This is a genomic window from Glycomyces tenuis DSM 44171 (assembly GCF_000427885.1).
Classification (GTDB): Bacteria; Actinomycetota; Actinomycetes; order Mycobacteriales; family Micromonosporaceae; genus Glycomyces; species Glycomyces tenuis.
The window spans coordinates 111,923-225,215 of the sequence record NZ_ATYW01000004.1 but is presented as its reverse complement, the minus strand read 5'-3'; the positions used below and the strand labels follow the sequence as shown (position 1 = coordinate 225,215).

Genomic DNA, 113,293 nt, shown 5'->3' with positions numbered 1-113,293 from the left:
CGTACGTCGAGGCGGGCGGCTTCAGCGACGCGCTGCATTCCTACGGCGAGGAGCAGCTGCTCGCCTACGATCTGGCCGCCCTCGGTTGGCGGCTGTGCTACGCCGAGGACGTCATCGCCCGCCACCAGCCTTCTGCGGAGCGCCCCGACACCGCGTGGCGCCGCGCCCGCGAGATGCGCAACGCCGCCCTCACCTCCTGGCACCGCAGGCCGCTCGGGGTGTGCCTGCGCGACACCAGGTCCCTGGCGGCGGCGGCACTGCGGGACCGGAGCGCCGCCACCGCGCTGGCCGAGCTGCTCGCCCGGCTTCCGGCGGTGCTGGCCAGGCGCCGGCGCCTCCCGGCGGAGCTCGAGGCCGCGATCGAGCGGCTGGAGACGGCGGAGGCGGCGCCGCGGTGAGGGCGAGGGTCAGGCGGCGGCGAGCTCGTACGCCTTGATCGTCTCGGCGGCGATCGCGTCCCAGGAGTAGAGCGCGCACGCCCGCATCCGCCCCGCCCGGCCGGTGCGGCGCAGCAGCTCCGGATCCTCCAGATAGGGCCGGACGGCCGCGGCGACCGCCTGCGGGGTGGCGTCGGGGACGAGTGCGCCGGTGACGCCGTCGTCGACGGAGTCCTTCATGCCGCCGACCGCGCCGGCCACGACGGGCACGCCGCACGCCATCGCCTCGAGCGGCACGATCCCGAACGGCTCGTACCAGGGCGTGCAGACCACCGCGTCGGCCGAGCGGAACTGCGCGGGCATCTCCTCGTGCGGGATGCGGCCGGGCATGCGCACCCGGTCCGAGACGCCGGTCTCCTCGGCGACGCGGCGCAGCCGCCGCGCCTCCGGGTCGCCCTCCACCGGGCCTTCGGCCGGTCCCCCGGCGACGAGCAGTTCGGTGCCCGGCAGGTCCCGGAGCGCCTTGATCGTCGTGTCGAGGCCCTTGCGGGGGACGAGCCTGCCGGCGGCGAGGACGCGGTGGCGCCCCTCGCGCCCGGCGGCCGGGCCGACCGGCGTGAAGTGCTCGAGGTCCACTCCGCACGGGATGACGGCGACCTTGTCCTCGGGGACGTCCATGTCGGCGAGTTCGGCGAGCTCGTCGCGGCAGGTGGCGATGACGCCCGCGCACCGCGCGCCGATGTCGCGTTCGAGCCGGACGCGGGCGGGCGGGCTGGTGTCCGCCTCGCCCTGGTGGCGGCGCTTGACCGTGCCGAGCGCGTGGTAGGTCTGCACGACCGGCAGCTCGGCGGCGTCGGCGGCCCACAGCGCGGCCAGCCCGGACATCCAGAAGTGCGCGTGCACGATGTCGGGCGGCTCGGCGGCCCACGCATCCCGCAGCCGCTGGGCGAACCCGCCCATGTGCGGCAGCAGGCGGTCCTTGGGGACGCGCTCGGGCGGGCCGGCCTCGACGTGGACGACCTCGTAGCCGTCGGGCGCCTCGGCGCGCTCGGGGGGCTCGGGCCGATCGCGCCGCGTGTACACCGAGACCGCGTGGCCCTGCCGCGTCAGCGCGGCGGCCAACTGGGCGACGTGGACGTTCTGGCCGCCCGCGTCCTCCCCGCCCATGGCGGCGAGGGGGCTGGCGTGCTCGGACACCATTGCGATCTTCATGTCGCCTCCTCGGTTGCTCACGCGGCGAGCTCCGCCAGCAGCGCGTCCCACCGCCGCAGGAAGTCGCCGAGGCCGAAGTTGGCCAGCGCGTACTCGCGCGCCGCCTTGCCCGCCGCGACGGCCTGCTCGCGGTCTCTCATCAGCTCGCGCACCCCGGCCACCAGCGTCGCCGTGTCGCAGGAGACGACGCCGACGTCCTGCGGGAACGAGGCGGCCCCGGTGGCGGCGACGACGGCCACGGGCATGGCCAGGTGCATCGCCTCCAGCAGCGACAACCCGAGGGAGGTCCAGCGGGCCGGGTGCACGTAGACGCGGCGCCGGGCCATCTCCCGATGCAGCTCGCCGAGGGGGAGGTCGGGACCGCCGAGCAGTTCGAACCGGCCCTCTTGGGCGTCGATCCGCATCTGCTCGGCTCTGATCCCGAAGACGTCGATCGGGGCGGCGGTGCGGAAGCGGGGCAGCAGGTCGGCCCCGGCGACGCGGCCGCGGCGCACCGGCTCGTTGATGACGGCGACGGCCCGGTCGAGCTCTCCTTGGTAGAGCGGGCCGGGGTCGACGACGCCGTGGGCGATGACGGTGGTCGGCGCTTCGCCGCAGTCCCACATGAGCCGATTGAACTCGGTGACGTGGACGACGGTGATGTCGCCGCGGTCGGCCAGGACGTGCTCGGTGGTGGCCGCGCCGCGGTGCGGCGTGTTGTGCTGGACGTACACCGCGGGCACGTCGACGCCGGGGATGCGGCCCAGCCAGCGCTCGGCCAGCTCGATCTCCTCGGGGCGCTGGAGCACCACGACGTCGACCTCGGTCTCGCGCAGTTCGGCGGCGGGGACCTCGACGGCGTTCGGCGGCCAGGGCCTGCCGGCCCGGCCCAGGCCCCACGGGCCGCGGTCGGGGAGCGTCGGCAGGAGGTACTCGTGGCCGCCCTGGACGAAGGAGTGCTGCCAGGAGCCGTGGACGTGCCAGGACAGCACGCGGAGCCGCTCGGCGCTCACGGCGCGCCGCCGCGGTCGAAGGGACGGCCGCGGGCGCGGCCGAGCGCCGCGGCGTTCTCTACAGTGGAGATACCGGGGCGCTCACCGCCGATCGGCGTCCTGGGACGGCTGGAGCTTCGCATGAGGCCGCTGTACCCAGAACGCGGCGCCGTCAACCGTCGGCGGGCGCCCTCTCGTCGCGCACGCGGGCGATCGACAGGCCGTCGTAGCCCTTGACGCCGACGGTCTGCATGACGGTGCCCTCCAGGCGCGGATCCGCGGCCACCGCCTCGAGGTAGGCGCGCACGCCCTGCACGTTGGCATCCCGGCTGAGCCCGTCGGCCACCGCTCCGCCGCGCACCACGTTGTCGGCGACGATGAGGCTTCCCGGCCGCGTCAGCCTGAGGGCCCAGTCCAGGTAGAGCGGGTAGCCGGCCTTGTCGGCGTCGATGAACACCATGTCGAACGGCTCGGGCCGCTCCTCGGCGAGCTTCGGCAGGCTCTCGGCGGCGAGGCCCACCCGGATCTCGACGGTGCCGACCAGTCCGGCGCGGGCGACGTTGCCGCTGGCGACCTCGGCGTGCCTGGGACTGGCCTCGAGACTGATGAGGTGGCCGCCCTCGGGCAGGGCCCTGGCCATCCAGATGGCGCTGTAGCCGCCGAGCGTCCCGATCTCGAGCACGCGCCGGGCGCCTTGGACCTTCGCCAGCAGGTACAGCAGCTTGCCTTGGGCGGCCGAGACCTGGATCGGCGGCAGGCCCGCCCGGTCGCTCGAGGCGACCGCTCCGGTGAGGGCGTCGTCCTCTCCGATGAGGAGCGAGTCGAGGAACGCGTCGACCTCGGTCCACTGCGCTTGGCCCATGGGTGCCCCTTCCGCGAAGTTCCGGTCGTTATCGGGAAACGCTATCACCCGCGCTTCGGCGGCGGCCGCCGCCGAAGCGCCGCGACCTCCGGTGCGGACACCGCGTTCGGCGGGCCCCGCCGAACGCGGGCAGGTTTCGGCGGCGGCGGGAAATGGTACCCCTAAAGCGTGAACAACGGCGTTGTAATTACCGGATGGACGGAAAACCAACAATAGTCTTTTGTAGGTTTTTGCCCCCGTATCACCAGAACGCGCCGGGGTCGGTCTTGCCGATCGCCGTACGGCGCAACGGCTTGAATGATAGACCTGAACCACGACATGTTCACCGCCGTGGATCCTGATCGGCATCGGCGGGCGGGAGCAGGAATGCCGGCGACTTCGGGGAGTCCGCCGCACACTGGGGGGTATCGCTATGAGCATGGCACGATCGGCGACGGTCGACATCGGCACGACCATGCGACTCGTCGCACCCGACTTCGCGACCGTCAGCGTGCGCGCGAGCCTGCGCTACGACCCGGACGACCCGTACGCCGTCTGCGTCATGTTCCACCCCGACGGCTCCGACGCCGACCAGGTGGCGTGGTCCTTCTCGCGGGAGCTCCTCGCGAAAGGGCTGGAGGAGCCCACCGGCATCGGGGACGTGCGGGTCTGGCCGTGGACGACGCCGAGGGGCGAGTCGATCGCGCTGGCGCTCTCCTCCCCGGACGGGAACGCCCTGTTCGAGATCAACCGGGCGGTCGTGCAGCGGTTCCTCAGACGGGCGTACAGCCTGGTGCCGCGGGGCCGCGAATCGGCGCATGTGGACCTGGACTCCACGTTGACGAAGCTGCTCGCCGGAGGGGTGTTAACGCGGCGAGGACGGATTGAAGGGGGCGGACCGGGGAACCGGCCGCCCCTTCGCATGTCCGGGCGGCGCGGGGCGGCACCGCTCGGTCGGGCGGCGTTCGCTCCCGCGGAGCGGTGTCCGGCCCGGCGCGGCCGCACCGGGCCTCGCCTCGCGAGGACGCCGCCTCCTTCCGGCCGGACCCCGCTCTAGGATCGCAGCAGGGACGCGGTCTGGGCGGCGATCTCGCCCTCCTCGTCGGTCGGGACGACCATGGCCGTGATGAGCGAGTCCGAGGTCGAGATGATCGGCCCGCCGGCCTGGTTGGCGCTCTCGTCGAGCTTCACGCCGAGGGCCGTCAGCGGCTCCAGCGCCCTCGCCCGGACCTCGGCGCTGTTCTCCCCCACCCCGGCGGTGAACGCGATGGCGTCGGCGCCTCCGAGCGCGGCGATGTAGGAGCCGATGTACTTCCTGAGCCGGTAGCAGTAGATCTCGAGCGCGAGCTCCGCGGCCCGGTCCCCGGAGCGGGCGGCCCGGTCGATCCCCCGCATGTCGATCACGCCGGTCATCGCGAGCATCCCCGAGCGCTTGTTCAGGGCCTCGTCGAGCTCGTCGAAGGACGCGCCGGTGCTCCGGTGCATGTGGAAGACGATCGCCGGGTCGATGTCGCCCGAGCGCGTGCCCATGACCAGCCCTTCGAGCGGGGTGAGGCCCATCGAGGTGTCGATCGAGCGGCCCCGCTCGACGGCGGTGATCGACGCCCCGTTGCCGAGGTGCGCGACGATCACGTTGACCTGCTTGGGGTCCTTGCCGAGCATCTCGGCGGCCTTGCGGGAGACGTAGGCGTGCGAGGTGCCGTGGAAGCCGTACCGGCGCACCCCGTGCCGCTTGCGCCACTCCTCGGGGACGGCGTACACGTGGGCGCGTTCGGGCATGGTCGTGTGGAAGGCGGTGTCGAACACCGCGACCTGCGGCAGCTCGGGGAACAGCCGCCGCGCCACCCGGATGCCTTCGAGGTTGCCGGGGTTGTGCAGCGGCGCGAGCACGGCGAGCTCCTCGATCGCGTCCACGACCTCGTCGTCGATCACGACCGGCTGCACGAAGCGCTCGCCGCCGTGGACGACGCGGTGGGCGACGGCGATGAGCCCGGCGTCCGACAGCGGCGTCCCGAACTCCTCGCAGGCGCGCACCATCGCCTCGAGTCCGGCGGCGTGGTCGGCCACGTGCTCGTTCCAGACCCGCTTGCCGTCGTCGGTCGTGTGCGTGACGACCGATTCGGACTGTCCGATCCGCTCGATGACGCCGGAGGTCGACGCTTCCTCGGTGTCGCCGTCGACCAGCTGGTACTTGATCGACGACGAGCCGCAGTTGATCACCAGGACCGGTGCGCTCATTGCTGTCCTTCCGCTTGTGGCGAGGGTTGGGGGGCGTCGGCCCGGCTGTCCGCTTGGATGGCGGTGAGCGCGACGGTGTTGACGATGTCGGGGACGGTGGCGCCTCGCGAGAGGTCGTTGACGGGTCTGCGCAGCCCTTGGAGGACCGGGCCGACGGCGATCGCGCCGGCCGAGCGCTGCACGGCCTTGTAGAGGTTGTTGCCGGTGTTGAGGTCGGGGACGATGAAGACCGTGGCCTTCCCGGCCACCTCGGAGTCGGGGGCCTTGGTGCCCGCGACGCCCGCGTCGGCGGCGGCGTCGTACTGGATCGGGCCGTCGACCGGCAGGCCGGGGCGGCGGGAGCGGACGATCTCGGTGGCCTCGCGGACCTTCTCGACCGCTTCGCCGCTGCCCGAGCTGCCGGTGGAGTACGACAGCATCGCCACGCGCGGCTCCACGCCGAACTCGGCGGCGGTGGCGGCCGAGGACAGCGCGATGTCGGCGAGCTGGGCGGCGTCGGGCTCGGGGTTGACCGCGCAGTCGCCGTAGACGAGGACGCGGTCCTCCAGGCACATGAAGAAGACCGAGGAGACCACGGCGACGCCAGGCTTGGTCTTGATGATCTCGAAGGAGGGCCGGATGGTGTGCGCGGTGGTGTGGACGGCGCCGGAGACCATGCCGTCGGCCATGCCGGTGTGGACCATCATGGTGCCGAAATAGGACACGTCGGCGACGGTGTCGTAGGCGGCGTCGACGGTGACGCCCTTGTGGGCGCGCAGGCGCGCGTACTCCTCGGCGAAGCGCTCGCGGATCTCGTGGTCGCCGGGGTTGAGCACCTTCACGGCGCTGATGTCGACGCCCAATTGCGCCGCTTGCGAACGGATTTCGGATTCCTCGCCGAGCAGGGTGAGGCGGGCGACGTCGCGTCGCGCGAGGATCTCGGCGGCCTTGATGATGCGCGGCTCGGTCCCTTCTGGGAGCACGATGTGCTTGTCGAGGCGCTTGGCGCGCCCGAGCATGGAGTGCTCGAACATGATCGGGGTGACCACGGTCGACTTCGACAGGCGCAGGCGGTCGAGCAGTTCGTCGCCGTCGACGCCCGCGGCGAAGGCCTCCAGGGCCAGCGCGGCCTTGCGCTCGCCGCCGGAGGCCAGCGAGCCGGTGACGTCGCCGACGAGGTTGGCCATGTCGAAGGTGTCGTGCTGGACGAGGGCGATCGGCAGGCGCGAGTCGAGCCCGGCGACGATGTCGAGGACCTGCGGGGCGGGGCGGATGCCGCCGGTGAGGAAGACGGCCGACAGGCTCGGGGCGCCCTCGGCCTGGTGGGCGGCGAGCAGGCCGAGCAGGACCTCGGAGCGGTCGCCGGGGAGGATGACGGCCTTGTCGTCGGCCAGGCGCAGCAGGAGGTTGGGGAGGGTCATGGCGGCGACGACCACGTCGCCGACGGTCCTGGTGAGGACCTCGGGGTCGCCGGAGATGAGCGTCGCTCCGGCCGCCTCGACGAGTTCGGCGACGGTGGGGGCGCCCAGGGCCGGGTCCTCGGCGATGACACCGGTGCCGGGGTGGGCGGCGCGGACCTCCTCGACGTCGGCGGGGTCGACACGGTTGACGACGGTGCCCAGGACGGTGGCGTGGTCGGCCTCGGCCTGGGCGACGCCGAAGCGCAGCGCGGCGTCGATGTCGGCCGGGCTCTGCCGGTAGCCGGTGATGACCAGGAGCATGGGCGCGGCGAGGTTGACCGCGACGCGCGTGTTGAAGGTGAACTCGACCGAGGCGCCCACATCGGAGTAGTCGCTGCCGACCACGAGCACGACCTCGTGGGCGTCGGCCAGCGCGTGGTAGCGGTCGACGATGCGGGAGAGGGCCTCCTCGGCGTCGGCGCGGACGTCGGAGTAGGTGACGCCGACGGCGCTCTCGTAGGTCTGGGCGAGCCGGTAGTGCCCGCGGAGAAGGGTGATGACGGGGTCGCCGACGGCCGGCGGGGCCTCGAGGCCGTTCGGGACGGCGGGGGTCGGCGGGCGGGCGTGCTCGTCGCGGACGATCGGCCGGAAGACGGCCACGGAGCCCGCCCGCTTGGTGAGCAGGTCCATGACGCCGAAGGCGACGCCGGACTTGCCGCTGTTGGTGTCAAGGCTTGCGAGATAGAGACTTTGAGCCACGGATTCAACGCTATCCATCCGGTGGGCGCCGCGCAGGCGATCTGCGCGGCGGCTCACCTGTGACCTTGCCTGGGACCGAGACGCGGTGGCGCCTACGGGTGGACGACCGGGACGGGCTGCGGCGGCGGTGGGCCGACGTAGCGGGCGCGGGGCCGGATGATCTTCGAATCGTGGGCCTGCTCAAGGATGTTGGCGCTCCAGCCGACGACGCGGCTGGTGGTGAAGGTCGGCGTGAACATCTCGCGGGGGACCCCGGCGAGCTCCATGACGACGCCGGCGTAGAACTCCACGTTCGTGTAGAGGCTGCGGCCGGGCTTGACCTCGGCGAGGATCTCGACGACGCGGCGCTCGACGGTCTTGGCGAAGTCGACGATGTCGCCGTCGAGTCCGGTGGCGACGTCCCTCAGGTGGTTCGAGCGCGGGTCCTCGGTCTTGTAGACGTTGTGGCCGAAGCCCATGATGCGGCGCCCGGACTCGAGTTCGGTGCGGATCCAGTTGTCGATGTTGTCGACCGAGCCGATGGCGTCGAGCGCGTCGAGGGCGCGGGACGGGGCGCCGCCGTGGAGCGGGCCGGAGAGCGCGCCGACGCCGCCGACCAGCGCCGCGCCGAGGTCGGCCCCGGTGGAGGCGATGACGCGGCTGGTGAAGGTGGAGGCGTTGAAGCCGTGGTCGATGGTGAGGATCAGGTAGTGCTCGATGGCGCGGGCGTTCTCCTCGGTGGGCACTTCGCCGGTCATCATGTACAGGTAGTTGGCGGCGTAGCCGAGGTCCTCGCGCGGCTGGAGCGGCTCGGCCCCCTGGCCGATCCTCCACATGGCGGTGAGGATCGCGGGGGTCACCGCGGAGGCGTAGAGGGCGTCGTCGCGGCGGGCCTCGTCGTCGATGTCGAGCAGCGGGCGCATGGGGCGCGCGGCGCAGGCGGCCGACAGGGCGGTGCGGAGCCCGTCGAGCGGTGAGGCGCCTTTGAGGTGCGGCAGGAGCTCGGCCAGCTGCGGGGTGAGCCTGCGGTAGGGGGCCACGGTGGCCTTGAAGTCGGCGAGCTGCCCGTCGTCGGGCAGCTCGCCGTGGATCATGAGGTGCCAGACCTGCTCGAAGGAGCAGTGCTCGGCGAGCTCGACGGCGTTGTACTGGCGGTAGTGGTAGAAGCCCTCTTCGCCTCGGACGTCGCCGATCTCGGTGTCGGCGACGATGACGCGGTCAAGGCCTCGGGGAACTTCGATGAATTCGGTCATGTGGTCCTCCCGACCATGGCGAAGCTTGCGAGCCGTGCATGGGCACGTCCTGTTCCGGACCGGTGCTCGCGGCCGAAGAGTAGTGCCATGGCCGCCGGGTGTCGCCACAGCGGTGGGGGGCTGTGTCACCTCTCATGCGAAACCGGCCTGTCTGGCACGATATCAACAGACGGTTGCCCCCTGACGTGATTGGTCTGCCATTTGACTTCCTCCACCCGCCTGAAGGCGGCGAATTCCCGGCTTGCGGTCCGCGCGTGGCGTCCCGGCTACGGGTGGGTTCCTGTTTCGACGGGCCGCGCCGGGTCTCCCCGGTCTCACCGGCCCTCCGCAGGCGTTTCAGGTGTCCGCGTGTCCCGCGGCCACCAGGCGCCGGCCTTCGCGCCTGATGTCGATCTCGGCATTCGCGTCCCGGTCGTGGAACGCCCCGCACTCCCACCGACGGATACCGAGACCGTCGAGTCCCTTGGGTCCGGTCAGGGCACCGCACGCCGAACACAGGCGAGTGGACGGGAAGTATCGGTCGATCTTCACGAACGTGCGCCCCGCACGTCGGGTCTTGGCTTCAAGCCGGGACAGGAACATCCCGAATGCCGCGTCCTGCACCGACTTGGCCATGCGGGACTTCGCCGGCCCTGCCACATGCAGCTCTTCGACGTAGAGAGCTCGGTTCTCGCTCACCAGTGCCTTGACCTGCTTGTTCAGCCAATCGTCCCGCTGGTTCCTGGCCTTCTCGTGAAGACGCGCAAGAGCCGGCCGCGCCTTCTGGCGGTTCTTGCCGCCTCGCTGCCTGCGCGAGAGCGACCGCCGTGCCTTCTTCAGCCTCCGTTCCATCGTGCGCAAGAACTTCGGCGACTCGATCACCTTGCCGCCGCGCAGCACCGCGAACGACTTGAGACCGAGATCGATCCCGGTCTCCGCGTCGGGGTCGCCAAGCGGTTCGAGCAATTCCGCGCCATCGTCGACCGCGACGACGAACGACGCGTAATACTTCCCGGTGACGGTCTTGACGACCGTCACACTGGAGGGCTCGGCGGGCAGTTCCCGGGACCAGGCCACCTTGAGGTCACCGACTTTCGCCACGTACAGGCGGCCGTTGCCTTTGAGACGGAACCCGCGCCTGGTGTACTCGGCCGTCTGCGTGCCCGACCGGCGCTTGAATCGTGGCGGCCCCGCCCTCGCACCCCGGCGCCTGCCGGACCGGGAATCGAAGAAGTTCCGCTACGCCCGGTCGCGGTGTCGCAGCGTCTGTTGCAACGGCACCACCGACACCTCGCCGAGCCAGGCCCGCTCGGGGGTCTGCTTCGCGTCCGTGATCAAGGACTTGGCGAGCGCGACCGCGGAAGGGCACTTCGCTCCGGCCTCGTGCGCGGCCCCGCGCGCGGCCACGGCGTCGTTGTAGACCGTCCGAACACACCCGAACGCCCTCGCCAACGCCTGACGCTGAGGACGGGTCGGGTAGATCCGAAAGGAATACCGAAGATGCACGACAACGACCATATCCGTCGGGTACGACACTCGACCGACTCCCAATCCCGCTTCGCGGGACCACGAGCGGGCGACCACCCACGTTTCCTCCCCGCCTTGAAAGACGGGGTTTCCACGCGGAGGGGCCGATGAACGAAGGTTTGAACGCCGCTCCCGGTGTGGCGGTAGGAGTCCTGCTCATCATCGCGGCCATCATGTGGTTCTCCCCCGGGGCGCGGCACAAGTTCCGCCGCGCGACGCTGTGGCTGGTGATCGCCGCGGTCGCGATGATCATCATCTTCGGTTACCTGGGTTCGGGCGAGCAGAGCTGATCTCCGGGCGGCCTCTGGACCGCCCGGACCTCGGTCTTCGATCCGCGGTGGGATGTTTCAGTCCTTGAATGGAACGGATCATTCCGGTCTGTTATAATGGAATCAAACGTTCCGTTCCGATGGATTCGGACCAGACCCCGGAGGCGTCCATGACAGCCACGCTCGAAGCCGACCCCGTCGCGACAGCGGCGGCCCCGCCCGAGGAGGGCACCGCGAGCCGTTTCCCCCGCCGCTGGTGGGGCCTGGCCGCGCTCCTCGCCGCGACTCTGCTCAACCTCCTCGACGCCTCGATCGTCAACGTCGCGGCCCCCTCGATCCGCGCCGAACTCGGCGGCACCGCCGCCACCATCCAGTGGCTCGCCGCCGGATACACCCTCGCGCTCGCGATCGGCCTGCTCACCGGCGGCCGCCTCGGCGACATGTTCGGCCGCAAGCGGGTGCTCATGGTCGGCCTGGTCGGATTCCTCGCGGCCTCCCTCGCGTGCGGGGCGGCCCAGTCGATCGAGGTGCTGCTCGCCTCGCGGGCCGTCCAGGGCGCGTTCGCGGCGATCATGGTCCCGCAGTGCTTCGGACTCATCCGGGACATGTTCGGGCGCGAGCTCGGCAAGGCCTACGCGGTCTTCGGCCCGCTCATCGGGCTCGCCTCGATCGGCGGCCCCGTCGTGGCCGGGCTGCTCGTCGACGCCGACCTCTTCGGCACCGGCTGGCGCTCGATCTTCCTGATGAACCTGCCGCTGGGCCTGGCCGCGCTCGTCTTGGGCGCCAAGGTGCTGCCCGCCGGGGCCCCGAGCCTCAAGGGACTGCGGCTCGACCTGGGCGGCGCGCTCGTGGCCGCCACGGGGATGTGCCTGCTGCTGGTGCCGCTCGTCGAGGGCCGCGAGCTGGGCTGGCCCGCGTGGACGGCGGCGATGCTCGTGGCCTCGGTCCCGGTCCTGGGCCTGTTCGCCCTCGGCCAGCTCCGGCGCTCGCGTTCGGGCAAGACCGCGCTCATCGAGCTGAGCGTCTTCACCAAGCGCTCCTACACCTCGGGCATCGCGTTCGTGGTCGTCTTCTTCGGGGCCGTGACCGGCTTCTCCCTGGCCGTGGGCCTGTTCCTCCAGCTCGGGCTGGGCTTCAGCCCGCTGAAGGCCAGCCTGGCGATGGCCGCCTGGGCGGTCGGCGCGTTCATCGGCTCCGGCGCCAGCGCGGGTCTCGCGCCGAGGCTCGGCCGGAAGATCCTCCACGTCGGGCTGGCGGGGATGGCGATCGGCCTCGCGGTGCTGTACCTCCAGTTCGGTGCCGGCTCGGCACCGGGCCCGTGGGCGCTGTCCCCGGCGCTGCTGGTGTACGGGATCGGCATGGGCATGATCTTCGTGCCGCTGTTCGGGATCATCGTCGGCGACCTGGAGGACCACGAGATCGGTTCGGCTTCGGGCCTGCTCGAGTCGTTCCAGCAGGGGGCCGCGGCCCTCGGGGTCGCCGGTCTTGGGACGATCTTCTTCGGCCGGTTCACGATCGGCGGCGGCGAGGCCGAGGCGATGTCGGCGGCGCAGACGATCACCGGCGTCACGATCGCACTGACCGCGGTGGCCTTCGCGGTGGTCTTCGGGCTGCCGAAGCGGGCCCGCGAGGAGCGGTAGCGCGATCGCCTCTGGCGTGCCGCGGGCCCGTACGGGCCCGCGGCGCGCTCGGTGAGCTTGCGGACCGTACATCGGCACGGCCGTACCAGTTTCAGAACAAAATACTCTGTTCCGGTTAGGATGTGCTCATGAACGACAAGCCGCTCAGCGGGCGAAAGGCCCAGGCCGCCCGCAACGACAAGCTCATTCTCGAAGCCGCCCGCGAGGTGTTCGTGGCCGATCCCGAGGCGCCGATCGCCGAGGTCGCCAAGTTGGCGGGCGTCGGGATCAGCGCCCTGTACCGGCGGTATCCGAGCAAGGAGGACCTGCTGCGCAAGCTGTGCGGTGACGGGCTGGCGCGGTACACGGAGCTGGTCCGCGAGGCGCTGGAGTCCGAGGGGGACCTGTGGGGGGCGTTCCGCGAGTTCCTGCGGAAGGTCGTGGTGGCCGACACGCCGTCGATCACGGTGCGGCTGGCCGGGACGTTCACGCCGACGTCGGACATGTTCGAGGCGGCGGTGGCGGCCGACGAGCTCAACCGGGCGCTGCTCGCGCGGGTCAAGGACGCCGGGGTGCTGCGCGAGGACGTCGAGAACGGGGATCTGGCGCTGGTCACCGAGTCGGTCTCCTCGATCAGCCTCGGGGACGCCGAGCGGACGCGGGAACTGCGGCTGCGCGCGCTGGAGCTGTACTTGGAGGCGCTGCGCGCACCGGGAGCGGGGCCGCTGCCGAGCTCGGCGCCGAGCGAGGAGGAGATGGGCGCCCGGTGGGTGCCGAAGCAGGCGAAGTGAGAACGAAAAAGAGCGGCACCCGGTCGGGTGCCGCTCTTTTTCGTTTGAGCGGACGACCGGGATCGAACCGGCGACCTACACCTTGGCAAGGTGTCGCACCAGCACGAAGTGCTGCAAACGGCACCGCCAACTGCGCTACGGCCGCCCCGAGCACACCATCCACGGCCGACACGCGAAAAGCCCGGCGACACCGCCGGGCTTTCCTTCACATTCGATTGAGCGGACGACCGGGATCGAACCGGCGACCTACACCTTGGCAAGGTGTCGCGCTACCAACTGCGCTACGTCCGCACCTCGTCGGCGTATCGCCGCGAGCGATTCATACTCTAGCGCACGGTTCAATCCTCGTTCAGGGGGCCTTCGGGGTCCTTCTCCTCGGCCATGCCGAGCATCTCGAGGACATCCTCGTCGAGCCCTTCGATCGCGACCTCGTGGCGGCGGTTCGCCTCCCAGTCCTCGCGGCTGAGCCGCCAGCGCCAGTCGAGGCGCCGTTCGCCTTGGACGATGTGGTACTCGACGCCGTCGCCCTTGTAGCCGAGCCTGCGCGAGACCCCGGCCGATGCCTCGTTGCCGTCGAAGGAGGCGCTGGTGGCCCAGTCGGCGCCGAGGCCGGCGAAGGCGAAGTGGAGGACGGCGGCGCGCATCTCGGTGCCGAGGCCCTTGCCCTGGTAGGCGAGCCCCATCCACGAGCCGGTGGAGACCTCGCGCGAGAGGGCGAACTGCTTGCCGCCGAGCTCTTGGATGCCGATGGGCTCCCCCTCGTGGAAGACCGTGAAGGGGATCTGCCAGTCGTCGTTCGCCCAGCGGCCGATGACCCTGTGGCACCACAGCGCGACGCTGCGGCCCCGCCCCTCGGGCGTGGTGTCGGTCCAGGGGAAGAGGAAGGGCATGAAGTCGGGGTCGTGGATGCCGTCAGCGGCGGCGTCGGCCAGCCTGCCGAGCTCCTCGAGGTCGGGCAGGCGCAACTCGAGACGTTCAGTGCGGAGCCGAAGCTTGTAGATCGGAAGGTGGTCGCTGAGCATGATCCGATTCTCATCGTGGTGAGCCTCACCGGCAAACGAATTACCCGAAGTTGACTGCACGTCCTGACACATGTAAGAATTTCCTTACATATGAGAAGGATGGTTGACATGGACTCGGAGGACCCGACGGGCGCGGAGGTGCTGGCGATCTTCTCGGCCCTGGCGAACCCGCACCGCCTGCGCATCCTCGGCGCCCTCGCGGACGGCAGGCAGTACGTGAGCCTGCTGGCCCGGCAGCTCGGCATGAGCCGTCCGCTGCTCCACATGCACCTGCAGAAGCTCCAGACCGCCGGCCTCGTGTCGGGCGAGCTGGAATTGTCCGAGGACGGCAAGGCCGTCAAGTACTTCGAGACGACGCCGTTCTCGATGCACGTCACGCCGCAAGCCATCAAAGCAATCGTGCCGACTCTGCCCGAGCCGGCCGACCGAAAGGAAACCGACTGATGTCCGCCGCAAACGCCGGAATGCTCTTCGTCTTCGGCTTCGGCCTCCTGGTCACCGCCATCGTCATCGCCGGAATCATCTACGCGGCCAGCTCCGCGAAGGCGAAGTCCTCGGCCGCCCGCGAGGCCAACTACCGCGAACTGGCCGAGAAGGCCAACATGGACGCCGTCGAGATCAAGGCCTCGCTGGCGGAGATCAAGGGCCGGGTGTCCACGATCGAGCGGATGCTCAAAGAGGTCGACTGACCATCGCCGCGGCGGCCGGGTCGGAGCCGGTGCGGGCTCCGCTCCCCCACCGGTCTCCGCCTCGCTCCGACCGACACCCGCAAGGGCGAGGAATTCTTGCGAACCGCCTATTTCACGCGGCGAATGCGGCAGTCTCGGAGCCATGGGCATCACTGAGACGACACAGCGGACAAGTCCCCTGCCGGCCGACGAGCTCGATCGGATCGACGCCTACTGGCGGGCCGCGAACTACCTGACCGTCGGCCAGATCTACCTCCTCGACAATCCGCTCCTTCGCGAGCCCCTGCGCCGCGAGCACATCAAGCCGCGCCTGCTCGGCCACTGGGGCACCAGCCCCGGCCTGAGCCTGATATACGCCCACCTCAACCGGTGCATCAAGGCTCGGGACCTCGACATGATCTACGTGACCGGCCCCGGCCACGGCGGGCCCGCGATCGTCGCGAACACGTGGCTGGAGGGCACCTATCCCGAGCTGTACCCCTCGGCGGGCCACTCCGAGGAGGGCCTGCGGCGCCTGTTCCGCCAGTTCTCCTTCCCCGGCGGCATCCCCTCGCACTGCGCGCCCGAGGTGCCGGGCTCGATCCACGAGGGAGGCGAGCTGGGGTACTCGCTCTCGCACGCCTACGGCGCCGCCTTCGACAATCCCGATCTGACGGTCGCGTGCGTCATCGGCGACGGCGAGGCCGAGACGGGGCCGCTGGCCGGCTCGTGGATGTCGAACGTGTACCTCAATCCCGTCTCGGACGGGACCGTCCTGCCGATCCTGCACCTCAACGGCTACAAGATCGCCAACCCGACCATGCTCGCCCGCATCCCGGACGAGGACCGCATGTCGTTCCTCCGCGGCGTCGGCCACGAGCCGTTCCTGGTGGAGGGCGACGATCCGAGGGCCGTGCACCGGGAGCTGGCGGCCACGCTGGACCTGTGCTTCGACCGGATCGCCGAGATCCGCGCCGAGGCCCGCCGGAACCCGGTCGCCCCGCCGCGGCCGCGCTGGCCGATGATCGTGCTGCGCACCCCGAAGGGCTGGACGGGGCCGGCCGAGGTCGACGGCGTGCCGGTCGAGGGCACGTGGCGGGCGCACCAGGTGCCGCTGGCCGAGGTGCGCGACAACCCCGAGCACCTGGCCGCGCTGGAGGAGTGGATGCGGTCCTACCGGCCGGAGGAGCTGTTCGACGCCACCGGCACGCCGGTCCCCGAGCTGCTGGAGCTGCCCCCTCGCGGCGAGGCCAGGATGAGCGCGAACCCGCACGCGAACGGCGGGCTGCTGCTGCGGAACCTGATCCTGCCGGACTACCGCGACTACGGCGTCGAGGTCGAGGGGCACGGCCGGACGGTCGGCGAGGCGACCAAGGCGCTCGGCGGGTGGCTGCGGGACGTCATCGCCGCCAACCCGGACCGGTTCCGCCTGTTCGGGCCCGACGAGGTCGCCTCGAACCGGCTGGGCGCCACGCTGGAGGTCACCGACCGGCAGTACGAGGTCGAGCTGTACCCGACCGACGAGGGGCAGGCGCCGCACGGGCGGGTCATGGAGGTCCTCTCGGAGCACCTGTGCGAGGGCTGGCTGGAGGGGTACCTGCTGACCGGGCGGCACGGCCTGTTCACGTCCTACGAGGCGTTCATCCACATCGTCGACTCGATGTTCAACCAGCACGCGAAGTGGCTGGAGTCGACGGACGAGATCTCCTGGCGGCGGCCGATCGCCTCGCTGAACTACCTGCTGTCGAGCCACGTGTGGCGCCAGGACCACAACGGATTCTCGCACCAGGACCCGGGGTTCATCGACCTGGTCATGAACAAGAAGGCCGACGTGGTGCGGGTCTACCTGCCGCCGGACGCCAACACACTCCTGTCCACGATGGATCACTGCCTGCGCTCGAAGCAGTACGTCAACGTGGTCGTGGCCGGCAAGCAGCCGGCGCTCCAGTACACGGGCATGGACGAGGCGGTGCGCCACTGCGAACGGGGCCTGGGCATCTGGGAGTGGGCCTCGAGCGACGACGGCCGCTCGCCCGACGTGGTGCTGGCCTGCGCCGGGGACATCCCGACCCTGGAGGTGCTCGCCGCGGCCGACCTGCTGCGCGCGCACCTGCCGGAGCTGAAGGTGCGGGTGGTCAACGTGGTGGACCTGATGCGGCTCCAGCCCGACACCGAGCACCCGCACGGCCTGGGCGACCGGCAGTTCGACACGGTCTTCACCAGGGACAGGCCGGTCCTGTTCGCCTACCACGGCTATCCGATGCTCATCCACCGGCTGACGTACCGGCGCGCCAACCACGGGAACATCCACGTGCGCGGATACAAGGAGGAGGGCACCACGACCACGCCGTTCGACATGGTCATGCTCAACGACCTCGACCGGTACCGCCTGGTCATGGACGTCATCGACCGCGTGCCGGGCCTGGGCCAGAACGCGGCCGGGCTGCGGCAGCGGATGGTCGACGCCCGCCACGCCGCCCGCGAGCACACGCGGGTCCACGGCACCGACGCCCCCGAGGTGGCCGAGTGGTCGTGGCGGCACTAGAGAAACCACTGTGGACTGACAGAGCGGATCGGCTCCGAGACCGTATGGCACGAGACGAACGCATGTCGTTAACCTTGGAGGGAGGTGTCCCGCGCTCCCCCTTGGAGGTCCGCACGTGGCGAAAGTCCATCCCGGCCGTGTGGTCGTCGACTACGACGAGGACCTCGTCGTCTTCACGGTCGGCGTGCGCGTCAACAAGATCTGGAAGGTCCGCAAGTGGTGGCCGGTGCTCTCGGCCCTGCGGCCGATGCTGCGCGAGCTCGCCGCCGACCCGTCGCTGGGGCTGCTGGACTCGCGGGTCATGGTCGGCGGGAGGGTCATCATGGTCGTCCAGTACTGGCGCAGCGCCGACCATCTCGAGCGGTACGCCCACGGCCGGGAGTACGCCCACCGCGGCTTCTGGAAGTGGTTCAACGGGGCGGTCAAGGACGACGGCGACGTCGGGCTGTGGCACGAGCTGTACAGGGTCGAGGCCGGCGAGTACGAGACCTCGTACGTCAACATGCCGCCGTACGGGCTGGCGAGGGCCACGGCCGACAGGCCGGCGGGGCGCACCGACCCCGACGACCACGATCACGACCACGCCTGAGCGGCGTCAGGACTCCAGCAGGGGCAGGTCTCTGACGAGGTTCGCGGTCGCCCAACCGTACTGCTCGGCGCTCTGCGCGGCGTCGAAGCCGCGCACGTCGCACTCGGCGGCGAGGATCAGCCACAGGTAGACCTGGTACAGGGTCAGCCGCCGCCGCTCGTCGTCGGTCAGCTCGCGCCCGAGGTAGCCGTCGAGGACGGCCTCGTTCTCGGCGGGCTCGTTGAAGCTCAGCGAGACCAGCTCGGCCAGCGGGTCGCCGTAGAGCGCGCGCTCGCCGTCGATGAACCCCTGGACACGCCAGCCGTCCTCGCCGGGCTCGACGAAGACGTTGCCGTCCCACAGGTCGAAGTGGAGCAGGACGGGGCGTTCGACCGTGTCGAGCAGCGGCCGGTGCGAGGCGATGAGCTCGCGGATCTCGGCGACGGGGCGCGGCAGCACGGTGCCGAACTCCTCGATGTCGGCGACGATGTCGTCGATGATGGACAGGAACGACTCGCCCCAGCTGTCCGACCTGGTGCGCCCGTGGCCGCGCGTGTACCCGAAGTACTCGCCTTCGATCGTGTTGACGCGGGCGCCGAGGGCGCCGAGCTCGCGGCGCAGCGCGAGCTTCTCGGCCTCGCTCATCCGCTTCTTGGCCTCGGGGAGCCGGACGCCGTCGAGGCGGTCCATGATCATGACGCCCGCGGCGGCGTCGGTGTGCCACAGCCGGGGCAGGGGGACGTCCACCGAGGCGGCGCGCTCGAAGAACTCGATCTCGGCGGTCATGAGGTCTTCCTCGTAGCGCAGCACCTTGACGCCGCGCTCGGGGGCGACCTTGACGACCAGGCGGCGCCCGTCGGCGAGGTCGACGCCGTGGGCGGCGTTGAAGTACCCGTCGGTGAACTCCTCGTGGGCGGTCACCTCGGCATCGGCTCCGAGCCGGTCGCGGATGAGCGCCTCGACGTCGGCGCGGCTGAGTTTGGGGCGTACGGCTACTTCCATGGAGCTCATTGTTTCGATTTGGGAGCGCTTTCGCAAGAGGCTTTTCTTGTGCGACGCCGACGAGCGGGCATATGATTGACCGAGTCAAGCATTTTCTCGGAGTCCCCTCTGGAGCGATCGTGGACAAGCCGCCGTCCGACGAGCACATCGACGCCGTCCGTTCCTTCAACCGCTTCTACACCAACACCATCGGCGTCCTCGGCGACCACCTCCTCGACAGCCCCTACACGCTCACCGAGGTCCGGGTGCTGTTCGAGCTGGCCCACCGGGACGGCCCCGACGCCACCGAGCTGCGCCGCGCGCTCGGCCTGGACGCGGGCTACCTCAGCCGCATCCTCGCCCGCTTCGACCGCGAGGGCCTGATCGAACGCCGGCCGTATGAGCGGGACCGCCGCCGCCGGATCCTCGACCTGACCGGCCGGGGCCGCGAGGTCTTCGCCGACCTCGACCGACGCTCCTCACGGCAGGTCGCCGAGCTCCTGGCGGGCCTGGAGCCGGAGCGGCGGCGGCGCGTCGTCGAGGCCATGCGGCTCATCCGATCCGAGCTCGACGCCGAGCGCGAGCCGGGCCCGCCCGTGCTGCGGCCCCTGCGCCCCGGCGACCTGGGCTGGGTCGTCTGGAGCCAGGGCGCCGGATACGCCGGGCAGTTCGGCTGGAACGAGGAGTACGAGGCACTCGTCGCGAGGATCGCGGCCGATTTCGCCGCGGGCCGCGACCGCGAGCGCGAGGCCGGGTGGATCGCCGAGCTCGACGGCAGGCCGGCCGGCTCGGTCTTCTGCGTCAGGGCCGACGCGACCACGGCGAAGCTCCGCCTGCTGTGGGTCGAGCCCGAGGCGCGCGGCCGCGGCGTGGGCGCGGCGCTGGTGCGCCGCTGCGTCGGCTTCGCGCGGGAGGCGGGCTACGAGTCGATGGTCCTGTGGACGGTGAGCATGCTGCTCTCGGCCAGGCGGCTGTACGAGGACGCGGGCTTCGCCCTCGAGACCGAGGAGCCGGTCCGCATGTTCGGGCACGAGCTGGTCGCGCAGACCTGGAGACTGAAGCTCAAAGAGCGGTGATGCATGCCACTGTTGAAATAATCCGCGGGCGCCGGTCGTCTTATCTGTCGTTAGCACTCTCAAGGCTCGAGTGCTAATCATGAGGAAGGAGACCACCGCCATGATCGTTCGCTACCAGCACCCCTTTACGGCGTTCCGGCACTTCGACAGGGAGTTCGAGCGCCTGGTGCGCCTGGGCTTCGGCCGAGGGGCCACGCAGTACTCGCCGCAGGCCGACGTGTACACCGAGGGCTCGGACGCGGTCATCACCGTCGCCGTCCCGGGCGTCGCCGCCGAGGACGTCTCGGTCTCGCTCGAGGGCCGGCGTCTGTCGGTCACCGCCGAGCGCCGCGAGCGCGAGGCGGCCGAGGGCGACCGCTACCTAGTCCGCGGCCTCACCGCCGGAAAGTTCCGCCGCGAGTTCACCGTCCCGGAGGGCACGGAGGCCTCGCAGGTGAGCGCCGAGCTCTCCGACGGGCTGCTGACCGTCCGCGTCGCGGGCGCCGTCAAGCCGAAGCCGGAGGCGCAGGAGATCCCCGTGGCCGACGGCAAGGCCGCCGTCGAGGCCGAGTAATCGAACACGCACGCGAGCGGCGCCCGGGGCGCGATGCCCCGGGCGTCCAGCGGTACGCGGCATCCTGCCGACGCCGGCGAACGGCCCGAGCTGGAGACGGTCCGGGTCGCGCGCGTCCCACTCGCCCGCACGGCCGTCCCGCTCAGGCAGCCCTCTCGTACAGGAAGAACGCCGCCAGGCCTTCGGACAACGGCGGTTCGGCCCGGACGAGCTTCCATTCGTGGAACCGCGCCGCGATATCGGCGGTGAACTCCCGTCGGCGCACATGATGGGCGGTGATCCCCTCGGCGGAGTCGGTGGAGTAGATGAGCACGAACCGCTCGGCACTGCCGAAGAGCCTCGACAGGTAGTCGTCGTAGTCGGCGTCGACCGGGAAGTGGAAGAGCACGTCCAGGCTCAGCGCGAGATCGCGGCGCTCGGCGCGGCCCATCCCGTAGGGCAGCTCGAAACGGCAGTCCGGCCGCCCCGCGAACCGCTCGCGCATCCGCTCGACGATCACTTCGGAGACGTCCACGCCCAGATACGACGCGCCGTGCATGTCGATCTTCTCCAGGACTCCGCCGTCCCCGCAGCCCCAGTCGATCAGACTGACGACCCCTCGCTCCTTGATGAGATCGCCGACATACCGCGCTTTGTAGGCGGCCTCCTCTCCGCGCGACCCCTCCCCCGAATTCCCGCCCGAGCCGTAGCGCAGGTCCCAGTAGCTCGCCGGCGCGTACTCCACGCGGTCCCGTATGTTTCCCGATCGGGCGCACAGCGACATCCGCTCCAGCAACGCGCGCCCCGAGAATCGGTCGGCGACGAAATCCCAAGCGGTGGCCTGCTGAACGGCGTACGCGTCCGGGTCGGCCATGATCCGCTCCGCTGTGGACGCCACCTCGGCGGGTTCGCAGTAGATCGCGGCCGGTCCGAACGTGATCTGGAACCGCCGGTCCATGATGACAGGCACTCCGGCCGCCATCGCCTCGAGCGGCGCCCGGCCGAACGCCTCCAGCCCTCCGGAGGAGATGAAGTAGGCCATGAGGTCGATCTCGGCGAGAAACTCCTTGGTGCACATGGCATTGAACGAATGGACCGTCCAGTTCGACGGCAGCTGTCCACCGACCCGCGTCGGCGTCTCCGCGCCTCCGAGGACGTGGATCTCGAACGGCTCCCTGTCGGGGTAGCACCGCAGCAGCGTCTCGGGGTCCTCCGGCCACTTCAACTCGTGGTCGCGCGAATGCCTGCCGATGCGGATGCGACCGTCGCTCTCACGGCGGCCGTCGAGGCGCCACTGGTCGATCTCGATGGTCTCGTTCCAGAGCGAGGCGGACAGATCGAGGCCGGCGATCTCCGCGGCGTGGTGCTCCAAGAGCGCCACGCGGACCTGCGGTCCTCCCGCATACCAGGTGTGGGGCCCCATCCAATCGGTGACGTGCCGCTCGACGGTGGCGATGTCCCACGCCTCTTCCCTGGGTCCCCCGGGTTCGTAGAACTTGAACGGCGTCTGGTTGACGATGACCGCGGTGGAGCCGGCGGTGATCCTGGGGCGCCGTTCGAGCGGCTTCATCAGCGCGGTGGGCAGGCGGATGACGGCGAGATCGCACTCGACGACGTCGTCCAGACCGATCAGCTGCACCGTCTCACCGTCGACTAGCTCCTCGATCCGCGGGCTGAGCGGAGCGTTCCGGCCCCATTTGTAGATGCGGTGGTGCAGCAGGCCGACTTTCAGGCCCTGCTCCTTGCAGACCCGGATCTCGGCGGCGTTCGCCGAGGTGGTGCCGCCCGCCATGCCGAGGGGCGAGATGAACACCACGTCGAAGGCGGACCGCTTCGGCTGCGGCGGCGCGGGGACGTCTCGCAGGCTGTCCGAGAGCGAACGGAGCATGTCGAGCCGGGCGGCGGAGGGGATCCCGGCATGGGAGGCGAGGGATCGCATCTCCCGCACCGCGGAGTCCGGGAACCCGCCCGCCACCGCCTCCCGGATGCGCGCCACCTGACGCGCCAGGCCCGGCGCCGAAGTCGGGCGGCGGGCCTGGGGGACGCTCTTGCCGAGCAGATTCGCGGCGGCGTGCTTCGCCGCCAGGTCGCGGCGCATCCGGCGCACGGCCGCGGCGTCGCGGCATCCGAGCACGGCGAGGGCGAGCAGCACCGAACCGGAGAGGAGCGGTCCGGCCGGCGGCGGGGCCAGCAAGGGCGCGGCCACCGCCGCCGCCACCGTACCGACCACAGCAGACGTCCTGGCGAACGGGGAGCGGGCGAGCCGCTTGGCGCGGGGCATCATCGTCGGCCGCCTTCCAGGACCATCGCCGCCGCGGATCCGACCGGTTCGAGCGCGGACTCCGTGGTGACGCCGAGTCCTTCCACCCGGCGCAGGAGCGCCTGCGCGGAGAACTCCTCTCGGATCAGGCGCAGTCCGGCCGCGGTGAGTTCGGCGCAGCGCACCGGATCGGCCATCAGGGCCCGCACCTGCGCTTCCACCTCATCCGGCGCGCAGTAGATCGCGGCGTCGCCGAACAACTCGGCGAAGCTGTGCGGCAGGACGCACGGGATGCCGACGGCCATCGCCTCCAGCGGGGCCCTGCCGAAGGCCTCCACCAGGGACTCGTCGATGAAGTACACGTAGACGTCGATGCCCGCCAAGAAGTCCGCCGCGGGCATGGCGCCGAAACGGTGGCAGGTCCAGCCCGACGGGATCGCGCCGAGGATCCGAGTGACCGAATCGTGCGCCCCGAGCATGTGGACCTCGATGTCCGCGGCGGCGGGATAGGCGGCTCGGAGGTGCTTGGCCATATTGGGGAACTTGAGCACGTGATCGCGGCTGTGCCGTCCGATCCTGATCGGATCGCCCGCGTTCCGCCTCCCGCGCCGCTCCGGGACCCGTTCAACGGCGTCGATCGTCTCGTACCAGAAGTCGTCGGCGAGGTCGATGCCGGCGAGCTCGTCAGCGTGGTGCTCACGTAGGACGTCGCGGACGGCCGGGCCGATCGCGTACCAGGTGTGGGGCCCGAGCCACCCGGTGACGTTGCGGTGGACGTCGCGCACGCTCCAGGCCGTCCCGTGCCCGCCGCACAGTCCGTATTCCTCGAAGGGCGTCTGGTTGACCAGCAGCACCGTTTTCGCGGCGTCGATCCGCGGCCGGTCGTCCATGAGGTGCTCCAGCGCCATCGGGAATCTGACGATCGCCAGGTCGCAGCGGACCGTGTCCTCGGGGAGGACCTCGACGACCGTCTCGCCGTCGATCAAGTCCCGCAGCCGGCGGTCGATCGGGCGGCTCATGGCCCGGTCCCTCACGGGGTGGTGGACCAGTGCGACCCGCAGTCCGGCCGCTCGGTAGGCCAGGATCTCGGCCTCGTTCGCGGAGGCGGTGCCTCCACGCAGGTTCAGCGTCGAGACGATGACGATGTCGGCCTCCAGCGAGCGGCCGGCCCGCTGCGGGCGTCCCCGCGAGATCTGGTGTCCGCACAGCGCGGCCATGGCGCGCACGCGGGCCTCGCCGTGCTCACTGCCGGACTCGGCCACCTCGCGCAGGGCCGCGGCCGCCGTCGTCGACCAGCCGTGGTTCATTCGCGTCTCCCACAGCTCCAGCTCCCGCCGCTTGCCAGGAGGCAGGCCGGCCCGACCGGACCGCCCGATCACGTTCCCGAGCACGGCGCGCAGGGAGGTCCGCTTCCGAACCGGCCCAGGGCTGACGGCGGCGGTCCGCGCCCAGTCGAGCGCTCGGTGCCGGTTCAGGTACACGGCGCCGAGGACCGGACCGAGCACGCCGATCACGATGCTCGTCATCTGTCCGAGGCCCTCGACGGGCAGCATGAGCACGACCACCGGAGCGAACGGCGCGGCCGCGGCCGCCGCCCAGTCCGGACGCCGCGCCGCGGCCTCGACCATGTGCTTCAAATGCATGGTGTCCGCCTTCTCATCGTCTGGGCGGGTTCTCGCGGGCAGTCGGCGAACACGCGGACGCGGTCGGCCGGCAACGCGGGGTACTCGAACCGCAGCAGCTCCGCGTAGTCCTGGCTCGGCACGATCACCGTCCCGGTGTACCGGGGCTCGAGGTCGATGAAGTCGAGCCCGTATCGGGACGCCGCCTCCAGGGCACGCCAGCCGATGAGGGGCCGCTTACCGTCGACCTCGACCCACTCGGGACAGTGGACGAGTCCGACAGACGCCCCCCGCCCGGCCCGGTCGGCGGCGTCGTCCAGCATCGACCCGCGCGGCTCGTCCAGCCACCGCCAATCGGCGGCGTAGACGCGCTCGTATTCGATCGCGCGGTTCCGGGCCTTGGTACGGGTGACACCACCGCTGATGGGGAACGGCCGAGGCCGGGCCAGCGCCTCGAGGAACGGGCTCGCGCGGTCTTCGGCGATCCTGCGGTGCCAGTGGGTGAAGCCCGAGTGGTAGGCGAGCCGGTCCGCCGACATCCAGTGGCGCGACACCTCTCCGGAGGACAAGGTCTGTCCGCTGTGTCTGACAAGGGTCGCCGGTGCGGTGCTCATACGGGCGACGGCGCCTCTGCCGAACACCGCCTTGACGCGGCAGCGGTATTCGGAGTCGGCGGTCTTCCTGACCTCGTCGTAGAAGCCGACGCGCTCCATGACCGCGCCGGAGCGGATCATGATCGGGGTCGATCGGGCGGCGACCACCGCGACCTGGGGGTCGATCACCAGCGCCAGGTCCTCATGGACGGCGATGCTGAGGGACTCGACCATGACGAGACGCCGGTTCTCGATCAGTCGCCGCGCCTGGCGCTCGAGGCGGCGAGGATGGGCCCAGTCGTCGGAGTCGAGCCCGGTCATGAACTCGCCGTCAGCGGCCGCCATGGCGCGGTTCCGGGCCTGGTAGGTGCCGGCGTTCTCGGGTTGGATCAGCAGCTTCACCCGCGGGTCGATCGAGGCGGCCTCGCGGAGGACCCCGTCGTACCGCGGACCCGAGCCGTCGTCCACGAGCAGCAGCTCCCAGTTCTGCCACGACTGCGCGGCGATCGACCGCACCGCCGTCAGAAGGGCCTCGTCCGGTTCGAAGCAGGTCATGATCACCGAGATCAGCGGGCCTTCCGCGACATGCCGGACCGCCGCGGTCCGGAGCCGGTCGATGCTCATCGGCTCCCCCGCTTCGGGAGTCGACAGCTCAGGCCAGTCGGCGAAGCTCCGCAGCCGCCGCATGAAGGCCGCCGGGGAGCCGCCGTTGCGAGGGTGGGCGTCCTGGCAGCGCAACGCGTCTTTCATCCGGCGGGCCGACTCTCCGTAGGACGTCGCCAGCCGCTTCGCACGGCCGCCGCGGCCGCTGAGGTATGCGGTCATCACGTGCAGTTCGCGGCATTCGGCGGGGAACCTGCCACGGAGCCTGCGTCGAGCCAGATCGAACAGCTCGACGGCGATGGAACGCTCCTCTCGGCTGCGGGCCTTGAGCGCGATGGAGGAGGCGATCGCGCAGACGGCTTCCAGATTGAGCGCCGCGTTCTCCAGCCTCGCCCGGTCGCGGTGGACCCGAAAGACCGCCTCGGGGTCGTCGGGGCAGGCCAGGCGCGCCAGGACATGCAGTGCCATGCGGGAATTGACGTACTGCCCCCACTGGTGGATGTCGTTGGCGGTGCCGGAATCCGCCGTGCCGAGCGACCGCTCGACGAGACGGCGGACGGTCTGCGACGAGCCCACCGGACTCGATTCGTCTCCGGACGTGAAGGGGAGCGCGTCCCAGCCTGACCGGAGTGCAGGCCCGGGCAGTCGGTCCCGCATATCGGCAGAATCGGTCATAGATGTTAAAATACACATATAATCCTCTACGTCTGGAAGATCCGGCGACATGTCGCCCGAGTCAGCTCGACTACGGAGGGCTCCCGTGGACCGCGGCGCCGTGGAGGAACGTCTGCTGGATGTTCCACACGTTCGGGTTGAGCGCCAGCCTCGCCGAATACCAGACCCGGTACCCGGGCACGCCGTATTCGGTGTCGGCGAACATGGTCGCCCTGTACAGGTGGTCGTGCATGCCCGGCTTGAGTCGCGGAATCGCCCCGAAGTGCGAGTTCGCGAAAGCGGTCGGGCTCGTCCCCGTGACGAAGACCAGGTCGCCGTCGCGCCCGGTGGAGCCCTGCGCGGTGTCGTTCAGCAGTCCGATGTAGGCGTCGCCGTCCCTGGCGACCGACAGGTGCCAGGGTTCCTTGCCGGACTGCATCGCCCCCAGGGCCACGGTGGACGGGGCGCCCCAGTCGGCCTTGGCCGGCGTGGCGCCGCCCACGAAATAGACCATGCGGTTCGGCGAGGGGAGGATGTCGATCGCCCACATGACCCAGTGCCCGTTCTCGTACAGCAGCGACGGCGACAGCGGCCGCCGCGCGCTCATGGAGCTTCGCAGGGCCTCGGCGGGCGCGGTCCAGTTGACGCCGTCGGTGGAGGAGGAGTACTTGATGCGCTCCTGGGACGCGTCGGGGATCACGACCCGCCAGAACACGTACATCGTGTTGTCCGGCCCCATCTGCAGATCGGTGTCGGAGTTGTAGGGCCCCGGCAGTCCGGGCTGGTCGTCGATGGGGTTGTCCAGTCCCGCCGGCACGACCCAGGTGACGCCGTCGTTGGAGGCGACGATGTTCGGGTCCTCGTGGGCGGAGTTGCCGGAGGGGTAGGGCGTGTGCGCCATCCAGTATTCGTAGCCGTTCCAGCCGCCGGGCACCCGCACGACGCTCGGGTGGGTGGTCTGGCCTCCTTCGGGGGAGACGTGGGTCGGGATCGTCCGCTTCCCGCCGTAGGGCCCCCAGACCCGGTCGGGCACCTCGAGCTGCTCGGGGACGATCGGCGTGCAGGCGTCCAGGTCGGCCTCGGCGTGCAACTCGATCCGTTCGGTGCGCCCGTCCGCGGGCGTTCGTTCGAGCTCCGCCTTCAGTTCGACGCGACCGGCGTCGCCGGGGACCAGCACCCGCCCCGACAGCGGACCGGCTTCGGCCCCGGGCAGCTCGGCGCCCGGTTGCAGGGTGCCGCCGAGTTCGGCGTCCCGCCAGGGGCTTGATTCGGGCCCGGTCCGGAGGGTGACGTCGGTGACGGCATAGGTGCCGGGCGCGTCCACCGCGTCGGTGAGGAGGAACCCCACCTCCAGGTCGCCCCCCGCACCGCAGAGGGCCGAGTCGAATGCGAGCGACGGTTCGGCACCGGAGGGCCGCTGCGCGTGGGAGGGAAGCCCGACGACGAGCGCCGCAAGGACCCCGCAGGCGGCCACCGCGAGCGGCCGACGGGAAGTGACTCGCATGTTCCTGTTCCTCTCTGCTTCGAGTACGGGCGTCAGCCGGAGACGGCCGGGCGCCGCGGATGCCGATCAGCCGGGGTGGGTGACGGTCAGCCTGAAGCCGGTCAGGAGGCCGACGGGTTCCGCTCCGGTCACACCGGACTCGCCTTCCCACAGCACGACCGGGCCCGGCGCGTAGAAGGTCTGGCCGTACGGCGGGAACTGCGGGTTCGCGACCGGTTCGGTCGGCAGCATCCGCATCGGGCCGGTGTACAGGAAGACCGGACCGCCGGGCTTGTCGATGCCGGGGACCGATTCGGCCTCGATCTCGACGCCGGGGTTGAAGATGATCGACTGCGTCGACGTGTCGTAGCGGAAGTCCGCGAGGGGCCCCGGCCGGACCGCGCCGAAGACCTGGCCGAGGTCCCCCACTGCACCGGACGAGGCGAGGACGAGGGCAGAGGTCGTCATGGCCTGGTCCCCCTCCGGCCTCGCGAGGTTCACCTCGCCCGTCAACGCCCCGGTATCGAGCGGTTCGGGCTCGCCGAGGATCTCGACCGTCATACCGGGGTTGGCCAACGCGACCCGAATGTGGTCGGGGTTCGGGTCCGTGATGGCCTGCTCGACCGAGCCCGGCGCCGGATCGGACCGGGCAGGCGCGCCGTCCGTCGGCACCGCTGCGGCGACGGCGGCGAGGCCGACCGCCGCCAGCACCGTGATCGCGACGACGGCGAGACGGTGCCTTCGAAGGAAGGTGGATCCCGGACCGGCGGGCCGGCAGACCGGTTTGCGCTCCATGATGCTCCTTCGCGACTCCGACGTCGCCGTGGGGAATGCGTGGTCTCGTTCGGGCAAGGTTCCCACCGGACGATACGTGCCGCAGTCGCCCGACACGCCGAAACGCGCATACAGAGCATTGCTCGCTTTCGAATAGAACCCGGGCACCTCAGGTGGGTGGACAAGAGCAGACGTCATCCGCGAGCCAGGAGGGTCGTCTCGGCTGCCGCTCCGAATCAGGCCCGGTTCCAGGAACGGCCGCCCCCTTCGGGGCAGCGGACGGCCACAGCCGCGACTTCGCGACGCTACTGCGCTCCAAGGAGTCCGGCATCGACCGGTGTCAAGAGCGAATCACCGCCGTCCACGACGAGGACCTGCCCCCATCTCCACGCCTTCACCCGCGGCCTCGACCAGGACAAGGCCGCCATCATCGCCGCCCTGACACTTCCGTTCCACAACGGCCGCGCCGAGGGCGTCAACACCAAGACCAAGCAGCTCATGCGTCAGATGTACGGCAGAGCCGGCTTTCGACCGCTCCGACACCAGATCCTGCTCGGATATCATCACCGACGACCACCACCGAACATGCCACAGAGTCAACTGTCTGACACTCTCCGCCGCGGCGTGATCCGGACGGTCCGGATCTCGAACGGCGACAGTTCGAGCCGGAGTTCGCGCTCACCGGCCAATGCGGTGCCGTTGCGGTCGAGCGGCCGTTCGAGGAGGTCGGCGTCGACCGCGGAGGCGGCGTCCACGCCGAGCGGGACGGTCGCGGTGCGCCTGCCGCCCCAGGCCTCGTAGACGCGCACGATCACGTCGCCGCCGCCGTCGTCGGCGAGCTTCACGGCCTCGACTATCGCGCCCGGTGAGGCCTCGCCGACCAGCGGCTCGACCGCCCGCGCGCCTTGGAGGGCGACGGTCGGGACGTTGAGCCGGTAGCCCTCCCGGATCGCGGCGTCGACGCCGCCGACGACGACCGTCGTGCGCAGCGAGTGGCGGCCCTGATCGGCGTCGGGGTCCGGGGACATCGGGGCTCGCAGCAGCGACTCCCCCACCACGACGTAGACGCCGTCGTCGTTGTGGCGGCGGGTCACGTCGTGCCCGTAGGTCTGGTCGTTCGCGACGCCCACGCCGAGGCCGTCCTCGGCCACGTGCAGCCAGCGCTGCGCGATCGTCTCGAACCTGGCCTCGTCCCAGGAGGTGTTGGCGTGGATCGGCCGGTACAGGTGTCCGAACTGGATCTCCGAGGCCGCGCGGTCGGTGTGCACCGCGAATGGGAGCGCGAGCTTGAGGAGCCTGCGGCGCTCGTGCCAGTCGACCTCGGTGCCCAGTTCGAGCTGCCTGCGGCCCGGGGCGAGCGCGAAGGTCTGGACGAAGGTGCTGGCGCCGTGGGTACGGCGGACGCGCACGAGCGCCGAGCCGTCCGGAGCCGTCTCGGCTTCGACGCCGTCGGCGCCGGTCAGCTCCTCGGCGCTGTCGCGGTAGTCCCGTTCGATGTCCCACGCCTCCCAGTGGGCGGGCACGTCGCGGTGGACGCGCAGGAGCCCGAGGCGTTCCCCGGCGGGGACGACCTCGCGTCCGGTCTCGGCGTCGAGGAGCGAGCGCACGAGGCCGTCGGCGTCGATCGCGACGCGCAGCAGGCCGTTGTCGAGGACGTGACCGCCCTCGGCGGCGGTCAGCGAGACCGGTTCGACGGCCGTCTCGTCCCGCGCGGCGACCGCGCCGGCCGGAACGCCGTCGACCGCGGCCGGGGCGGCGTTCGCCACCAGCGGCAGATCGCCGTCGCCAGCGAGGGCGCGCAGGGACTCGGCGATGAGCGCCTCGAGTTCGGCCCGGACCGCCTCGTAGTTGCGTTCGGCCTCGCGGTGGACCCACGCGATCGAGGAGCCGGGGAGGATGTCGTGGAACTGCTGGAGCAGCACCGTCCGCCACAGGCGGCGCAGCCGTTCGGCCGGGTAGTCGGCGACTCCGGCGACGGCCGCGGTGGCCGCCCACAGCTCGGCGGCCCGCAGCAGGTGCTCCGAGCGGCGGTTCCCGAGTTTGGTGCGGTGCTGGGAGGTGTAGGTGCCGCGGTGGTATTCGAGGTAGAGCTCGCCGAGCCAGCGGGGCGCGTCGGGGTGCTCGCGCTGGGCGTCGGTGAAGAACGCCGCGGGAGCGGCCATGCGGACCTTCGGGGAGCCTTCGAGGTCGGCGGTGCGCCGGGCCGCCCCGATCATCTCGCGCGTGGGTCCGCCGCCGCCGTCGCCGTAGCCGAAGGGCACGATCGAGCGGTTCGAGTGCCGCTGGTCGCGGGACTGGCGTTCGGCCCGCGCCAGGTCCTTCGCGGACAGGTCCGAGTTGTAGGTGTCGACCGGCGGGAAGTGCGTGAAGACGTCGGTGCCGTCGATGCCCTCCCAGCGGAAGGTGTGGTGCGGGAACTTGTTGGTGTCGTTCCAGGAGATCTTCTGGGTGAGGAACCAGTCCGCGCCCGCCTTGCGGGCGATCTGCGGCAGGGCCGCCGAGTAGCCGAAGGAGTCGGGCAGCCACACCTCGCGCGGCTCGACGCCGAACTCCTCGGCGAAGAACCGCTTGCCCTCGGTGAACTGGCGGACCATCGCCTCGGGTCCGACCATGTTCGTGTCGGACTCGACCCACATGCCGCCCACCGGGATCCAGCGGCCTTCGGCGACACGGGCGCGGATGCGCTCGAACAGCTCCGGATAGCACTCCTTGATCCAGGCGTACTGCTGCGCGGAGGAGGCCGCGAACGTGAAGTCGGGGTCGTCGTCCATGAGTTGCAGGACGTTCGAGAAGGTGCGGGCGCATTTGCGGACGGTCTCGCGCACCGGCCACAGCCACGCCGAGTCGATGTGGGCGTGGCCGACGGCGTAGACCTCGTGGGCGCTGGCGGCGGCGGGGGACGCGAGCGCGGGGGCGAGCGCGGCGCGGGCGTCCCGCGCGGTGCCGGCCACGTCGTCGAGGTCGAGGGCGCGCATCATCGACTCGATCGCGCCGAGGATCGCCTGGGAGCGCGGCAGTTCGGACGGCAGTTCGCCGAGCAGGCCGGTGAGGGCGTCGAGGTCCAGCAGCAGCTCTTCGACCTCGCGGTCGCGGCGCACGAGTTCGAGGCGTTCGAGCCGGTAGATCGGTTCGTCTCCGGCGGTCGCCTTGTCGCCCAAGGGGGTCGGCGCGGTCCAGCTGTCGCGCATCACGTCGGGGTTGGCGGCCGCCTCGATGTACAGCTCGAACTCGCCGCCGGGGCCGGCCTCGACGGGCACCTGCCGGTTGCGCGGCGAGACGGCCTTGACGCTCACACCGTCGGGCCGGAAGGCGAGGCCTTCGGCCTGGAAGCCGGGCCCGCCGCTCAGGTAGCCGAGGTCGACGAGCAGTGCGGCGTCCTCGCCCCAGCCGTCGGGGACGGTGCCGGTGACGCGGAACCAGGTCGTGCCCCAGGGGCGCGACCACGGTGAGCCGACGGCGAAGGGCTTGTACTCGGCCCCGAGCGCCTCGGCGACGGGTACGGGCTCGTCGGGCACGTCCCATGCCTCGACGGTGACCGGATGCGTTCCGGCCTCACGGGCGGGCTCGAGCCATTCACGGCGCAGTCGCGCCAGTTTCCTGTTCAGGATCGCCGAATCGTCATGCACGGGATGGTTCCCTTCGTCACGGGGTTGCCCGAAGTTCCGAACCGATTTAGCACATCATTCAGCGTTAATAATGTCAAGCCCTGTCGCGCTCGGTTTCGAAGGCCGCGCTCAGCCGGGAGGCGCGCGGGACGAAGCGCTCGTCGAGGACCATCGCCGCCGCCCCCACCGCGCCGACGCCGGCGCCGGCGATGGTGCCGCGCACGACCGTGGGCTCGGGCCACCGCTTGCGGGTCTCGGCGAGCGCGGCCTCGCACGCGGGAAGGCAGTAGCGTTCCAGCCGTTGCCAGTTGGGGCCCCCGAAGACGACGTGTCCGGCGTCGAGCACGCCGACGAGCATCCGCACGGCCTCGGCGATGCGGCGCGCGACCCGCTCCAGCAGGGCGGCCGCACCGGCCGCACCGCCTTCGGCGGCCTCGCACAGCTCCGCGAACTGCAGGCCGATCGAGCGCGGCGTGGCGGGGCCGGGCCGCGGGCGCAGGATCCCGGTCTCGACGGCCTCGGCGACCAGGCCGGCCGGGTCGGTGGCGACGCCGAGGCAGCCGCGCCGCCCGCAGGGGCACATCGGCCCGTCGGGGTCGACGACGACATGCCCGATCTCACCGGCGTTGCCCGCGCCCCGCACGATCTCGCCGCCCGCGCCGAGCGCCGAGCCGATGCCGGTCCCCAGGTACACGAAGAGCACCGTCCCGGCCGCGTACGAGCCGGGCCGGAGCCACATCTCGCCGACGAGCGCGGCGGTCGTGTCCTTGTCGAAGCTCACCTCGCCGCCGAACAGCGCGGCGAGCTCCCGCCGGACCGGGAATCCGTCCCAACCGGACAGCCACGGCGGGGTGATCAGCGCACCCCCGGCCAGGTCGACCGGCCCGGGCGTGGCGACGCCCAGGCCCACGACGCGGTCGGGGGAGACGCCGTTGCGGGAGACCAGCGCCGAGGCGGCCTCGGCGACGCGGCGGGTCGAGGCGAAGGGGTCGGCGTCGAGGAGCTCGGCGTCGGCGAGCCGGTCGACGATCTCGCCCTGGAAGTCGAGCAGGACCGCGGTCGCGACCGCCGGATCCAGGTGGACGCCGAGCGCGTAGCGCGCGGCGGGCACGATGCGCAGCCGGGTCCTCGGCTTGCCGCGGCCGATGATCTCGGTTCCCGCGGCCTCGACGAGCCCGGCGTCCAGCAGCCGCCGCACCAGTCCCGAGACGGTCTGCCGCGCCAGCCCGGTGCGGTCGGCGATCGCCGCCCTGCTGATCCCGGCGTCCTGGCGCACGGCCTGAAGGACGACGAGTTCGTTGTAGTCGCCGATCCGCGGGAGGTTCGCCCCGAGACGCATCAGTCGCCGCCTTTCCACCCCGGCGGGGACGCCGTGGAGTGTCAGCAGCGTACCGCCGCCCGCGGGCCCGGTGCCACGCCGCCGCGGCGGGCGGGGCCGGTCTTCGGGCGGGCGGCGGTGCTCGTCCGGGCCGGGTCAGTGGGCCGGGGACCGAATCCGGGCGGTCTTCCGGGCGGCGTCGCGATCGCCGTCCGGAAGACCGAACGCACCGTTCACCTCGCCGGCGAAGGCCCACCGCCCTGTCCCAGTTCCGCGGCCATCGCGTCGAGGACGGTCTCCGTCTCCGCGATCCGCTGGACGTGCGGGTGGTCCCCCGCCGCGTCGCCGCAGTCGCCGAACGGGTCGTAGTGGAGGGCGCGGATTCCCGCCGCCTGCGCTCCGCGGACGTCCGCGGGAACCGTGTCCCCCAGATGGACCGCTTGGGAAGGCGCCGCTCCGACGATGTCGAGGGCATGGCGGAAGAGCGCGGGGTCGGGTTTGTCGATTCCGACCACCGCGCTGTCCACCACTGCTTCGACGGGCACGCCGGGGCCGTCTCCCACCTGGCACACCTCGGCCTCCCGCAGCAACTGCGCGGCGGTCCCGTCGGCCTGCGAGACCACCACGACGGGTATCCCCTTCGCGGCCACCCGGCGCAGCATCGCCACCGCGTGAGGATTGGCCAGGTGGCACATGTTGCGCGTATGGGACAGCGCGCGGAACTCCTCGGTGAACGCCTCGCGGCGCTCCTCGGGGATGCCGGCGAACGCGCCGAACAGGCCGTAGTAGTCGCCCGCACCGCCGTCAGCGGGATTGGCGGCACTGTGGCAGGCGAAGCTGGCGCGCTGGTACGCCTCGGGCGTGGTGACGCCGCCGTACCTGGAGACCAGCGGAAGCAGCAGTGCATGGTTGTTGAGCAGCAGGACACCGCCGGCGTCGGTCAGCAGGACGGGGGTCCGGCCGTCGACTCGCGCAGTGGGCGTTCGTGTCACGGCGTGGCCCTCCCGGGGTGCGGCCGCGCCGTCGCGCGGCGGGCGGAACGGCGATCGGTGAATGTCAACTCTCCGGCACCTCGTTCGGCTGCCCGTACGTGTCCGGCATCTTGTACCCGTCGAACAGGTCCATCTTCGGTTCGATGTAGGCCTGGTTCGTCTCGATCGCCTCCTGCGGGGTGAGGGACCCGACGATCACGGACTCCTTTCCCCGATCCAATGTGTCCCATATGGCCTGGCCGACCGGGAGCGGCGGGCGCGCGATGGAGCCCGGGAGCATCTGACGGAAGATCTCGGCCCCCGGGTTGTACTTCCTCTCCTCGATGGCCCGCAGGTGGGTGGGGACGTTGCCCAAGGGGGGCATGACGATCGATTGGCCCTCGAACCCGGCGTGGAACTTCATGTAGTCCCAGAGCGTCTTGGTGATGTTGGCGCCGGTCGGGATCGCCAGCGAGAATCCACCGGACCAGGTGTAGGTGGGGTCGCCGTCGTCGACCACGGGGAGCCACGTGTACTTCAAGGGCAGGTCCGGAGCGTACTTCTCGTTCGCCTGGATCTGCCACGGTCCGGTGGTCTGGATGCCGAGCCGTCCGCTGAACATCGCCGTCTGGCTGGGCGGCGCGTTGGGCGGCTGGTAGGTCGCGTTGAACACGTCGACCTTCCCGTACCCGAACTCCTCGGCCCAGTCGGCGTACAGCTCGTACACGGCCTTCCACTCGGGGGAGTCCAGGGTGACGGCGGCCGTGTCGTTGTCGTAGGCGTCCGCTCCGAGGCCGAAACCCCACGTGTACCCCCAGCCCTCGTGGAGCCAGGGAGCGAAACCGAGGCGGGTGTAGTTGCCCTCGCCGTCCACCTCGGTGATCTGCCGGGAGGCCTCCCGCAGCTCGTCCCAGGTGAGGACGTGCTGCTCGGGGTCGAACATGTCCAGGTCGATGCCGGCGTCGAGGAGGACGTCCTCGTTGTACATCAACCCACGGGCGTCGGTGTCGGTCGGGAGTCCGTACAGCTGACCGTCGTAGGTCACCTCGTCGACCGCGAACTGGATCCACTGCTGCTTGAACTCCTCGACGGAGACGTCCTCATACCGCTCGATCAGGGGGTCGAGCGGTTCGAGCAGTCCGATGGACGCGGCTTGCGGAGTGGTGAACCGTCCCGTCCACCACAGGTCCGGGGCGGTGCCGCCGCGAACGGCCGTGATGACCTGGCTCATGTCGGCGGCCCCGGAGACGGGAACCTGGTCGATGTGGATCTCCACGCCCTTGCCGGCGTCGGTCTGGAGGTACGCCTCGCGGACGGCTTCGTCCTTGTCCGCGTTGGCCGCGTCCATGCCCCAGTAGCGGATGACGTTGTCGGCGGCGTCGGGGATGCGTGCGCATGAGGACAGGCCCAGCCCGGCGGCGGCGCTGCCCACCGCCCCCGTCAGGAATCGTCTGCGATCGATCATTTGAAGCCTCCGATCGTGATGCCGCGGATGAAGTACCGCTGGAAGACGAAGAACAGGATCAGCAGGGGCAGGATCACCAGGAACGACGCGGCCATGAGCTGGTTGAACGCGACGTCCTGGGCGTGCACGGAGCGGAAGCTCTGCAGCCCGATGGAGAGCGTCTGCACGCTCTCGTCCTGCAGGTAGATCAGCGGCCCCATGAAGTCGTTCCACGCGGCCACCGCCGCGAAGATCGCCACCGTGCCCAAGGCGGGCTTGCAGGAGGGGAAGACCACCTTCCACAGGATCTTCCATTCGCCTGCGCCGTCGACGCGTGCCGCGTTGATCATGTCCTTGGGAATCTGCAGCAGGAACTGCCGCAGCAGGAACGTGTAGAAGGCCGAGGCGAATGCCGCCGGGATGATCAGCGGGAACAGCGTGTTCACCAGACCCAGGCGGGCCCAGAGGTCGAACATGGGGATCAGCGTGACCGGGAAGGGAAGGAACAGCGTCGCGATCACGAGGTAGAAGACCTTGTTGCGCCCGGGCCAGTCGATGCAGGCGAAGCCGTAGGCCACGACGAAGTTCGACAGCACCGACAGGACGACCACGCCGACCGTGATGATCACGGAGTTGGCGAAGAACTGCAGGAACGGCATCGCGGTGACCGCGTCCGCGAAGTTCCCGAACTCCCATGACTGCGGGAACAGCGTCGGGGGGAACTGCGCGAGTTCCTCGTTGGTCTTCAGGGCCGAGACGACCATCCAGTAGATCGGCAGCAGGAAGAGCAGGCTGAGCGCGACCATCACCAGGCGGGCGGTGATCTTCGACCACCATGGGCGAGGCGTGCCGTCGGGACGGCGTCCCAGCTCGTGGCGGCGCTCCGCATTTTCGAGGGCTTCGGCCGAGCCCTTCGAGAGTTGATCGAGCGGGGTACTCATCAGGATGCCTCCACGTCGTAGTTCACGAGTCTGCGCGAGAACCGGAAGATCGTCAGGGCGAGTCCGAGGCCCACCAGGAACAGCAGTACTGCCAGAGCCGAGGCGTATCCGAGTTCGGCGAAACCGAAGGCGTTGCGGTACAGGTACATCATGTAGAAGAGGGCTCCGGCGTCCGGGTCGCCGGTGCCGTTGGTGATGACGTAAGCCTCGGTGAACACCTGAAGCGCACCGGAAACGCCGGTGATCAGGTTGAACAGGATGACCGGGGAGAGCAGCGGCAGGGTGATGGTGAAGAACTGCCGCAGTGGCCCGGCGCCGTCCACCCGCGCCGCCTCGTACAGGGTCTTGGGGACGTTGCGCAGCCCCGCGAGGAAGATCAGGGCGGCGTTTCCGGCACCGAACTGGGTGATCATGACGATGGCGATCTTCACGCCCGTCGGATCGCCGAGCAGGTTGACGTTCCCCTCGTTGAACACGTTCATGATCTGGTTGAAGACGCCGAACTGGGGGTTCAGGAAGACGATGAAGATGAACGACATCGCGAACGCCGGAATCAGCGAAGGCGCGTAGAAGATGGTCCGGTACAGCGCGACCTCGCGCACGTTCTGGTTCATGGCGATCGCCAGCACCAGGGCGATCACCAGCGCGAGCGGCACCGCGATCATGGCGTAGAAGAGCGTGTTCGACGCCGCCTTCGCTACCAGCGGGTCGGTGAACGCGGTGATGTAGTTCTGGGCTCCCACCCAGGTCGGAGCTCCCATCCCCGAGTAGCGGGTGAAGCTCAATGCGATCGAGTAGACGACCGGGTACCCGATGAACACCACCAGGCCGACGATCCACGGCGAGATGAACATGAGCCCCAGGCGCAGATTGCGCCGCTTGGCCTTCGTCATCCTCCTTGCCCGGGGTCGGGGGCGGGGGCGGTCTGATGAGTCGTTCGGGGCGGCGGTCGAAATCGATGTCAAGACGTTGCCCGGCGGGGTATCGCCGGCTTCTGCGGATTCGTTCTGCATGTGTCCTTCTTCCTCGAAGGCAGAACCTCCGACCGTATGTCCATTAGAGACGGTCGTTTTGGACGAGGTGGATCACTGCGCTCCGCGGCATGGCCGTGGGCGCGTACGCGTCCGTGAACTATCGGGTCTGAGAGACGTCGTCGATTGCCGCGTGCCCCTGCCTTCATGACCTGCAACGACTGCCGGCCGAGGAGGATCCGCGGAACGGGGTGCCGCCGGCGAGTGCGCCGCGGCATCGACGATTGTATTTGTGTCGAAGGTAACGTTACCAATTGGAAGGTATCGTTACCAAAGCCGTTCGTCAAGGGTGGCGGACGCGCGGAAACACGCCGCCGGGGTCGTCGATCCGCGTGGAGGCCGATCGCGCGACGGCTCGGCCGTCCGGTCCGAGGCATCGATGTCCGGCGATAAATCCCCTGGCACTGGGCCGGTTGAGCACGGCCCGCGCGCCGAGTCGGCCCGCGCGGATGACGACCGATCACCGATGGAGCCACGTGTGGACGCGGCATGCGAAAAATGTGCGATCGCTGTTGACTTGCGCAATTGGTAACGTTACCTTGGCTGTTGGTAACGTTACCTTGAAGCAAGTTCAGGTGGACACCATGATGAGTCGGAGCCCCGCTCGTACGGCGAACCGGCAGTCGACGCTCGCGGCGCACGACGTCGACCCACCACCTGCGGACACCGCCATCCTCACCACCGCCGAGCCCTCGGGCCGAGTCGAGAACTCTTCTCCATCAACCGGAATCCCAGCGAACGGTCACCCGACCAGCACACGTGACCGGGCACCGCGAACCGCCGCGGCCGGCACGCACAGGCCCGCCTCGGGCCTCGACACGACCACACGCACACAACCGGAAGAGAGTGCAGCACGATGCCGAAGACTTCACTGATCGCACGAGCGAAAGGCGCGCGCGAGGGTCTGCTCGACTCCTCGGCCCGCGCATCGGTCCCCGTGAGAGGAGGGGACATCGCCGTGGTCTGCGAGCCGCTGATCCGCCGAGGCGCCGACGGCGGCCGGCAGCGCGCGCTCCGTTTCGACCTGCCGCCCGCACTCGTCGACGTCGTCGGGCCGGACGACATCGACATCCGCGACGAGCAGGGATCGGCGATCCCCGCCGAAGCCGCGTCCGGGCCCGATGGAACGGTGCGCCTCCTCGTGCCGTGCTACGAGCAGGAGACGCCGGTGCGCATCCGCGTGCACCGCGGCGACCTGGACGCGGAGACCTCCCTCGTCCTCGACGTCCCTCGCGAGTGGACCATCCACCTCGTGCACCACTCGCATCTGGACATCGGCTACACCGATCCGCAGCCGCGCATCCGCACCGAGCAGCGCTCCTACATCGACTCGGCGCTGGACCTGTGCCGCGCCACCGACGACTGGCCGCACGATGTGCAGTTCCGCTGGACCGTCGAGTCCCGGTGGGTGGTGGACCAGTGGATGCAGACCCGGCCGCGCGAACGCGTCGAGGAGCTCATGCGCCGGATCCGCGAGGGCCGCATCGAGTTGTCGGCACTGCCGTTCAACACGCACCTCGACACGTGCTCCACCGATGAGCTGCACGAAATGCTGCGACCCACATTGGAGCTGCGGGAACGCTACTCGGTCGAGCTCCCCAGCGCGATGCAGACCGACGTCCCCGGCCAGCCCGTCGGCCTGCCGCACGCGTTGCAGGAGGCCGGGGTGCGCTACCTCTCGGTGGCGCACAACTGGGCCGGCCGCTCGATGCCCCACCACCACGGCGGTGACGACCTGCCGCGGCTGTTCCGGTGGAGGTCCCCGTCGGGGGCGGAAGTCCTCGTGTGGATGACCGACAGCCCGCACGGCGCCGCGTACATGGAGGGTCCGAATGTGGGACTTCATCAGTCCTACAGCGAAGTGGACCTGCTGCTGCCGTCCTACCTGTACTCACTGGCGAACAATCCGTACCCCTTCCCGCCCGGGACCTTCGGCTGGCACGGCGACCCGGTCTCCGACCGCAAGCCCTACCCGTGGGACGTGCTGCATCTGCGCACCCAGGGGCACGGCGGCGACAACGGCCCGGCGCGGCTGCAGGCGGCCTCGATCGCCAAGCAGTGGAACGAGACGTGGGAATGGCCGCATCTGATCACCTCCACCGGCCCGGCGTTCTTCGAGGACGCCGAGGCCCGGCTCGGAGACGAGATCCAGACCTTCGAGGGCGACTGGGGCGACTGGTGGGTCGAGGGAGTCGGCTCCGCGGCGCTGCAGCAGTCCATCGTCCGCGACGCTCAGACACGGGTGACCGACGCCCAGTTCGTCTCCAGGGCGGGGCGGCTGCTCGGCATCGACCGGGATGACGACGCCGAATCGCAGGCGGGCGAGCGGCAGTTCGCGGACGGCTGCTATCGGGCGATCTCGCTGTTCAACGAGCACACCTGGGGCGCGGGCGACTCGTGGCGCCACTCGGACCAGGGCTGGGCCTCCGGTGGACTGCAATGGCAGTGGAAGGGCTCTCGCGCGATCGACGCCGAGGAGCTCACCCGGGAGTTCCTCGAGAAGGCGACGGCGGAGCTCGCGGATCACGTGGCGTCCGATCCTTCGGCCCTGCAGTCCGTCGTCGTGCTCAACCCGCAGACGTGGGCGAGCAGCACCACCGCGTCGTTCCTGCTGCGCGAGGCGATCGTCCCGATGGATCAGGACATCGTCGTGGTCGACGCCCGCACGGGAGAGCGGCTCGCGCACACCGAGACCGGGCAGACGAACTTCACGTTCCGCGAGGCGGGTCGATGGGTGCGCGTGAGCGTGCCGGACATTCCCGGGCTCGGCTACGTGCGTCTCGACATCCGCGCCGCGGACGCCTCCGGCTCCGAGCGCGATGCGGAGCCGGCCCGAATCGGCGGCGACGACGCCACCGCGCCGGTCCTCGAGAACGAGTACCTGCGCGTGGAGTACGACACCGTCCGCTCCTGCATCGCCTCGATCATCGACCGCACGACCGGGCGCGAACTCGTGAACAAGGACTCGGTGGTCGGATTCGACCAGTACATCTACGACGAGTACACCTCGGCCGGCGGCTTCAACCACCAGTCCAACAGGACGTCGACCAGCACGAGGCTGGAGCTGCTGGGCAGCCGGGGCGTCGCACGGCAGTCCGTCATCCTGGAGGCGGCCGACGACGGCGTCGAGCAGCGCCTGGTCCTCGAGTTCTCCGCACCGGGCGTCGATCGGGCCTGGACGACCTTGCGGCTGCGGCGAGGCGAGAGCCTGCTGCGGATCGAGCACCGCTTGGACAAACCCGTGACCCGCACCAAGGAGAGCGCCTACTTCGCCTTCCCCTTCGCGTTGTCGCAGCCGGAGGTGCGGTACGAGATCACTGGAGGGGTCACCGGCGACGGGCTGCCGCATGTGCCCGGGGCGCCTCAGCACATGCGCGCGATCAGGCACTGGGTGAGCCTGGACTCCGCCGAGGACGGGTCGGTCGCGTGGGTGACGCGGAACGCGCCGCTGGTCGAGACCGGGGTGATCGCGCTGCCGTACGCGCCGTTCCCGGACAGCACCTCCCCCCGCGAACCGGGGACGGTGTACTCGTGGGCGCACAACAACGTGTGGGACACGAACTTCCCGATCGAGCAGGCATTCGAGACCACCTTCGAGTACGCGGTCGGGGTGCCGGGCGCCAGCGGCCGGACGGGTGCCGCCCTCGCTGCGGCGACCGCCGCGAGCGTCGTCCACCCGCCGGTGGTCGTGCCCGCGCGCGGCGGCGCCGACGCGCGGCAGGTGCCCGCGCAGGGTGAGCTCGTCAGGCTCGAGGCCGAGGAGCAGGCGGTGCAGGTGGTCGCGGTCTCGTCGGGCAAGGACGGCGACGTGCTCGTGAAGCTCCAGTCCTTCTCGGCGGAGCCGACCGCCGTCCGGCTGTCGCTGCCCGGAATCGGGCTCAGCGCGGCACGGTTGACCTCGTATCTCGAGAACGGCGGTGAGGAGTTGCGGGTCGACGACGGCGCCGCGCGCGTCTCCCTCGCGCCTTGGGAGGTCAAGGCGGTCGCTCTGAGGCCTTGATGACGCCGCTGTCCGTTTCACGCCGGCCTGGCCGGCGTGAAACGGACAGCGCGGATCGGTTCGGTCATCGGGGATGAATGCTGAAACAGGCTCAGTGCCCATCAGGCGATTTGCCGCTCTTGTCACGGCGTTGTTGAACGGTGCCGGCCAGAACATCGGTGACCCCGTCGGAGGTTCGCCCCCTCCATTGACGGCGGCCGAGGGTGGCGGCCCAGGCCGACGGCGTCGCGATCCGGGCGACGCTCGTGGCCTCGAACCCGTGCCACTCGAACAGATCGAGCGCGCACGCGCTCAAGCCCTCGCGTGTCCGCTCTCGTTTCACCCCCGCCCAGAAATGTCATTACCTAACGTTCAGTCGGACCAGCGCTGTACCTCGTCAGCTCACCAGCGGACGCTCCGGGATCGGAGGGTGATCACCGGGTCGGTGACGAATCGCATGAGACTGTCGGCCTCGAGCCCGAATCCGCCGATCCGGATGAGGACGGTGATCACGACTGCACCGCAGCCCGAGCAGTAGGCGGCGGTGTCGACCACGGCCAGGCCGGTCGCGCATACCGCCGAGACCGCGGTGAACAGCGCGGTCAAGGGCGGCGCGGGCTCGCCGGCCTCGGTCGCCGCCGGCAGCGTGAGCAGGACCGTGCCGAACCGGATGAGCCCCGAGAACGCCGGGGGGCACGAGCCGGGCCGGGTATCGCAGCGCTCGGATCACCACTGGGCCGTGACCGCGCCCGCCGCGCCGCCACATGCACCTCGCAAGGTCCGCGCCAGAGACAGATTCGCAGGTCGCGGCCGCACCAGGCTCCGCCAGCACGCGAATCGACCGCCGAAAGGGCGTATCGGGCCACGCGGCACGGCCGTCAATATGTCGTCAAGCTCCTTGTGTTTTCATTAAGTTCAGTAGATACTGAACTTAATGACAGACCGACGTCGCCCAACCGCACCGAGGAGCATCCCGATGAGCGAGTCCGCCATCGCCCTGACCGGCCTGACCAAGCACTACGGCAAGCACGTCGCGCTGACCGACCTGAGCCTCGAAGTGGGCCGGGGCGAGGTGTTCGGCTTCCTGGGCCCCAACGGGGCCGGGAAGTCCACGACCATCCGCATCCTGCTCGACCTCATCCGCCCCACCGCGGGCGAAGTGCGAGTGCTCGGCGCCGACCCCCGGACCACCGGGCCCGAACTGCGCCGCCGCATCGGCTACCTGCCCGGTGAACTCGCGATCGAGGGCCGCAACACCGCCCGCGAACTGCTGCGGTTCCTGGCCGACCGACACGGCGCCGTCCCCGGCGAACGCATCGAGGAGCTCGCCGACCTGCTCGACCTGGACCTGTCCCGCAAGGTGGGGAAGATGTCCAAAGGCAACAAGCAGAAGGTCGGGATCGTCGCGGCCTTCATGCACCGGCCCGAACTGCTCGTCCTCGACGAGCCCACCTCCGGGCTCGACCCGCTTCTCCAGCAGCGGTTCCTCGATCTGGTCAAGGAGGCTGCGGGACAAGGGCAGACGGTGTTCATGTCCTCTCACGTCCTCTCCGAGGTCCAAGAGGTCGCCGACCGCGCGGTCATCATGCGCGCCGGCGAGCTGCTCGGCACCGAGAACGTCGAGGACCTGCGGCGCCGCTCCCCACGCGAGGTCGAACTGGTCTTCGCCGAACCGGTCGAGGCCGCCGAGTTCGCCGCGCTCCCGAACCTGCGCGACGTAATCGTCGAGGGGAGCACGTTGCGCTGCACCACCGAAGGCGAAGTGGACGCATTGTTCAAAACGGCCGCGAAACACCGGATCGAAAGCGTGCTGTCCACCGAGCCGGACCTGGAGGCGATCTTCTTCAGCCTCTACGGCCGCTGACCCGACGACCCGTATTGGAACCCGACGACATGACCCGCACCATCTTCACCCAGACCCTCAAGGAACAGCGCCGCGGCCTCATCGGCTGGTCGATCGCCCTGTTCGCCGTCCCGATGATGTACGTCCCCGGATACTCCACCTTCGCCGAGCAGGGCGTCCTCGACATCGAAGGCGGCGGCATCTACGACGCCATGGGGCTGAGCGACTTCGCCTCCGCCGCCGGCTACCTCAACTCCACGATGTACACCCTGCTCGGCCCGATGCTGCTGCTGATCATGGCGATCTCCTTCGGCTCCCGCTCCGCGGCCCAGGAGGAGTCGGGCACGCTCGACCTGATCCTCGCCCAACCGGTCGGCCGCACCGCGCTCATCGCCCAGCGCTTCGCCGCCCTCGCCGTCCAGGTCCTGGTCGCCACGGCCGTGTTCGGGGTCGCGATCCTCATCGGCGCCGCCTCGGGCGACCTCGGCGTCCCCGCCGGCAACATCCTCGCCGCCACCGCCGCCCTGGGGCTGCTCGCGCTCGCCTTCGGTGCCCTGTCCCAACTGGCCGGTGCCGCGACCGGGAAGCGAGGCGTCGCGATCGCGGCGGCCGCGGTCCTGGCCGTGGTCGCCTACTTCGCCAACAACCTCGCCGTGATGTCCGCGGACACCGAGCGCCTGCGGTACGCCTCACCGTTCTACTACGTCACCGGCGGCTCGCCGCTGACCGACGGCTGGCAGGTGGGAGACCTCGCCGTCCTCACCGCGATCCCACTGGCCACCACGGTGGTCGCCTTGGCCTGCTTCAACCGCCGCGACCTCGCGGTGTGAACACCCACCAGGGGGCGGGCCCACCCGGCCCGCCCCCGCCCGCAGGACAGGGGATACTGGCACCCATGCCCGATGACGAACACCCGCCGACCACCGAGCGTGAACTGGCGTTCGTCGAGGACTTCGCCCTCGCCATGGAACGCCTGGGTCTGGTGCGCATGACCGGCCGCGTCATCGGATGGCTTCTCATCTGCGACCCGCCCGAGCAGACCTTCGCCCAGATCGCCGACGCCCTCCAGGCTTCCAAAGGCTCGATCTCCACGGCGCTGAAATTCCTCACCACCGCCGGTTGGGCGCAGCGGCGCTCGCGCCCTGGCGACCGCAAGGACTACTACTCCATCAAGACCGGCGCCATGGTCGATCTCATCCGCCAGCAGTCGGTCCAGTACGCCGGCTTCGCCGACTTCCTCGGCAAGAGCCTCGACGAGCTCGACGCGCCGCAGCGGACGGGCCGCCTCCAGGAGATGCACGAGCTCTTCGACTGGATCGGCAGGGAGATGCCGGCGCTCGTCGCCCGCTGGGACCGCGAACACCCCCGCAGCAGCGGCTGAGAGCGGATCGGGTCAGACGGGAGTGTCGTCCGTCACGGCGCTTGGGGGCGGTGAAGGCGATGACCGCGGCCCCGAGGAGGGCCGTCTCCACCTCCCCGACGACCCCGCGCGCCGACGACCCCGTGACATGCACGACTGCTTCGCATGGCTCGCCGAAGTGATGCTCGCGCTCATGGACCGCTGGGAGCACGACCGGCCTGCGGTCGGCTGGACAGGTCACGCCGTCCGCCCGCGCCGAGTGCGGGCGGCAGCGGCGTGAACAGGCTGCTCGTACGGCCGACGAAGGGCTCAGAGACTCAGCGACAATACATTTGTATTCTGCACAATACAATTGTATTATCGGGGCGTGGATTCGGAATTCGACGACGGCGGGCGCCAGGCGTCCGACCTGACCGCGCGTGCCAGGATCAGGGACGCCGCACTGGAGCAGTTCGCCGAGCACGGTGCCAAGGGCGCGACCATGCGCGGCATCGCCGCCGCGGCCGGGGTCTCGCTCGGGCTGGTGCAGCACCATTTCGGCTCGAAGGAAGCACTGCGCCAAGCCTGCGACGCGGTCGTCGTGGACGTGTTCCGGCGGCGCCTCACCCGCGCCGCCGCCGACGGCGACCTCGGCGAGCCGGGATTCATGACCCAGTTGTACGAGACCAGCGCCCCGCTGCTGCGCTATCTCGCCCGCGCGCTGGTCGACGGGTCGCCCGCGGCCGCCGCGGTGTTCGATGAGCTTGCCGCCGGCGCCGAGGACTTCCTCTCGGCCACATGGCCCGAGCGGTTCCCGCCGGGATCGGCGAAGGCTCGCGAAGCGGCGGGAGTGATGGCCGCGATGCACAGCGGGACGATCGTCCTGCACGGCCATCTCGCCCGTCGGATCGGCTTCGATCCGCTCGAGCCGGCCCGCGCGTCGCGGACCGGTCTGGCGATGCTCGACCTCTACGCGGCCATGGGCGAATTCGCGGGCTCGGCGACCGCCGAGCGCATCGCCGAGGCCGCCACCGCCTACGACGACGCCGATGGAGCGCCCCGATGAACCTTCAGAACCTCGACCACCTCACCCCACTGCAGAAGACGCTGCTCGTCACCTTGCGGGGCCGGGCCCTCGACCACCGCTTGGCGCGCCCCCTCCTGAACGACCCCCTGGCCGCACAGCTCGCCGACCGGCTCGACTACGACCTCGACACGGTCAAGCTCCCCACGGGCGTCCCCGAGGCGATCGCGATCCGCAGCCGCATGCTCGATCGCGCCGTGGGCGAGTTCATCGCCTCCCGCCCCGACGCCGTCGTCGTCGAACTCGGATGCGGCCTGGAGACCCGGCGGGCCCGGCTCGCCCCGCCCGACACCGTCGACTGGTACGACGTCGACTTCCCCGAGGTCGTCGAGCTGCGCGACAGGCTGCTGCCGCCGTCGGCGCGCGTCCACTCGATCGGCACCTCGATCCTCGATCCCTCCTGGACGGACACGATTCCGGCCGACCGGCCCGCGGTCATCGTCGCGGACGGCGTGCTCGGCTTCCTGACCGAGGAGGGGAACCGGCAGGTGCTGGGCCGCATCACCGAGCACTTCGCGGGCGGCCTGCTGGTCTTCAACGCCTACACGAAACTCACCGCCCGCATGAACGGCCGCTTCACCAAGGTCGTCGGCATGCCCGCAGACTTCCGCGGCTTCGGCATCGCCGACCCGCGGGACGTGGTCGCCCTCAACCCCGCGCTGACGTTCGTGGACGAGCAGTTCGGCGACGCCGCTCCCGAACGCGACCTCCTCAACCCCGCCTACCGGGTCCTCGCCCGCGTCTTCGCCGCCTGGCGCGGCCAAGCCCGCCGCGGCGTCTGGATCGTCCGCTACCGGTTCTGACCGAGCCCCATCGCGAGATCGGGCAGGGCCCGGTCGGATCGCCGCGCCTACAGCACGAAGGCGCTGTCAGCTCGCGAGGTCGGCGAGGCAGCGCTCGGCGAACCCGCCGGGGACGATCTTCGACAGCACCGCCCAGGGCGCCCAGAAGTGGCAGACCGAGAACCGGAACGGATGTCCGCCGGCCCGCCGTCGTGGCCGGTCGGGTTCTCGCCCGTATCGTCAAAACCGCTTGCGGATCGACTCCTGGTAGCGGTCGGCGTAGGTCTGCGAGTCGTCGATCAGGCCGTCGCAGAAGGCGGCGACGTCGGGGCCGATCAACGTCATGACGTCCTTGCCCGAGGCGGCTCCGCCCTCGAAGAAGTCGACGATCTCGGACAGCAGGTCGCCGCCGGTCAACGACACCGGCCCGACCTTGAACAGGTACTTCTGCATCTCCTCATAGACGATCCGGTAGTCGGGCGGCAGCGCCTTGACCCGGGCCGTGTGCTCCCGCCACTGCCGCTTGCCTTCGATGATGTCCCGAATACTCATGTCAGCCCTCCAGCCGGCTCAGTTTGCGTGCGACGTTCCGGTTCAGCTGCCTGCGCCATCGGTCTCGGTAGTCCTTCACGCCGTCGTCGCCGACCAGTGCCGCGCAGAAGGCGGGGATGTCGTCCCCGAGCGCCTCCTCGGCGCTCTGGCCGTCGGCCGCGGTCGTCTCGAGCAGCCCGAGGACGCCGTCGACGATCGGGGTCAGGTTGCGTCCGGTGAAGTCGCCGTGCGGCATCAGGTGGATCTTGATCTGCTCCCAAGCCGGGTGGTAGTCGTCGGGCAAGGCGGCGGCGCGGGCCTCGAAAGCCCGCCAGTCCCCGGCCAGGTCGCTGCCGGTCACCCGCTCCCAAAAGTTCATGGTCGGCTCTCCTTGAGTTCGTTGATCCGTGATGACAGGTAGTCCCATCTGGCCCAGAACGTCGCGAGTTCGCGACGCCCCGCGGCGTTGAGCGCGTAGCACTTGCGCGGCGGGCCCTGCTCGGAGGGGCGTTTCGAGGCGTCCACGAGCCCGCGCTTCTCCAACCGCAGCAGGATGGTGTAGACCGTCCCCTCGGTGACGTCGGCGAAACCGAGTTCGTTCAGCCGGCGGGTGATGGCGTACCCGTAGGTCTCCTCGGCGTCGATGATCCTGAGGACGCACCCCTCCAGCGTGCCCTTCAGCATCTCGGTCAATCCGTCCGTGATCTTGCCTTCCCTTTCGCGGAGACGCTACCTTGTCTCACATAGTACCGCTAGATCGTAACACAGAGTACCGAGTACAGGAACGAACGACGACACCGATCAAGCAGATGCTGCCCCGGAGAGGATCTGAACGAGCGTCGACCCTGCGCAGCGACCCCCGTGGGACACTGCGATTCGAACCAGCCGCCTCCCCGGCGTGCCCGGTCTGCGCAGATATGGGCGCCTGAGCCGGTCGAACTCGCGTTTTTGCAGGTCAACGTGATGAGATCGAGTCAGCGTTCGGGTGTGTCCGTGCCGCGCAGGAGCAGAGTCGGCGCCCCCGAGCCCGAGGCGATCTTCACCTGATGAGGTGACATGTCTTATGAGCTGGGCGTTCGTCGTGGCAGCCTGAAAGCTACAAGACCCTGCGACCGGCGGACCGACGACGGACCGGACGAGGCTCGGGTGGGCGTGAAAAGAGCCCGGTCCTCCGGGCTCTGATCCTCTGACATATCGATGGAGGTGGGTACGGGATTCGAACCCGTGTATACGGCTTTGCAGGCCGCTGCCTCGCCTCTCGGCCAACCCACCCCGAAGTGAAAGGAGCCCGGGCCTTATGGACCCGGGCCCCTTCACGTCTGTGGACGATACTGGGATTGAACCAGTGACCTCTCCCGTGTCAGGGGAGTGCTCTCCCGCTGAGCTAATCGTCCGGGATAGCGCTCTTCCGAGCTCCGAGCGGACGACCGGGATCGAACCGGCGACCTACACCTTGGCAAGGTGTCGCGCTACCAACTGCGCTACGTCCGCATGTCATCCAGGTGGTTTTCGCTGCCCCCCGGCGACGGGATAGAACTTTATCCCATGCGCGGGGCAGCGTCCACTCGGGGGTCCGCCGGGCCTCTTGAGGCTCCGTTGTCGCAGCGCTCTGGCAGAATGCCTCAGCGTGGCTCAAGCTATCGATCAACGCATCGCCGAAGAACTCTCGGTCGGCGCCCACCAAGTCCGCGCGGCCGTCGCGCTTCTCGACGACGGCTCCACCGTCCCCTTCGTCGCCCGGTACCGCAAGGAGGCCACGGGCGGCCTCACCGACGAGCAGCTCCGCGCGCTCGAAGAACGCCTCGGCTACCTGCGCGAACTCGAGGCCAGGCGCGCCGCGATCCTCGAATCGGTCGCCGAGCAGGGCAAACTGACCGAGGAGCTGACCGCGCAGATCGAGGCCGCCGACACCAAGTCCAGACTCGAGGACCTCTACGCCCCTTACAAGCAGAAGCGCCGGACCAAGGCCCAGATCGCCCGCGAGGCCGGTCTCGAGCCGCTCGCCGAGACGCTGCTGAGCGATCCGACACAGGACCCCGAGACCGTCGCCGCGGGCTTCCTCAATCCCGAGGCGGAGATCAACGACACCGCCGCGGCCCTGGCCGGGGCCCGCGCGATCCTCACCGAGCGGTACGGCGAGGACGCCGACCTCATCGGTGAACTGCGCGAACGCATGTGGCGGCGGGGCCGGATCGTCTCGCGCGTCAGGGACGGCGCCGCGGAGAAGGGCGCCAAGTTCTCCGACTACTTCGACTTCGCCGAGACCTTCACCACCCTTCCGTCCCACCGGGTCCTGGCGCTGCTGCGCGGCGAGAAGGAGGAAGTCCTCTCCCTCGCACTGGATCCGGGCGAGGACGAGGCCGACGCCGCGGCGTACGAGGCGATGATCGCCGCGAAGTTCGGCATCGAGGACCGCGGCCGGGCCGCCGACGCGTGGCTGGCCAAGACCGTCTCGTGGGCCTGGCGCACCCGCATCCTCATCAAGCTCGGCGTCGACCTGCGGATGCGCCTGTGGCAGGGCGCCGAGGACGAGGCCGTCAAGGTCTTCGCCGCGAACCTGCGCGACCTGCTCCTGGCCGCCCCGGCCGGCCACAAGACCGTCATGGGCCTCGACCCGGGCTACCGCACCGGCGTCAAGGTCGCCGTCGTCGACCCGACCGGCAAGGTCCTCGACACCACCGCGATCTACCCGCACCAGCCGCAGAACCGGTGGGACGCTTCGCTGGCGGCACTCGCGGCGCTGGTCCAGAAGCACGGCGTCGAGCTCGTCGCCATCGGCAACGGCACCGCCTCCCGCGAGACCGACCGGCTCGCCGCCGACCTCGCCAAGCTCTTGGCGGGCAAGGCGAACCTGACGAAGATCGTGGTCTCCGAGGCCGGCGCGTCGGTGTACTCGGCGTCGGCGTACGCCACCAAGGAGCTGCCGGGCCTGGACGTGTCGCTGCGCGGCGCGGTCTCGATCGCCCGCCGCCTCCAGGACCCGCTCGCCGAGCTGGTGAAGATCGAGCCCAAGCACATCGGCGTCGGCCAGTACCAGCACGACCTGACCGAGTCGAAACTCACCAGATCCCTTGAGGCCGTGGTCGAAGACGCCGTGAACGCGGTCGGAGTCGACCTCAACACGGCGAGCGTGCCGCTGCTGAGCCAGGTCTCGGGGCTCTCGGAGTCCATCGCCGCGAACATCGTCGCCTGGCGCGACGAGCACGGCCGCTTCGGCGACCGGAAGGACCTGCTCAAGGTCGCCCGGCTCGGCCCCAAGGCGTTCGAGCAGGCCGCCGGGTTCCTGCGCATCTCGGGCGGCGCGAACCCGCTCGACGCCTCCGCGGTCCACCCGGAGGCCTACCCGGTCGTCGAGCGCATCCTCGCCGGCACCGGCGAGGGCGTCGCCGGGCTCATCGGCAACACGGCGACCCTGCGGAAGCTCAAGCCGGGCGACTTCGCCGACGAGCGCTTCGGCGTCCCGACCGTCTCCGACATCCTCGCCGAGCTCGAGAAGCCCGGCCGCGACCCGCGCCCGGAGTTCAAGGCCGCCGCGTTCAAGGAGGGCGTCGAGAAGGTCGCCGACCTCGAACCGGGGATGGTCCTCGAAGGGGCCGTCACCAACGTCGCCGCGTTCGGCGCCTTCGTCGACGTCGGCGTCCACCAGGACGGCCTGGTCCACATCTCGGCGCTGGCGAACCGCTACGTCGCCGACCCGCGCGAGGTGGTCAAGCCCGGCGACGTGGTGCGGGTGAAGGTCTTGAGCGTCGATCTCGAACGGCAGCGCATCTCGCTGTCGATGCGGCTCGACGACGAGCCCGAGGCCGCGGGCGCTCAGCGTGGCGGCGGAGGCCGCCGCGGGAAGGGCGGCAAGGGCGAGCGGCAGCCGCGCCAGCGCGGCGGCCAGGACCGGCAGCAGCAGCCGCAGGGGGCGATGGCCGAGGCGCTGAGGCGGGCCGGGCTGACGCAATAGGCTGGAGGCGTGTTCGACCGCTACTCCGACCGCAAGGGCGACCTGATCGTCGGCACCGTCGTCACCGTGTTCGTCTTCCTGTGGGCGGGCATCGACGCGGCGGTGTTCAGCCCCGAAGACGAGGGGCTCGCCGAGCCGCTCGCCTGGGCGGTGACCGTCGTGGCCTGCGCGGCGCTGTTCTTCCGCAGCCGCCGCCCGCTGGCAGTGGCGATCATCACCATGGTGTGCGTGGTCGTCTACTACCCGGCCTCCTCGATCGACGGGCCGACGCTGGCGCCGTTCGTCATCGCCCTGTACACCCTGGCGGCGCTGGGGCACGTGCGGGCGGCGACAGCCGTCTCGGTCACCATGTTCTGCTTCCTGCTCGTCCCGGAGATCCTGAGCGACTTCGCGCACGTCACCCCCGTGGAGACGATGCTGATGTCCGGCTGGTTCGTGGCGATCGTCGCCTTCGGGGCCCTCGTGGCGAACTACCGCGCGTACCGGGCCGAGGCGGAGGTGTCGGTCACCGAGGCGCGGCGGCGCAGTGTCGCCGAGGAGCGGCTGCGGATCGCCCGGGAGCTGCACGACGCGGTGGGCCACCACCTGTCGCTGATCCACGTGCAGACGACCGCGGCGCTGCGCAAGCTGGGGAGGAACCCCGAGTACTCGACCGCCGAGACGCTCAAGATCGTCTCGGAGACCAGCCAGCTGTCGCTGCGCGAGCTGCGGTCGATGGTCGGAGTGCTGCGGGAGGCCGGAGAGGATTCGCCGACGGCGCCGAGCCCGAGCCTGGACCAGCTGCCGTCGCTGGTGTCGGCGGCCGAATCGGCGGGGCTGGCGGTGACGCTGCGCCGCGACGGCTGGGCCGAACTGCCCGCGGCGGTGGACGCGGCGGCCTACCGGGTGGTGCAGGAGTCGCTGACGAACGTGGTCAGGCACGCCGATGCGAGCTCGGTGCGGATCAACGTGGTGACCGGTACGACCACGCTCGCGGTGAGCGTCGCCGACGACGGTGAGGCGCAGGGCAAAACGGGCAAGACGGTCGCCGGGAACGGCTTGACGGGGATGCGTGAGCGGGCCGAGAGCCTCGGCGGTACCTTCGACGCGGGGCCGCGCGAGGACGGCGGCTTCATCGTGGAGGCCACGTGGCCGTTGGAGGTGCAGTCGTCGTGATCCGAGTGATGCTGGTCGACGACCAGCGGCTGGTGCGCGCCGGCTTCGCGTCGATCCTGGACGACGAGGACGACATCGAGATCGTCGCCGAGGCCGGCGACGGGTCCGAGGCGCTGGAGCTGATCCACAGGCACCGGCCCGACGTGGTGCTCATGGACATCCGCATGCCCGGCATGGACGGCCTGGAGGCGACCGAGCGGATCGGCTCCGACCCGAAGCTCGACGGTGTGAGGGTCGTCATCCTGACCACCTTCGACGAGGACGACTACGTGTACCGGGCCCTCAGGGTCGGCGCGAGCGGGTTCCTGGTGAAGGACACCGACCCCGACGAGCTGATCCACGCCATCCGGGTGGTGGCCGACGGGGAGGCGCTGATCTCCCCGAAGGTGACCCGTCGGCTCATCGGCGAGTTCGCCGGGCGCGTCGCCAGGCCGGAGCCGAGCTCGCGGCTGAACGCGCTGACCGAGCGCGAGACCGAGGTGCTCAAACTGGTCGCCACCGGCATGAGCAACGACGAGATCGCGAAGAGGCTGTTCCTGGCGCCGGCGACGGCGAAGACGCACGTCAGCCGCATCATGTCGAAGCTGTCGGCGCGCGACAGGGCGCAGCTGGTGGTCACCGCCTACGAGTCGGGCCTGGTGAGGCCGACCTGGACCGACGGCAGTTGACGCGCTCCCGGTGCATCCGTGGGAGTACGCTCCTCGGCGGCGCTGACACCTGAGTGGTAGGCCGATTGCCTCTGCCGAGCCGATGTGGCCGGTGCCCTGGGGCGGCGATAGTCGCTGCCATGGAACAACGACTCGCTTCCCGCGGCAGACCTTCGACGATGGCGCGGCTCGCGCAGTGGACGCAGCGGCGCCCCGTCGTCGCGCTCATCGCCTGGGTGGTGGTGCTCGCCGCGGCGATCGCCGCCGCCTCGCAGATCGGCTCGGCGTTCGAGGACGACAACTCGATGCCCGGCACCGAGTCGCAGGAGCTGTCCGACCTGCTCGAAGAGCGCGCGCCCGAAGCGGGCGGCCCGACGGTCCAGGTGGTCTTCGGCGACGAGGACGGCGTGGCGGCCGAGCGGGACCGCGTCGAGGCGGTGCTCGCCGAGATCGCCGGCATGCCCGGCGTCGCGAGCGTCGACGACCCCTTCACCTCGTACGGCTCGGTCAGCGAGGACGGCACCGTCGGCTACGCCACGGCCGGTTTCGACGGCACGCCGGAGGAGGCGCTCGCGCTCGTCGAGGTGGCCGAGGAGTCCTCCGGCGACGGGCTGACCGTCGCGGTGGGCGGGGACGCGATCCGGGAGGCCGCCGAAGGCGGCGGCGGGGCCGCCGAGGGCGTGGGCATGCTGGCCGCGCTGGTGATCCTGGTGCTCATGTTCGGTTCGCTCCTGGCCGCGAGCCTGCCGCTCATCACCGCGGTGTTCGCCGTGGGCATCACCTTCTGCCTGTCCATGATCGTGTCCCATGTGGTCACACTGCCGACGTATCTGACGCCCATCATGTTCCTGATCGGCTTCGGCGTCGGCGTGGACTACGCGCTGCTGATCTTCGCGAGGTACCGCTCCGAGCTGCTGAACGGCGCGAACCGGAAGGGCGCGGCGACGATCGCACTGGACACCGCCGGACGCTCGGTCATGTTCGCCGGATCGGTCGTGATCGTGGCGCTCATGGGGCTGTTCGCGCTCGGTCTCGGCTCGCTCCAGTCGGTCTCGCTGTCGGTGGCGCTGGTCGTGCTGGTCACGATGCTGGCGTCGGTGACGCTGCTGCCGGCGCTGCTGGCGCTGTTCGGCAAGCGGATCGAGCGGCGGGTGCGCGGGCGCGCGGCGAAGGCGAAGCGCGTCCCCGGCGCACGCTGGAAGGGCTGGTCGCGGTTCGTCGAGAAGCGCGCGTGGCTCGCGATCGGGGTGGTGGTCGCCGCGCTGCTGGCGTTGTCGGCGCCGCTGCTGGGGCTGCGGCTCGGCTTCGCCGACGCCGGGACCGACCCGGAGTCCTCGACGACGCGGCAGGCCTACGACATGCTCTCCGACGGCTTCGGGCCGGGCTTCAACGGGCCGCTCCTGGTCGTCACCGACGGCACGCGGGCCGAGGCCGACGCCGCCGCGGCGGCGATGTCCGAGCTGGACACGGTCGAGCAGGCGTCGCCGGCGTTCGAGATCGGCGAGGGGCTGTGGATGTCGACGGTGGCCGGCACGGCGGGGCCGTCCGACGAGGCGACCGTGGACCTGGTGCACCAGTTGCGGGACGACGTTCTCGACGAGGTCGAAGGCGAGCAGCTGGTCGGCGGCTCGACGGCGGCGGCGATCGACTTCTCCGACATCATGGTCGACAAGGCGCCGATCTTCCTGCTGTTCGTCGTCGGCCTGTCGATGCTGCTGCTGATGGTGGTGTTCCGCTCGATCCTCATCCCGATCAAGGCGGCGGTGCTGAACCTGCTGACCGTCGGCGCCTCGCTGGGCGTGATCACGTGGATCTTCCAGGAGGGGATGTTCGGCGTCAGCCCCGGCCCGATCGAGGCCTTCGGGCCCGTGATGATCTTCGCGATCGTCTTCGGCCTGTCGATGGACTACGAGGTGTTCCTCGTGTCGCGGATGCGCGAGGAGTGGGTGCGCACGGGCGAGCCGGTCGAGGCGGTCCGCACCGGCCTGGCGTCGACCGGCGGGGTCATCACCGCCGCCGCGGCGATCATGATGGCGGTGTTCGGGGCGTTCATGCTCTCCGAGGCGAGACTGCTCCAGCAGTTCGGCATCGGCCTGGCCGTGGCGATCTTCATCGACGCGATCGTGATCCGGTGCCTGCTCGTTCCGGCGGTCATGAAGGTCATGGGCCGGGCCGCGTGGTGGATGCCGAAGTGGCTCGACAGGATCGTGCCGCACGTGACGGTGGAGCCCGAGTCGGAGGCGCCGGTCCGCGCCGCTGACCGCGAGGAGGTCCGCGCGGGCTGAGATTCCCGAGGGGCGGCCCCGGCGCGAAACGCGCCGGGGCCGCGCCGTCTCGCCGAAACACTTGACATTGGATAGTTAAATTTGGATATTTAGATGAGTAGGCGCAGGCGTTCGGATCGCCGCGGTTGGGCGCGCCGCAGCACACCCTTTGGAGCCTCGATGAAACGACTGTCCCGTCTCCTGCGATCCGCACTCGCCGTCCTCGCCGGACTGCTGCTGGCGGCCTCGCTCACCGCGCCGGCCTCGGCCGACGACTTCCAATACGCCCCGACGCCATTCGAGTTGCAGGACGTCGGAGAGGACTTCTGCACCTTCTTCAACACCGCCGGGCTGGCGGCCTGGCCGATCGCCGAGCCCTCCCAGTTCCCCACGGTCAACATCCAGGGCGATGGCTGGATCAGCTACGCGCCGCCCGACACCATCTGCCTGTCGGTGGAGCCCTCCCCCCGCCACATCCTGTTCACCGCCTACGTCGACCGCGAACCGGTGGACGCGCACGTGGAGCCCTTCGACCGGATCGACAACGGCGGTCCCTTCGAGTGGTTCTCCTACGATTTCTCCTTCATGTCGCCGGTCTACGCGCCGATCGACTACGTGACCGTGGAGATGTGCCACACGTACATCGACGACACCGGCCCAGTGGTCGAGTGCGACGAACCGGCCGTGGTCGAGCCCGGCGGCCCGGGGACCGGGGAGCAGTCATGAGACCACTCCACGGCCTCGCGAGGACGGCCCTGGCCGTCCTCGCGGGCCTGCTGCTGGCCGGTGCGCTCGCCGCACCGGCCGCGGCCGAGCATCCCGAGCAGGCCCCCACGCCCTTCTACAACAGCGCCTTGGGCGACGACGGGTGCAGCCTGTTCGAGACCACCGGCGCGGCCTCCTGGCCCGCCGTGCACCCACCGGAGACGCCCCGCGTCGTCATCAGCGGCATGGCGGCCGTCACCGGCTCCCAGACCGGGGAGATCTGCCTGCCCGTGGTCCCACCCGACCGGCGGATCGAGTTCACCGGCCACGTCAACGACTGGCCGGCGGTCGAACACGTCGTGCCGCTGCCATACGACTCGCCCGGTTTCGAGTACGAGTTCGCTCTGGAAGCACCCGGAGGCTCCGAGATCGAGTACGTGACGATGCGGATCTGCAAGGAGCGGCTCCCCGACGGATCGGACTGGACCGGCCGCTGCGGCGAGAACGTCCTCACCGAGCAGGGCGGTGGCGCCTCCGACCACTGCCAGTTCGCCGTGATGATCACCAACGCCTGGGGCAGCGGCTACACCGCCCAGGTGACCATCACCGCGATCGAGCCGATCAGCGACTGGCACGCGATCATCGCCTTCCCCGGCGACCAGTCCCTCAGGCAGATGTGGAACGCCAACGCCTCGCAGAGCGGGTCGGACCTCACCGTCACACCGGCCCCCTGGAACCAGCAGATCCCGAGCGGCGGCAGCGTCACGTTCGGGTTCGTGGTCTCCGGTCCGAGTCAGCCGCCGCCCCAGATCGCGGTCTGGGCCGACGGCCATCGGTGCGCGCAGGTCCTGTGACCGGTCGCGGGGCGCTCAGGCGCCCCGCGACCGTTCAACGCTCGGACCAGCGAACCCAGGTCTCGACGGCCTCGCGCACGGCGGCGAGCTGATCGGCCACCGCCTTCGGGCCGGTCGAACCGGGGGTCGTGCGCGCGGCGAGCGCACCGTCCACGTCGAGCACCTGCTTCACGCTCGGGTCGAGGTGCTCCGAGATCGCGGCCAGACCGGCGTCGTCGATCTCGTGCAGCTCGATGCCGAGCCGCTCGCAGTGGGCCACGCAGGCCCCGGCGACCTCGTGGGCGTCGCGGAACGGGACGCCCTTGCGCACGAGCCAGTCGGCGATCTCGGTCGCCAGGCTGAAGCCCTTCGGCGCGGCCTCGCGCGGGACCTCGGTGTCGAACCGCATCGTCTCGACCATGCCGGTGACCGCGGGCAGGAGCAGCGCCAGATTGTCCAGGGAGTCGAAGACCGGCTCCTTGTCCTCCTGAAGGTCCTTGTTGTACGTGAACGGCAGGCCCTTGAGCGTCACGAGCAGGCCGGTCAGGTTGCCGACGAGGCGGCCGGACTTGCCGCGCGCGAGCTCGGCGACGTCCGGGTTCTTCTTCTGCGGCATGATCGACGAGCCGGTCGAGAACGCGTCGTCCAGAGCGACCCAGCCGAACTCCTGGCTGGACCACAGGATGACCTCCTCCCCCAGCCGGGAGAGGTGGACGCCGACCATGGAGCACACGAACAGCAGCTCGGCGGCGAAGTCGCGGTCGGACACGCCGTCGAGCGAGTTGGCGACCGGCCGGTCGAAGCCGAGCTCGGCGGCCACCGCGACCGGGTCGAGCGGGAGCGAGGAGCCCGACAGTGCGCCCGAGCCCAGCGGCGAGACCGCCGCCCGCCCGTCCCAGTCGGACAGGCGCTCCAAGTCGCGCAGGAAGCCCTGGGCGTGGGCGAGCAGCTGGTGGCCCAAGGTGATCGGCTGCGCGTGCTGGAGGTGCGTCATGCCCGGTGCCGGCGCCTCGATCAGCCGCTCGGCCTGCCCGGCCAGCGCCTTCACCAGCTCGGTGAGGTCGGCGGCGAGGCCGCGCGCATGGTCGCGGCAGTACAGGCGCAGGTCGGTGGCGATCTGGTCGTTGCGGCTGCGCCCGGCGCGGAGCTTGCCGCCGAGCTCGCCGAGGCGTTCGACCAGGCCGCGCTCCAGCGCGGTGTGGACGTCCTCGTCGGCGACGGTGCCGGTGAAGTCGCCCGCGGCGACGTCGGCGGCGAGTCCGTCGAGCGCGTCGAGCATCCGCTCCAGTTCGGACTCGGTCAGCAGCCCCGCGCGGTTGAGCACGCGGGCGTGGGCCTTGGAGGCCTTGATGTCGTACGGCGCCAGCCGCCAGTCGAAGCCGATCGAGGCGTTCAGGGCCTCGAGGGCGGCGGCGGGTCCGCCCGAGAAGCGGCCTCCCCACAGTTTCGCCATGTCAGACGCTCTCGATCTTGGCGCGCTCGTTCCGGGCGGCGGCGAGCTTGGACGGCAGGCCCCACAGTTCGACGAAGCCGCGCGCGTTGGACTGGTCGAAGGCGTCGCCCTCGTCGTAGGTGGCGAGGTCGAAGTCGTAGAGGCTCGCCTCGGAGCGGCGGCCGGTGACGGTGGCCTTGCCGGCGTGGAGGGTGAGCCGGACCTCGCCGGTGACGTGGGCCTGCGTGTCGGCGATGAACGCCTCGAGGCTGTCCTTGAGCGGCGAGAACCACAGGCCGTCGTAGACCAGTTCGCCCCAGCGCTGGTCGACCGAGCGCTTGAAGCGGGCCTGCTCGCGTTCCAGGGTGACGTTCTCGAGCTCCATGTGGGCGGCGATGAGGGTGATGCCGGCCGGGGACTCGTAGACCTCGCGGGACTTGATGCCGACGAGCCGGTCCTCGACCATGTCGATCCGGCCGATGCCCTGGGCGCCGGCGCGCCGGTTGAGCTCGTGGACGAGGTCGAACGCGGACCTGGCCTCGCCGTCGAGGGCGACCGGGCGGCCCGCTTCGAAGGAGACGACGACCTCGTCGGCCTCGCGCGGCTCGGCCGGGTCCTGGGAGTAGGAGTAGATGTCCTCGATGGGGCCGTTCCAGATGTCCTCGAGGAAGCCGGTCTCGACGGCCCGGCCCCACAGGTTCTGGTCGATCGAGTACGGCGAGGACTTGGTCACGTCGATCGGGAGGCCCTTCTCCTCGGCGAACGCGATGGCCTTGTCGCGGGTCCAGGCGAAGTCGCGGGCGGGGGCCACGATCTTCAGGTGCGGGGCGAGGGCGGCGAGACCGGCCTCGAAGCGGACCTGGTCGTTGCCTTTGCCGGTGCAGCCGTGGGAGACGATCGTCGCGCCGTGCTGCGCGGCGGCGGCCGCCAGGTGCTTGACGATCAAGGGCCGCGAGAGGGCCGAGACGAGCGGGTAGCGGTCCATGTAGAGGGCGTTGGCGGCGACGGCCCGGAAGCAGTACTCGGCGGCGAACTCCTCGCGGGCGTCGACCACTTCGGCGGCGACGGCGCCGCAGCCGAGGGCCCGCTCCCGGATGGCCTCGAGGTCCTCACCGCCCTGGCCGACGTCGATGGCCACGGCGATCACCTCGGCGTCGAGCCGCTCGGCGAGGTACGGGATCGCCACGGACGTGTCGAGGCCCCCCGAGTAGGCGAGCACTACCTTCTCAGTCACAGCTGTTCTCCTTGATCTCGGTGGTGTAGGGGGTGGCGGTCTCGACGGAGGAGTCCCGGGTGGGGGCCTTGCCGGCCCATTGGAGCATCTGGTCGGCGACCTGGCGGCCGAGCACGCCGTCGCGGGCGATGACGGCGATGGTGTCGTCGCCCGCGATGGTGCCGATGACGTCGGCCAGGCCGGAGCGGTCGATGGCGCTGGCCATGTACTGGGCGGCGCCGGGCGGAACCCACAGCACGGCCATGTTGGCCGAGTAGTCGGCGCCGACGAGGAGTTCGCGCAGGAGCCGCTTGAGGCGGTCGGGGGCGCCCTCGGCGTCGCGCAGGGGCCGCTCGCCTTCGGGGAAGATCGAGTAGACGGCGCCGCCGCCGTCGGTGCCGCGGACCTTGATGGCGCCGAGCTCTTCGAGGTCGCGCGAGAGGGTCGCCTGGGTGACCTCGATGCCGGACTCGGCGAGGAGCTCGGCCAGTTCGGACTGGGACTTGATCGCCTGGGTCGAGATGAGTTCGGCGATGCGGGCCTGGCGCGCGGCCTTCGTCGTGGGTTGATTCATCAGCGTTCACTCCGGTTTGGGGCGAGCCGTCTGACACGGCGAGTTTTTCGAGTTCCCGAGCGAAGCGAGTCGACTCGGCCCAGCGGGCGCGAAGCGCCCCCCATGTCGGGTGGCGATGGGCGACGGGTGGGCGCGTAAGGGCGCGGGCTCATCGACGGTCACCTCCGATGAGCCAGGCCAGGAGGGCCTTCTGGGCGTGGAGCCGGTTCTCGGCCTGGTCGAAGACCCGCGACTGGGGCCCGTCCATGACGGCGTCGGTGATCTCCTCGCCGCGGTGCGCGGGCAGGCAGTGCAGCACGATCGCGTCCTCGGCGGCGTGGCCGAGGAGCGCGGCGTTGAGCTGGTAGGGGGTGAGGTCGGCGACGCGCTGCTCGTGGTCCTTCATGCCCATCGAGAGCCACGCGTCGGTGGAGACGACGTCGGCGCCGGTCACGGCCTTGACGGCGTCGTCGGTGACGGTGACCGAGCCGCCGGTCTCGGCGTTGATCTCGGCGGCGCGTTCGAGGACGTCGTCGGCGGGCTGGTATCCGGCGGGGGCGCCGACGCGGACGTGCATGCCGGCCATGGAGCAGGCGATGACGGTGGAGTTGCCCATGTTGAACGCGGCGTCGCCGACGAAGGCGAGCTTGGTGCCGCGCAGGGTGTGCAGGCTCTCCCTGCGGTGCTCGGCGACGGTCTGGAGGTCGGCGAGGAGCTGGCAGGGGTGCCAGCCGTCGGTGAGGGCGTTGACGACCGGGACCGTGGCGTGCTGGGCGAGTTCGGCGATGCGGTCGTCGCCGAAGGTGCGGATGACGATCGCGTCGACGTAGCGGGACAGGACCTGGGCGGTGTCGGCGATGCTCTCGCCGCGGCCGAGCTGGCTGGACTGGGAGTCGAGGACGACGGGGTGGCCGCCGAGCTCGGCGATGCCGATCTGGAAGGACAGGCGGGTGCGGGTCGAGGGCTTCTCGAAGACGACCGCGACGGACCGCAGGCGGCCCTGGTGGTTCAGGCTGTCGAAGCCGTGGCGGTCGTTCTTCATCGCTGCGGCGAAGCGCAGGAGCTCGGCCTGCTCGGCCGGGGTGATGTCGTGGTCTTTCAAGAAGTGCCGGGTCACGGTCGTCCTCCTGGGGCTGGCTGGACTTCGTCGAGCGCGGCGATGAGTTTGTCGCAGAACTCGGCGAGTTCGGTGGGAGTGATGGTGAGCGGGGGCGCGATCCGCACGGTGTCGGGGCGGACCGCGTTGGCGAGCACGCCGTTCGCAGCGAGGTGGGCGACGACCTCGGCCGCGACCGGCTCGGTCAGGGCGATGCCGCGCCACAGGGCGGTGCCGCGGACCTGGGCGATGCGGCCTTCGTCGGCGAGCCGTTCCTCCAGGTGCGCGCCGAGGGCGGCGACGCTGTCGAAGAGGTGCTCGCGTTCGATGGTGTCGATGACGGCCAGCGCCGCGGCGCATGCGATCGGGTTGCCGCCGAAGGTGGACCCGTGGGTGCCGGGGGTGAGGGCCTCGGCGTAGGGTCCGACGCCGATGGCGGCGCCGATGGGGACGCCGCCGCCCATGCCCTTGGCGACGGTGATGACGTCGGGGGTGATGCCCTCGGCATGGTGGGCGAACCAGGCGCCGGTGCGGCCGAAGCCGGACTGGATCTCGTCGACGACGAGGGCGGCGCCGTGCGCGGCGGTGAGCTCGCGGGCGGCGGCTAGGTAGCCGGGGGCGGCGGTGACGACGCCCGCTTCGCCTTGGACGGGTTCGAGGAAGACCGCGGCGGTGGTGTCGTCGACGGCGGCCTTCAGGGCGTCGGTGTCGCCGTGGGGGACGAAGGCGACATCGCGGCCCAGGGGTTCGAAGGGCTCGCGGATCGCGGCCTTGCCGGTGATGGAGAGCGAGCCGAGGGTGCGGCCGTGGAAGCCGTGCTCGGCGGCGACGATCTTGGTGCGGCCGCTCGCCTTGCCGGCCAGGAGGACCAGTTTGAGGGCGGCCTCGTTGGCCTCGGTGCCGGAGTTGCACAGGAACACCTTGCCGTCGACGGCCGCGAGTTCGAGGAGCTTCTCGGCGAGTTCGACCTCCTTCTCGTGCAGGTAGAGATTGGAGGTGTGGGCGAGGCGGGCGGCCTGGGTGGCGACGGCCTCGACGATGGCGGGGTGGCTGTGGCCGAGGCTGGAGACGGCGATGCCGCCGATCATGTCGAGGTAGGTCTTGCCGTCGACGTCGGTGAGGTGGCGGCCCTCGCCGTGGCTGACGGCGACCGGGGGCAGCCCGTAGTTGCCCATGAGGGAGGCCTGGAACCGTCCCTTGAGTTCGTCCGAATAGGTCATTGTTCCTCCACGACCATGGTGCCGACGCCTTCGGAGGTGAAGATCTCCAGCAGCGTCGAGTGGGGGACGCGCCCGTCGATGACGTGCGCCTGGGGGACGCCGCCCTTGACGGCGCGCAGGCAGGCCTCCATCTTGGGGACCATGCCCTCTTGGAGCTTCGGCAGGAGCTCGGCGAGCTGCGCGGTGGTGACCTGCCGCAGCAGCGAGCCCTTGTCGGGCCAGTTCGAGTACAGCCCTTCGACATCGGTGAGGATGACGAGTTTCTGCGCGCCGAGGGCCTCGGCGAGCGCGGCCGCGGCGGTGTCGGCGTTGAGGTTGTAGAGGACGCCTTCGTGGTCGAGCGCGACCGTGGAGACCACGGGGATGCGGCCGGCGGCGATGAGGTCGTCGATGGCGGTGGTGTTGACGCTGGCGACGTCGCCGACGCGGCCCACGTCGACCCGTTCGCCGTCGACGTCGGCCCAGCGGCGCTTGGCGGTGAACAGGCGGGCGTCCTCGCCGCTCATGCCGACCGCGTGGGGGCCGTGGTTGTTGATCAGGCCGACGAGCTCGCGGCCGACCTGGCCGACCAGGACCATCCGGACGACGTCGGCGGCCTCGGGCGTGGTGACCCTGAGGCCGCCTTTGAACTCGGAGGCGATGTCGAGCTTGGCGAGCATCGCCGAGATCTGCGGGCCGCCGCCGTGGACGACGACGGGTTTGATGCCGACGTAGTGCAGGAACACCATGTCGGCGGCGAACGCGGCCTGGAGCTCGGGGTTGATCATGGCGTTGCCGCCGTATTTGACCACGACGACGCTGCTGGTGAAGCGCTGCAACCAGGGCAGGGCCTCGATGAGCGTCTCGGCCTTGCCGAGCGCCGACTTCAGATGGGGTGCGAGGTCTTCGATACTCATGTGGAATAGGCCGAGTTCTCGTGAACGTAGTCGTGGGACAGGTCGTTGGTCCAGATCGTGGCCGCGGCCGGGCCGTTGTGGAGTTCGATGTCGATGGCGACGTCGCGGCTCTTGAGGTCGACCTCGTCGCGGCTCTCGCCCGCGGCGCCGGCCTTGCAGATCCAGACGCCGTTGACGGCGACGTCGACCTCGTCGGCGTCGAAGGGCGCCTTCGCGACGCCGACGGCGGCGAGGATGCGGCCCCAGTTGGGGTCGCAGCCGAACATCGCGGTCTTGACGAGGTTGTCGCGGGCGACGCAGCGGGCGACTTCGAGGGCGTCGTCCTCGGTCTGGGCGCCCGAGACGGTGATGGCGATGTCCTTGGTGGAGCCTTCGGCGTCGCTCAGCAGCTGGTGCGACAGGTCCTTGCACAGCCCGGTGAGCGCGGTGATGAACTCGTCGGGCTCGGCTTCGGCACCGGAGGCGCCGGAGGCGAGCAGGAGCACGGTGTCGTTGGTGGACATCGAGCCGTCCGAGTCGAGCCGGTCGAAGGAGTACCGGCAGGCGGTGCCGAGCGCGGCGTCGGCGAGCTCGGCGTCGACGACGGCGTCGGTGGTGAGGACGACGAGCATCGTGGCCAGGCCGGGTGCGAGCATCCCGGCGCCCTTGGCGATGCCGCCGATCGTCCAGCCCGCCTCGCTGGTGCGCACGGCGTTCTTGGGGACGGTGTCGGTGGTCATGATCGCGGTGGCGGCGGCCTCGCCGCCGCTCTCGGCGAGCTGGGCGGCGGCCGCGTCGACGCCGGGCAGGAGCTTGTCCATCGGGAGGCGCTCGCCGATGAGCCCGGTGGAGCAGACGGCCACTTCGGCGGCGCCGCAGCCGATGACGGCGGCGACCTTCTCGGCGGTGGCGTGGGTGTCCTGGAAGCCCTCGGGGCCGGTGCAGGCGTTGGCGCCGCCGGAGTTGAGGACGACGGACTTGAGCCTGCCGTAGGTGATGACCTGCTGGGACCACTTGACGGGCGCGGCCTTCACGCGGTTGCCGGTGAAGCGGCCCGCGGCCACCTGCGAGGGGCCGTCGTTGACGACGAGCGCGAGGTCGGGCTTGCCTGATTCCTTGAGCCCGGCGGTGACGCCGGAGGCCCGGAATCCTTTCGGGGCCGTCACGGTCATGGCGCCACCCCGTTCACGGTCAGGCCGGCGGCCTCGGGGAGGCCGAGCATGAGGTTGGCGCACTGGACGACCTGCCCGGCCGCGCCCTTGCCGAGGTTGTCGATCGCCGCGCAGGCGATGACGCGGCCCGAGTCGATGTCGACGGCGCCCTGGAGGTGGGCGGCGTTGGTGCCGTAAGTGGAGGCCGTGGCGGGCCAGGAGCCTTCGGGCAGCAGGCGCACGAAGTGCTCGCCGTCGTAGGCCTTGGCGAGGGCGGCGCGCACGTCGGCGGCGGTGACGTCGGCGGCGGGCCTGGCGGTGACGGTGGCGAGGATGCCCCTGGGCATGGGCGCCAGGAGCGGCGTCATCGACAGGCTCGTCGCGCCGGTGGCCTGCTTGATCTCGGGCACGTGCTGGTGGGCGCCGACCTTGTAGGGGCTCATCGAGCCCATGACCTCGCTGGCGAGCAGGTGCTTCTTGGCGGCGTTGCCGGCCCCGGAGGTGCCGGAGGCGGCGACCACGACGACGTCGGCGGGCTCGGCGACGCCGGCCTCGACGAGCGGGCGCAGCGCCAGGGTGGCGGCGACGGCGTAGCAGCCGGTGGCGGCGACGCGGTCGGAGGCGGCGATGGCCTCGCGCTGGCCGGCCAGCTCGGGCAGGCCGTAGGTCCAGGTTCCGGCGTGGGGGCTCTTGTAGTAGGACTCCCAGGCGGCGGCGTCCTCGAGCCGGTGGTCGGCGCCGAGGTCGACGATCTTGACGTCGGCGGGCAGACTGGCGGCCAGCGCGGCGGACTGGCCGTGCGGGAGGGTCATGACGACCAGGTCGGCACCAGCGAAGGCGTCCGGGGCGGTCTCGCAGAATCGGCGTTCACCGTAGGCGGTGAGGTGCGGGTGGACGGCGGTGATCGGCTGACCGGCCTGACTGTGGGCGCTGGCGGCGATAACGTCGAGCTGCGGGTGGTCGGCGAGCAGCCGCAGCACCTCGCCTCCCGCGTAGCCGCTGGCGCCTGCGACGGCGACCTGGTACGTCACTGGAAACCTCCGGATTGAATGCTTATGCAGTCAACTGTATCAGCATTCAAGCGGTGCTTCAATGAGGAATTCCAGTGGGTGAGATCGCTATCGTGCCTGCTCACGGGCGAAGATCGCGGCCTGGACGCGGCTGGTCAGGCCGAGCTTGGCGAGCAGGCGTGTCACGTGCGATTTCACCGTCGCCTCGGCCATGCCGAGCTCGGCGGCGATCTCGGCGTTCGACAAGCCCTCGCCGATCAGGGACAGCACCTCGGTCTCGCGCGGGGTGAGGGACGCGAGGCCGTCGCCGTCGACCGGGATCGGCGCGTAGGCCGGTCGGGCGCGGGAGAACTCGGCGATGAGGTTCCGGGTGACGGCCGGGGAGATCAGGCCGTCGCCGCGGGCGACGACGCGGACGGCGTCGACGAGCGTCTCGGCGTCGGCGTCCTTGAGCAGGAAGCCGCTCGCGCCGGCGCGCAGCGCGTCGAACACGTTGGCGTCGTCGCCGTAGCTGGTCAGCACGAGGACGTCGGCGACGCCGCGCAGTTCGGCGGCGGCCGCGATGCCGTCCTTGCGGGGCATGCGGACGTCCATGACGACCACCTCGGGGCGCAGCAGCCTCGCCTGCTCGACGGCCTCGACGCCGTCGGCGGCCTCGCCGATCACCTCGATGTCGCCGGCGCTGTCGAGCAGCATGCGCAGACCGGCGCGCACCGCGGCGTGGTCGTCAGCGAGCAGGACCTTGATCACCATTGCCTCCTGTCGGAATCTCGGCGCGGACGCGCCACCGGTCGCCGTCGGGACCGGCCTGGACGGTCCCGCCGAGCAGCCGGACGCGCTCGGTCATGCCGACCAGCCCCGCTCCCCCGCCGCCGACCGGGGCCTCGGCGGCCTCGACGGCGTTCTCGACGGTGAGGGCCAGCCGGTCGGGCGCGTAGGCGACGGCGACCACGGCGTCCGAACCGTACTTCAACGCGTTCGTCAGCGACTCCTGGGTCACGCGGAAGGCGGCGGTCTCGACCTCGCGCGGCAGCTCCCGGGCGGCGCCGTCGACCTCGTAGTCGACCTTGAGACCGACGCGGCGCATCCGCTCGACCAGCTCGGGGATCTGGTCGAGCCGGTAGGAGGCCAACTCCTCGTCGGCGTCGCCGGTGCGCAGGATCCCGATGATGCGCCGCAGCTCGGCCAGTCCCTCGACGCTGCTCTGGCGGATCGCGGCCACCGACTCCCGGACGGCCTCCGGGCCGAGGTCCTTGCGGGCCTGGAGGCCGGTGGACTGGAGGGCGATCGCGCTCAGGTAGTTCGCGACGGTGTCGTGGAGCTCGCGGGCCATGACGGTGCGCTCGCGCAGCACCGCCTCACGGTTGCGGACGTCGGCCAGCCGCGCGGTCTGCTCGGCCCGCTCGGCCTCCAGGCTGGCCCGCTCGTGGGCCTGGCGGACGATGACGCCGGTGAGCGGCGTGGACATCAGCACGATCGCGGCGATGGACATGACGCTGAGGATCGACCCGGCCGAGTTGCCTTCGAAGGCGGCCCACACCCCGAAGGCGAGGATCAGCACGGCGGAGACGCCGAGCAGCACCGGGACGCCGCGGCGCGGCCCGTAGCGGGCGAAGGCGTAGAGGTTGTCGGTGAACACGAAGACGGTCACGAGCGCGAGGCCGGTGACGAGCTCGATGCCGAAACCGGTCACACCGAGCGCGAGGCACCACCCGGGCCGGGCCCGACGCACCGCCACCCCGAGGCACACCAGCGTGAGCGGCACGAACCGCGCCGCCGTCGGCAGCTCGGGACCGTAGCGTTCATAGACGCCCAGCGCTATGAACACGGCCCCTGCCGCGAACAGCGCGACGGCGGCGATGAGGTCGATGCGTTTGACGCCGCGGATCGGGCTGGCCATGCCCCCAATCCCATCACGGACGCGCCACCCCCGACGTCGCCCTCCGTACCGAGACCGGGCTCCTACTTTGGTCGCAGGCGACAATCCCGTCCAAAGACGAAGGCGCATCATTGCCACATGAGTGAGCGCGATGATCCCGGCCGCACGGCGGCACCGTTCGAGCCCGAATGGGCCAAGTTCACCGGGGCCTCGCGCGTCCTGGTGATGTGCAACTCGCTCCTGGCCCTGGTGCTGGAGCTGGCGCTGTTCGCGTTCGTGATCTGGTGGGCGCTCTCGCTCGACGTGAGCCTGTGGCCGCGGGTGCTGATCGCTGTGGCGGCCGTCCTCGCGCTCGGCCTGCTGTGGGGCAGGTACGCCGCGCCGCGGGCGCCGGTGCGGCTGCCGACGGCCGGAGTGCTCGCGGTCAAGGCGGTGGCCTTCGGGGCCGGGGTGGCGGCGCTGTGGGGCGTCGGCTATCCGACGGCGGCGGTCGCGTTCGCGATCCTGGTCGTCGCGAACACCTCGGTCGTCACCTTCGCCCGAGCCATGCCGTCAGCCACGTAGGGAAGTCGCTGGGGTCGGTGGTGGGCCAGTTCTCGGGGTCGGAGACCTCCTCGACGAACGGGATCCAGATCGAGAACAGCGCCAGGACGTACAGGACCCAGAACACGATCGAGGCGACGCCGATCCAGCCGAGGACGATGCCGGTGACGGCGAAGCCGTCGCCCTGTTCGCCGGTCTCGCGGATCTGCCTCCTGGCGATCGTGCCGAAGATCAGGCCGAGGACGCCGATCGGGTTGCAGGCCCCGACGATGCCGACGACCATCGCGGCGATCGCCATGCCGTTGGTGGGCCGCGAGGTGGGCATCTGGTACGGGTAGCCGTACGGCGGCGGATATTGGTACGCGGGCGGCGGGACCTGAGGCTGCTGCGGCTCGGGTCGGGGTTGGGAATCGGACGACATCGGTCCCCCTCGGGGCGGGCAGGCGGCGGACCCGCCAACGCTAACCCGTCCGCGGCACTGCGGGCATCACCGGTTCGTGCCAGGCCGTCGCCGTCCGCCGCCGAGCGCCGCAGACGTTCCCGCCGCAGCATCGGATCGAAGGCCCACCAGCACAGCATCACCACACCGAGGCCGGTGGCGACGCCGCCGACGGTGTCGGTGAGCCAGTGGGCGTGCTGCCAGGTGCGCGACCACATCATGCCGAGCACCAGCAGCGCGCCGACCGCCCACCACCAGAACCGGGCGGCGGCCGGGATCGCGGTCACGGCGATGATCACGACCACGCAGGCCATGCGGGACGAGTGCCCTGAGGGGAAGGCGTTGGAGGAGACGCTGACCAGGATGTCCTCCGGACGGGCGCGCTCGCCGATCGTCTTGAGGACACCGGTGACGGCGTAGGTGGCGGTGAAGACGGTGAGGGCGAACAGCGCCGAGCGCCAGCGCCGCAACGCGGTCAGGACCCCGGCGAACAGCAGCAGCGCGACACCGGCGAAGCGCCCGTCGGCGCCGTGGTTGAACACCTCGGCCACGGCCCACGGGAGGCCCTCGTGGGGGCCGTCCATGAGGCGCAGCCAGGCGTCGTCGAGCGGCTGGGACGGCGGCGTGAGCGGGTCGGCGCGCACCCACAGGGCCGCGACGAGCGGGACCAGGAGGAGCAGGACCGCCGCCGGGATCGCGATGCGCCGCCGTGGAAACGCCCGTGGGAGCATCGGTTCGCCGTCCGCTTCTAGGAGACCGCGTTGGAGACGGAGGCCACGGCGATGATGACAACGACGACGTACAGGGCCCAGAAGATCGTGAACCCGACCGAGACCCAGCCGAGGATCCTGCCGGCCTTGGCGAGCGGTCGTCCGATGCCGTAGCCGGCCTCGATCTGGCGCTGCGCGGTCTTGCCGAACACGAGGGCCATGATGCCCAGCGGCGTGGTGAGGAAGAGCAGCCCGCAGACGGTGGCGGCGACCGCCTTGCCGTTGATCTCCGGCCCGGCGGCGTACGCCTGGTAGGGCTGGGCGGGCGGCGGACCGGGCGGGCCCGAGGGCATGCCGCCCTGGCCGGGCGGCGGCCCCATCGGTGACGGCTGCGGACCGTACGGGTCGGGAGTGGCCATAGTGGCCTCCATTGTCGTGGTGAGGTGTGCTGCCCCTGCATCGTAGTCGCTCGCATGCGAGGCGGACCCGTTAAGGGCAGGGCGGTTCGAACCAGCCGCCGCAGTCCTCGGTCGGCTCCTCCTCGGTGGGCTCGGGTTCCTCCGTGGGCTCCTCGGTCGGTTCCTCGTCGGTGGGCTCCTCGGTCGGCTCTTCCGTGGGCTCCTCGGTCGGATCCTCGGTGGGCTCCTCGGTCGGATCCTCGGTCGGATCCTCCCCGCCGCAGGGGGCGGCCTCGGGGTTGGCCTGGCAGTACTCGCTGTCGGGGTCGATCGTGCCGTCGTCGTTCTCGATGTCGTCGGTCAGGTCCGAGCCGGCGCCGACCGCGCCGGGCCACGGCTCGGGCTCGTACTCCATGACCTCGATCGCCGAGCCCATGACCCGCTGCCACACCGGGAGTCCGGCGTCGCCGTCCTGATCGGCGCCGCCGACCCAGGCCGCGACGCTCAGCTGCGGGATCGCCCCGACGTACCAGGAGTGGGCCGTCACGTCGTTCCAGGTGCCGGAGAGCCCGAAGAAGTCGCGGTCCCCGATCGCGTCGCCGGTGCCGAGACCGACGAACTGGAGGTCGCGGGCGGTCTCGGACTTGACGGCCTGGGAGCTGCGGATGCCCTGCTCGGCCTCGACGGTGTTGCCCGAGTCGTCGACGACCCGCTCGATGAAGTGGGTCTGGGCGTGGACGCCGTCGCCCGCGATGGTGGCGTACACGGCGGCCATGTCGAGGACGCTGACGCCGTAGGAGCCGAATTCGGCGGGCTCGAACGAGTCGACCGCCTCGGCCGCGCCCTCCTCGAAGGTGTGGACGGTCCCGGCCTGGTCGGCCATCGCGGTCAGGCCGAGGCCGATCGCGGTCTCGAGGATCGCCTGGGAGCCGTACTTCGCTGCGATGGAGTCGACGGCGGCCGAACGGGACTCGCGGACGGCGTCGGTCAGCGTCACGTCGGCGTCCTCGTCGCTCCACCACGAGTCGATCGAGGCGCCGCCCTCCAGAGCGGTGGCGGCGATGACCATGTCGAACACGGAGGCGGGCGGGTGCGGGGAGGCGGCGCCGGCCTGGTCGGCGCCGCCCTCGCCCTCGCCGCCGTAGTAGCACAGGACCGCGCCGCTGCCGGGTTCGACGGCGACGACGCCGCCCGGTTCGGCAGCCTCCTCGGCGGTCGCCTCGGCCGCCTCCTGGAGCTCGCGGTCGAGCGTGAGGACGACGCGGTGGCCGGTGGTGCCGTCGTAGAGGTCCTCGGGGCCGAGCCCGTAGCGGGTCTCGAGTTCGGCGTAGATCTGCTCGGTCAGGCCGACGTGGCGTTCGGTGAAGTCCTCGGGCACCGCCTCGCCGTTGGCGTACAGCAGCGGCGCGGCCTCCTCGTTGCCGGCGCTGTAGCCGGGTTCGTCGCCTTGGAGGACGAACACGCCGACGGCGATGCCGGCCGCGATGACGAGGCACCCGGCGACGGCGGCGATCACGTGGAATCTGCTCGGCTGGAACGACAGCGCTCCCGCGGCGCGGTGGCGCCCGCCGCCTGCCGTGGAGCCGCGGGGAGCGGCGCGGTGGCTGCCGCGTCCGCCGCCGTCGGCACGACTCCGCCCGTCGCCGACGCGAGAGGGGTTCCCGTTATCCACACATGTAGGTTAAGAGGCGCGGACCAGCCGTCAGACCCCGGTCCCGACTTTCGCCGCATAACCGTCCAAAAGAGATGAACCGGCGGGNCGGCGCCCGCCGGTTCGATCCCACGGAACCCCTACTCGCGGATGGTCGCCCCGAAGCGTTCGGCGGCCACGGCCACGGCGGCGTCGCGGATGGCGACGCCCTCCTCGTTGGTCAGCGTCCGGTCGACCGAGCGCAGCTCCATCTTGAACGCCAGCGACTTCCTGGCCTCGCCGAGTTTCGCGTCGCGGTAGACGTCGAACAGGCGCAGCCCGTCGAGCAGCTCTCCGGCGCCCTCGCGGAGCGCGGCCTCGACCTCGCCGGCCGGGACGGCCTCGGCGACCACCACGGCCACGTCGATGAGCGTCGCCGGGTAGTGCGAGATGACCGGCGCGGGCGCCAGGTCCGGCACCGGGATCGCGGTCAGGTCGAGCTCCATCGCGGCGGTGCGCCTCGGCAGCCCGAGCGCCTCGCACACCTCCGGGTGCAGCTCGCCGGCGTGGCCGACGACTTCGCCTTCGACGCGCAGCTCGGCGCAGCGGCCCGGATGCCACGGCGCCGTCTCGCCTTGGGCGGTCTCGAGCTCCACCCCGGCCGCCTCGGCGACGATCTCGGCGGCCTCGATCGCGTCGGCCCAGTCGACCTGGCGCCCGGGGCCCTCGACACCGGCCGGGACGGCCGTGCCGCACAGGATCGCGGCGAGGTGCCGCGGCTGGACGGGCAGGCGCCGGATCGCGGCCGAGATCGCCTCGTCGCCGGGGCGCCTGGAGACCGGCAGGTCGACGAGGTCGAACTCGGTCCAGCCCTCGGCGGGCTGGAACACCAGGCCCTCCTCGAAGACCGCGAGGTCCCTCGTGCCGCGAGCCAGGTTCGTCTTGACGGCGCCCACCAGGCTCGCGAGCACCGTGGTCCGCAGCAGCGGCGCGGTGTCGTCGAGCGGGTTGAGGACCGCGACGGCGTCGCGCTGCGGGTCCTTCTCGTCGAGGCCCAGCTCGTCGGCGCGCTCGCGCGAGACGAACGGGAAGGTGTAGGTCTCGATGAAGCCGTTGTCCGCCAAGGCGCGCGCCACGCGGCGGCGGCGGCGCTGCTGCGGCGTCAGCCCGGTCCCGGCGATGGCCCGCGGAATGCTCGAGGGGATGTGCGCGTAGCCGTGGAGGCGCGCCACCTCCTCGACCAGGTCGGCCGGATCGGTCAGGTCGGGACGCCAGGTGGCCGGCGTGACGGTCAGGACCGTGCCGCTGTCGACGGTGCTGCTCTCGATGGCGCAGCCGGCCGCCTCGAGCATCGCGATGACCGTGTCGCGGTCGTAGTCGACGCCGATGGTCTTCGCGGGCAGGTCGACCGGCAGGTCGATCGCCGCGACCGGCCTGCGGTGGTCGACGTCGGCGACCTCCTCGACGAGCGTCCCGCCGCCGTACTCGACCAGCAGCTCGGCCGCGCGCTGGGCCGCGATCAGGCTCAGGGCGGAGTCGACGCCGCGCTCGTAGCGCTTGGAGGCCTCGGAGCTCAGCCTGTGCCGCCGCGAGGTGCGCGCGATCGCGACCTGGTCCCAGTGGGCCGCCTCGATGAGCACGTTCCGCGTGCGCTCGTCGACCTCGGAGGACTGGCCGCCCATGACGCCGGCCAGCGAGAGCGGGCCGGTCGCGTCGCAGATGACCATGTCCTCGGGGTCGAGCGCCCGCTCGGCGCCGTCGAGGGTGGTGAGCTTCTCGCCCTGCTCGGCGCGGCGCACCACGAGCACGTCCTCGAGCTTGTCGCGGTCGAAGGCGTGGAGCGGGTGGCCCAGTTCGAGCATCAGGTAGTTGGTGACGTCGACGGCCAGGCCCAGCGGGCGCATCCCGGCCTGGGTGAGGCGCCGGGCCATCCACTCGGGGGACTCGGCGTAGGCGTCCACGGCGCGCACCTCGCGCAGCGTGAAGCGGTTGCAGCCGTCGGTCTCGACGCGGAGCGGGTACGGCTGGTGCTCGGTCGCGGCCGGCTCGGCGGCCTTCCCGGCCGGGTCGTCGAACGCGACGCCGAGCCGGTGGGCGACCTCGCGGGCGACACCGCGCAGCGAGAAGCAGTAGCCCATGTCGGGCGTGATGGCCAGCTCGAACACGACGTCGTCGAGGCCGACGACCGGGCGGGCGTCGGCGCCGACGGTCCCTTCGGGCAGGACCATGATGCCCTCGTGGTCCTCGGAGACGCCGAGTTCGCGCGCCGAGCAGATCATGCCGTCCGACAGGCGCCCGTAGGTCTTGCGGGAGCCGATGGCGAAGCCGCCGGGCAGGACCGCGCCGGGCAGGGCGACGACGACGAGGTCGCCTTCGGCGAAGTTGCGGGCGCCGCAGATGATCGAGCGGGGCTCGTCCTCGCCGACGTCCACGTGGCAGTGGCGGATCGGCTTCTTGAACTCGGTGAGCTCCTCGACCGAGGCCACGCGGCCGACCACGAGCGGGCCGGTGACCTGGGCGCGCAGGTCGTGGACCGCTTCGACTTCGAGGCCGGCGTCGACCAGGGCCGCGTCGATCTCGGCGGTGGACAGGTCCTCGGGCAGGGCGGCGTACTCGGACAGCCAGGAGACTGGGATCCGCATCGTCTACTCCTCCACTCGCAGGCCGGCGGGGAAGCGGACGTCCCCGTCGATGATGTCCCTCAGGTCGGTGATGCCGTGGCGCAGCATGAGCGCGCGCTCGACGCCCATGCCGAAGGCGAAGCCCGAGTAGACGTCGGGGTCGATGCCGCAGGCGCGCAGCACGCGCGGGTTGACCATGCCGCAGCCGCCCCACTCGATCCAGCGGGCGCCGTCCTTGTGGGCGGAGAACCAGACGTCGACCTCGGCGCTGGGCTCGGTGAACGGGAAGTAGGACGGGCGCAGGCGCGTCTTGGCCTCGGGTCCGAACACCGACTTCGCGAAGTGGTCGAGGGTGCCTTTGAGGTCGGCCATGGTGATGCCCTTGTCGACGACCAGGCCCTCGGTCTGGTGGAAGACGGGCGAGTGGGTGGCGTCGAGCTCGTCGGTGCGGTAGACGCGGCCGGGCGCGACGGTGTAGATCGGCGGCTCCTTGGTGAGCATCGTGTGGATCTGCACGGTCGAGGTGTGCGTGCGCAGCACCATGCCGGAGCCGAGCTCCCCGTCCCCGTCGGCGATGTGGAACGTGTCCATCATGGTGCGGGCCGGGTGGTCGGGGTGGATGTTCAGCGCGTCGAAGTTGAACCACTCGAGCTCGACCTCGGGGCCCTCGCCGATCTCGTAGCCCATCGCGACGAACAGGTCGGCGATGCGGTCCATCTGGACGTTGATCGGGTGGCGCGCGCCGGTGCGGCGCCTGGGCGTGCGGGCGGTGACGTCGACGGTCTCCTCGCGGAGGATCCGCCGGGCCTCGGCCGCTTCGAGGGTGGCCTTGCGGGCCTCGTAGACGGCGGTGATCTGCTGGCGGGCGGCGTTGACGTTCCGTCCGGCCTCGCCGCGCTCATTGCCCGGGAGCGACCCGATGGCGCGGCGGGCCAGGGACACCGGGGCCTTGTCACCGAGGCAGGCGGACTTGGCCGCGGCCAGCTCGTCGAGGCCGTCGGCGGCCTCGATGGCCGTGCTCGCTTCTTTGACGGCCCTGATCAGGGCCTCCGGCTGGACCAGGCCGGCCTGGTTGTCGTTGTCTGTGCTCATACGTCTTTCTCCTGGCGGGACCTAAGGAGTCTAAGGAAGCCGCGCGGCTCGGCCGCAGCCCGCCAGGGAGGAAGTGTGGACAGCTAGCGCCACAGCCCGCACCCGGCGGGCTGGATAAATTCGCGGTAGCTGGTGCGCATGCGTCGATCATAACCGCACACGCTGCGCCGACGCGCTCGCGTATAGGCAGACTCCGGCGGCGACGGCGAGGTTGAGGCTCTCGGCCCTCCCCCAGACGGGGACGCCGACGCGGCGGTGCGCGAGATCAGCCGTCTTGTCGAGGCCGTGGGCCTCGGAGCCGAACAGCCAGACCGTGGGGGCGTCGAGCTCACCGCGGGCGGCGAGCTCGAACAGGTCGTCCCCGCCGACCTCCGCGGCGAGGATCTGCGTCTCGTTGAACACGTCGAGCATCTCGGCGGTGTCGGCGCCGCGGATGACCGGCAGGTGGAACAGGCTCCCGGCCGAGGCGCGCACGCATTTGCCGTTGTACGGGTCGACCGAGTCGGTCCCGAAGACGACGCAGTCGGCTCCGGCGGCATCGGCCGCGCGCAGGATCGTCCCGGCGTTGCCGGGGTCGGTGATGCCGTGGAGGACGGCAACGAGCCTCGCCTCGACCGGCAGGCGCTGGTCGAGGAAGCGGCAGGCGGCCACGAGCCCCTGCGGGGTGACGGTCTCGGCCAGGCTCTCGAGGGCCTCGTCGGTGACCGGGTGCAGGTGCGCCCCGGCCGCGTGGGCGGCGTCGATCAGCTCGTCGTGGCGGACGTCGGCGTCGAGGGTGTAGAACAGGTCGTCCACGGCCCCGGCGGCGACCGCCTCGCGGACGGCCTGCGGGCCTTCGGCGAGGAACCGCCCGGCCTTGTCGCGGCCGCGGCGGCGCTGGAGCTTCCGGGCGGCGACAACCCGGGACGATCGCGGCGTGAGCGCGTCCGTCCCGGGTGCGTCAGTGGTCATCTACTGCTCGACCGGGGCGTTGACATCCTCGGGGAGCGCCTTCTTGGCGACCTCGACCAGCCCGGTGAAGGCGGCCGGGTCGTTGACGGCCAGCTCGGCGAGGATCTTGCGGTCGACCTCCACCTCGGCGAGCTTCAGGCCCTGCATGAAGCGGTTGTAGCTGATGCCGTTGGCGCGGGCGGCCGCGTTGATGCGGGTGATCCACAGCTTGCGGAACTCCCGCTTGCGGGCCTTGCGGTCCCGGTAGGAGTAGGTGTACGAGTGCAGCAGCTGCTCTTTGGCCTTGCGGTACAGGCGGGAGCGCTGGCCTCGGTAGCCCTTGGCCTCCTCGAGTACGGTGCGACGCTTCTTCTTGGCGTTCACCGAACGCTTAACGCGTGCCACAGTTCTTTCTCCTTGCGATAAAGCGGATGTGAGTCAACGGGGAGGGGGCTAGCGGCCCAGCAGCTTTTTGACCTGCTTCTGGTCGGCCTTGGCCACCTCGGTGCGGCCGTCCTTGCCGCGCTTGAGCTTGGAGCTCTTGTGCTCCAGCAGGTGGTTCTTGCCGGCCTTGCGGCGCATCAGCTTGCCGGAGCCGCTGACCTTGAACCGCTTCTTGGCGCCGCTGTGGGTCTTCATCTTCGGCATCGTGCTTCTCCTTAGTGTGCTTCAACGGCCGCGCCGGGAGCGGGCGCAGTGCGCCCGCTTCGGCTCGGCGTGTGGGCGGTCTACTCGGCGCCCTCGGCGGGCGCCTCTTCCGCGTCGCGGTCGCGGCCGCCCTTGCGGCCGCCGCCTTTGACGTCGCCCTTCGGGCGGTGCGGGGCGACGACCATGACCATGTTGCGGCCGTCCTGCTTGGGGGCCGATTCGACGGCCCCGAGGTCGGCGATCTCCTCGGCGAGCTTGTCGAGCAGGCGCCGTCCCAGTTCGGGGCGCGACTGCTCGCGGCCGCGGAACATGATGGTGATCTTGACCTTGTCGCCGGCCTTGAGGAACCGCACGATGTGACCCTTCTTGGTCTCGTAGTCGTGCGTGTCGATCTTCGGCCGAAGCTTCATTTCCTTGATGACGGTCTGCTGCTGGTTGCGGCGCGAGGCACGGGCCTTCTGTGCGGACTCGTACTTGTACTTGCCGTAGTCCATGAGCTTGCAGACCGGCGGTCGGGCAGTGGGCGCAACCTCGACCAGATCCATGTCGACGTCGGCGGCCAATTGCAGGGCCTTGTCGATCGACACGATGCCGACCTGCTCACCCTGCGGACCGACCAGGCGCACTTCACGTGCCCGGATCTGGTCGTTAACGCGCAAATCGCTGATGGGGCCTCCTTGTTTCGCGATTTCCGCCGGTGCCTCGCACCGGCGACCCGAGGTTGTCTCTCGTTGCTCGCGAACGCGCCGGGTAACGCGCTCGCGTCGCAGGCCCCAGTTCCCAGATAAAAAGGCCTCGGCGCATGCCAAGGCCCATTCCACGGCACGACGGCCTCGCGTGGAGGCGTCGTGTGCGACCCGTTCGCCGCTGTGGCTGCGGGTGGGAGCTGGGCTCCGCTTGACGGTGCGCCGCCCATGGGGCGGGCACAACGGTCAAGTATAACCGCATGCCGCGGGCGAGGCCGCGTTCGACACCCCTCCTATGACCCGCGCGACTGCTCCATGAGCGCCCGCAGGTGCTTGACGGCCTCCACGGCGCGCCGCTTGTCGGTCATCTGGATGGCCATGACGGCGATCTCCTCGTCGTCGGCCAGCTCCAGGGTGGCCCACTGGACCCGCTCGGGCACGGTGATGCCGACGACGACGCCCCAGGGCAGGCGGTGCGTCGAGGCGACGTTGCGGACCTCGATGCCGTGCTCGTCGGCGCGGACCCGCAGCCGCAGGAACGAGAGGATGACCCCGGCGCCGATGAGGCCCAGGCCGATCATGGCGGCCTGGTCGGCGGGGTGGACGGCGCCGCCGCCCTCGGTGCGGGCGCCCAGCGAGAACGAGAGCCCGATGAAGGCGCCGGCGAACATGGTCGCGCCGATCCACGCCCCGATGCGCGACTTGCGGGGTTTGTACTCGTACGGGCCGACCTCGGTCATGGGCTTCTCCTGTGCGGCGTGCATGCGTCTCCCTCGGTTCTTCACCTCAGGGGTTCCCGTCGCCTTCGAGGGTTCCCCTTACGGCAGCTGATCTATCTCCAGGCCCGAGTCGAATGCCAGCAGAGTCTTCGGCTCGCCGGTCACGATGGGCCAGCCGGGGCGTTTCAGGCCACACCAGGCGACGTGCCCGGCGGCGATGTTGCCGTGCTGGCGCGAGCGCGAGAGCATCAGGCCGACGTCGCGCGCCGATTTCTGGTCGAGCTCCATGACCACGGTGACCGGCAGCCCGAGGAGCACGAGGAGGGCGTCGCGGTCGCGGCGGCGGGCCTGCGCCCACGCTTCGGCGAGCGCTCCGGAGGGGATGGCGAGGACCACGTTCTGCTCGAGCGCGGTGAACACCACGGCCTGGGGGTAGGGCATGGAGGTGGCGAAACCGACGATGGCCGACACGTCCAGGATTCGGCCACCGATCACTTCTTGCCCTCTCCTTCGTCGTCGTTGACGCCGAGGACTTCGCGGGCCCAGGCCAGGTGCTCGGCTCCCGGGGCCTGCCCCTTGCGTTCGAACAGGTCCTGGAGTTCGGTCAGGGACCGGTCGCGTTCGAGGCGCTCGGCGACGGCCGCCGTGACGTAGTCCGACACCGAGTCGGCCCGGCCGACCGCGACCAGGCGGCGGATCTGCTCGATCTGGTCGTCCGGCAGGGAGACGCTCGAACGCGAGGCGTCCGCCCCCGCTCCGGGACGGGGGTTGAGCGACGAATTGGCGCGATCGGTCACCATCTCAGGTTAACCGGGCGCGAAGGCCCGCCGGGACTCGACATGACCGCATTCGGGTCCCCGGCACCGGGGTACGGTCGGAGTGAACGCTTGAAATCCGAGCTGAAGAGAAGGACCTGCGATGGCTGAGAAGAAATCCGGCGAGCGGCCGCACGACCCGAAATTCCCCCGGAAATTCCTCGAATTCATGCGTTCGGGGTGGGGTCCTTCAGACCTGGAGGCCACCGAGCTCGAGCAGGCGCCGTACTGCGCTCGGCGGCGCGAGGCGGTGTCGGCGGCCTTCCCCGGTGAGACGATCGTCGTCCCCACCGGCGCCGAGAAGGTGCGCGCGAACGACACGCACTTCCGCTTCCGGGCCGGCTCGGACTTCGCGTGGCTGACCGGCGACCTCGACCCCGAGGGCGTGCTGGTCCTGCACCCGTCGGCCACCGGGCACGACGCGGTGCTGTACCGCAGGCCGCGCAAGGGCACCGACTCCGACGAGTTCTTCCGTTCGGCGAAGTACGGGGAGCTGTGGATCGGCCGCAAGAACTCCCTGGACGAGACGGCGACGCTGCTCGGCGTCGAGTGCCGCGACGTCGAGGGGCTCGGCGGCGCGCTCGACGGGCTGGGCCGCTCGCAGGTGCGGGTGCTGCGCGGCATCGACGCGGCGATCGACGCCCGCTTCGAGGCCGAGAAGGCCGAAGCGGGGCTGACGCGCGACGGCGAGCTGGCCGCCGTGCTCTCCGAGCTGCGGCTGACCAAGGACGCCTGGGAGCTGGCGCAGCTCCAGGACGCCGTCGACGCCACCGTCCGCGGCTTCGAGGACGTGGCCGCGATCCTGCCGGCCGAGGGCTCGATCCCCGAGCGGCTCATCGAGGGCGTGTTCGGCATGCGGGCCCGCGTGGAGGGCAACGGCATCGGCTACGACTCCATCGTGGGCGCCGGCTCGCACGCGACGACGCTGCACTGGATCACCAACGACGGGCGCACCTCGCCGGGCGAGCTGATCCTCATGGACATGGGCGTGGAGAACGACCACCTCTACACCGCCGACGTCACGCGCACGCTGCCGGTGAGCGGGGCGTTCACGCCGCTGCAACGGCAGGTGTACGAGATCGTGCACGCCTCTCAGCAGGCGGGCATGGACGCGATCAAGCCCGGCGTCGAGTTCCAGGAGATCCACCAGACGTGCATGCGGGTGCTGGCCGAAGGCCTCGACGACCTGGGCGTGCTGCCGGTGTCGGTGGACGAGGCGCTCGACAAGGACTCGCTGGTCTATCGCAGGTGGACGCTGCACGGCTTCGGCCACATGCTCGGCCTCGACGTCCACGACTGCGCGGCCTCGCGGCCCGAGCACTACTACAAGGGCAGGGTCGAGGAGAACTACGTGCTGACCGTGGAGCCGGGGCTGTACTTCCAGGCCAACGACGAGCTCGTGCCCGAGGAGCTGCGCGGGGTCGGCATCCGCATCGAGGACGACGTGCGGGTGACCGCCGAGGGCTGCGAGAACCTCTCGGCGGGGCTGCCGAGGTCCGCCGACGACGTCGAGCAGTGGCTCGCCGCCCGGCGCGAGGCCGGCCCGCGCCTGCCCGGCGCCTAGCCCGTCCGCAGGCGGGTCCGGGCCGCGGCCCGGACCCGTTCGAGCCGGTCGGACCGGCGCCACGGTGTCCTAACTGTATGGAGTATCCGCAGGTGTCGAGCCCTAGGTCAGGGCGGGTGCAAGGGCCGAAAACCCACCGCGTATAGTCCGATTTAAGGCTTATATCCACCGCACCGGGCCGGCGGCGGCGATCAACACCGCACACCAACCGCCCGCCGCCGCCGGCCTTTAAGAACTCCGGTGCGAGTCCTTCTCATTTCCCAGCGCGCAGGCGTGCCCGGGCGCCTAGACTCGGCGTGGTAAGGTTGTTCCAGTCAAAAAAGACGGACGTACTGTTTGCTTGTTGGACCAGACGCTGTGCCGCCGCTCCCCTCCCGGCCGACCTCCGTCGCCGACGCCCGGCGCTGCGGCAGACTGTGTCCGACAACCTAGACCAGAATCGGGAGTACTAACGGTGAGCACGGACTCCTTCGGCGCCCGCGAAGCCCTGCGGGTCGGCGAAAACGAATACGACATCTACCGCATCGACAAGGTCGAGGGCCACGACCGGCTGCCGTACAGCCTCAAGGTCCTCCTCGAGAACCTGCTGCGCAACGAGGACGGCGCGGACATCACCGCCGACCACATCCGCGCGCTCGGCTCGTGGGATCCCGCCGCCAAGCCCAGCACCGAGATCCAGTTCACGCCCGCCCGCGTCATCATGCAGGACTTCACCGGCGTGCCGTGCGTGGTCGACCTGGCCACCATGCGCGAGGCCGTCCGCGACCTCGGCGGCGACCCGTCCCGGATCAACCCGCTCGCGCCCGCCGAGATGGTCATCGACCACTCGGTCATCGTCGACTTCTTCGGCCGCCCCGACTCCTTCCAGCGCAACGTCGAACGCGAATACGAGCGCAACCGCGAGCGCTACCAGTTCCTGCGCTGGGGCCAGACCGCCTTCGACGAGTTCAAGGTCGTCCCGCCGGGGACCGGCATCGTCCACCAGGTCAACATCGAGCACCTCGCCCGCGTCGTCATGACGCGCGACGGCGCCGCCTACCCCGACACCTGCGTCGGCACCGACTCCCACACCACCATGGAGAACGGCATCGGCGTCCTCGGCTGGGGCGTCGGCGGCATCGAGGCCGAGGCGGCCATGCTCGGCCAGCCGATCTCGATGCTCATCCCGCGCGTGGTCGGCTTCAAGCTCTCCGGCGACCTCCCGCCCGGCGCCACCGCCACCGACCTGGTCCTCACCATCACCGAGATGCTCCGCGACCACGGCGTCGTCGGCAAGTTCGTCGAGTTCTACGGCGAGGGCGTCGCCAGCGTGCCGGTCGCCGACCGCTCCACGCTCGGCAACATGAGCCCGGAGTTCGGCTCCACCTGCGCGATCTTCCCGATCGACGAGCTCACCGTCGACTACCTGCGCCTGACCGGACGTGACGAGGAGCAGATCGCCCTGGTCGAGGCCTACGCCAAGGCCCAGGGCCTGTGGCACGACCCGAGCCGCGAGGCCGCCTACTCCGAGTACCTCGAGCTCGAGCTGTCGACCGTGGTGCCCTCCATCGCCGGCCCGAAGCGCCCGCAGGACCGCATCCAGCTCGACAGGGCCGACCACCAGTGGCGCCGCGACGTGCCGAACTACGTCACCACCGACGAGTCCGGCGTGGAGTCCTTCCCGGGCTCCGACTCGCCCGCCGTGGCGCCCAACGGCGAGCGGCCGCACAACCCGCAGACGGTCAAGACCGACGCCGGCGTGTTCGAGGTCGACCACGGCGACGTGGTCATCGCCGCGATCACCTCCTGCACCAACACCTCCAACCCGTACGTCATGGTCGGCGCGGGCCTGCTGGCCAAGAACGCCGTCGAGGCCGGGCTGGAGTCCAAGCCGTGGGTGAAGACCTCGCTCGCGCCCGGTTCGCAGGTCGTCACCGGCTATCTTCAGCGGGCCGGGCTGTCGTCCTATCTCGACAAGCTCGGGTTCAACCTCGTCGGCTACGGCTGCACCACCTGCATCGGCAACTCGGGCCCGCTGCCCGAGGACATCTCCAGGGCCGTCCAGGCCGGCGACCTCGCCGTCACCTCGGTGCTGAGCGGCAACCGCAACTTCGAGGGCCGCATCAACCCCGACGTCAAGATGAACTACCTGGCGAGCCCGCCGCTGGTCGTGGCGTACGCGCTGGCCGGGTCGATGGACGTGAACCTGACGACCGACCCGATCGGCAAGGGCAAGGACGGCCAGGACGTGTACCTGCGGGACATCTGGCCCGCCCTCGAGGACATCCGCGAGGTCGTCGACGGCAACATCGGCCGCGAGATGTTCCTGCGCGAGTACGCCTCCGTGTTCGACGGCGACGAGACCTGGCGGTCGCTGCCGATCCCGACCGGCGACACCTTCGAGTGGGACGAGGCCTCGACGTACGTGCGCAAGGCCCCCTACTTCGAGGGGATGCCGGCGGACCCGGAGCCGATCGAGGACATCGCGGGCGCGCGGGTGCTGGCGAAGCTGGGCGACTCGGTGACGACCGACCACATCTCCCCCGCCGGGTCGATCAAGGCCGACTCGCCGGCCGGCGAGTACCTGAAGTCGCAGGGCGTGGGCCCGGCGGACTTCAACTCCTACGGCTCGCGGCGCGGCAACCACGAGGTGATGGTGCGCGGCACCTTCGCGAACATCCGCCTGCGCAACCAGCTCGCTCCGGGCACCGAGGGCGGCTGGACGCGCGACTTCACGCAGGACGGCGGGCCGGTGTCGACCATCTACGACGCCGCCCAGCACTACGCCGAGTCCGGCACGCCGCTGGTGGTGTTCGCGGGCAAGGAGTACGGGACCGGCTCCAGCCGCGACTGGGCCGCGAAGGGCACGCGCCTGCTGGGCGTGCGGGCCGTCATCGCCGAGTCGTACGAGCGGATCCACCGCTCGAACCTGATCGGGATGGGCGTGCTGCCGCTCCAGTTCCCCGAGGGCGAGACGCACCAGAGCCTGGGCCTGAGCGGTGAGGAGACCGTCTCGATCAGCGGCATGACCGCGATCGACGACGGCATCCCGGACACGGTGACGGTCACGGCCGTGGCCCCGGACGGCACCGAGAAGACCTTCGAGGCGGTCGTCCGCCTGGACACGCCGGGCGAGGCCAGTTACTACCGCAACGGCGGCATCCTCCAGTACGTGCTGCGAGGCCTGCTGGCGAAGTAGGGGAAAGCGGAGGGGGCGGGCCCGCGGGCCCGCCCCCTCCGCTTTCCCGCACGCGGGCATGTTGACTCGGCCCGGCGGACACTGGCAGGCTGAGGCGATGAACGAGCCGCCGAACCACCATCTCGCGCAGTTGAACATCGCCAGGATCCTCGCGCCCCTCGACACCGCCGTGATGAGCGGCTTCATGGAGAAGCTCGACGAGGTCAACGCCGCCGCGGACGCCGCCGACGGCTTCGTGTGGCGGCTCGTCGACGACGGCGGCTCGGCGGCCACGGACTTCCGCTTCTGGGGCGACGAGTGGCTGATCCTGAACATGTCGGTGTGGACCTCGCCCGAGGCGCTGCACGCCTATGTCTACGGCGAGGCGCACCGTCCGGTGCTGCAACGGCGCCGCGAGTGGTTCGAGCACATGACCGAGGCGTACACGGCCATGTGGTGGGTGCCGGTCGGGCACGTGCCGACCGTCCCCGAGGCCGAGAAGCGCCTCGCGCTCCTGCGCGAGAAGGGGCCGACGCCTGAGGCGTTCACCGCGAAGCGGCCGTTCCCGCCGCCCGCCTGAGGCGGGTGAGCGGCCTCACGGAATCGGGGCCGACGCGTCGCGGTTGAACCGGACATGGGGCGCGAAGTCGAAGTGGTCGTCATCGGGGCCGGTCAGGCCGGCCTGGCGGCCGCGCACTCCCTGCGCAGGTACTTCGAGCCCGAGACCGGCTTCGTCGTCTTCGACCACAACCCGCGCCCCGGCGGGGCCTGGCAGCACCGCTGGCCGACGCTGACCTTCAAGACCGTCAACGGCGTCTACCAGCTCCCCGACATGCCCGTTCCCACCCCCGAGGAGTCGGCCCCGGTCGCCGAGGTCATCCCCGAGTACTTCGCCGAATACGAGCGCGCATTCGACCTGCGGGTCCAGCGCCCGGTCTCGGTCCGGGCGGTCGAATCGCTGCCCGACAAACGCCTGGAGGTCGAGACCGACCGCGGCGTCTGGACCGCACGGGCGCTCATCAACGCCACCGGCACCTGGGAGCGGCCGTTCTGGCCCCGCTACCGGGGCCAGGAGACCTTCCGGGGCCTCCAGCTCCACACCGCTCAGTACCGCGGGCCCGAGCAGTTCACCGGGCGCCGCGTCGCCGTCGTCGGCGGCGGGATCTCCGCGATCCAGCACCTGATGGAGATCCGCCCGACGGCCGCGTCGACCCATTGGATCACCCGCCGCGAACCGCAGTGGCGGGACGGCGAGTTCAACCCCGACCGGGGCCGCGAGGCCGTCGCCATGGTCGAGGAGCGGGTGCGGCGAGGACTGCGCCCGCGGAGCGTCATCAGCGTCACCGGCATCCCGCTCACGCCGGAGGTCCGGGCCGCCCGCGAGGCGGGCGTCCTCGACCGGCTGCCGATGTTCGACCGGATCGAGCCGGACGGCGCGGTCTGGGCCGACGGCCGCTTCATCGAGTTCGACACGATCCTCTGGGCGACGGGCTTTCGCGCCGCGCTCGACCACCTCGCGCCGCTGGGGCTGCGCGGGCCTCGCGGCGGCATCGCGATGGACGGCACGCGCGTCGCCGCCGATCCTCGCGTCCACCTGGTCGGCTACGGGCCGTCGGCGAGCACCATCGGCGCGAACCGCGCCGGCCGCGCCGCCGTCCGCGAGATCCGGGAGCTGCTCGCTACCTGAGGCCGACCAGCGCCTGGACCGGCCAGTGGTCCGAGGGCGGCAGGCCGTTCTCGGTGTGGACGTTGACGGCGGCCCGGTGGACCTCGGCGTCCCGGACGAGGATCCAGTCGATGCGCGGCCCGCCTTCGTCCGGCGAGCGCCGCCAGCCGTTGAAGGTGCCCCACGAGACGGGCGTGAGCCGCTCCCGCGCGGCCTCCCAGGCGTCGGTGAGGCCGGCGCCGGTGAGGGTGCGGTGGGCCTTGGAGCCGGCGTCGCAGTTGAAGTCGCCGGCGACGATCACCGGGGACCGGAAGCGCGAGACGACCTCGACGTTGAGCTTGGCGCCCTTGCGCCGGGCCCGCTCGGAGCGGTGGTCGAGGTGGTTGTCGACGACGTAGAAGTCGCGCGTGGTCTCCAGGTCCTCGAAGTGGATCCAGGTGAGCATCCGGACGGTGCGCGTGCCCCAGCTGCGGGAGCCGACGACGTCGGGGCGGCGCGAGACCCACAGGTGGTCGTATTCGAGCGGCGCGAGGCGGCGCTCGTCCCACAGGATCGCGGTGGACTCGCCGCGGCTGCCGCCGCCCCTGCCGAGGTGGAGCCAGTCGTAGCCGTCGAGGTCGGAGCGCAGCTCGCGCAGTTGCTGGAACCGGCCCTCCTGCGTGCACAGCACGGTCGGGCGCTCGCGTTCGATGAGGTTCCTGACCAGGGCTCGGCGCTTCGTCCACGGATGCGGGGAGCGGCCTCCGGCGGCGCGGAGGTTGTAGGTCATGACGTGGAGCAGCGGCGCGGCGGCCTTCCCGATGAGCGGCGCCTGGCGGTCGGTCTTCGCTTCCTCTTCCGTCGCGGCCATGTCTGCGACGATAGCCGCTCGTGGCGACGCTGTCGTCCGAACGCGAAGCCCGGCAAGGCGAAGCGGGCGCCGCCGCGGCGGCGCCCGCTTCGGGCGGCTCAGGTGAGCGAGACGAGAGCCTGGGCCGGCCAGTGGTCGGACGGGGTGAGACCGTCCTCGGAGTAGGTGTTGACGGCGGCCTTGTGGATGCGGACGCCGGGCGTGGCCAGGATCCAGTCGATGCGCCTGGCGTCCTCACTGGGGAGGGGGTCCCAGCCGTTCCAGGTGCCGTAGACGGGCGTGACCTGCTCTTCGGCCTCCAGCATGGTGTCGACGAGGCCGCCGTCGGTGAAGATCCGGTGGATGGCGGTGTCGGGGGTGTTGTTGAAGTCCCCGGCGACGATGACCGGCGAGGTCCACTCGGCGATGACGTCGAGGTTCATCTGGGCGCCCTTCTGGCGCGAGTCCTCGGACTGGTGGTCGAAGTGGTTGTTGACCGTGTAGAAGTCGCGCCCGGTCTCCAGGTCCTCGAAGCGGACCCAGGTGAGCATGCGGACGACGTTGTTGCCCCAGCCCTTGGAGCCGATGAGGCGCGGCGTGTCGGACAGCCACAGGTGGTCGTACTCGAGGACCTTGAGGCGGTCGCGCCGCCAGTAGACGGCGGTGGCCTCGCTCTGGGAGCCGCCGAGGCGGCCGAGGTGGATCCAGTCGTAGCCGTGAAGGTCGTCGTGGACGTCCTGGAGCTGGCCGAACAGGCCTTCCTGTGTGAACAGGACGGTGGGCCGCTCGCGCCTGAGGACGGTCTTGACCAGGGGGCGGCGTTCGTCCCAGGTGCGCGGGCTGGGGTTGCCGCCCTCGTAGCGGAGGTTGAAGGTGATCAGGTGGAGGCGGTCGCCCGAGGCGGGGCCGATGAGGGCGCCGCGGCCTTCGGCCTCTTCGGCATGGGCGGTGCCGGTCAGGGCGGTGCCGGCGACGGCGCCGACCACGAGGCCCGCACCGAGGATGTTGCGCCGGCTGAGGATTTTCGGCATCAGATCTCCTGGTCTCAGGAGGGACAGGGAACACGGTGATTTCACGGCAAAAGCGAAGCGGGTACAACGCTGATGCCGTGAAATCCTCGCGAACACCTGTTGTCGCCGAAGGCAATGGAACGGTCGGCGCCGATGCGTCCTCTCAGGATCGTCCGGCGTGCGCGTCGAGGTGGGCGGCGATGGCGCGGGGGTCGTCCTCGCCGGCCCAGCCGATGTAGCCGTCGGGCCTGACGACGCGGATGAGCCCGTCCGGTTCGGCCGAGGCCGCGGCGACGGCGCGGGGGTCGTCGACGGCGCTGTCGAGGACGACGAAGCGGCCGCCGCGCAGGCGCTCGTACAGCCGCGAGCCGTCGGCGAGGTCGACGTCGGCCTGGCGCCGGCCGACCAGGCGGTGATCGCCGTGCTCGTGCCCGTAGTGGATGCCGATGCCGCTGATCATGCCCATCGCGCGGGAGGCGATCGGCTTGAACCGGAGGGCGGCTCCCGCCGCGATGCCGCCGATCGCACCGCCGACGCGGGAGCGGGCGGCGGCGAGGCGGATCATCGCGCCGCTGGTGGTGAGCACCATCTTGCCGACGGGGTGGCGTTCGGCGTCGTAGGTGTCGAGCAGCGCCTCGGGGGCGCCGTTCAGGACGGCGGCGAGCTTCCAGCTCAGGTTGGCCGCGTCCTGGAGGCCGGTGTTCATGCCCTGGCCGCCCGCGGGCGAGTGGCAGTGGGCGGCGTCGCCGGCGAGGAAGACGTCGCCGTCGCGGTAGGAGGGCACCTGGCGCTCGTCGGAGTGGAAGCGGGAGATCCACCTGGCGTCGTGCATGCCGAAGTCGGTGCCGAAGGTGCGGCGGGTGGCCTCCTTGATCTCCTCGAGGTCGATGGGGTCGTCGTCGGCCTTCTGGTCTTCGCTGTTCCAGGCGAAGACGCGCCAGTACTCGTCGCCGAAGGAGGCGATGAAGCAGAACGCGCCGTGGCTGCCCGTGATGGCGGGGCTGTGCTCGGGCGGGTCGGTGAGCTTGACGTCGGCGAGCATGATCGATTTCAGGACGGCCTCGCCGGGGTAGGGCATGCCGATGGCCTTGCGGACGGCGCTGCCGACGCCGTCGGCGCCGACGACGTAAGCGGCCTGGAAGTCGCCCGCGCCGGTGTGGACGGTGACCTTTCCGTCGGCTTGGTCGACGCCGGTGACCTCGGCGTCGTGGACGATGCGGGCGCCCGCGCCGAGCGCGCGCTTCTGGAGGACTTCCTCCACGTTGTACTGCGGGGTCATGAGGAGGTAGGGGAAGCGCGTCTCGAGGTCGGCGAGGTGGAGGCTCACGCGGTTGAACAGGCGGATGCCGCCGAGGCGCGCGCCGCCGTAGGCGAGGAGTTCGTCGGCGAGGCCGCGGGCGTCGAGCATCTCGAGCGTGCGGGCGTGGACGCCGAAGGCCCGCGAGAGGTTGGACAGTTCGGCGCCGCGCCGTTCGAGGACGATGACCTCGACTCCGGACTCGGCGAGATCGCCGGCCAGGAGCAGGCCGGTGGGGCCGGCGCCGACGACGATGACTGCTGCTTGCTGGTTCGACATGGCTGTCTCCCTTGGGATGGGGGCCGAACTACTTAATTCATCATGTGTTGAATTAACGGTAGCATCGCGATGCGCGCGGCAGTAGCCCTCAAGCGGGATGATTCGGGACACAGAGGCTGGAGAAGGCAAAAATCAGGGCCGCGGGAGGTGAGCTGCCCGCGGCCCTGAACGTACTGCCGAAGTAAGGTTAGCATAACCTAAAAATCACCAGCGCAGGAAGGCGCCGACCCCGCCGGCGGGCTCCGGCAGGCGCACCTCGTCGCCGAGGATCGACACCGAGGCGTCCGTCGCCAGCGCCATGCCGATCATCTGCTCCCCCAGCTGCGCCTCCGCCACGGCGGTGGCGACGTCGGGGTCGCCCTGGTCGATACCGTCGGCCAGCACCGCCCCGGCCGGGATGCGCTGGCCGCTCCAGACCGAGTCGCGCTCGAACAGCAGCCGGTCGACGCGACCGCTCTGGAGCGCCTCGAGGACCGGCGTGGAGCCCATCGCGGCCTTCGGCGGGGCCTCGGCGAAGTCGGCGGCGAGCCGCTCGTCGCGCCGGTGGCGGGCCCGGGCCATCTCTGGAGCCAGGACCTCCTGGATCTTGGCCGGGCTGAGCTGGCCGAGCACGTGCCGGGCGGAGACCACCTCGGTCTTGAGGGCGTTGCTGAGCGACTTCGAGGCGGCGTCGACGAGCTCCGGCTCGCCGGTGAGGACGAGGAACTCCCAGCCGAAGGCGGCCACGTGCGCCTCCAGCGAGGTGTGGGCGGCGGCCAGGAACTTGGCGAGGTGCTCGGCGATGCGGAAGTCGAACAGGTCTCGCTGCGAGACCGAGCTCTGCTGGCCGTTGCCCCAGGCTCCGGCGGCGTTGACCGGTCCGGCCATCTCGCGCCACTCGGCGGTGTCGAGCTCGAAGGCGAGCCCGGAGATCTCCTCGCAGACGCCGAAGCGGCTGTCGAGGATGCGCATCCCGTGGCCGTCGACGACGGCGATCCCCGAGGGGGAGCCTTCGGCCCAGGCGGCGAACATGGGCGCGATGTGGGAGCGGGGGGCGAGGGCGACCCGGTCGGTCAGGGGCGTCTGCATCTCGACGCCGAAGACCTCGCCGTCGCCGAGCGGCACGAACATGGCCCGCCCGACGCCCGGCGCTCCGGGGCGGACGAGGCGCTCGATCTCCAGCTCCAGATCGTGGAGGCGGCGGCCCAGGACGCTGCGGGTGGGCCCGTCGACCGATTCGAGCAGCCGCCTGACGCCCTGTTCGAGCCGGTTCTTCCAGGGCGGCTGCGACCCCTCCTGTCGGGGGTCGGCGTTGACGTAGAGCGAGAGCACACCGGTGTCGTCGCGCAGGTTGACCAGCCGCAGTCGTGTCTCGCGGTCCATCGGCATGGTGGCGGCCTCCTCTTCGATGAGCGATATTCGCCTCAGGATATTCCCGAAGGAGGCCGCCCGGGCCGGTTTCGGACCTAGAGGGCGCACCCGTCGGGGCCGCAGGCCTCGGAGTCGCCGCCGAGCGTCGTGAGTTTCGGTTCCCTTTCGCTCCAAGCCTTCTCGAGGATCTCGGCGAACACCTCGGTGGGCTGGGCGCCGGAGACGCCGTACTTGCCGTCGATGACGAAGAAGGGCACGCCGTTCGCGCCGAGGCTCGCGGCCTCGGCCTCGTCGGCGCGGACGGCGTCGCCATAGGCCGCGGGGTCGTCGAGCACGGCGAGGACCTCGTCGCGGTCCAGACCGGCCCCGACGGCGACCTCGGCGATGCGGTCGCGGCTGAACAGCGACGCCTCCTCGGCGAAGTTCGCGGTGTAGAAGGCCTGCCATGCCCGGTCGGCGAGCCCTCGCTCGGCGGCCAGGTGCAGCAGCCGGTGGATGTCGAAGCTGCCGCCGTGGTCGCGGCCCTCGGCCCGGTACTCGAGCCCTTCGGCGGCGGCCAGCCCCTGGAGCCGGTGCTCACCGGCCTGGGCCTGCTCGGCGCTCATGCCGTACTTCCTGGAGAGCATCGCGACGACCTGCTCGGTCTCCTCGGTGCCGCGGCTCGGATCGAGCTCGAAGGACCGGTGGCGGACCTCCACCTCCCGACCGAACCGCTCGACGGCCTTCCCGAAACGGGACTTCCCGACGTAGCACCAGGGGCACGAGATATCCGACCAGACGTCGACACGCATCGTTTGACTCACGGCTCCTACAACAACCCCGGCGCCCCGCCGATTCCGTGACAGCGGCGACATCGCCGGGCGAAGACCCTGGACTCGCGCCCAAACCCGCGTTCAGGTACCCTTTCTCGTGCTCGGCACGCCCTTCGGCGTGCCCGGGGTGCTTAGCTCAGCGGTAGAGCGCTGCCCTTACAAGGCAGATGTCACTGGTTCGAACCCAGTAGCGCCCACCAGTGTGAGCGGCCCCGAGCGGGGTTGCACGGTCCGTGTCCTCCGGATGGTTCAGGGAAGCGGTCGGACGGCGCTGGCCTCTTCTCGAGCGTCGGCCGGTTCGCGCGCCGCCGGGGTGATGAAGGCCGCCGCCAGGACGAGCAGGAGCACGGCGATCAGCGCCGAGCGCAGTCCGTGGTGTTCGCCGAGGAAGCCCAGGACCGGCGGGCCGACGAGGAAGGCGACGTAGCCGATGGTCGCGGCGAGGGAGACCCGCGCGGCGGTGTTCTCGCCGGAGTCGCCGGCCGCCGAGATGGCCACGGGGAACCCGAGCGAGGCGCCCAGGCCCCACAGGATCGCGGCCGCCCCGGCGACGATCTGGTTGTCGGCGAAGATGACCAGGGCCAGGCCGCCCGCGCTGACGAGGGCGCTGGCGCACAGGACCGCGACCCGGCCGAAGCGGTCGACGAAGCGTCCGCCGATGAACCGGCCCAGGGTCATCGCGGCGGCGAAGACCGCGAAGACCGCCGATCCGAGGGCGGCGTCCAGGCCGTGGCCGTCGACCATGACCAGTGGCAGCCAGTCGTTGGCGGTCCCTTCGGCCATGGCCAGCGCGAGGATGACGCCGCCGATGAGCAGCAGCCGCGAGTCCTTCCAGACCGCGGCGCGCGGCGCGTCCGCGACGGTGTCGGCCGCGGCCCGCATGCCGACGCCGGCCGGGATGGGGCGGATCGCCACCGCCAGCGCCGCGACCACGGTCGCGGCGGCGATCCAGAGATGCGCGGCGACGGGGAAGGCCACGGCGGTGAGGACCATGCCGATGGTCGCCCCGACGACGGTGCCGAGGCTGAAGAAGCCGTGCATCAAGGGCATCGCCGAGCGTCCGAGTTCGCGTTCGACCTCGGCGCCCTCGATGTTGAGGGAGACCTCACCGCCGCCCATGCCGCAGCCGAAGAGGCCCAGGCCGATGGCGACCACGAGGCCGGAGCCGAAGTGCGCCCCGGTGCCGATGACCGCGGTGCCGAGTGCGACGGCGAGCATGCCGGTGATCGTGATCGGCCGGGTGCCCCAGCGGGACACGAGCGGCCCGGCGGAGAGGATGCCGGCCATCGAGCCGACGGACAGGCCGAAGAGGATGAGGCCCATCTGGGCGGTCGAGGCGCCGACGAGGTCGCGCACGTCCGGTGTCCTGGTGACCCACGAGGAGATGGTGATGCCCGGCAGGAAGAAGAGCGCGGACAGGGCGCTCCTGCGGGCGCGAACGGATGCGGTCACGGGCTTGCCTTCTTGGAACGACGACACGAGTCTGTACGACCGTACACACTTGCCGTCCCGGCTCCGGATCGGCGGATTCGGGCTATGGCAGATTGGTCACATGGGCGGAACACGGCGCGAGATCCCCAACGACCCCGGACGCAAGCGGCGCATCCTCGACGCCGCGCTCGACGTCATCGCCGAGGCCGGAGTGCACAAGACCACCCACCGCCGCATCGCGGCCCGGGCCGAGGTGCCGCTCGGCTCGCTCACCTACTACTTCGACGGCATCGACGACCTGCTCGTCCAGGCGTTCGCCCGCCTCTCCGACACCATGTCGGTCCACTATCGCCGCACCCTGGAGAGCGCCGCGACGAGGGCCGAGGCGGAGGACGCGATCGTCGAGCTCATCTGCGGGCCGGCGTACGCGAGCTCGCGCGAGATGACGCTGATCTTCGAGATGTACGGCTACGCCAACCACCATCCGCAGGTCATGGACATCGCGCGCGCCTGGCTCCACCGCAGCCGTGAGAGCCTCAGCCTGCACTTCCCCGAACACGTCTGCCTCGCGCTCGACGTGCTCATCGAGGGCTGGCCCATACACCGCGTCTTCGAGGGCGCCCCTCTCGACCGCGCCCTCGTCGCGGCCACCGTCCACACCATCGTCGACCACCTCGACGCCGCGGCGGAGCGGCCCGGCCGCCGCGACGCGTAGCCGCCTCCACGGCGGCCGGGGGCCGGTCGGTCTTTCAACCGAGCCGCAGGCGGTCCGCGTCGCGTCGATACATGGCGGCGTGCTCGGTGAACTCGCTTCGGCCGGTGGCGGCGGCGCGCCGGTCGGTGAACGCCGCCAGCTCGTCCAGGCGCAGCGCGGCCACCCGGCGCACGTCGGCCGGGTCGAATTCGGCGCCGTAGGCTTCGATGAGCTCGCCGAGCCGTTCGCCGCGGTCGCCGTACCGCGCCGGGTCGAACCCGACCGCGTCTTCGGCGTAGGGGACGAGCCGGTAGGCGAGGTACGCGAAGTCCCACAGCCGCGACCCCGGCGAGGCCATGTCGAAGTCGATGACCCCCACCAGCCGCCCTTCGCGGACGATGAGGTTGTAGGGCGCGAAGTCGTTGTGGCAGACGACTTCCACCGGGGAACGGCGATCGCCGCGCCAGGTCCGGTCCTGCCCGGCGAGCGGCCTGGCGGCGTCGTGCAGCCGCCGGAGCAGTGCCGCCGAGGCCCGCAGCATCGAGGCCTGCCACCGGATCTCGGGCGAGGCCTGTTCGAGCGTCTCGCCTTCGATGAAGGTCAGGATCTCCCTGCCTCGGCCGTCGAGGCCCAAGGCGCGCGGCGCCTCCGCGATGCCGGCCGCCGCGCAGTGGTCCAGCAGCTCGTGCACGGACGCCGTCCATGCGCCGCCGACACGTCGGACCGTGTCGCCGACCCTGACCACAGGGTCCATGTTGCCACCGGTCAACGGTACTTCCAGCATGAGCCGATGATACGGAAGGGGCCTCGCCGCCGCTTCGGGCGTCCGGCCGCGGCCGACATGGCGAATGCCGAGCTCGGGGTTCTTCCCGGTGCCCTAGTCTGTGCGATATGACGGTCCATCGACTGGATCACGTCGGCGTCGTGGTCGAGGACCTCCCGGCCGCCATCGCGTTCTTCGTCGAACTCGGCATGGAGCTGGAGGGCGAGGCGACGGTCGGGGGCGAGTGGGCGGACCGGCTCACCGGACTGGANGGACTCCAGTCGGACATCGCCATGCTGCGGACCCCGGACGGCCACAGCCGGGTCGAGCTGTCGACGATCCGCAGCCCGGCTCCCACCGGCCGCGCCCCGTGGGANCCGGTGAGCACGCCGGGCATCCCCCGGCTCGCGTTCGTCGTCGACAGCGTCGACGAGGTCTTCGAGCGGCTGCGCCCCCACGGCGCCGAGCTCGTGAGCGAGATAGTGGAGTACGAGGACATCTACCGCTACGGCTACGCCCGCGGCCCCGCCGGGGTCATCGTCGGGCTGGTCGAGGAGCTCGGCTGAACGACGCGCCGAGCGTCGGCGTCAGCGGCGTGCCGGTCCATGTTCTGCCCCAAGGGAGCTCAGGTTCTGGGGGCGTACATGATGACGGCGACGCCGAGCAGGCAGATCGCCGCCCCGACCACGTCCCACCGGTCGGGTCGGAAGCCGTCGACGGCCATGCCCCACGCCAGGGAGCCGGCGACGAAGATGCCGCCGTAGGCGGCCAGGATCCGCCCGAAGTTCGGATCGGGCTGGAAGGTGGCGACGAAGCCGTAGGCGCCCAGGGCCATGACGCCGGCGGCGATCCACAGGATGCCGCGGTGCTCCCGCACGCCCTGCCAGACCAGCCAGGCGCCGCCGATCTCGGCGAGGGCGGCCAGGGCGAACAGGAGGATCGAGCGGGCGATGTCCACGGACCCGACCCTACCGGTCGCGCATCGGCGCGGGTTCGGCGAACGGCAGGGGGCGCTCCCGCGTGGCGGCGCAGGCGTCCAGGTCGTCGCACCCGGCCGACAGCGCCGTGCGCAGCGGACCGGCGGCGTGTCCATGGCGGGCACGCTCCTTGCGGTTCGGGAACTGCGGGATTCCACCGTGAACCCGTACCCGGGTACCGGGTTCAAGCCGAAGTGTTCGGTGCCACAGATGGAGCGTGCCCGTGCCCGCCGCACCGGTCTCGACCGAGGCCGAGCTCCGGCCCCCGTGGCGGGCGGCGGAAGGGGGCTCGCGGCGGGCGCGTGCCGTCCCGGCTCACTTGGGTTCGGAGGCCACGCTCACATCGACGCTCCACGTGTCGCCCTCGACGCCGGTGAAGGTGACCGTGGTCTCGTATTCGGCGCCGTCGGCGGGGTCGGTCAGGGTGCAGTAGACCGTCCTACCGTTCTCGGGCACGATGTCGACGTCGCCGCAGTCGATGTCGGGCCGCGATCCGACCTCGGCCTCCAGCGCGTCCGCGGCCGCCTCGGCGATGGACGCCGCGGGGATCGCCTCGCCGGATCCGGCCTGCTCGCCGGAGTCTTCGGCGGGCGCCCCCGTCTCCTCGGCGGGCTGCGCGGTCGATTCCTCGTCCGTCCTCATCTCGACCGCGATGTTCCATGTATCGCCGTCGACGCCGGTGAAGGTCACGACGGCGTCGTATTCGGCGCCCGTCGCGGGGTCGCTCGCCACGCAGTCGACCTCCTTGTCCTGGGAGGCGATGATGTCGTCGTCCCCGCAGTCGATGTCGGGGCGCTCGCCGGACTCGGACTCCACCGCGTCCTCGGCCGCCTCGGCGAGCGCTTCGCCGGAGACGGTGGGGCCGGCTTCGAAGCTGCAGGCCGAGAGGGCGGCGACGGCGAGTCCCAGAGGCAGGGCGGCCAGTTTGAGGTAGGGCACTGTGCGGCCTTTCATTGCAGGGTTCATCGGGCGGAGCCTCGGCCGCCGCGATCATGGGTCGGTTCCGAGCATGGACGACGATCAGGTGAATTCCGCACGGATTCCGCACGGCTGAGCCGTGCAGCGGCGGAAGGAGCATGCCGTGCGCACGGCTCGGGCTACTTCAGGTCCGCCGAGCCCGCCGGGGCGGCGGCGCCGATCTCGGCGCAGAGGGTCCGGGCCTCGTCCAGGCGCCGGCGGGCGGTCTGCCGGTCGCCCTCGGCGAGGGCGATGCCGGCGATGATCCGCAGCGATACGGCCTCACCGGGGCGGTGCCCGGTCCGCCTGTGGCCCCGCAGTGCCCGCTGCGCCAGCTCCGCGGCGCCGCCGAGCCGCCCCGCGTCCAGTTCCATCTCGGCGAGCTGGTTGAGGGCCTGGTCTTCCAGGAACCGGTAGCCGGCCTGTCCGGCGGTCCGAAGCGCCCGCGCCGCCTCGTCCTTCGCGCGGGCGGCGTCGCCGCTGCGGTACAGCGCTCCCGCGCGTCCCACCATCGCCTCGACCCTGTGGAACACGGTGTCGTGCTCGGTCATGTCCAGCACCCGGTCGTAGTGCGCGATCGCCTCGTCCTGCCTGCCCTCGGCGTCGTAGGCGGCCGCCAATGTGACCATGGCGGAGACTCTGAAGCGGTGGTCGGCGGCGTCCGTCCGTTCGGCGAGCACCCGCTTCGCGTGCTCCAGGGCCTCTCCGGTGCGCCCGGACGCCAGGCGGAGCCGCGCGGTCGCCCCCAGGATGTCGCCCGACCTGTCGATGCCGGTGCCGCCGCGTTCCAGTTCGGCCGCCTCCTCCAGGTGGGCGGCGGCCTGATCGAGCCATCCGCAGAAGATCTCGACCTCGGCCCGGTGGGCCAGCGTCACCGCCCTCGCCGCGTCGGCGCCCGTCTCGGTGGCGATCGCCAGGGCCCGTTCGAAGTGCTCGACGCTGGTGTCGAGCTCGCCGACGAGGGCGTACAGGATCCCCAGCCAGTGGTGGTCGTTGCATTCCCCGTGGCGGTCGCCGATCGCCCGATTGGCGTGCAGCGCGGCATGGGCGTGCCCCAGTCCTTCCCGGGGCCGGCCGCGGAGGAACGACCCGATCGCCAGGTTGCCGTCGGCCGAGGCCGCGCCCGCGAGCCAGCCGGCCCGGCGCGCGGATTCGGCGGCCTCGCGAGCGTGCTCCATGCCTTCTTTCACACGGTTGCAGCGGATCAGCGCCGAGGCCAGGCTGAGCTCCGCCGAGGCCGTGCCGAGCGGGTCGCCGGTGCCGCTCGCCGCGGCCAAGGCGGCGCGGCCGAGGCGCAGGCCGTCGCTGCTGAGCATGCGGAGCCACGCGTAGCCGCGCAGCACGTCGGCCATGTGCCAGGCGAACTTCGGCGGCCCGTGCTCGGCGGTGTGCTCGACGGCGGCGATGAGGCCGGTCCACTCGACTTCGAGCCATCGGGCGGCCTCGTCGGCCGTGGGCTCGAACCGCTCGTCCGCTCCGCTGGGGACGGGGACGCCGGCCATGCCGGGGTAGAGGGCCGAGCGGCAGGCGTCGGCCCCGTGGAGGTACCGGTCGAGCAGCCGCTCCAGGGCGGCGTCGCGGTCGGGTTTCGGCTCCTCGGACTCGAGGAGTTCGACCGCGTAGAGGCGGATGAGGTCGTGGAGTCGGTAGCGGCCGGAGCGGCCGTGCTCGACGAGGTGCGCCTCCACGAGCTGGCGGAGCGCCCATCCGGCGTCCTCCCGGGAGCCCCCGTGGAGGCTGACGACGGCGTCGATGCCGAAGTCGGGGCCGGGGATCAGGGCCAGGAGCCGGAACGTTCTGGCCGCGTCGGCGCCGAGGGAGCGGAAGGACCAGGAGAACACCGTCCGGAGGTCCACCGACGCCTCGTCGCCCGCCAAGGCGTCCAGGCGCGAGGTCGCCAGTTCCTCGGCGATGGCGCCGAGCGAGGCGTCCGGGCGCGTCGCGGCGCTGGCGGCGGCGATCGCGAGGGCCAGCGGCAGGCCCGCGCAGGCGGTCAGGATCTCCCCCACCGATTCGGGTTCGGCCGCGAGCCGCTCGGTCCCCAGCTGCCGTTCGAGCAGGGCGGCCGCTTCGGTCCGGCTGAACGCGCCGATCTCGATGATCCTGGCCCCGTGCGAGGCGGCGAGGCCGACGAGTCGGCGGCGGCTGATCACCACCGTGTGGACCTGAGGCGAGCTCGGCAGCAGCGGTCGCACCTGGGCCGCGTCGCGCGCGTTGTCGAGCACCAGCAGTCGACGCTCGCTGCCGATGAGGCCGCGGTAGAGCGCGATCTGGGCGTCGGCGTCGGCGGGGATCCGCCGCGGTTCCACGCCCATCGAGCCGAGCAGGTGGCGGACCGCTTCGGCGGGTTCCATCGCGGCCCCGCTCGGGGAGAAGCCGCGCAGGTCGACGTAGATCCTTCCGCCGGGGAAGCGGTCGGCGGACCGGTGCCCCCAATGCAGGGCCAGCATCGTCTTGCCGACGCCTCCGATGCCGGTCAGGACGACCAGCGGGCTCGTCGGCGAATCCGCCGACGCGTCCAGTCTCGCCAGGCATTCGCTCCTGCCGGTGAAGACGGTCGTGCTCGATGGGAGGGCCAGCGGCGCGATGGCCGCGGGCTCCTCGCGCGCCTCGAGTTCCAGACTCGGATCCTCGCGCAGGATGGCGGTGTGGAGCTCGCGCAGCGGCCCGCCGGGGTCGACGCCCAGCTCCTCGGCCAAGCGGTCGCGGACCTCGGCGTAGACGCGGAGGGACTCCGGGCCCTGCCCGCAGCGGTACAGCGCCAGCATGAGCTGCTCGGCGAGGCGCTGACGGCAGGGGTGTTCGAGGTGCAGCCTCCGCAGTTCGTTCACCAGCAGCTCGTGCCTGCCGAGGCTCAGCCCGATGTCGATGCGTTCCTCGGTCAAGGCGAGTCGGTAGTCGTCGAGCCGCCGTGCCGCCAGTTCGACGGCCTTCCCCGAGAGGCCCGCCAGGGACGGGCCGCGCCATTCGGCGAGGGCGTCATCGAGCGCCCTTTCGGCGTCGACCAGTCGGCCCGCCGAGCGGTGCTCCAGTGCCAGGGATTCGCTCCTCTTGCAGCGCAGCACGTCGAGCTCGTCGGCGGCGACATCGATCCGGTAGCCCGAGCCCGTTCGCCGCAGTCGCTCTCCGGCGGCTCCGAGCTGGCGCCGGAGGGCCGCGGCGATGTTCTGCACCTGCCTGGCGGCGGTCGAGGGAGGGGGGCCGTCCCAGAGGCCGGCCGCCAAGCGATCGGTCGGAACCACTCGGTTCGCCTCGTCGAGCAGCATCGCCAGCAGCTTCGGGTGGTGCCGGCCGCTGATCGTCACCGGTCCTTCCGGCGTGCGGACTTCGAGCAGACCCAGAATGCGAAAACTCGTCATGGCCTGGCTCCCCTCCGCCGTCCGAGGCGATCTCACGATTGCATGTCACGGGCACTTGAGCATGCAGTGTATGAGCGAACGTCCAGACTGTTCGGCCCGGCTCAGGTGGATCGATCGGACGGTGCCGGTGTGAGCGCGTTACCTCGGTGAGTTCATCGAGCCGAGCGGCGGCCCGGTCCTCAGCCGACGAGGGTGCGGCCCTCGGGGTAGCGGAACAGGCGCTTGCGGGAACGCATCGCCAGCGAGGCGGCGAACAGGACCGGACCGATCCTGCCGCCGTACATGACGAGGATGAGCAGCCATTTCGACGGGTCGCCGAGCGAGGCGGTGATGCCGGTGGACTGGCCGACGGTGGCCGCCGCCGAGACCACCTCGAACATGATGGGGCCGAGCGGGAGCTCGGGCTCGAAGATCTGCATGAGGATGACGGCGGCGGCGTTGAGCGCCACATAGACCAGGGCGACGGCGAGCGCCTCGCGGATGACCGGCATGCCGAGCCGGCGGCGGAACGCCGAGACGTCGGCCTCGCCGCGCACCTCGGCCCAGATCACCCACAGCAGCACGAAGAACGTGGTCACCTTGATGCCGCCCGCGGTCGAGGCCGCGCCGCCGCCGATGAACATGAGCATGATCGACACCAGCAGCGAATGCTCGTGCAGCTGCCCGACGTCGACTGAGTTGAATCCGCTGGTGCGCAGCACCGTCGACTGGAAGAACGCGGGCAGGAACCGGTCCTGCCAGGCGAACTGGCCGAAGGTGGCCGGGTTCGACCACTCGAAGGCCAGCAGGATCAGCCAACCGGCCGACAGCAGGACGGCCGTGCCGGTCAGCGTCATCTTGGTGTGGGCCGACCAGCGCCTGCGCCCCCAGCCGCGGCGGGTCAGCTCGAAGGCCACCGGCATGCCCAGGCCGCCGATGATCGTCCCGGCGCACAGCGGCAGGCTGATCCACGGATCGGTCGCGTAGCCCATGATCGAGTCGCTGAAGAGGCTGAACCCGGCGTTGTTGAAGGAGCTGACGCCGTGGAAGATCCCCTGCCAGGCGGACTCGCCCGCGCCGAAGCCGTACGCCAGGCGGAAGCGCAGCGCCAGCATGAGGGCGATGGCGGACTCGACGATGAGCGAGACGGCCACGGCCTTGACGATGACGGCCTTCACGTCGCCGAGGTCGAGCGACGGATGCAGCTCGGCCCGCATCATCAGTTTCGACCGCAGTCCGAGCTTGCGGCTGACCAGCAGGCCCAGGAACGCCGCGGTGGTCATGATGCCCAGGCCGCCCAGCTGCATGCAGCCGAGGATGACGACCTGCCCGAACCCGCTCCAGTGCGTCGGCGTGTCCACGGTGATCAGGCCGGTGACGGCGACGGCCGAGGTGGAGGTGAACACCGCGTCGATGAAGTCGGTCCCGCCGGGCTCGGCCTGCGCGGCGGGCAGCATCAGCAGGAGGGCGCCGGCGAGGATCGCGGCGGCGAAGCCGAGCGGGACGAGGCGGGCGGGGCGGCGGGCGAGGCCCGCGAGGAGCGTGCGCATGTCAACCGGCGGCGGATGCCGTCCTTCGATCGGGGAGCCGCGATGCCGCGGTTCCGGAGGCGGGTGATTCGTTCAGCGGCTCGAGTGAACGCCGCCGAGCGGCTCGTGCCAAGAGGGTTTGACGCCTCCCATACGCCCCCGCCGGGAATCTTGACGCGGTCTTGACGCGCCGGGGTGTTCGGCGCGCCGCCGGGTCACTCGCCGCCGCGGTCTGCCCGGTCGAGGGCGGCGAGAGCGGCGCGGACCTTGGCCGCGTCGGAGTGCCCGAGCCGTTCGAGCACGGCCAGCGCCCGCGAGTAGGCCGCCCGGGCGGGCTCCGGTTCGCCCGCGGCGCGGTGGTTGTCGGCGAGGTGCCTGAGCGTGCCTGCGATCGGGTAGAGACCGCTGTCCGCCTGCTCGCGGAAGGCGAGCGCTCGCCGGAAGCAGTAGGCGGCGCTGGCGTGGTGGCCTCGGGCGCTGATGACGAACCCGAGGCTGTCCCAGACATTGGCGGCGCCGGCCCGGTTGTCGGCGGTCCGATACCGGCGCAGGGCCTGGAGGCAGTGGTGGACCGCCCTCTCGTACTCGCCGAGCTGGGCGAGGCACCAGCCGATGTTGTTGAGGGCGTCGGCCTCTCCGTTGGTGTTCCCGAGCCGCCGGTAGCGCTCGAAGGCCCCCAGGTTGTATTCGGCCGCGAGGCGGTGGCGCCCCAGCAGGTGCTCGACGTATCCCAGGTTCTTCAGGACCGTCGCCTGGCCGTGCAGGTCTCCCAGCTCCTCGAACATGTCGAGCGCCCGGTGGTGGCGGACGCGGGCCTCGTCGTAGCGCTCCAGGCGCGTCAACGCCCTGGCGATCGAGCGGTGCGCCTGCGCCTGCCAGTCCTTCCGGCCGAGGCGCACGGCCGATTCGAGCGCCAGCTCCTGGAGCTTCGCCCAGACGTGCCAGTGCCCCTGCCGGTCGAAGTAGCCGGTCAGGACCGAGGCGAGCTGGCAGCACCGCTCGTGCCCGCCGCCGTCGCGGCACTGCCCGACCAGGGCGACGAGCGCGGCGGCCTCCGCGTCGAACCAGGCGAGGGCCTCGGCCTCGTCTCGCGGTTCGGTCACGACGACCGGCCGGTCGGCTCGCGGCAGTTCCAGCGGCTGCATCTGCGGTTCGAGCAGCCGAGCGGCGCGGTGCGCGGTATGGAGGTAGTGCAGGAACACGCGGCGCCGGGCCGCTTCGCGGCGCTGCGCGGGGTCGAACGCTTCGGTGAGCTCGGCGGCGAAGTCGCGCAGCAGATCGTGGACGGCATACCGTCCGGGCCGCTCCTCGGTGACCATGCTGGCGCGGCCGAGCTCCGCGAGCAGCCCGCCGGTGGCCCGCGCCGGGAGTCCGAGCAGACTCGCGGCCGCGGCGGTGCTCACGGTCCGGCCGGGGGCCAGGGCGAGCAGCCGGAGCAGGCGGGCGGCGTCGCGTTCGAGCGAGCGGTAGGACGAGGTGAGCACCGCCCGCACTTCGGTGCCGGCCTCACCGGTGGCGAGGGCGTCGAGTCGGCCGCCGTCGCGCAGCCGGGCCGCCAGCGCCGCCAGTGGCCGCTCCGCTTCGGGGTCGGCCTGCGCCGAGGCGACGACCAGCGCGAGCGGCAGCCCGGCGCAGGCGGTGACGACGGCGGCGGCGTCCGGTTCGCGCTCACCGGGTTCGCGGCCGAGCCGGGCGGCGAGGAGCCGGTGCGATTCGGCCGCTGTGAGCGGCGGCAGGCGGATCGGTTCGGCGCCGTAGGCGGCGACCAGTCCGGTGAGGCGGTCTCTGCTGGTGACGACGGTGAGGCTGCCTCCGGAGCCCGGCAGGAGCGGGCGGACCTGGGCGCTGTCGCGGGCGTTGTCGAGGACGATCAGGAGGCGCCGATCGGCGGCGAGGGTGCGGTAGAGGGCGGAGCGGGCTTTGAGCCCGTCGGGCAGTTCGCGCGTCCCGACGCCGAGCGCGTGCAGGAAGGCGCCGAGGGCGTCGGCGGGATCGGCCGGCGCGCCGTGCGGGCTGAACCCGTCGAGGTCGATGTAGAGCTGACCGTCGGGGAACCGGTGGGCGGCGCGGTGGGCCCAGTGGAGCGCGAGGGCGGTCTTGCCGACGCCGGCGGTCCCGGTGATCACATGGACGCCGGTCTCCGTCGAGCCGCGGTCGAGGCGGCGGTCGAGCCGCCGCAGCGGCTCCTCGCGGGCCACGAAGACGGCGGGCCGCGCCGGCAGCTGCCGGGGCGCGACGACGGTGATCGCCGGTGCGGGCGTGTCGCGACCCCAGGTGAGGGCTTCGCCGCCGAGCAGTTCGCCGTGGAGGCGGCGGAGTTCGGGCCCGGGGTCGGCGCCGAGCTCGTCGGCGAGGCGGGTGCGGACGGTCTCGAAGCGGTCGAGGGCCTCCGCGCGGCGTCCGCCGCGGTCGAGGGCGACCAGGAACCGCGCCCACAGCGGTTCGCGCAGCGGGTGCCGGGCGACCAGTTCGGCCAGTTCGGCGGCCACGGGAACGTGGCCTCCGGCGGCGAGGTCGAGGTCGATGCGGCGTTCGAGCGCTTCCAGGCGCATCTCCTCCAGGCGGGGCGCGGCGGTGCGGCGCAGCCACAGGCTGTCGACGTCCTCGAAGGCCTCGCCGCGCCACAGCTTCAGCGCGGTGACCAGCTTCGGGCGCTCGTCTCGGGCGTCCGCCGCCCCTGCGGCGTCCCGCAGCAGGTGTTCGAAGCGGACGAGGTCGACGCACCGCTCGGGCACGCGCAGACGGAGTCCGGCCGGAGCGCTGTCGATCCGGTCGCGTCCGAGGAGGCCGCGCAGCCGACCGGCGTAGGTCTGGAGGGTGCGCCGCAGATGGCCGGGCGCGTCGTCGTCCCAGATCGCGGTGGCCAGCCGCCCATAGGGGACGGTCCGGTTCGGAGCGGTGGCGAGGACGGCCAGGAGCGTGCGCAGGCGGCCGGTCGTCACCGCGATCGCCTCCCCGGCGCGGTCGACCGCCAACGGCCCCAGCAGTCCGACGGTGAGGTCTTCGGTGTGATCGTCCGATGCGGGCTCTCGCGGGTCGGGGATTGCGGCCATGTCCACGATTCTGAATCCTCGTTTCCCCTGTGTCATCGGCGATCGGGCGTAAACCCGCTACGTCGGATCGCGTAGGCGACGCGCCGGTGAGGCCGATCTGAGGCCGCGTCGGGTTTCCATGGGTCTCGCGGCCGCCCGAGGAGGCGCCGCGCAGAGCGAGGGGAGACGCATGGCCGAGCGGACGGCGAGGTTCCGCGACGTGTTCGCCGTGGGCGAGTTCCGGATCCTGTGGATCGCTCAGCTGCAGTCTCGGATCGGCGACCAGTTCGCGCGCGTGGCGCTGGCGCTGCTGGTGTTCGACCGGACCTCCTCCCCCGCGCTCTCCGCGCTGGTGTACGCGATGACGTTCCTGCCGCCGCTGGTGACCGCCCCGCTGCTGGCCGGTCTGGCCGACCGGTACTCGCGGCGCGCCGTCATGGTCGTCGTCGACCTGCTGCGCGCGGTCCTGCTCGCGGTGATGGCGATCCCCGCGCTCCCGCTGCCGGTGGTGGCGGCCCTGGTGATCGCGGTGACCTGTCCGCAGCCGCTGTTCTCGGCCGCCCGCACCTCCACCCTCCCCAGGGTGCTTCCCGACGAGCGCTACCCGGTCGGCGTGAGCATCATGAGCTCCACCGACGGGATCGCGCAGATCCTCGGGTTCACCCTCGGCGGCGTGGTCGTGGGCGCCTCGGGCAGCCCGCATCTGGCGCTGGCGATCAACGCGGGCACGTTCGTGCTGTCGGCCGCGCTGCTGCACTGGGGCATCGGCCCGCACCGGCCCGAACGGAGTCCCACCGGCGAGGCCGGCCCGCGCGCGGGCCGGTTCGCTCTGGCGGGGATCTCGCTGGTGGCCGCCGATCGGCGGCTCATGGGTCTGGCCTCGCTGATCTGGCTGTACGGCTGCTTCGTCGTCCCCGAAGCGCTCGCGGCGCCGTACGCCGAGCAGATCGGGGCCGACCAGGCCGCCGTGGGGACGCTGATGGCCGCCGACGTGGTCGGCACCGTGATCGGCGCGGTCCTCGTGGCGCGGCTCGGACCGACGTTGCGCGGACGGTTGAACGTGCCGCTGGCGGTGGCGACCGGCCTGCCGCTGCTCGCCACCGTGACCGGGCCGAGCCTGGCGGTGACGGTCGTGCTGTGGTCGCTGTCGGGTCTGCTGTCGAGCTACATGGTGCTCTCCCAGGTGATGTTCACGCAGTCGGTGCCCGATCACCTGCGCGCCCGGGCCATCGGCTTCGCCGCCGCCGGACTGCAGACCGCCCAGGGCCTGGGGATGGCCCTGGCGGGCGGGCTGGCCGAAGTGGTGCGGCCGTCGACAGCGATCGCGGCATGCGGCGTGGCGGGCTCACTGGGGGCGATCGCCATCGCATTCGCGTTCCGCCTCAACGGGACTGAATCGAACCGTCCCGACCGGGCCCCGGCTCCGGCCGAGGAACGGGCGGGGAGCGAGTCGCCGGAGCCTCAAGGCTCTGGAGCGGCTCCATGAACCAGTGGAACGGGTGCAGAGAGGAGACAGCCATGGGACGCGACCGTGACATGCGGTGCCCGAACGAGTGGTAGACGGGCGAGCCGCCTTGTGCCCGGCCGGTCACGACCCGACCGGCCGGGGGCACAGGGCCACCGGGCGTCCACGAACACCTGTGTCCGCCGATGAGCTCGAAGGACGAGAGGAGGGATGAACGATGTCGAGAGACCGTGATCTTCGCGCGCAGCGCGACTGCAGTTGGCAATGACGCGACTGGAACCAGTGACATTCGCGCTCACCGCGCGGTGAGCCGACGACGATGACGAAGGAGGGTGAACGATGCTGAGAGACCGCGATCTTCGCGCACGGCGCGACTGCGACTGGAACTAGCGGTATTCGCGCTGACTTCGCGGGTGCCGACGACGATGACGGACGCCGGGGCGCGGCCCGCCGCAGAGCGGCGCGCCCGGCGTCCTACAGCGCCGTCGGCACCCGCGAAGTCAACAGTCCCATGTCGCCGAGGAACCGTTCGAGCGCGATGGTGGCGATGCCGGTGGCGACCGGGTTGCCTCGGACCGTTGAGACCTCGATCGCGAGCTCGGCCGCCGCATCGCCGGGCGCCTCCTCGACCACCCGGCGCCGCACGGCGGGCACGAGGTGGTCGCCCAGCGCCCACACCGTCCACCCGGTGAGCGTGATCATCTCGGGGTCGACGATCGCGACGAGGTCGGCGATCGCGGCCCCCAGGTACCGCGCGGTGCGTTCGAGCGTCTCGGTCACGGCGGGGTCGGGCGAGGGCCGCGCGAGCGCGGAGGCCAGGGCCCCGATGAACTCGCGCTGCATGGGTTCGGACGCGAGCGGGTGCTCGGGCGCGATCCCGGCGAGGGTGCGCTGGATGCCCGCGGCGCCGACGTACGCCTCGACACAGCCGGCCCGCCCGCACCGGCACCGGCGCCCGTCGAGCGCGAGGAGGCTGTGGCCCCATTCGCCGGCGAAGTTCCTCGCGCCGCGCAGGATCGCCCCTTCGAGGACGATGCCCGCGCCCACGCCGGTGCCGAGGTTGAGCGTGATCATGCTGGAGTGCCGCCGCCCCTCGCCGGACCACAGCTCGGCCGTCGCGATCGCCTTGAGCGGGTTGTCGACGACCACCGGCAGGCCGATCCGCTCGCGCAGCCGGTCGAGGTGGCGCCAGGCAGCGTTCGGCACGACCACGGACACCTCCGCCGGGCGCTGCGTCCCGCCGGGGAGCGAGACGCCGACGCCCAGGACGTCGTCGCGCGCCGCGCCCGCGCGCTCGAGCGCGTCCTCGAGGGCGCGGGCGAGGCGGGCGACGACGTAGTCGGCCTCGCCGTGGTGCTCGTCCACGGCGACTTCGGCGGAGGCGAGCTCGTCGAGCGCCGCGTCGAACACGACCGCGCGGATGTACGTCTCGGCGACGTCGATGCCGACGATGCGGCCGCGGTCGCCGTTGAGGCGCAGGGTGGTCGTCGGCCGCCCGACGCGCCCGTTCGTGAGCCCGGCCTCGGTGACGATGCCGCCGGAGAGCAGGTCGCTGACGACGGTCGCGACGGTCGCGGTGCTCAGGCCCGTCGCGCGCGCCAGCTCGCCCCGGCTCGCCGCTCCGGCCGACAGCAGCGCGTGCATGACGTCGAGCCTGGACTCGCTGCGGATGTCGCGAGAGGTACGCCTGGTGACGGCCATGTGGGCTCCTGGTTCGCTACGTGCTCATTCCGGTGTGGCGGCCGCGGTCACGCGCGCGAGGCGCGGGCGGTCGCCGCCGGCGGTCCCGCGGACCAGCAGCCGGACCCTTCCCGCGTTCCACGCGGCCGGGATCCACAGCCGACCGGGGTCGCCGCCGGTGAACCGCGGGCGGACCGCGTCGTCCAACCAGACGCGTCCCAGCAGTTCTCCCGCGGCGAAGGCGCTGACGCGCAGCTGCGCGCCCTCGAACCTGAGGGAGCGGCCTCCTGGCGGCACCGCGAGCTCGAACCAGGCCTCCTCGCCCGGTTCGAGTTCGAGCGGCAGTCCGGTCTCCCGGCCGCCGTCTCGTACGGCGCTGTCCCGTATGGCGCCGTCTTGTCCGGTGTGGTCGCGTCCGGCGAGCTCGAGGAGGGCGTCGTCGGACTGCGGCTCGACCTGCCATTCTCGCACGGGCGCAAGGCGGAGCAGCTCCGCCCCGCCGACCGAGCCGGGCCAGTGGGGCAGCGTGACCGCCAGTTCCCCGCCTTCGCCGGGGGCCAGGTGCAGCCACGGCTCGTCGGGGCCGACGGCGCGGGCCCGGCCGTCGACCTCGACGTCGCACGGCGCCGCGAGTCCTTTCAGGTGCAGCGCATGGTGGCTGGAGCCGTCCACCGGCAGCGCGCGCCGGTACGTCACCGGGCGGCCGATCCTGGTGCTGCTCCAGCCGCCGAGCGGGCGCGTCGGTGCCGGTTCCCCGGCCCACTGCTCCCCGCCGTCGACCGTCCAGAGCGCGCCGACGTCCTCGCTCGCGGTCACCGACCACACGCGGCCGAGGCCGCGCAGCGAGCCGATCGCGAGGCCGGGCAGGCGCGCGTCGTCGAAGTTGGCGTGCCCCCACGTCTCCACAGTGGCCTCGATCCCGGTCGCAGCGCCGACCGGGACGCGGACGGTCGCCCCGAAGGGCGCGAGGCTCGGCAGGGCGCGCCCGTCGAGCGCGAGGTCGACGATGTCGCCGGCCCCTTCGATCAGGAGTTCCCCGACGCCGTCGAGCGACGCGGCGTAGTGGGTGCGTCCGCGGTGGACGCCGACGGCCTCGGACGCGGGCGGGAACTCGTGCGCTTCGGTGCGGCCCGAACGGGTCTCGAGGTCGAGGCGGACCGCGCCGGTGAGAACCGTCGGCTCCTCCTCGGCCGTGGCGACGGCGCCCGCGGGCGCGCCGGGCGGCGCCGGCACGTCCTCGGGATGGCGGACGACGACGTCCCATGCGTCGTCGCCGGATCGCACCGTCGACCGCGCGGGCGCGCCGGGGGCGGGCGCCGGGAGCTCGGCGAGCCTGACGCCGTCGCCGCCTTCGAGCGCGACGGTGCTGCGCGCGCGGGAGGCCAGTTCGAGCCCGCCCGGGCCCGCGCCCACGAGGTCGGCCGAGGCGAGGCGCAGCGTGCCCGGCAGGCCGAAGCGCTCGAGCGGCAGGTCGCGGACGATGAGCGGGCACGAGAAGGGCGGCAGTTCGACGACCACGTCGGGCAGGCCGTCCGCGGCGCCGATCGTCGCCTCGCCGGGCTCTGAGCCCAGGTTCGGGACGCCGGTGACGGTGCCGCCGCCGTCGAGGACCAGCTGGGAGGGGGAGGCGCTGCTCGGGACGGTCACGTGCGCGACCTCGCCCGCGGCCCGCGCCGTGCCCTTCGCGAGGGCCGGTCCGAGGGTGCGGGTGAACGCCGTCAGGACGCGGGCCTCGGCCGCCTCGGGGCGCGCCTCGCCCACAGGGGACAGATAGCCGTTGAAGTCGTAGTCGTGGGTCATGAAGCCGCCGGGGTCGCCCCAGTTGCCGACCGACGGCGTGTATCCGAAGTCGAAGCCCGAGGCCTGGAGGTAGGGGGCGAGCACCGTCGCCCCGCTGACCAGCAGGCGGCGCAGCGTCGTGTGGCGCCGGTTGGTCTCGGTCACCAGCAGCGGCTCGCCGCGCGCGGCCGCCAGCGCCGCGTACCGGCGGACCTCGGCCTCGACGAACGGGGAGCGGTCGTCGGGGTAGAAGTTGAACGCGGGCGTCACGCCGTCGACGCCGCCGCTCGCGCCGACGAGGTCGCCCTGGCCGGCGCAGGCGACGAGCGGCACCTCGACGCCGTGATCGAGCGCCATGTCGCGCAGCGCGGTGATGTAGGCGGCGCGGTCGGCGGTGTCGAAGAAGTCGAGCTCGTTCTCGAGCTGGACGGCGATGACACCGCCGCCGCGGCCCCGCTGGCGTTCGGCGATGATCGGCATGGCCCGGTCGAACCAGCCGCGCACGTGCGCGAGGAAGCGCGGCTCCGCCTGCCGCAGCCGCAGCCCCTCCTCGAGCCCGAGCCACGCGGGCAGCGCTCCGCCGTCCCATTCGGAGCAGATGTACGGCCCCGGCCTGGCGATCACCGCCAGGCCGGCCTCGTGCGCGAGGTCGAGGAACGCGCCGACGTCGCGCCGCCCTTCGAAGTCCCACACGCCCGGCGCGGTCTCGTGGAAGTTCCACGGCAGGTAGACGTCGATCGCGTGGTAGCCGGTGGCGCGGACCTGCGCGAGCCGCGCCTCCCAGACCTCGCGCGGGAGCCGGAAGTAGAACAGCGACGCGCACAGGAGCGCCTCCTCGCGTCCGTCGAGCGCGAACCCCGAGGGCCCGAGCTCGACCGAGCCGCGTCGAACAGCCGTAGTGGACAGATCAGTCACTTGACACCAGCGCTTCCGCCTTGGAGGTTCATCTCGTACAGGTATTTCTGACCCAGGTAGTAGATCGCGATCATCGGCAGGGTCAGGATGATCGAGCCGACCATGACGAGGTTCCACGGCGGGAGCTGCATGGCGTTGCTCGTGGACGTCATGTACTGGAGCCCGAGCGCGAGCGGCATGGACTCCTCGGAGTTGAGGTAGATGAGCGGGCCCATGAAGTCGCCCCAGGCGAACGTGAGCGTGAAGATCGCGATCGCCGTCAGGATCGGCCACATCATCGGCAGGATGATGCGGCGGTAGACGCCGAAGTAGCCGAGCCCGTCCACCTGCGCCGCCTCGTCGAGCTCGCTGGGGAGCCGGGAGACGAACTGGCGCACCAGGAACACGTTGAACGCGTTGGAGAAGAAGTTCGGCACGATGAGCGGCAGGTAGGTGTTCACCCATCCGAGCTCCTTGAACAGCAGGAACTGCGGGATCATCGTGATCTGGGCGGGGATCATCATCGTGGCGAGCACGATCATGAACATGACGCCCTTGCCGGGGGCCCGCAGCCGCGCGAAGGCGTAGCCGACGAGCGAGGACGACAGCACCTGGCCCACCGCGGACAGCGTCGCGATGAGGACCGAGTTGAGGACGAAGCGCCCCACCGGCAGGCCGGTCGCGGTGAAGACGTCGGCGAAGTTCGACCACTCGAACTCGCCGGGGATGATCGTGAACGCGTTCTCCGCGCTGGTCTGGTCGCTCGCCAGGGAGATCGAGACCATGAGCACGAACGGCACGAACAGCAGTGCCGAGACGACGATGAGCACCGCGTAGGTGGCGGGCGAGGCCTTGAAGGCCGAGAGCGTCCGCTTGGCGGCGTCGCCGTCGTCGCGGCGGCCCTTGCGGTCCGCCTCGGCCGCCGGGCCGGGCGCGGCCGCCTGCGGGGCGATGGCCATCAGCGCACCTCCGTCTCGTAGAAGACCCACTTGCGGGCCGTGCGGAAGGCGATCACGGTGAACACCAGGATGACGATGAACAGCAGCCACGCGATCGCCGAGGCGTAACCGAAGTGGTAGAAGGAGAACGCCTCCTGGAACAGCAGCGTCACCATCATCTGGCTGGCGTTGTCCGGGCCGCCGACGTTGTTGTTCGGGGCGAGGATGTAGACCTGCGAGAAGATCTGGAACGCCCCGATGAGCCCCATGATCAGGTTGAAGAAGATGATCGGCGTGATCTGGGGAAAGGTGACCGACCAGAACTGGCGCCAGGCGCCGGCGCCGTCGATCTCGGCGGCCTCGTAGAGCTCGCGCGGGATGCCGTTCATGGCCGACAGCAGGAGCACCGTCGCGGCCCCGGCGCCCCACACGGACAGGACGATCAGCGCGGGCTTGATCCACGTGGCGGAGAGGAGCCATTCGGGCCCGTCGAGGCCGAACAGCCCGAGCAGGTCGTTGAGCGGGCCCGACGGCGCGAGGACCATCTTGAAGACCATCGCCGTCGCGACGAGCGGGACGAGCGTGGGCAGGTAGATGAGCGTGCGGAACAGTTTGCGCCCGCGGACCCGCTTGTTGAGCAGGTTCGCCAGCCACACGCCGACGATCAGCCCGAGCGGGACGGAGATCAGCGCGTAGTAGAAGGTGTTCCACAGCGACTTCCAGAAGACGGGGTCCTCGGTGAGCGCTCGGGTGTAGTTGTCCAGCCCGACCCACTGGGGCGGGGTGAAGGAGTCCCATTCGGTCAGCGAGATGTAGACGGAGGCGACCATGGGGCCGAGCAGGAACCCGACGAATCCGATCAGCCACGGCGAGATGAAGAGCCAGAAGTAGAAGGCCTCCTTCCTGCCGCGTCTGCTCAGTCTGGTGCGGCGCCTCCCGGCGCGGCGCGGCTCGCGCGCCGCGCCGGGGGCTTCGTCGACGACGTTCGACATCGGATCGGCCTACTGGATGATCGACTCGAGCTGCGTCTGGATCTCGTCGAGTTCGGCCTGGGCGTCGCCGCCCTCGTTCCAGAACTCGCCGAGGTTGTCGTCGAAGGTCGCCTGCATCTCGTTCCACTCGGGGATGAACGGGGCCCGGAAGATGAACTCGGACGACTCGCCGAACGCGCCCATGTTGAGGCCCTCGGGGGCCCATTCGGGCTGGAGGAAGGCGTCGGACTGCTGGACTTCGAGGTTGGCCGGCACGTCCTGGGCGTTGTCGATGATGATCTCCTGCGCCGGGGCGTCGGTCAGGAAGTCGATCGCCTCGAAGGCCTGCTCGGGGTTCTCGGCGTCGCGCGTGACGGCGAGGCCGGAGCCGAAGGCGGACACGGCCTGCTGCTCGCCGCCCCACATCGGGGCGATGCCCCAGTTGACGTCGGACTCGATCAGGCCGCCGATCGCCCAGAAGCCGGTGGTGTTCATCGCGACCTTGCCCGCAGCGAAGGCGGGATCGCCGCCCATGTCGGGGCCCATGTCCGCGTATTCGGCGGCGGTCGGGACGACGTGGTGCACGTGGGTCAGGTCGTTGGCCCACTGGAGCGCCTCGACGACCTCGGGCGAGTTGACGGTCGGACGGCCGGAGTCGTCGACGATCTGCCCGCCGTTCTGGTAGGCGAAGCTCCACCACTGCGCCCACCAGCCCGCGCCGCCGTAGCCCCACTGCTCGCCGGGGATGGTGAGCCGCTCCATGGCGGCCTGCGCGTCCTCCTGGGTCCATTCGGCCGTGGGGTACTCGACGCCCGCGGCGTCGAACAGGTCCTTGTTGTAGTAGACGATCATCGCTCCGGAGCGGTCGGGGATCGCGTAGGTCTGGTCCTCATAGGAGTAGAGGTCGCCGACGGGGCCGAAGCGCTGCTCGAGGTCGAGGCCGGAGGATTCGACGTACTCGTCGAGGGGCACGAGCTGGTTCTTGGACGAGTAGGAGTTGACGTTCTCGGCCACCTGCATGATGTCCGGGCCGTCGCCGCCGGCGATCATCGTCTGGACCTTCTGCTCGTACTGGTCCGAGGGGATGAGCTGGAGGTCGATCTTGATGTCGGGGTTCTCGGCCTCGAGCAGGTCGACGCGCTCCTGGTAGGTCTGCTTGTCGACGTCGCCGCCCCATACCACCATCGTGAGGGTGCCGTCGTCGCCCGAGTCGCCGGAGCCGCACGCCGTCAGCGCGGCCATGCTGAGCACCGCCGTCAGGGCCGTCCCGGCGCCCGCGCGCCACCGAATTCTGTCCACCATGTCTTCCGCCTCTCTGCGGTCGCGCGTCGGCGGGAGCCGACGCCGGGGGTTAAGACGACATTAAATCTAACCCATAGATAAATGGTTGAATAGATGCGGCGCGAGAGAATTTCGGCAGCGTACCGGTGGGAGCGCGCCCCCTCTCGCCCGCGCGGCGGCCGGGAGCTTCGCGCCGAGGCGGCCCCTCCGCTCAGGCGCCCCGTATCGGCCCCGGCCGGGCGCGGCCCTCGTCCTGGGAGGGCTCCCCGCACCGCCGCACTAGGATCGAGCGAACATCCCCCTGCGACCCCCGAGGACCCACTGTGACGACAACGGTTGAAACCGACGCCCCGACACCCCCGAAGAAGCGCCGCCGGTGGCTGCGCCGGTCCCTCATCGCCGTCGGCGTGGTCCTCGTGCTGGCGCTCGGCGCGCTCGGCGGCGCCGGCTGGTACTTCTCCGGCGAGGTCATCAACGTCGACCACGGGCCCAGCGAATACCCGCTCACCGTCGAGGCCGTCGACGCGGAGACCGTGACGCTCCCCCGCGAGGACGACACCGAGAAGCCCGGCACCTGGGGCCTGTCCTGGGAGGACGGACAGGCCGTGATCGGCGACGTCGTCGCCACCGATGAGGAGACCGTCACCCGCTCGATCGAGGAGGTGCTGTTCGGCGAGCTCGCCGCGGGCGCCGCCGTCCGCGTCGACACCTGGGCCTACCGCGGCGACCCCGCCACCGCGCTCGGGCTCGAGTACGAGACCGTCGACATCCCCACCGGGCTCGGCGACATGCCCGCCTGGCACCTCCCCGGCGAGGAGGGCACCTGGGTCATCACCGTCCACGGCCGCAACGCCTCCCCGGCCGAGACGCTCCGCGGCGTCGAGGTCTACAACCGGCTCGGCTACCCCGTCCTCGCCGTCACCCACCGCAACGACGAGGGC

Annotated in this window: 96 protein-coding genes, 6 tRNA genes and 3 pseudogenes (2 of these 105 cut by a window edge); 34 read left to right on the top strand and 71 right to left on the bottom strand. The window is 71.0% G+C overall.

The genetic code is table 11. The annotated features are described in order from the left end of the window. Positions 1-398, top strand: partial view of a glycosyltransferase family 2 protein gene (locus YWW_RS0108160; RefSeq protein ID WP_026929743.1) — the 3' portion only. Its footprint begins 493 nt before the window's first position; only the last 398 of its 891 coding nucleotides appear in the window; its start codon lies beyond the left edge, outside the window; it ends in the stop codon at positions 396-398. A gap of 9 nt (positions 399-407) precedes the next feature. Here YWW_RS0108160 and YWW_RS0108155 read toward each other — a convergent pair whose 3' ends face one another. Genes YWW_RS0108155 through YWW_RS0108145 form a run of 4 tightly spaced genes read right to left on the bottom strand, consistent with a single transcriptional unit; the run spans position 408 to position 3,422 of the window. Then, a complete protein-coding gene (locus tag YWW_RS0108155; protein WP_026929742.1) occupies positions 408-1,589 on the bottom strand; it encodes a glycosyltransferase in 1,182 nt (393 codons plus the stop codon). A gap of 17 nt (positions 1,590-1,606) precedes the next feature. Further along, entirely contained in the window at positions 1,607-2,581 is a 975-nt protein-coding gene (locus YWW_RS0108150; protein ID WP_026929741.1) for a glycosyltransferase, read from the bottom strand. After that, positions 2,578-2,703, bottom strand: coding sequence for a hypothetical protein (locus YWW_RS37715; protein WP_281170984.1), 126 nt, complete (start codon positions 2,701-2,703; stop codon positions 2,578-2,580). Before YWW_RS37715 ends, YWW_RS0108150 begins: the two co-directional genes overlap by 4 nt. Positions 2,704-2,732: 29 nt before the next feature. Further along, entirely contained in the window at positions 2,733-3,422 is a 690-nt protein-coding gene (locus tag YWW_RS0108145; RefSeq protein WP_026929740.1) for an O-methyltransferase, read from the bottom strand. 412 nt (positions 3,423-3,834) lie between these two features. Between YWW_RS0108145 and YWW_RS29025 the strand changes: the two are divergent. After that, a pseudogene (locus YWW_RS29025) lies at positions 3,835-4,260 on the top strand (SsgA family sporulation/cell division regulator); the annotation flags it as partial. A 194-nt stretch (positions 4,261-4,454) separates the two neighbouring features. On the opposite strand, the gene YWW_RS0108135 reads toward YWW_RS29025, so the two are convergent. From YWW_RS0108135 to YWW_RS37710, 5 genes and pseudogenes are all read right to left on the bottom strand, one after another. Then, entirely contained in the window at positions 4,455-5,639 is a 1,185-nt protein-coding gene (locus YWW_RS0108135) for an acetate/propionate family kinase (protein ID WP_026929739.1), read from the bottom strand. Beyond that, entirely contained in the window at positions 5,636-7,777 is a 2,142-nt protein-coding gene (gene pta / locus YWW_RS29020; RefSeq protein ID WP_035696385.1) for a phosphate acetyltransferase, read from the bottom strand. The genes YWW_RS0108135 and pta overlap by 4 nt, the downstream gene beginning before the upstream one ends. A 92-nt stretch (positions 7,778-7,869) precedes the next feature. After that, entirely contained in the window at positions 7,870-9,009 is a 1,140-nt protein-coding gene (locus tag YWW_RS0108125) for a citrate synthase/methylcitrate synthase (RefSeq protein ID WP_026929738.1), read from the bottom strand. Between the two features lie 336 nt (positions 9,010-9,345). Beyond that, a pseudogene (locus tag YWW_RS36825) lies at positions 9,346-10,212 on the bottom strand (RNA-guided endonuclease InsQ/TnpB family protein); the annotation flags it as partial. A 15-nt stretch (positions 10,213-10,227) separates the two neighbouring features. Then, positions 10,228-10,506, bottom strand: coding sequence for a helix-turn-helix domain-containing protein (locus YWW_RS37710; RefSeq protein ID WP_281170983.1), 279 nt, complete (start codon positions 10,504-10,506; stop codon positions 10,228-10,230). A 116-nt stretch (positions 10,507-10,622) separates the two neighbouring features. Here YWW_RS37710 and YWW_RS35795 point away from each other — a divergent pair, with 116 nt between their 5' ends. The 3 genes from YWW_RS35795 (at position 10,623) to YWW_RS0108105 (ending at position 13,194) form a co-directional block, all read left to right on the top strand. Continuing rightward, the gene (locus tag YWW_RS35795; RefSeq protein ID WP_155830018.1) at positions 10,623-10,805 is read left to right on the top strand and encodes a hypothetical protein; all 183 of its coding nucleotides are present in this window, start codon (positions 10,623-10,625) and stop codon (positions 10,803-10,805) included. A gap of 149 nt (positions 10,806-10,954) precedes the next feature. Continuing rightward, positions 10,955-12,424: an MFS transporter gene (locus YWW_RS29010; protein WP_035704225.1), complete on the top strand. Its 1,470-nt coding sequence runs from the start codon at positions 10,955-10,957 to the stop codon at positions 12,422-12,424. Positions 12,425-12,552: 128 nt separating this feature from the next. Further along, positions 12,553-13,194 carry a TetR/AcrR family transcriptional regulator gene (locus YWW_RS0108105; RefSeq protein ID WP_026929737.1) on the top strand — a complete coding sequence of 214 codons (642 nt, stop codon included), beginning with the start codon at positions 12,553-12,555 and terminating at the stop codon, positions 13,192-13,194. Between the two features lie 47 nt (positions 13,195-13,241). Here the strand turns inward: YWW_RS0108105 and YWW_RS0108100 are convergent. The 3 genes from YWW_RS0108100 to YWW_RS0108090 form a co-directional block, all read right to left on the bottom strand. Then, positions 13,242-13,339: transfer RNA gene (locus YWW_RS0108100), tRNA-Gly, on the bottom strand. 73 nt (positions 13,340-13,412) lie between these two features. Then, positions 13,413-13,485, bottom strand: a tRNA-Gly gene (locus YWW_RS0108095). A gap of 47 nt (positions 13,486-13,532) precedes the next feature. Beyond that, complete coding sequence (locus YWW_RS0108090) at positions 13,533-14,216, bottom strand: GNAT family N-acetyltransferase (RefSeq protein ID WP_026929736.1); 684 nt, start codon at positions 14,214-14,216, stop codon at positions 13,533-13,535. A 108-nt stretch (positions 14,217-14,324) separates the two neighbouring features. Between YWW_RS0108090 and YWW_RS0108085 the strand changes: the two genes are divergently transcribed. The 4 genes from YWW_RS0108085 (at position 14,325) to YWW_RS0108070 (ending at position 18,018) form a co-directional block, all read left to right on the top strand. Then, on the top strand, positions 14,325-14,660 hold the full coding sequence (locus YWW_RS0108085) for an ArsR/SmtB family transcription factor (RefSeq protein ID WP_155830016.1): 336 nt from the start codon (positions 14,325-14,327) through the stop codon (positions 14,658-14,660). Then, positions 14,660-14,905, top strand: a complete 246-nt coding sequence (locus YWW_RS0108080; RefSeq protein ID WP_026929734.1) for a hypothetical protein — start codon at positions 14,660-14,662, stop codon at positions 14,903-14,905. Before YWW_RS0108085 ends, YWW_RS0108080 begins: the two co-directional genes overlap by 1 nt. Before the next feature lie 142 nt (positions 14,906-15,047). Beyond that, complete coding sequence (locus YWW_RS0108075) at positions 15,048-17,429, top strand: phosphoketolase family protein (RefSeq protein WP_026929733.1); 2,382 nt, start codon at positions 15,048-15,050, stop codon at positions 17,427-17,429. A gap of 115 nt (positions 17,430-17,544) precedes the next feature. Continuing rightward, complete coding sequence (locus tag YWW_RS0108070) at positions 17,545-18,018, top strand: DUF4188 domain-containing protein (protein ID WP_026929732.1); 474 nt, start codon at positions 17,545-17,547, stop codon at positions 18,016-18,018. A 6-nt stretch (positions 18,019-18,024) separates the two neighbouring features. On the opposite strand, the gene YWW_RS29005 is transcribed toward YWW_RS0108070, so the two are convergent. Then, positions 18,025-18,999 carry a phosphotransferase family protein gene (locus YWW_RS29005; protein ID WP_051325517.1) on the bottom strand — a complete coding sequence of 325 codons (975 nt, stop codon included), beginning with the start codon at positions 18,997-18,999 and terminating at the stop codon, positions 18,025-18,027. A gap of 119 nt (positions 19,000-19,118) precedes the next feature. Between YWW_RS29005 and YWW_RS0108060 the strand changes: the two genes are divergently transcribed. Next, the gene (locus tag YWW_RS0108060; RefSeq protein WP_245595378.1) at positions 19,119-20,054 is read left to right on the top strand and encodes a bifunctional helix-turn-helix transcriptional regulator/GNAT family N-acetyltransferase; all 936 of its coding nucleotides are present in this window, start codon (positions 19,119-19,121) and stop codon (positions 20,052-20,054) included. A 79-nt stretch (positions 20,055-20,133) separates the two neighbouring features. Then, a complete protein-coding gene (locus tag YWW_RS0108055) occupies positions 20,134-20,607 on the top strand; it encodes an Hsp20/alpha crystallin family protein (protein ID WP_035696390.1) in 474 nt (157 codons plus the stop codon). A gap of 142 nt (positions 20,608-20,749) precedes the next feature. On the opposite strand, the gene YWW_RS0108050 is transcribed toward YWW_RS0108055, so the two are convergent. The 5 genes from YWW_RS0108050 to YWW_RS0108030 all read right to left on the bottom strand — a co-directional run bounded on the left by YWW_RS0108050 (position 20,750) and on the right by YWW_RS0108030 (position 28,596). Then, positions 20,750-22,870 (bottom strand): hypothetical protein, encoded by a 2,121-nt coding sequence (locus YWW_RS0108050; protein ID WP_155830014.1) that lies wholly within the window; start codon positions 22,868-22,870, stop codon positions 20,750-20,752. Then, positions 22,867-24,489, bottom strand: a complete 1,623-nt coding sequence (locus tag YWW_RS29000) for a glycosyltransferase family protein (RefSeq protein WP_155830012.1) — start codon at positions 24,487-24,489, stop codon at positions 22,867-22,869. Before YWW_RS29000 ends, YWW_RS0108050 begins: the two co-directional genes overlap by 4 nt. Then, complete coding sequence (locus YWW_RS0108040) at positions 24,480-26,240, bottom strand: glycosyltransferase family 2 protein (protein WP_026929728.1); 1,761 nt, start codon at positions 26,238-26,240, stop codon at positions 24,480-24,482. Before YWW_RS0108040 ends, YWW_RS29000 begins: the two co-directional genes overlap by 10 nt. A 169-nt stretch (positions 26,241-26,409) precedes the next feature. After that, positions 26,410-27,822 carry a hypothetical protein gene (locus YWW_RS0108035; protein ID WP_155830010.1) on the bottom strand — a complete coding sequence of 471 codons (1,413 nt, stop codon included), beginning with the start codon at positions 27,820-27,822 and terminating at the stop codon, positions 26,410-26,412. 66 nt (positions 27,823-27,888) lie between these two features. Next, positions 27,889-28,596, bottom strand: a complete 708-nt coding sequence (locus YWW_RS0108030) for a hypothetical protein (RefSeq protein WP_026929726.1) — start codon at positions 28,594-28,596, stop codon at positions 27,889-27,891. 269 nt (positions 28,597-28,865) lie between these two features. Here YWW_RS0108030 and YWW_RS34895 point away from each other — a divergent pair. Then, a pseudogene (locus YWW_RS34895) lies at positions 28,866-29,133 on the top strand (transposase); the annotation flags it as partial. A gap of 38 nt (positions 29,134-29,171) precedes the next feature. Here YWW_RS34895 and YWW_RS0108020 read toward each other — a convergent pair. The 6 genes from YWW_RS0108020 to YWW_RS0107995 all read right to left on the bottom strand — a co-directional run bounded on the left by YWW_RS0108020 (position 29,172) and on the right by YWW_RS0107995 (position 37,747). Continuing rightward, a complete protein-coding gene (locus YWW_RS0108020) occupies positions 29,172-32,201 on the bottom strand; it encodes an alpha-mannosidase (protein WP_026929724.1) in 3,030 nt (1,009 codons plus the stop codon). Positions 32,202-32,274: 73 nt separating this feature from the next. Continuing rightward, a complete protein-coding gene (locus YWW_RS28995) occupies positions 32,275-33,519 on the bottom strand; it encodes an ROK family transcriptional regulator (protein ID WP_051325515.1) in 1,245 nt (414 codons plus the stop codon). A gap of 212 nt (positions 33,520-33,731) precedes the next feature. Beyond that, positions 33,732-34,490, bottom strand: coding sequence for an HAD family hydrolase (locus tag YWW_RS33875; protein WP_051325514.1), 759 nt, complete (start codon positions 34,488-34,490; stop codon positions 33,732-33,734). A 64-nt stretch (positions 34,491-34,554) separates the two neighbouring features. Continuing rightward, positions 34,555-35,934: an extracellular solute-binding protein gene (locus tag YWW_RS28985; RefSeq protein WP_081687280.1), complete on the bottom strand. Its 1,380-nt coding sequence runs from the start codon at positions 35,932-35,934 to the stop codon at positions 34,555-34,557. Further along, a complete protein-coding gene (locus YWW_RS0108000; protein WP_026929723.1) occupies positions 35,931-36,854 on the bottom strand; it encodes a carbohydrate ABC transporter permease in 924 nt (307 codons plus the stop codon). Before YWW_RS0108000 ends, YWW_RS28985 begins: the two co-directional genes overlap by 4 nt. Further along, on the bottom strand, positions 36,854-37,747 hold the full coding sequence (locus tag YWW_RS0107995; RefSeq protein WP_026929722.1) for a carbohydrate ABC transporter permease: 894 nt from the start codon (positions 37,745-37,747) through the stop codon (positions 36,854-36,856). Before YWW_RS0107995 ends, YWW_RS0108000 begins: the two co-directional genes overlap by 1 nt. A 994-nt stretch (positions 37,748-38,741) precedes the next feature. Here YWW_RS0107995 and YWW_RS28980 point away from each other — a divergent pair. Then, positions 38,742-41,885, top strand: coding sequence for a glycoside hydrolase family 38 N-terminal domain-containing protein (locus YWW_RS28980; RefSeq protein WP_051325513.1), 3,144 nt, complete (start codon positions 38,742-38,744; stop codon positions 41,883-41,885). 381 nt (positions 41,886-42,266) lie between these two features. On the opposite strand, the gene YWW_RS0107985 is transcribed toward YWW_RS28980, so the two are convergent. Continuing rightward, complete coding sequence (locus tag YWW_RS0107985) at positions 42,267-42,470, bottom strand: hypothetical protein (RefSeq protein ID WP_026929721.1); 204 nt, start codon at positions 42,468-42,470, stop codon at positions 42,267-42,269. A gap of 370 nt (positions 42,471-42,840) precedes the next feature. Between YWW_RS0107985 and YWW_RS0107980 the strand changes: the two genes are divergently transcribed. From YWW_RS0107980 to YWW_RS0107960, 5 genes are all read left to right on the top strand, one after another. Next, entirely contained in the window at positions 42,841-43,728 is an 888-nt protein-coding gene (locus YWW_RS0107980) for an ABC transporter ATP-binding protein (protein WP_026929720.1), read from the top strand. Between the two features lie 29 nt (positions 43,729-43,757). Then, on the top strand, positions 43,758-44,537 hold the full coding sequence (locus YWW_RS0107975) for an ABC transporter permease subunit (RefSeq protein WP_026929719.1): 780 nt from the start codon (positions 43,758-43,760) through the stop codon (positions 44,535-44,537). A gap of 65 nt (positions 44,538-44,602) precedes the next feature. After that, entirely contained in the window at positions 44,603-45,088 is a 486-nt protein-coding gene (locus YWW_RS0107970) for a GbsR/MarR family transcriptional regulator (RefSeq protein WP_026929718.1), read from the top strand. 346 nt (positions 45,089-45,434) lie between these two features. Beyond that, positions 45,435-46,112: a TetR/AcrR family transcriptional regulator gene (locus YWW_RS28970; protein WP_051325512.1), complete on the top strand. Its 678-nt coding sequence runs from the start codon at positions 45,435-45,437 to the stop codon at positions 46,110-46,112. After that, a complete protein-coding gene (locus YWW_RS0107960; RefSeq protein ID WP_026929717.1) occupies positions 46,109-46,933 on the top strand; it encodes a class I SAM-dependent methyltransferase in 825 nt (274 codons plus the stop codon). The genes YWW_RS28970 and YWW_RS0107960 overlap by 4 nt, the downstream gene beginning before the upstream one ends. A 219-nt stretch (positions 46,934-47,152) precedes the next feature. Here the strand turns inward: YWW_RS0107960 and YWW_RS0107955 are convergent, their stop codons facing one another. The 6 genes from YWW_RS0107955 to YWW_RS0107930 all read right to left on the bottom strand — a co-directional run bounded on the left by YWW_RS0107955 (position 47,153) and on the right by YWW_RS0107930 (position 48,934). Continuing rightward, positions 47,153-47,464 carry a DUF1048 domain-containing protein gene (locus YWW_RS0107955; RefSeq protein WP_026929716.1) on the bottom strand — a complete coding sequence of 104 codons (312 nt, stop codon included), beginning with the start codon at positions 47,462-47,464 and terminating at the stop codon, positions 47,153-47,155. 1 nt (position 47,465) lies between these two features. Beyond that, positions 47,466-47,822 (bottom strand): DUF1048 domain-containing protein, encoded by a 357-nt coding sequence (locus tag YWW_RS0107950; RefSeq protein WP_026929715.1) that lies wholly within the window; start codon positions 47,820-47,822, stop codon positions 47,466-47,468. Continuing rightward, positions 47,819-48,127: a PadR family transcriptional regulator gene (locus YWW_RS0107945; protein WP_035696396.1), complete on the bottom strand. Its 309-nt coding sequence runs from the start codon at positions 48,125-48,127 to the stop codon at positions 47,819-47,821. The genes YWW_RS0107950 and YWW_RS0107945 overlap by 4 nt, the downstream gene beginning before the upstream one ends. 514 nt (positions 48,128-48,641) lie before the next feature. Beyond that, a tRNA-Cys gene (locus tag YWW_RS0107940) sits at positions 48,642-48,715 on the bottom strand. A gap of 50 nt (positions 48,716-48,765) precedes the next feature. Further along, positions 48,766-48,837, bottom strand: a tRNA-Val gene (locus YWW_RS0107935). A gap of 24 nt (positions 48,838-48,861) precedes the next feature. Next, a tRNA-Gly gene (locus YWW_RS0107930) sits at positions 48,862-48,934 on the bottom strand. 136 nt (positions 48,935-49,070) lie between these two features. Here YWW_RS0107930 and YWW_RS0107925 point away from each other — a divergent pair. From YWW_RS0107925 to YWW_RS0107900, 6 genes are all read left to right on the top strand, one after another. Beyond that, positions 49,071-51,395: a Tex family protein gene (locus tag YWW_RS0107925; RefSeq protein ID WP_035704195.1), complete on the top strand. Its 2,325-nt coding sequence runs from the start codon at positions 49,071-49,073 to the stop codon at positions 51,393-51,395. Positions 51,396-51,404: 9 nt separating this feature from the next. Beyond that, positions 51,405-52,550 (top strand): sensor histidine kinase, encoded by a 1,146-nt coding sequence (locus tag YWW_RS0107920; protein ID WP_051325511.1) that lies wholly within the window; start codon positions 51,405-51,407, stop codon positions 52,548-52,550. After that, the gene (locus YWW_RS0107915; RefSeq protein WP_026929711.1) at positions 52,547-53,218 is read left to right on the top strand and encodes a response regulator; all 672 of its coding nucleotides are present in this window, start codon (positions 52,547-52,549) and stop codon (positions 53,216-53,218) included. The genes YWW_RS0107920 and YWW_RS0107915 overlap by 4 nt, the downstream gene beginning before the upstream one ends. A gap of 119 nt (positions 53,219-53,337) precedes the next feature. After that, positions 53,338-55,482, top strand: a complete 2,145-nt coding sequence (locus YWW_RS0107910) for an MMPL family transporter (RefSeq protein ID WP_035696399.1) — start codon at positions 53,338-53,340, stop codon at positions 55,480-55,482. 159 nt (positions 55,483-55,641) lie between these two features. Next, positions 55,642-56,187, top strand: coding sequence for a hypothetical protein (locus YWW_RS0107905; RefSeq protein WP_026929709.1), 546 nt, complete (start codon positions 55,642-55,644; stop codon positions 56,185-56,187). Continuing rightward, entirely contained in the window at positions 56,184-57,020 is an 837-nt protein-coding gene (locus YWW_RS0107900) for a cellulose binding domain-containing protein (protein WP_026929708.1), read from the top strand. Before YWW_RS0107905 ends, YWW_RS0107900 begins: the two co-directional genes overlap by 4 nt. A gap of 34 nt (positions 57,021-57,054) precedes the next feature. On the opposite strand, the gene argH is transcribed toward YWW_RS0107900, so the two are convergent. The 10 genes from argH to YWW_RS0107850 form a co-directional block, all read right to left on the bottom strand. Then, positions 57,055-58,452, bottom strand: coding sequence for an argininosuccinate lyase (argH, locus tag YWW_RS0107895; RefSeq protein ID WP_026929707.1), 1,398 nt, complete (start codon positions 58,450-58,452; stop codon positions 57,055-57,057). Position 58,453: 1 nt separating this feature from the next. After that, positions 58,454-59,665, bottom strand: a complete 1,212-nt coding sequence (locus YWW_RS0107890) for an argininosuccinate synthase (RefSeq protein ID WP_026929706.1) — start codon at positions 59,663-59,665, stop codon at positions 58,454-58,456. Continuing rightward, a complete protein-coding gene (locus tag YWW_RS0107885) occupies positions 59,658-60,218 on the bottom strand; it encodes an arginine repressor (RefSeq protein WP_026929705.1) in 561 nt (186 codons plus the stop codon). The genes YWW_RS0107890 and YWW_RS0107885 overlap by 8 nt, the downstream gene beginning before the upstream one ends. 148 nt (positions 60,219-60,366) lie before the next feature. Beyond that, the gene (gene argF / locus YWW_RS0107880) at positions 60,367-61,314 is read right to left on the bottom strand and encodes an ornithine carbamoyltransferase (RefSeq protein ID WP_026929704.1); all 948 of its coding nucleotides are present in this window, start codon (positions 61,312-61,314) and stop codon (positions 60,367-60,369) included. Continuing rightward, complete coding sequence (locus YWW_RS0107875) at positions 61,311-62,513, bottom strand: acetylornithine transaminase (RefSeq protein WP_026929703.1); 1,203 nt, start codon at positions 62,511-62,513, stop codon at positions 61,311-61,313. Before YWW_RS0107875 ends, argF begins: the two co-directional genes overlap by 4 nt. Further along, positions 62,510-63,409, bottom strand: a complete 900-nt coding sequence (gene argB / locus YWW_RS0107870) for an acetylglutamate kinase (RefSeq protein ID WP_051325510.1) — start codon at positions 63,407-63,409, stop codon at positions 62,510-62,512. Before argB ends, YWW_RS0107875 begins: the two co-directional genes overlap by 4 nt. Continuing rightward, positions 63,406-64,560, bottom strand: coding sequence for a bifunctional glutamate N-acetyltransferase/amino-acid acetyltransferase ArgJ (gene argJ / locus YWW_RS0107865; protein ID WP_026929701.1), 1,155 nt, complete (start codon positions 64,558-64,560; stop codon positions 63,406-63,408). Before argJ ends, argB begins: the two co-directional genes overlap by 4 nt. Next, positions 64,557-65,570, bottom strand: coding sequence for an N-acetyl-gamma-glutamyl-phosphate reductase (argC, locus tag YWW_RS0107860; protein ID WP_035696401.1), 1,014 nt, complete (start codon positions 65,568-65,570; stop codon positions 64,557-64,559). The genes argJ and argC overlap by 4 nt, the downstream gene beginning before the upstream one ends. 87 nt (positions 65,571-65,657) lie before the next feature. Beyond that, entirely contained in the window at positions 65,658-66,299 is a 642-nt protein-coding gene (locus YWW_RS0107855; protein ID WP_026929699.1) for a response regulator, read from the bottom strand. After that, entirely contained in the window at positions 66,277-67,449 is a 1,173-nt protein-coding gene (locus YWW_RS0107850) for a sensor histidine kinase (protein WP_035696402.1), read from the bottom strand. Before YWW_RS0107850 ends, YWW_RS0107855 begins: the two co-directional genes overlap by 23 nt. A 117-nt stretch (positions 67,450-67,566) precedes the next feature. Here YWW_RS0107850 and YWW_RS0107845 point away from each other — a divergent pair, with 117 nt between their 5' ends. After that, on the top strand, positions 67,567-67,992 hold the full coding sequence (locus YWW_RS0107845) for a YrdB family protein (protein ID WP_051325509.1): 426 nt from the start codon (positions 67,567-67,569) through the stop codon (positions 67,990-67,992). On the opposite strand, the gene YWW_RS28965 is transcribed toward YWW_RS0107845, so the two are convergent. The 13 genes from YWW_RS28965 to YWW_RS0107780 all read right to left on the bottom strand — a co-directional run bounded on the left by YWW_RS28965 (position 67,958) and on the right by YWW_RS0107780 (position 78,641). After that, on the bottom strand, positions 67,958-68,269 hold the full coding sequence (locus tag YWW_RS28965) for a DUF4190 domain-containing protein (protein ID WP_211228477.1): 312 nt from the start codon (positions 68,267-68,269) through the stop codon (positions 67,958-67,960). The genes YWW_RS0107845 and YWW_RS28965 overlap by 35 nt on opposite strands. Further along, on the bottom strand, positions 68,203-69,141 hold the full coding sequence (locus tag YWW_RS36815; RefSeq protein WP_051325507.1) for a phosphatase PAP2 family protein: 939 nt from the start codon (positions 69,139-69,141) through the stop codon (positions 68,203-68,205). The genes YWW_RS28965 and YWW_RS36815 overlap by 67 nt, the downstream gene beginning before the upstream one ends. A 17-nt stretch (positions 69,142-69,158) precedes the next feature. Continuing rightward, positions 69,159-69,539 carry a DUF4190 domain-containing protein gene (locus tag YWW_RS33865; RefSeq protein WP_051325506.1) on the bottom strand — a complete coding sequence of 127 codons (381 nt, stop codon included), beginning with the start codon at positions 69,537-69,539 and terminating at the stop codon, positions 69,159-69,161. A 70-nt stretch (positions 69,540-69,609) separates the two neighbouring features. Beyond that, positions 69,610-71,190 (bottom strand): penicillin-binding transpeptidase domain-containing protein, encoded by a 1,581-nt coding sequence (locus tag YWW_RS0107825; RefSeq protein WP_081687275.1) that lies wholly within the window; start codon positions 71,188-71,190, stop codon positions 69,610-69,612. Positions 71,191-71,309: 119 nt separating this feature from the next. Further along, entirely contained in the window at positions 71,310-73,790 is a 2,481-nt protein-coding gene (pheT, locus tag YWW_RS0107820; RefSeq protein WP_026929695.1) for a phenylalanine--tRNA ligase subunit beta, read from the bottom strand. Positions 73,791-73,793: 3 nt separating this feature from the next. Continuing rightward, positions 73,794-74,861: a phenylalanine--tRNA ligase subunit alpha gene (pheS, locus tag YWW_RS0107815; RefSeq protein WP_026929694.1), complete on the bottom strand. Its 1,068-nt coding sequence runs from the start codon at positions 74,859-74,861 to the stop codon at positions 73,794-73,796. 147 nt (positions 74,862-75,008) lie between these two features. Next, complete coding sequence (locus tag YWW_RS0107810; RefSeq protein WP_026929693.1) at positions 75,009-75,812, bottom strand: TrmH family RNA methyltransferase; 804 nt, start codon at positions 75,810-75,812, stop codon at positions 75,009-75,011. Then, positions 75,813-76,196 carry a 50S ribosomal protein L20 gene (gene rplT, locus YWW_RS0107805; protein ID WP_026929692.1) on the bottom strand — a complete coding sequence of 128 codons (384 nt, stop codon included), beginning with the start codon at positions 76,194-76,196 and terminating at the stop codon, positions 75,813-75,815. 48 nt (positions 76,197-76,244) lie between these two features. Further along, positions 76,245-76,439, bottom strand: a complete 195-nt coding sequence (gene rpmI / locus YWW_RS0107800; protein ID WP_026929691.1) for a 50S ribosomal protein L35 — start codon at positions 76,437-76,439, stop codon at positions 76,245-76,247. Between the two features lie 80 nt (positions 76,440-76,519). After that, positions 76,520-77,098, bottom strand: a complete 579-nt coding sequence (gene infC, locus YWW_RS28950) for a translation initiation factor IF-3 (RefSeq protein WP_081687274.1) — start codon at positions 77,096-77,098, stop codon at positions 76,520-76,522. 320 nt (positions 77,099-77,418) lie between these two features. Next, on the bottom strand, positions 77,419-77,889 hold the full coding sequence (locus YWW_RS0107790; RefSeq protein WP_081687273.1) for a PH domain-containing protein: 471 nt from the start codon (positions 77,887-77,889) through the stop codon (positions 77,419-77,421). Between the two features lie 54 nt (positions 77,890-77,943). Continuing rightward, on the bottom strand, positions 77,944-78,339 hold the full coding sequence (locus YWW_RS0107785; protein ID WP_026924996.1) for a hypothetical protein: 396 nt from the start codon (positions 78,337-78,339) through the stop codon (positions 77,944-77,946). Continuing rightward, positions 78,336-78,641, bottom strand: coding sequence for a ribbon-helix-helix domain-containing protein (locus YWW_RS0107780; RefSeq protein ID WP_162145924.1), 306 nt, complete (start codon positions 78,639-78,641; stop codon positions 78,336-78,338). The genes YWW_RS0107785 and YWW_RS0107780 overlap by 4 nt, the downstream gene beginning before the upstream one ends. Before the next feature lie 121 nt (positions 78,642-78,762). On the opposite strand from YWW_RS0107780, the gene YWW_RS0107775 reads away from it, so the two are divergent. From YWW_RS0107775 to YWW_RS0107760, 4 genes are all read left to right on the top strand, one after another. After that, the gene (locus YWW_RS0107775; RefSeq protein WP_026929688.1) at positions 78,763-80,223 is read left to right on the top strand and encodes an aminopeptidase P family protein; all 1,461 of its coding nucleotides are present in this window, start codon (positions 78,763-78,765) and stop codon (positions 80,221-80,223) included. 454 nt (positions 80,224-80,677) lie between these two features. Beyond that, positions 80,678-83,401, top strand: coding sequence for an aconitate hydratase AcnA (gene acnA, locus YWW_RS0107770; protein ID WP_026929687.1), 2,724 nt, complete (start codon positions 80,678-80,680; stop codon positions 83,399-83,401). A 97-nt stretch (positions 83,402-83,498) separates the two neighbouring features. Continuing rightward, positions 83,499-83,960, top strand: coding sequence for a DUF3291 domain-containing protein (locus YWW_RS28945; RefSeq protein ID WP_051325504.1), 462 nt, complete (start codon positions 83,499-83,501; stop codon positions 83,958-83,960). 54 nt (positions 83,961-84,014) lie between these two features. Next, entirely contained in the window at positions 84,015-85,067 is a 1,053-nt protein-coding gene (locus YWW_RS0107760) for an NAD(P)-binding domain-containing protein (protein WP_026929686.1), read from the top strand. Here the strand turns inward: YWW_RS0107760 and YWW_RS0107755 are convergent. From YWW_RS0107755 to YWW_RS0107735, 5 genes are all read right to left on the bottom strand, one after another. Then, positions 85,060-85,896, bottom strand: coding sequence for an endonuclease/exonuclease/phosphatase family protein (locus YWW_RS0107755; protein WP_035704192.1), 837 nt, complete (start codon positions 85,894-85,896; stop codon positions 85,060-85,062). The genes YWW_RS0107760 and YWW_RS0107755 overlap by 8 nt on opposite strands. 98 nt (positions 85,897-85,994) lie before the next feature. After that, positions 85,995-86,906: an endonuclease/exonuclease/phosphatase family protein gene (locus YWW_RS0107750; protein ID WP_026929684.1), complete on the bottom strand. Its 912-nt coding sequence runs from the start codon at positions 86,904-86,906 to the stop codon at positions 85,995-85,997. A gap of 142 nt (positions 86,907-87,048) precedes the next feature. Continuing rightward, positions 87,049-88,461, bottom strand: a complete 1,413-nt coding sequence (locus YWW_RS28940) for an FAD-dependent monooxygenase (RefSeq protein WP_035704190.1) — start codon at positions 88,459-88,461, stop codon at positions 87,049-87,051. Positions 88,462-88,665: 204 nt separating this feature from the next. Then, positions 88,666-89,829, bottom strand: coding sequence for a VLRF1 family aeRF1-type release factor (locus YWW_RS0107740; protein WP_155830008.1), 1,164 nt, complete (start codon positions 89,827-89,829; stop codon positions 88,666-88,668). Positions 89,830-89,906: 77 nt separating this feature from the next. Next, a complete protein-coding gene (locus YWW_RS0107735) occupies positions 89,907-90,602 on the bottom strand; it encodes a DsbA family protein (RefSeq protein ID WP_026929682.1) in 696 nt (231 codons plus the stop codon). A gap of 146 nt (positions 90,603-90,748) precedes the next feature. On the opposite strand from YWW_RS0107735, the gene YWW_RS0107730 reads away from it, so the two are divergent. Further along, a tRNA-Val gene (locus tag YWW_RS0107730) sits at positions 90,749-90,823 on the top strand. Between the two features lie 49 nt (positions 90,824-90,872). On the opposite strand, the gene YWW_RS0107725 is transcribed toward YWW_RS0107730, so the two are convergent. Beyond that, entirely contained in the window at positions 90,873-92,075 is a 1,203-nt protein-coding gene (locus tag YWW_RS0107725) for an MFS transporter (protein WP_026929681.1), read from the bottom strand. A 100-nt stretch (positions 92,076-92,175) separates the two neighbouring features. On the opposite strand from YWW_RS0107725, the gene YWW_RS0107720 reads away from it, so the two are divergent. Next, the gene (locus YWW_RS0107720; RefSeq protein ID WP_026929680.1) at positions 92,176-92,769 is read left to right on the top strand and encodes a TetR/AcrR family transcriptional regulator; all 594 of its coding nucleotides are present in this window, start codon (positions 92,176-92,178) and stop codon (positions 92,767-92,769) included. 34 nt (positions 92,770-92,803) lie between these two features. Here YWW_RS0107720 and YWW_RS0107715 read toward each other — a convergent pair whose 3' ends face one another. Next, on the bottom strand, positions 92,804-93,532 hold the full coding sequence (locus YWW_RS0107715) for a phosphotransferase enzyme family protein (protein WP_026929679.1): 729 nt from the start codon (positions 93,530-93,532) through the stop codon (positions 92,804-92,806). Positions 93,533-93,639: 107 nt separating this feature from the next. Between YWW_RS0107715 and YWW_RS0107710 the strand changes: the two genes are divergently transcribed. After that, positions 93,640-94,077, top strand: coding sequence for a VOC family protein (locus YWW_RS0107710; RefSeq protein ID WP_026929678.1), 438 nt, complete (start codon positions 93,640-93,642; stop codon positions 94,075-94,077). Between the two features lie 59 nt (positions 94,078-94,136). Here the strand turns inward: YWW_RS0107710 and YWW_RS0107705 are convergent, their stop codons facing one another. From YWW_RS0107705 to YWW_RS28930, 5 genes are all read right to left on the bottom strand, one after another. Then, a complete protein-coding gene (locus YWW_RS0107705; protein WP_026929677.1) occupies positions 94,137-94,469 on the bottom strand; it encodes a YnfA family protein in 333 nt (110 codons plus the stop codon). Between the two features lie 334 nt (positions 94,470-94,803). Beyond that, entirely contained in the window at positions 94,804-95,442 is a 639-nt protein-coding gene (locus YWW_RS0107700; protein ID WP_026929676.1) for a DUF4333 domain-containing protein, read from the bottom strand. 143 nt (positions 95,443-95,585) lie between these two features. Beyond that, positions 95,586-98,804, bottom strand: coding sequence for an AfsR/SARP family transcriptional regulator (locus YWW_RS28935; protein ID WP_081687270.1), 3,219 nt, complete (start codon positions 98,802-98,804; stop codon positions 95,586-95,588). A gap of 179 nt (positions 98,805-98,983) precedes the next feature. Further along, the gene (locus tag YWW_RS0107690; protein ID WP_026929675.1) at positions 98,984-100,333 is read right to left on the bottom strand and encodes a TrkH family potassium uptake protein; all 1,350 of its coding nucleotides are present in this window, start codon (positions 100,331-100,333) and stop codon (positions 98,984-98,986) included. A gap of 194 nt (positions 100,334-100,527) precedes the next feature. Further along, on the bottom strand, positions 100,528-103,365 hold the full coding sequence (locus tag YWW_RS28930; RefSeq protein ID WP_051325502.1) for an AfsR/SARP family transcriptional regulator: 2,838 nt from the start codon (positions 103,363-103,365) through the stop codon (positions 100,528-100,530). Positions 103,366-103,534: 169 nt separating this feature from the next. Here YWW_RS28930 and YWW_RS28925 point away from each other — a divergent pair, with 169 nt between their 5' ends. Further along, a complete protein-coding gene (locus tag YWW_RS28925) occupies positions 103,535-104,830 on the top strand; it encodes an MFS transporter (RefSeq protein WP_051325501.1) in 1,296 nt (431 codons plus the stop codon). Between the two features lie 453 nt (positions 104,831-105,283). Here YWW_RS28925 and YWW_RS0107675 read toward each other — a convergent pair whose 3' ends face one another. The 5 genes from YWW_RS0107675 to YWW_RS0107655 are packed head-to-tail and all read right to left on the bottom strand — an operon-like array spanning position 105,284 to position 112,373. Continuing rightward, positions 105,284-106,510: an ROK family transcriptional regulator gene (locus tag YWW_RS0107675; protein WP_026929674.1), complete on the bottom strand. Its 1,227-nt coding sequence runs from the start codon at positions 106,508-106,510 to the stop codon at positions 105,284-105,286. A 24-nt stretch (positions 106,511-106,534) separates the two neighbouring features. Continuing rightward, positions 106,535-109,183 carry a beta-galactosidase gene (locus YWW_RS0107670; protein WP_211228476.1) on the bottom strand — a complete coding sequence of 883 codons (2,649 nt, stop codon included), beginning with the start codon at positions 109,181-109,183 and terminating at the stop codon, positions 106,535-106,537. Beyond that, positions 109,180-110,121, bottom strand: a complete 942-nt coding sequence (locus tag YWW_RS0107665) for a carbohydrate ABC transporter permease (protein ID WP_026929672.1) — start codon at positions 110,119-110,121, stop codon at positions 109,180-109,182. Before YWW_RS0107665 ends, YWW_RS0107670 begins: the two co-directional genes overlap by 4 nt. Next, on the bottom strand, positions 110,121-111,092 hold the full coding sequence (locus YWW_RS0107660) for a carbohydrate ABC transporter permease (RefSeq protein ID WP_081687267.1): 972 nt from the start codon (positions 111,090-111,092) through the stop codon (positions 110,121-110,123). The genes YWW_RS0107665 and YWW_RS0107660 overlap by 1 nt, the downstream gene beginning before the upstream one ends. Positions 111,093-111,101: 9 nt before the next feature. Further along, complete coding sequence (locus YWW_RS0107655; protein WP_211228475.1) at positions 111,102-112,373, bottom strand: ABC transporter substrate-binding protein; 1,272 nt, start codon at positions 112,371-112,373, stop codon at positions 111,102-111,104. Between the two features lie 302 nt (positions 112,374-112,675). Between YWW_RS0107655 and YWW_RS0107650 the strand changes: the two genes are divergently transcribed. Next, a protein-coding gene (locus YWW_RS0107650) for an alpha/beta hydrolase family protein (RefSeq protein ID WP_051325500.1) crosses the window boundary here: on the top strand, positions 112,676-113,293 show its 5' portion. 543 nt of this gene lie beyond the right edge of the window; 618 of the gene's 1,161 nt are visible here — the first part of the coding sequence; the start codon lies at positions 112,676-112,678; its stop codon lies beyond the right edge, outside the window.

Excerpts from the sequence above, each read along its gene's own strand:
- YWW_RS0107810 (WP_026929693.1), bottom strand. The coding sequence starts at position 75,812 with ATGACCACTGACGCACCCGGGACGGACGCGCTCACGCCGCGATCGTCC.
- YWW_RS0107715 (WP_026929679.1), bottom strand. The coding sequence starts at position 93,532 with ATGCTGGAAGTACCGTTGACCGGTGGCAACATGGACCCTGTGGTCAGG.
- YWW_RS0107850 (WP_035696402.1), bottom strand. The coding sequence starts at position 67,449 with ATGGCCAGCCCGATCCGCGGCGTCAAACGCATCGACCTCATCGCCGCC.
- YWW_RS28995 (WP_051325515.1), bottom strand. The coding sequence starts at position 33,519 with ATGCGTCTCGGGGCGAACCTCCCGCGGATCGGCGACTACAACGAACTC.
- YWW_RS37715 (WP_281170984.1), bottom strand. The coding sequence starts at position 2,703 with ATGCGAAGCTCCAGCCGTCCCAGGACGCCGATCGGCGGTGAGCGCCCC.
- YWW_RS28985 (WP_081687280.1), bottom strand. The coding sequence starts at position 35,934 with ATGATCGATCGCAGACGATTCCTGACGGGGGCGGTGGGCAGCGCCGCC.
- YWW_RS28965 (WP_211228477.1), bottom strand. The coding sequence starts at position 68,269 with ATGGCGATCGCCGCGATGGTCGTCGGCATCGTCGGGGCCTGCAACCCG.
- YWW_RS29005 (WP_051325517.1), bottom strand. The coding sequence starts at position 18,999 with ATGGAAGTAGCCGTACGCCCCAAACTCAGCCGCGCCGACGTCGAGGCG.
- YWW_RS0108055 (WP_035696390.1), top strand. The coding sequence starts at position 20,134 with ATGAGGAAGGAGACCACCGCCATGATCGTTCGCTACCAGCACCCCTTT.
- YWW_RS0107740 (WP_155830008.1), bottom strand. The coding sequence starts at position 89,829 with ATGCCGATGGACCGCGAGACACGACTGCGGCTGGTCAACCTGCGCGAC.
- YWW_RS0108145 (WP_026929740.1), bottom strand. The coding sequence starts at position 3,422 with ATGGGCCAAGCGCAGTGGACCGAGGTCGACGCGTTCCTCGACTCGCTC.
- rpmI (WP_026929691.1), bottom strand. The coding sequence starts at position 76,439 with ATGCCGAAGATGAAGACCCACAGCGGCGCCAAGAAGCGGTTCAAGGTC.
- YWW_RS0107945 (WP_035696396.1), bottom strand. The coding sequence starts at position 48,127 with ATGCTGAAGGGCACGCTGGAGGGGTGCGTCCTCAGGATCATCGACGCC.
- YWW_RS0107665 (WP_026929672.1), bottom strand. The coding sequence starts at position 110,121 with ATGGCCATCGCCCCGCAGGCGGCCGCGCCCGGCCCGGCGGCCGAGGCG.
- YWW_RS0107975 (WP_026929719.1), top strand. The coding sequence starts at position 43,758 with ATGACCCGCACCATCTTCACCCAGACCCTCAAGGAACAGCGCCGCGGC.
- YWW_RS33865 (WP_051325506.1), bottom strand. The coding sequence starts at position 69,539 with ATGGCCACTCCCGACCCGTACGGTCCGCAGCCGTCACCGATGGGGCCG.
- YWW_RS0108125 (WP_026929738.1), bottom strand. The coding sequence starts at position 9,009 with ATGACCGAATTCATCGAAGTTCCCCGAGGCCTTGACCGCGTCATCGTC.
- YWW_RS0107735 (WP_026929682.1), bottom strand. The coding sequence starts at position 90,602 with ATGCGTGTCGACGTCTGGTCGGATATCTCGTGCCCCTGGTGCTACGTC.
- YWW_RS0107960 (WP_026929717.1), top strand. The coding sequence starts at position 46,109 with ATGAACCTTCAGAACCTCGACCACCTCACCCCACTGCAGAAGACGCTG.
- YWW_RS0107790 (WP_081687273.1), bottom strand. The coding sequence starts at position 77,889 with ATGCACGCCGCACAGGAGAAGCCCATGACCGAGGTCGGCCCGTACGAG.
- pheT (WP_026929695.1), bottom strand. The coding sequence starts at position 73,790 with ATGCGGATCCCAGTCTCCTGGCTGTCCGAGTACGCCGCCCTGCCCGAG.
- YWW_RS0108050 (WP_155830014.1), bottom strand. The coding sequence starts at position 22,870 with ATGATGCCCCGCGCCAAGCGGCTCGCCCGCTCCCCGTTCGCCAGGACG.
- YWW_RS0107845 (WP_051325509.1), top strand. The coding sequence starts at position 67,567 with ATGAGTGAGCGCGATGATCCCGGCCGCACGGCGGCACCGTTCGAGCCC.
- YWW_RS0108105 (WP_026929737.1), top strand. The coding sequence starts at position 12,553 with ATGAACGACAAGCCGCTCAGCGGGCGAAAGGCCCAGGCCGCCCGCAAC.
- YWW_RS0108080 (WP_026929734.1), top strand. The coding sequence starts at position 14,660 with ATGTCCGCCGCAAACGCCGGAATGCTCTTCGTCTTCGGCTTCGGCCTC.
- YWW_RS28980 (WP_051325513.1), top strand. The coding sequence starts at position 38,742 with ATGCCGAAGACTTCACTGATCGCACGAGCGAAAGGCGCGCGCGAGGGT.
- argB (WP_051325510.1), bottom strand. The coding sequence starts at position 63,409 with ATGAGTATCGAAGACCTCGCACCCCATCTGAAGTCGGCGCTCGGCAAG.
- YWW_RS28930 (WP_051325502.1), bottom strand. The coding sequence starts at position 103,365 with ATGGCCGCAATCCCCGACCCGCGAGAGCCCGCATCGGACGATCACACC.
- YWW_RS28940 (WP_035704190.1), bottom strand. The coding sequence starts at position 88,461 with ATGTCGAACCAGCAAGCAGCAGTCATCGTCGTCGGCGCCGGCCCCACC.
- YWW_RS29000 (WP_155830012.1), bottom strand. The coding sequence starts at position 24,489 with ATGCATTTGAAGCACATGGTCGAGGCCGCGGCGCGGCGTCCGGACTGG.
- YWW_RS0107910 (WP_035696399.1), top strand. The coding sequence starts at position 53,338 with ATGGAACAACGACTCGCTTCCCGCGGCAGACCTTCGACGATGGCGCGG.
- YWW_RS0107970 (WP_026929718.1), top strand. The coding sequence starts at position 44,603 with ATGCCCGATGACGAACACCCGCCGACCACCGAGCGTGAACTGGCGTTC.
- YWW_RS28945 (WP_051325504.1), top strand. The coding sequence starts at position 83,499 with ATGAACGAGCCGCCGAACCACCATCTCGCGCAGTTGAACATCGCCAGG.
- YWW_RS0107905 (WP_026929709.1), top strand. The coding sequence starts at position 55,642 with ATGAAACGACTGTCCCGTCTCCTGCGATCCGCACTCGCCGTCCTCGCC.
- YWW_RS0108000 (WP_026929723.1), bottom strand. The coding sequence starts at position 36,854 with ATGAGTACCCCGCTCGATCAACTCTCGAAGGGCTCGGCCGAAGCCCTC.
- YWW_RS0107995 (WP_026929722.1), bottom strand. The coding sequence starts at position 37,747 with ATGACGAAGGCCAAGCGGCGCAATCTGCGCCTGGGGCTCATGTTCATC.
- YWW_RS29010 (WP_035704225.1), top strand. The coding sequence starts at position 10,955 with ATGACAGCCACGCTCGAAGCCGACCCCGTCGCGACAGCGGCGGCCCCG.
- argH (WP_026929707.1), bottom strand. The coding sequence starts at position 58,452 with ATGGCGAAACTGTGGGGAGGCCGCTTCTCGGGCGGACCCGCCGCCGCC.
- YWW_RS36815 (WP_051325507.1), bottom strand. The coding sequence starts at position 69,141 with ATGCTCCCACGGGCGTTTCCACGGCGGCGCATCGCGATCCCGGCGGCG.
- YWW_RS0107660 (WP_081687267.1), bottom strand. The coding sequence starts at position 111,092 with ATGTCGAACGTCGTCGACGAAGCCCCCGGCGCGGCGCGCGAGCCGCGC.
- YWW_RS0107885 (WP_026929705.1), bottom strand. The coding sequence starts at position 60,218 with ATGAATCAACCCACGACGAAGGCCGCGCGCCAGGCCCGCATCGCCGAA.
- YWW_RS28935 (WP_081687270.1), bottom strand. The coding sequence starts at position 98,804 with ATGACGAGTTTTCGCATTCTGGGTCTGCTCGAAGTCCGCACGCCGGAA.
- YWW_RS0107750 (WP_026929684.1), bottom strand. The coding sequence starts at position 86,906 with ATGCCGAAAATCCTCAGCCGGCGCAACATCCTCGGTGCGGGCCTCGTG.
- YWW_RS35795 (WP_155830018.1), top strand. The coding sequence starts at position 10,623 with ATGAACGAAGGTTTGAACGCCGCTCCCGGTGTGGCGGTAGGAGTCCTG.
- YWW_RS0108155 (WP_026929742.1), bottom strand. The coding sequence starts at position 1,589 with ATGAAGATCGCAATGGTGTCCGAGCACGCCAGCCCCCTCGCCGCCATG.
- argJ (WP_026929701.1), bottom strand. The coding sequence starts at position 64,560 with ATGACCGTGACGGCCCCGAAAGGATTCCGGGCCTCCGGCGTCACCGCC.
- YWW_RS0107955 (WP_026929716.1), bottom strand. The coding sequence starts at position 47,464 with ATGAGTATTCGGGACATCATCGAAGGCAAGCGGCAGTGGCGGGAGCAC.
- YWW_RS0107775 (WP_026929688.1), top strand. The coding sequence starts at position 78,763 with ATGGCTGAGAAGAAATCCGGCGAGCGGCCGCACGACCCGAAATTCCCC.
- YWW_RS0108090 (WP_026929736.1), bottom strand. The coding sequence starts at position 14,216 with ATGCTCAGCGACCACCTTCCGATCTACAAGCTTCGGCTCCGCACTGAA.
- YWW_RS0108030 (WP_026929726.1), bottom strand. The coding sequence starts at position 28,596 with ATGGAGCGCAAACCGGTCTGCCGGCCCGCCGGTCCGGGATCCACCTTC.
- YWW_RS0107760 (WP_026929686.1), top strand. The coding sequence starts at position 84,015 with ATGGGGCGCGAAGTCGAAGTGGTCGTCATCGGGGCCGGTCAGGCCGGC.
- YWW_RS0107980 (WP_026929720.1), top strand. The coding sequence starts at position 42,841 with ATGAGCGAGTCCGCCATCGCCCTGACCGGCCTGACCAAGCACTACGGC.
- YWW_RS0107720 (WP_026929680.1), top strand. The coding sequence starts at position 92,176 with ATGGGCGGAACACGGCGCGAGATCCCCAACGACCCCGGACGCAAGCGG.
- YWW_RS28925 (WP_051325501.1), top strand. The coding sequence starts at position 103,535 with ATGGCCGAGCGGACGGCGAGGTTCCGCGACGTGTTCGCCGTGGGCGAG.
- YWW_RS0108135 (WP_026929739.1), bottom strand. The coding sequence starts at position 5,639 with ATGAGCGCACCGGTCCTGGTGATCAACTGCGGCTCGTCGTCGATCAAG.
- YWW_RS0107700 (WP_026929676.1), bottom strand. The coding sequence starts at position 95,442 with ATGAAAGGCCGCACAGTGCCCTACCTCAAACTGGCCGCCCTGCCTCTG.
- YWW_RS0107675 (WP_026929674.1), bottom strand. The coding sequence starts at position 106,510 with ATGGCCGTCACCAGGCGTACCTCTCGCGACATCCGCAGCGAGTCCAGG.
- YWW_RS0108035 (WP_155830010.1), bottom strand. The coding sequence starts at position 27,822 with ATGCGAGTCACTTCCCGTCGGCCGCTCGCGGTGGCCGCCTGCGGGGTC.
- YWW_RS0107755 (WP_035704192.1), bottom strand. The coding sequence starts at position 85,896 with ATGGCCGCGACGGAAGAGGAAGCGAAGACCGACCGCCAGGCGCCGCTC.
- YWW_RS0107900 (WP_026929708.1), top strand. The coding sequence starts at position 56,184 with ATGAGACCACTCCACGGCCTCGCGAGGACGGCCCTGGCCGTCCTCGCG.
- YWW_RS37710 (WP_281170983.1), bottom strand. The coding sequence starts at position 10,506 with ATGGTCGTTGTCGTGCATCTTCGGTATTCCTTTCGGATCTACCCGACC.
- pheS (WP_026929694.1), bottom strand. The coding sequence starts at position 74,861 with ATGAGCACAGACAACGACAACCAGGCCGGCCTGGTCCAGCCGGAGGCC.
- YWW_RS0107950 (WP_026929715.1), bottom strand. The coding sequence starts at position 47,822 with ATGAACTTTTGGGAGCGGGTGACCGGCAGCGACCTGGCCGGGGACTGG.
- YWW_RS0107690 (WP_026929675.1), bottom strand. The coding sequence starts at position 100,333 with ATGCGCACGCTCCTCGCGGGCCTCGCCCGCCGCCCCGCCCGCCTCGTC.
- YWW_RS0107875 (WP_026929703.1), bottom strand. The coding sequence starts at position 62,513 with ATGACCTATTCGGACGAACTCAAGGGACGGTTCCAGGCCTCCCTCATG.
- YWW_RS0107655 (WP_211228475.1), bottom strand. The coding sequence starts at position 112,373 with ATGGTGGACAGAATTCGGTGGCGCGCGGGCGCCGGGACGGCCCTGACG.
- YWW_RS0108085 (WP_155830016.1), top strand. The coding sequence starts at position 14,325 with ATGGACTCGGAGGACCCGACGGGCGCGGAGGTGCTGGCGATCTTCTCG.
- YWW_RS0108075 (WP_026929733.1), top strand. The coding sequence starts at position 15,048 with ATGGGCATCACTGAGACGACACAGCGGACAAGTCCCCTGCCGGCCGAC.